107 protein-coding genes, 1 tRNA gene and 5 pseudogenes are annotated in these 104,781 nt (G+C 69.0%); 66 read left to right on the forward strand and 47 right to left on the reverse strand.

Annotated features, from left to right (window positions below):
• Window positions 1-447 precede the first annotated feature (447 nt).
• The 4 genes from IEX31_RS12210 to IEX31_RS12225 form a co-directional block, all read right to left on the reverse strand.
• Entirely contained in the window at window positions 448-789 is a 342-nt protein-coding gene (locus IEX31_RS12210) for a sigma-70 family RNA polymerase sigma factor family protein (protein ID WP_188743712.1), read from the reverse strand.
• Between the two features lie 157 nt (window positions 790-946).
• Window positions 947-1,309 (reverse strand): hypothetical protein, encoded by a 363-nt coding sequence (locus IEX31_RS12215; protein ID WP_188743713.1) that lies wholly within the window; start codon window positions 1,307-1,309, stop codon window positions 947-949.
• A 143-nt stretch (window positions 1,310-1,452) separates the two neighbouring features.
• Entirely contained in the window at window positions 1,453-2,622 is a 1,170-nt protein-coding gene (locus IEX31_RS12220; RefSeq protein ID WP_229662324.1) for an acyl-CoA dehydrogenase family protein, read from the reverse strand.
• A 198-nt stretch (window positions 2,623-2,820) separates the two neighbouring features.
• Window positions 2,821-3,963 carry an acyl-CoA dehydrogenase family protein gene (locus IEX31_RS12225; protein WP_188743714.1) on the reverse strand — a complete coding sequence of 381 codons (1,143 nt, stop codon included), beginning with the start codon at window positions 3,961-3,963 and terminating at the stop codon, window positions 2,821-2,823.
• 290 nt (window positions 3,964-4,253) lie between these two features.
• Between IEX31_RS12225 and IEX31_RS12230 the strand changes: the two genes are divergently transcribed.
• From IEX31_RS12230 to IEX31_RS12280, 11 genes are all read left to right on the forward strand, one after another.
• Window positions 4,254-5,129, forward strand: a complete 876-nt coding sequence (locus tag IEX31_RS12230; protein WP_188743715.1) for an HTD2 family dehydratase — start codon at window positions 4,254-4,256, stop codon at window positions 5,127-5,129.
• Window positions 5,130-5,158: 29 nt separating this feature from the next.
• Window positions 5,159-6,355 (forward strand): acetyl-CoA C-acetyltransferase, encoded by a 1,197-nt coding sequence (locus IEX31_RS12235; protein ID WP_188743716.1) that lies wholly within the window; start codon window positions 5,159-5,161, stop codon window positions 6,353-6,355.
• Complete coding sequence (locus IEX31_RS12240; protein ID WP_188743717.1) at window positions 6,355-7,527, forward strand: CoA transferase; 1,173 nt, start codon at window positions 6,355-6,357, stop codon at window positions 7,525-7,527. The genes IEX31_RS12235 and IEX31_RS12240 overlap by 1 nt, the downstream gene beginning before the upstream one ends.
• 40 nt (window positions 7,528-7,567) lie before the next feature.
• Window positions 7,568-8,305 (forward strand): 3-oxoacyl-ACP reductase FabG, encoded by a 738-nt coding sequence (gene fabG / locus IEX31_RS12245; protein WP_188743718.1) that lies wholly within the window; start codon window positions 7,568-7,570, stop codon window positions 8,303-8,305.
• 87 nt (window positions 8,306-8,392) lie between these two features.
• Window positions 8,393-9,301: a LysR substrate-binding domain-containing protein gene (locus IEX31_RS12250; protein WP_188743719.1), complete on the forward strand. Its 909-nt coding sequence runs from the start codon at window positions 8,393-8,395 to the stop codon at window positions 9,299-9,301.
• A 146-nt stretch (window positions 9,302-9,447) separates the two neighbouring features.
• Complete coding sequence (locus IEX31_RS12255) at window positions 9,448-10,344, forward strand: CoA transferase subunit A (RefSeq protein ID WP_229662325.1); 897 nt, start codon at window positions 9,448-9,450, stop codon at window positions 10,342-10,344.
• Window positions 10,345-10,349: 5 nt separating this feature from the next.
• Window positions 10,350-11,144, forward strand: coding sequence for a CoA-transferase subunit beta (locus IEX31_RS12260; protein ID WP_188743721.1), 795 nt, complete (start codon window positions 10,350-10,352; stop codon window positions 11,142-11,144).
• A 48-nt stretch (window positions 11,145-11,192) separates the two neighbouring features.
• Window positions 11,193-11,654, forward strand: a complete 462-nt coding sequence (locus IEX31_RS12265) for a MaoC family dehydratase (RefSeq protein WP_188743722.1) — start codon at window positions 11,193-11,195, stop codon at window positions 11,652-11,654.
• A complete protein-coding gene (locus IEX31_RS12270; protein WP_188743723.1) occupies window positions 11,651-12,535 on the forward strand; it encodes an HpcH/HpaI aldolase/citrate lyase family protein in 885 nt (294 codons plus the stop codon). The genes IEX31_RS12265 and IEX31_RS12270 overlap by 4 nt, the downstream gene beginning before the upstream one ends.
• Before the next feature lie 148 nt (window positions 12,536-12,683).
• Window positions 12,684-14,189 (forward strand): aldehyde dehydrogenase family protein, encoded by a 1,506-nt coding sequence (locus tag IEX31_RS12275; RefSeq protein WP_188743724.1) that lies wholly within the window; start codon window positions 12,684-12,686, stop codon window positions 14,187-14,189.
• An 11-nt stretch (window positions 14,190-14,200) separates the two neighbouring features.
• On the forward strand, window positions 14,201-15,295 hold the full coding sequence (locus IEX31_RS12280; protein ID WP_188743725.1) for an alcohol dehydrogenase: 1,095 nt from the start codon (window positions 14,201-14,203) through the stop codon (window positions 15,293-15,295).
• A gap of 171 nt (window positions 15,296-15,466) precedes the next feature.
• Here the strand turns inward: IEX31_RS12280 and IEX31_RS19610 are convergent.
• Window positions 15,467-15,697: pseudogene (locus IEX31_RS19610) on the reverse strand (family 20 glycosylhydrolase); the annotation flags it as partial.
• Window positions 15,698-16,117: 420 nt separating this feature from the next.
• Here IEX31_RS19610 and IEX31_RS18940 point away from each other — a divergent pair.
• Window positions 16,118-16,348 (forward strand): annotated as a pseudogene (locus tag IEX31_RS18940) (IS5/IS1182 family transposase); the annotation flags it as partial.
• 138 nt (window positions 16,349-16,486) lie between these two features.
• Here IEX31_RS18940 and IEX31_RS12295 read toward each other — a convergent pair.
• Entirely contained in the window at window positions 16,487-17,875 is a 1,389-nt protein-coding gene (locus tag IEX31_RS12295) for a helix-turn-helix domain-containing protein (protein ID WP_505579044.1), read from the reverse strand.
• Window positions 17,876-18,150: 275 nt separating this feature from the next.
• Here IEX31_RS12295 and IEX31_RS12300 point away from each other — a divergent pair, with 275 nt between their 5' ends.
• From IEX31_RS12300 to IEX31_RS12310, 3 genes are all read left to right on the forward strand, one after another.
• Window positions 18,151-19,074 (forward strand): alpha/beta hydrolase, encoded by a 924-nt coding sequence (locus IEX31_RS12300; protein WP_188743728.1) that lies wholly within the window; start codon window positions 18,151-18,153, stop codon window positions 19,072-19,074.
• A gap of 62 nt (window positions 19,075-19,136) precedes the next feature.
• Entirely contained in the window at window positions 19,137-20,750 is a 1,614-nt protein-coding gene (locus tag IEX31_RS12305; RefSeq protein WP_188743729.1) for a flavin-containing monooxygenase, read from the forward strand.
• 112 nt (window positions 20,751-20,862) lie between these two features.
• Complete coding sequence (locus IEX31_RS12310) at window positions 20,863-21,003, forward strand: hypothetical protein (protein WP_188743730.1); 141 nt, start codon at window positions 20,863-20,865, stop codon at window positions 21,001-21,003.
• 127 nt (window positions 21,004-21,130) lie between these two features.
• On the opposite strand, the gene IEX31_RS12315 is transcribed toward IEX31_RS12310, so the two are convergent.
• From IEX31_RS12315 to IEX31_RS12325, 3 genes are all read right to left on the reverse strand, one after another.
• The gene (locus IEX31_RS12315) at window positions 21,131-21,328 is read right to left on the reverse strand and encodes a hypothetical protein (protein WP_188743731.1); all 198 of its coding nucleotides are present in this window, start codon (window positions 21,326-21,328) and stop codon (window positions 21,131-21,133) included.
• A 139-nt stretch (window positions 21,329-21,467) separates the two neighbouring features.
• Window positions 21,468-22,412 (reverse strand): diacylglycerol/lipid kinase family protein, encoded by a 945-nt coding sequence (locus tag IEX31_RS12320; RefSeq protein ID WP_229662326.1) that lies wholly within the window; start codon window positions 22,410-22,412, stop codon window positions 21,468-21,470.
• Window positions 22,413-22,444: 32 nt separating this feature from the next.
• Window positions 22,445-22,618 carry a hypothetical protein gene (locus IEX31_RS12325; RefSeq protein ID WP_188743732.1) on the reverse strand — a complete coding sequence of 58 codons (174 nt, stop codon included), beginning with the start codon at window positions 22,616-22,618 and terminating at the stop codon, window positions 22,445-22,447.
• A 183-nt stretch (window positions 22,619-22,801) separates the two neighbouring features.
• On the opposite strand from IEX31_RS12325, the gene IEX31_RS12330 reads away from it, so the two are divergent.
• Window positions 22,802-23,227, forward strand: a complete 426-nt coding sequence (locus IEX31_RS12330; RefSeq protein ID WP_188743733.1) for a hypothetical protein — start codon at window positions 22,802-22,804, stop codon at window positions 23,225-23,227.
• A 57-nt stretch (window positions 23,228-23,284) separates the two neighbouring features.
• On the opposite strand, the gene ku is transcribed toward IEX31_RS12330, so the two are convergent.
• A complete protein-coding gene (gene ku / locus IEX31_RS12335) occupies window positions 23,285-24,217 on the reverse strand; it encodes a non-homologous end joining protein Ku (protein WP_188743734.1) in 933 nt (310 codons plus the stop codon).
• Window positions 24,218-24,377: 160 nt separating this feature from the next.
• On the opposite strand from ku, the gene IEX31_RS12340 reads away from it, so the two are divergent.
• Both IEX31_RS12340 and IEX31_RS12345 read left to right on the forward strand, forming a co-directional pair.
• Window positions 24,378-26,819, forward strand: a complete 2,442-nt coding sequence (locus tag IEX31_RS12340) for an ATP-dependent DNA ligase (protein ID WP_188743735.1) — start codon at window positions 24,378-24,380, stop codon at window positions 26,817-26,819.
• A gap of 43 nt (window positions 26,820-26,862) precedes the next feature.
• A complete protein-coding gene (locus IEX31_RS12345; protein ID WP_188743736.1) occupies window positions 26,863-27,207 on the forward strand; it encodes a DUF7882 family protein in 345 nt (114 codons plus the stop codon).
• Window positions 27,208-27,212: 5 nt separating this feature from the next.
• On the opposite strand, the gene IEX31_RS12350 is transcribed toward IEX31_RS12345, so the two are convergent.
• Genes IEX31_RS12350 through IEX31_RS12360 form a run of 3 tightly spaced genes read right to left on the reverse strand, consistent with a single transcriptional unit; the run spans window position 27,213 to window position 29,412 of the window.
• Entirely contained in the window at window positions 27,213-28,142 is a 930-nt protein-coding gene (locus tag IEX31_RS12350) for a DNA topoisomerase IB (protein WP_229662327.1), read from the reverse strand.
• 58 nt (window positions 28,143-28,200) lie between these two features.
• Complete coding sequence (locus tag IEX31_RS12355) at window positions 28,201-28,467, reverse strand: DUF7218 family protein (RefSeq protein WP_188743738.1); 267 nt, start codon at window positions 28,465-28,467, stop codon at window positions 28,201-28,203.
• 60 nt (window positions 28,468-28,527) lie between these two features.
• Window positions 28,528-29,412 (reverse strand): SDR family oxidoreductase, encoded by an 885-nt coding sequence (locus IEX31_RS12360; protein WP_188743739.1) that lies wholly within the window; start codon window positions 29,410-29,412, stop codon window positions 28,528-28,530.
• Between the two features lie 337 nt (window positions 29,413-29,749).
• Between IEX31_RS12360 and IEX31_RS12365 the strand changes: the two genes are divergently transcribed.
• The gene (locus IEX31_RS12365; protein ID WP_188743740.1) at window positions 29,750-29,914 is read left to right on the forward strand and encodes a hypothetical protein; all 165 of its coding nucleotides are present in this window, start codon (window positions 29,750-29,752) and stop codon (window positions 29,912-29,914) included.
• 109 nt (window positions 29,915-30,023) lie between these two features.
• Window positions 30,024-30,329: pseudogene (locus tag IEX31_RS12370) on the forward strand (DUF7882 family protein); the annotation flags it as partial.
• A gap of 176 nt (window positions 30,330-30,505) precedes the next feature.
• Here IEX31_RS12370 and IEX31_RS12375 read toward each other — a convergent pair.
• Window positions 30,506-31,054, reverse strand: a complete 549-nt coding sequence (locus tag IEX31_RS12375; RefSeq protein WP_188743741.1) for an SRPBCC family protein — start codon at window positions 31,052-31,054, stop codon at window positions 30,506-30,508.
• Window positions 31,055-31,187: 133 nt separating this feature from the next.
• Between IEX31_RS12375 and IEX31_RS12380 the strand changes: the two genes are divergently transcribed.
• Complete coding sequence (locus IEX31_RS12380) at window positions 31,188-31,424, forward strand: hypothetical protein (protein WP_188743742.1); 237 nt, start codon at window positions 31,188-31,190, stop codon at window positions 31,422-31,424.
• Window positions 31,425-31,427: 3 nt separating this feature from the next.
• On the opposite strand, the gene IEX31_RS12385 is transcribed toward IEX31_RS12380, so the two are convergent.
• Together IEX31_RS12385 and IEX31_RS12390 are read right to left on the reverse strand one after the other, a co-directional pair.
• Window positions 31,428-31,748, reverse strand: coding sequence for a DUF7882 family protein (locus IEX31_RS12385; protein ID WP_188743743.1), 321 nt, complete (start codon window positions 31,746-31,748; stop codon window positions 31,428-31,430).
• A 23-nt stretch (window positions 31,749-31,771) separates the two neighbouring features.
• Window positions 31,772-32,002: a hypothetical protein gene (locus IEX31_RS12390; RefSeq protein WP_188743744.1), complete on the reverse strand. Its 231-nt coding sequence runs from the start codon at window positions 32,000-32,002 to the stop codon at window positions 31,772-31,774.
• A 161-nt stretch (window positions 32,003-32,163) separates the two neighbouring features.
• Here IEX31_RS12390 and IEX31_RS12395 point away from each other — a divergent pair, with 161 nt between their 5' ends.
• From IEX31_RS12395 to IEX31_RS12410, 4 genes are all read left to right on the forward strand, one after another.
• A complete protein-coding gene (locus tag IEX31_RS12395) occupies window positions 32,164-32,559 on the forward strand; it encodes an MmcQ/YjbR family DNA-binding protein (RefSeq protein WP_188743745.1) in 396 nt (131 codons plus the stop codon).
• Between the two features lie 94 nt (window positions 32,560-32,653).
• Window positions 32,654-32,726: transfer RNA gene (locus IEX31_RS12400), tRNA-Arg, on the forward strand.
• A gap of 361 nt (window positions 32,727-33,087) precedes the next feature.
• Window positions 33,088-34,341: a hypothetical protein gene (locus tag IEX31_RS12405; protein ID WP_188743746.1), complete on the forward strand. Its 1,254-nt coding sequence runs from the start codon at window positions 33,088-33,090 to the stop codon at window positions 34,339-34,341.
• 38 nt (window positions 34,342-34,379) lie between these two features.
• Window positions 34,380-34,718 carry a GNAT family N-acetyltransferase gene (locus IEX31_RS12410; protein ID WP_188743807.1) on the forward strand — a complete coding sequence of 113 codons (339 nt, stop codon included), beginning with the start codon at window positions 34,380-34,382 and terminating at the stop codon, window positions 34,716-34,718.
• Window positions 34,719-34,993: 275 nt separating this feature from the next.
• Here the strand turns inward: IEX31_RS12410 and IEX31_RS12415 are convergent, their stop codons facing one another.
• Window positions 34,994-35,488, reverse strand: coding sequence for a MarR family winged helix-turn-helix transcriptional regulator (locus IEX31_RS12415; RefSeq protein WP_188743747.1), 495 nt, complete (start codon window positions 35,486-35,488; stop codon window positions 34,994-34,996).
• Window positions 35,489-35,786: 298 nt separating this feature from the next.
• On the opposite strand from IEX31_RS12415, the gene IEX31_RS12420 reads away from it, so the two are divergent.
• Both IEX31_RS12420 and IEX31_RS12425 read left to right on the forward strand, forming a co-directional pair.
• Window positions 35,787-36,179, forward strand: a complete 393-nt coding sequence (locus IEX31_RS12420) for a DUF998 domain-containing protein (protein ID WP_188743748.1) — start codon at window positions 35,787-35,789, stop codon at window positions 36,177-36,179.
• The gene (locus IEX31_RS12425) at window positions 36,176-36,397 is read left to right on the forward strand and encodes a hypothetical protein (RefSeq protein WP_188743749.1); all 222 of its coding nucleotides are present in this window, start codon (window positions 36,176-36,178) and stop codon (window positions 36,395-36,397) included. Before IEX31_RS12420 ends, IEX31_RS12425 begins: the two co-directional genes overlap by 4 nt.
• On the opposite strand, the gene IEX31_RS12430 is transcribed toward IEX31_RS12425, so the two are convergent.
• Entirely contained in the window at window positions 36,357-37,070 is a 714-nt protein-coding gene (locus IEX31_RS12430) for a helix-turn-helix domain-containing protein (RefSeq protein ID WP_229662329.1), read from the reverse strand. The genes IEX31_RS12425 and IEX31_RS12430 overlap by 41 nt on opposite strands.
• On the reverse strand, window positions 37,060-38,589 hold the full coding sequence (locus IEX31_RS12435) for an APC family permease (protein WP_188743751.1): 1,530 nt from the start codon (window positions 38,587-38,589) through the stop codon (window positions 37,060-37,062). Before IEX31_RS12435 ends, IEX31_RS12430 begins: the two co-directional genes overlap by 11 nt.
• Before the next feature lie 220 nt (window positions 38,590-38,809).
• On the opposite strand from IEX31_RS12435, the gene IEX31_RS12440 reads away from it, so the two are divergent.
• From IEX31_RS12440 to IEX31_RS12450, 3 genes are all read left to right on the forward strand, one after another.
• Complete coding sequence (locus IEX31_RS12440; protein ID WP_188743752.1) at window positions 38,810-40,306, forward strand: APC family permease; 1,497 nt, start codon at window positions 38,810-38,812, stop codon at window positions 40,304-40,306.
• Between the two features lie 95 nt (window positions 40,307-40,401).
• On the forward strand, window positions 40,402-42,465 hold the full coding sequence (locus IEX31_RS12445; protein WP_188743753.1) for a primary-amine oxidase: 2,064 nt from the start codon (window positions 40,402-40,404) through the stop codon (window positions 42,463-42,465).
• Window positions 42,466-42,474: 9 nt separating this feature from the next.
• Window positions 42,475-43,014 (forward strand): hypothetical protein, encoded by a 540-nt coding sequence (locus IEX31_RS12450; RefSeq protein WP_188743754.1) that lies wholly within the window; start codon window positions 42,475-42,477, stop codon window positions 43,012-43,014.
• 102 nt (window positions 43,015-43,116) lie between these two features.
• Here IEX31_RS12450 and IEX31_RS12455 read toward each other — a convergent pair whose 3' ends face one another.
• The 4 genes from IEX31_RS12455 to upp all read right to left on the reverse strand — a co-directional run bounded on the left by IEX31_RS12455 (window position 43,117) and on the right by upp (window position 47,197).
• The gene (locus IEX31_RS12455) at window positions 43,117-45,066 is read right to left on the reverse strand and encodes an LVIVD repeat-containing protein (protein ID WP_188743755.1); all 1,950 of its coding nucleotides are present in this window, start codon (window positions 45,064-45,066) and stop codon (window positions 43,117-43,119) included.
• 190 nt (window positions 45,067-45,256) lie between these two features.
• Window positions 45,257-46,060, reverse strand: coding sequence for a winged helix-turn-helix domain-containing protein (locus IEX31_RS12460; protein WP_188743756.1), 804 nt, complete (start codon window positions 46,058-46,060; stop codon window positions 45,257-45,259).
• 256 nt (window positions 46,061-46,316) lie between these two features.
• Entirely contained in the window at window positions 46,317-46,502 is a 186-nt protein-coding gene (locus IEX31_RS12465; protein WP_188743757.1) for a hypothetical protein, read from the reverse strand.
• Between the two features lie 62 nt (window positions 46,503-46,564).
• Window positions 46,565-47,197: a uracil phosphoribosyltransferase gene (upp, locus tag IEX31_RS12470; RefSeq protein WP_188743758.1), complete on the reverse strand. Its 633-nt coding sequence runs from the start codon at window positions 47,195-47,197 to the stop codon at window positions 46,565-46,567.
• Window positions 47,198-47,255: 58 nt separating this feature from the next.
• Here upp and IEX31_RS12475 point away from each other — a divergent pair, with 58 nt between their 5' ends.
• Entirely contained in the window at window positions 47,256-47,708 is a 453-nt protein-coding gene (locus IEX31_RS12475) for a nucleoside deaminase (protein WP_188743808.1), read from the forward strand.
• Between the two features lie 150 nt (window positions 47,709-47,858).
• Here IEX31_RS12475 and IEX31_RS12480 read toward each other — a convergent pair whose 3' ends face one another.
• Window positions 47,859-48,626, reverse strand: coding sequence for a glutamine amidotransferase-related protein (locus IEX31_RS12480; protein WP_188743759.1), 768 nt, complete (start codon window positions 48,624-48,626; stop codon window positions 47,859-47,861).
• Complete coding sequence (locus tag IEX31_RS12485) at window positions 48,623-49,585, reverse strand: cation diffusion facilitator family transporter (protein ID WP_188743760.1); 963 nt, start codon at window positions 49,583-49,585, stop codon at window positions 48,623-48,625. Before IEX31_RS12485 ends, IEX31_RS12480 begins: the two co-directional genes overlap by 4 nt.
• Window positions 49,586-49,663: 78 nt before the next feature.
• On the opposite strand from IEX31_RS12485, the gene proC reads away from it, so the two are divergent.
• The gene (proC, locus tag IEX31_RS12490) at window positions 49,664-50,515 is read left to right on the forward strand and encodes a pyrroline-5-carboxylate reductase (RefSeq protein ID WP_188743761.1); all 852 of its coding nucleotides are present in this window, start codon (window positions 49,664-49,666) and stop codon (window positions 50,513-50,515) included.
• A 16-nt stretch (window positions 50,516-50,531) separates the two neighbouring features.
• On the opposite strand, the gene IEX31_RS12495 is transcribed toward proC, so the two are convergent.
• Complete coding sequence (locus tag IEX31_RS12495) at window positions 50,532-50,783, reverse strand: efflux permease Rv1217c-related protein (RefSeq protein ID WP_188743762.1); 252 nt, start codon at window positions 50,781-50,783, stop codon at window positions 50,532-50,534.
• Between the two features lie 100 nt (window positions 50,784-50,883).
• Between IEX31_RS12495 and IEX31_RS12500 the strand changes: the two genes are divergently transcribed.
• On the forward strand, window positions 50,884-51,279 hold the full coding sequence (locus IEX31_RS12500) for a hypothetical protein (protein WP_188743763.1): 396 nt from the start codon (window positions 50,884-50,886) through the stop codon (window positions 51,277-51,279).
• A gap of 48 nt (window positions 51,280-51,327) precedes the next feature.
• Here the strand turns inward: IEX31_RS12500 and IEX31_RS12505 are convergent, their stop codons facing one another.
• The 3 genes and pseudogenes from IEX31_RS12505 to IEX31_RS18945 all read right to left on the reverse strand — a co-directional run.
• On the reverse strand, window positions 51,328-51,996 hold the full coding sequence (locus IEX31_RS12505; protein WP_188743764.1) for a potassium channel family protein: 669 nt from the start codon (window positions 51,994-51,996) through the stop codon (window positions 51,328-51,330).
• On the reverse strand, window positions 51,989-53,434 hold the full coding sequence (locus IEX31_RS12510) for a TrkH family potassium uptake protein (protein ID WP_188743765.1): 1,446 nt from the start codon (window positions 53,432-53,434) through the stop codon (window positions 51,989-51,991). The genes IEX31_RS12505 and IEX31_RS12510 overlap by 8 nt, the downstream gene beginning before the upstream one ends.
• Window positions 53,435-53,508: 74 nt before the next feature.
• Window positions 53,509-53,764, reverse strand: a pseudogene (locus IEX31_RS18945) (IS5/IS1182 family transposase); the annotation flags it as partial.
• 211 nt (window positions 53,765-53,975) lie between these two features.
• Here IEX31_RS18945 and IEX31_RS12515 point away from each other — a divergent pair.
• A complete protein-coding gene (locus tag IEX31_RS12515; RefSeq protein WP_188743766.1) occupies window positions 53,976-54,413 on the forward strand; it encodes an ArsR/SmtB family transcription factor in 438 nt (145 codons plus the stop codon).
• A 91-nt stretch (window positions 54,414-54,504) separates the two neighbouring features.
• Here IEX31_RS12515 and IEX31_RS12520 read toward each other — a convergent pair whose 3' ends face one another.
• Both IEX31_RS12520 and IEX31_RS12525 read right to left on the reverse strand, forming a co-directional pair.
• Window positions 54,505-54,987, reverse strand: coding sequence for an anthrone oxygenase family protein (locus tag IEX31_RS12520; RefSeq protein ID WP_188743767.1), 483 nt, complete (start codon window positions 54,985-54,987; stop codon window positions 54,505-54,507).
• 25 nt (window positions 54,988-55,012) lie between these two features.
• A complete protein-coding gene (locus IEX31_RS12525; protein ID WP_188743768.1) occupies window positions 55,013-55,522 on the reverse strand; it encodes a GNAT family N-acetyltransferase in 510 nt (169 codons plus the stop codon).
• 114 nt (window positions 55,523-55,636) lie between these two features.
• Between IEX31_RS12525 and IEX31_RS12530 the strand changes: the two genes are divergently transcribed.
• The 3 genes from IEX31_RS12530 (at window position 55,637) to IEX31_RS12540 (ending at window position 57,830) form a co-directional block, all read left to right on the forward strand.
• Window positions 55,637-55,735, forward strand: coding sequence for a 30S ribosomal protein bS22 (locus tag IEX31_RS12530; protein ID WP_003792170.1), 99 nt, complete (start codon window positions 55,637-55,639; stop codon window positions 55,733-55,735).
• A 181-nt stretch (window positions 55,736-55,916) separates the two neighbouring features.
• Window positions 55,917-56,186, forward strand: a complete 270-nt coding sequence (locus IEX31_RS12535) for a glutaredoxin family protein (RefSeq protein ID WP_188743769.1) — start codon at window positions 55,917-55,919, stop codon at window positions 56,184-56,186.
• Between the two features lie 69 nt (window positions 56,187-56,255).
• Window positions 56,256-57,830 carry an FAD-dependent oxidoreductase gene (locus IEX31_RS12540; RefSeq protein WP_188743770.1) on the forward strand — a complete coding sequence of 525 codons (1,575 nt, stop codon included), beginning with the start codon at window positions 56,256-56,258 and terminating at the stop codon, window positions 57,828-57,830.
• 1 nt (window position 57,831) lies between these two features.
• On the opposite strand, the gene IEX31_RS12545 is transcribed toward IEX31_RS12540, so the two are convergent.
• The 3 genes from IEX31_RS12545 to aspS all read right to left on the reverse strand — a co-directional run bounded on the left by IEX31_RS12545 (window position 57,832) and on the right by aspS (window position 61,474).
• Window positions 57,832-58,731 carry a formylglycine-generating enzyme family protein gene (locus IEX31_RS12545; protein ID WP_188743809.1) on the reverse strand — a complete coding sequence of 300 codons (900 nt, stop codon included), beginning with the start codon at window positions 58,729-58,731 and terminating at the stop codon, window positions 57,832-57,834.
• 27 nt (window positions 58,732-58,758) lie between these two features.
• Window positions 58,759-59,991, reverse strand: coding sequence for a cation:proton antiporter (locus IEX31_RS12550; protein ID WP_229662330.1), 1,233 nt, complete (start codon window positions 59,989-59,991; stop codon window positions 58,759-58,761).
• A gap of 139 nt (window positions 59,992-60,130) precedes the next feature.
• Window positions 60,131-61,474: an aspartate--tRNA(Asn) ligase gene (gene aspS / locus IEX31_RS12555; RefSeq protein ID WP_229662331.1), complete on the reverse strand. Its 1,344-nt coding sequence runs from the start codon at window positions 61,472-61,474 to the stop codon at window positions 60,131-60,133.
• 90 nt (window positions 61,475-61,564) lie between these two features.
• Between aspS and IEX31_RS12560 the strand changes: the two genes are divergently transcribed.
• From IEX31_RS12560 to IEX31_RS12585, 6 genes are all read left to right on the forward strand, one after another.
• A complete protein-coding gene (locus IEX31_RS12560) occupies window positions 61,565-62,209 on the forward strand; it encodes a histidine phosphatase family protein (protein ID WP_188743772.1) in 645 nt (214 codons plus the stop codon).
• A complete protein-coding gene (locus IEX31_RS12565; RefSeq protein WP_188743773.1) occupies window positions 62,209-62,796 on the forward strand; it encodes a TlpA family protein disulfide reductase in 588 nt (195 codons plus the stop codon). Before IEX31_RS12560 ends, IEX31_RS12565 begins: the two co-directional genes overlap by 1 nt.
• Window positions 62,797-62,813: 17 nt before the next feature.
• On the forward strand, window positions 62,814-63,569 hold the full coding sequence (locus IEX31_RS12570; RefSeq protein ID WP_188743774.1) for a cytochrome c biogenesis CcdA family protein: 756 nt from the start codon (window positions 62,814-62,816) through the stop codon (window positions 63,567-63,569).
• A 10-nt stretch (window positions 63,570-63,579) separates the two neighbouring features.
• Window positions 63,580-65,322, forward strand: a complete 1,743-nt coding sequence (gene resB, locus IEX31_RS12575; protein ID WP_188743811.1) for a cytochrome c biogenesis protein ResB — start codon at window positions 63,580-63,582, stop codon at window positions 65,320-65,322.
• Window positions 65,323-65,388: 66 nt separating this feature from the next.
• Window positions 65,389-66,417: a c-type cytochrome biogenesis protein CcsB gene (gene ccsB, locus IEX31_RS12580; protein ID WP_188743812.1), complete on the forward strand. Its 1,029-nt coding sequence runs from the start codon at window positions 65,389-65,391 to the stop codon at window positions 66,415-66,417.
• Window positions 66,418-66,522: 105 nt separating this feature from the next.
• Window positions 66,523-67,029: a hypothetical protein gene (locus tag IEX31_RS12585; RefSeq protein ID WP_188743775.1), complete on the forward strand. Its 507-nt coding sequence runs from the start codon at window positions 66,523-66,525 to the stop codon at window positions 67,027-67,029.
• Here IEX31_RS12585 and IEX31_RS12590 read toward each other — a convergent pair.
• Together IEX31_RS12590 and IEX31_RS12595 are read right to left on the reverse strand one after the other, a co-directional pair.
• Window positions 67,010-67,531 carry a glycine cleavage system transcriptional repressor gene (locus tag IEX31_RS12590; RefSeq protein ID WP_188743776.1) on the reverse strand — a complete coding sequence of 174 codons (522 nt, stop codon included), beginning with the start codon at window positions 67,529-67,531 and terminating at the stop codon, window positions 67,010-67,012. The genes IEX31_RS12585 and IEX31_RS12590 overlap by 20 nt on opposite strands.
• A gap of 89 nt (window positions 67,532-67,620) precedes the next feature.
• Window positions 67,621-68,760 carry an epoxide hydrolase family protein gene (locus tag IEX31_RS12595; RefSeq protein ID WP_188743777.1) on the reverse strand — a complete coding sequence of 380 codons (1,140 nt, stop codon included), beginning with the start codon at window positions 68,758-68,760 and terminating at the stop codon, window positions 67,621-67,623.
• Window positions 68,761-68,905: 145 nt separating this feature from the next.
• Between IEX31_RS12595 and pulA the strand changes: the two genes are divergently transcribed.
• Complete coding sequence (gene pulA / locus IEX31_RS12600; RefSeq protein WP_188743778.1) at window positions 68,906-75,091, forward strand: pullulanase-type alpha-1,6-glucosidase; 6,186 nt, start codon at window positions 68,906-68,908, stop codon at window positions 75,089-75,091.
• A 142-nt stretch (window positions 75,092-75,233) separates the two neighbouring features.
• Here the strand turns inward: pulA and IEX31_RS12605 are convergent, their stop codons facing one another.
• Together IEX31_RS12605 and IEX31_RS12610 are read right to left on the reverse strand one after the other, a co-directional pair.
• Entirely contained in the window at window positions 75,234-75,668 is a 435-nt protein-coding gene (locus IEX31_RS12605; RefSeq protein ID WP_188743779.1) for a hypothetical protein, read from the reverse strand.
• Between the two features lie 147 nt (window positions 75,669-75,815).
• A complete protein-coding gene (locus IEX31_RS12610) occupies window positions 75,816-76,859 on the reverse strand; it encodes an o-succinylbenzoate synthase (RefSeq protein WP_229662332.1) in 1,044 nt (347 codons plus the stop codon).
• Window positions 76,860-77,026: 167 nt separating this feature from the next.
• Between IEX31_RS12610 and IEX31_RS12615 the strand changes: the two genes are divergently transcribed.
• The 5 genes from IEX31_RS12615 (at window position 77,027) to IEX31_RS12635 (ending at window position 80,972) form a co-directional block, all read left to right on the forward strand.
• Window positions 77,027-77,245 carry a hypothetical protein gene (locus IEX31_RS12615; RefSeq protein WP_188743781.1) on the forward strand — a complete coding sequence of 73 codons (219 nt, stop codon included), beginning with the start codon at window positions 77,027-77,029 and terminating at the stop codon, window positions 77,243-77,245.
• Window positions 77,246-77,301: 56 nt separating this feature from the next.
• The gene (locus IEX31_RS12620) at window positions 77,302-78,255 is read left to right on the forward strand and encodes a 1,4-dihydroxy-2-naphthoyl-CoA synthase (RefSeq protein ID WP_188743782.1); all 954 of its coding nucleotides are present in this window, start codon (window positions 77,302-77,304) and stop codon (window positions 78,253-78,255) included.
• A gap of 64 nt (window positions 78,256-78,319) precedes the next feature.
• Window positions 78,320-78,862: a type IV toxin-antitoxin system AbiEi family antitoxin domain-containing protein gene (locus tag IEX31_RS12625; RefSeq protein WP_188743783.1), complete on the forward strand. Its 543-nt coding sequence runs from the start codon at window positions 78,320-78,322 to the stop codon at window positions 78,860-78,862.
• On the forward strand, window positions 78,859-79,689 hold the full coding sequence (locus tag IEX31_RS12630; RefSeq protein ID WP_229662333.1) for a nucleotidyl transferase AbiEii/AbiGii toxin family protein: 831 nt from the start codon (window positions 78,859-78,861) through the stop codon (window positions 79,687-79,689). The genes IEX31_RS12625 and IEX31_RS12630 overlap by 4 nt, the downstream gene beginning before the upstream one ends.
• A 44-nt stretch (window positions 79,690-79,733) precedes the next feature.
• Window positions 79,734-80,972, forward strand: coding sequence for an AMP-binding protein (locus IEX31_RS12635; protein WP_188743784.1), 1,239 nt, complete (start codon window positions 79,734-79,736; stop codon window positions 80,970-80,972).
• 7 nt (window positions 80,973-80,979) lie between these two features.
• Here IEX31_RS12635 and IEX31_RS12640 read toward each other — a convergent pair whose 3' ends face one another.
• Complete coding sequence (locus IEX31_RS12640; protein WP_188743785.1) at window positions 80,980-81,522, reverse strand: MFS transporter; 543 nt, start codon at window positions 81,520-81,522, stop codon at window positions 80,980-80,982.
• An 18-nt stretch (window positions 81,523-81,540) separates the two neighbouring features.
• Window positions 81,541-81,843 (reverse strand): MFS transporter, encoded by a 303-nt coding sequence (locus tag IEX31_RS12645; RefSeq protein ID WP_188743786.1) that lies wholly within the window; start codon window positions 81,841-81,843, stop codon window positions 81,541-81,543.
• Window positions 81,844-81,923: 80 nt separating this feature from the next.
• Here IEX31_RS12645 and IEX31_RS12650 point away from each other — a divergent pair, with 80 nt between their 5' ends.
• Window positions 81,924-82,889 (forward strand): 1,4-dihydroxy-2-naphthoate polyprenyltransferase, encoded by a 966-nt coding sequence (locus tag IEX31_RS12650; RefSeq protein WP_188743814.1) that lies wholly within the window; start codon window positions 81,924-81,926, stop codon window positions 82,887-82,889.
• A 10-nt stretch (window positions 82,890-82,899) separates the two neighbouring features.
• Here the strand turns inward: IEX31_RS12650 and IEX31_RS12655 are convergent, their stop codons facing one another.
• Window positions 82,900-83,193, reverse strand: a complete 294-nt coding sequence (locus tag IEX31_RS12655; protein ID WP_188743787.1) for a DUF4229 domain-containing protein — start codon at window positions 83,191-83,193, stop codon at window positions 82,900-82,902.
• A gap of 74 nt (window positions 83,194-83,267) precedes the next feature.
• Between IEX31_RS12655 and IEX31_RS12660 the strand changes: the two genes are divergently transcribed.
• From IEX31_RS12660 to IEX31_RS12670, 3 genes are all read left to right on the forward strand, one after another.
• Window positions 83,268-83,705 (forward strand): PLD nuclease N-terminal domain-containing protein, encoded by a 438-nt coding sequence (locus IEX31_RS12660; protein ID WP_188743788.1) that lies wholly within the window; start codon window positions 83,268-83,270, stop codon window positions 83,703-83,705.
• Window positions 83,698-85,557, forward strand: a complete 1,860-nt coding sequence (gene menD, locus IEX31_RS12665; RefSeq protein ID WP_188743789.1) for a 2-succinyl-5-enolpyruvyl-6-hydroxy-3-cyclohexene-1-carboxylic-acid synthase — start codon at window positions 83,698-83,700, stop codon at window positions 85,555-85,557. Before IEX31_RS12660 ends, menD begins: the two co-directional genes overlap by 8 nt.
• A gap of 176 nt (window positions 85,558-85,733) precedes the next feature.
• Window positions 85,734-86,591: a polyphosphate kinase 2 family protein gene (locus IEX31_RS12670; RefSeq protein WP_229662339.1), complete on the forward strand. Its 858-nt coding sequence runs from the start codon at window positions 85,734-85,736 to the stop codon at window positions 86,589-86,591.
• A gap of 54 nt (window positions 86,592-86,645) precedes the next feature.
• On the opposite strand, the gene IEX31_RS12675 is transcribed toward IEX31_RS12670, so the two are convergent.
• From IEX31_RS12675 to IEX31_RS12690, 4 genes are all read right to left on the reverse strand, one after another.
• Window positions 86,646-87,962: an isochorismate synthase gene (locus IEX31_RS12675; RefSeq protein WP_229662334.1), complete on the reverse strand. Its 1,317-nt coding sequence runs from the start codon at window positions 87,960-87,962 to the stop codon at window positions 86,646-86,648.
• Between the two features lie 68 nt (window positions 87,963-88,030).
• Complete coding sequence (locus IEX31_RS12680) at window positions 88,031-88,324, reverse strand: DUF427 domain-containing protein (protein WP_188743790.1); 294 nt, start codon at window positions 88,322-88,324, stop codon at window positions 88,031-88,033.
• 117 nt (window positions 88,325-88,441) lie between these two features.
• The gene (locus IEX31_RS12685) at window positions 88,442-88,876 is read right to left on the reverse strand and encodes a type II toxin-antitoxin system VapC family toxin (protein WP_188743791.1); all 435 of its coding nucleotides are present in this window, start codon (window positions 88,874-88,876) and stop codon (window positions 88,442-88,444) included.
• 1 nt (window position 88,877) lies between these two features.
• Entirely contained in the window at window positions 88,878-89,132 is a 255-nt protein-coding gene (locus tag IEX31_RS12690; RefSeq protein ID WP_229662335.1) for a DUF2191 domain-containing protein, read from the reverse strand.
• Window positions 89,133-89,255: 123 nt separating this feature from the next.
• Here IEX31_RS12690 and IEX31_RS12695 point away from each other — a divergent pair, with 123 nt between their 5' ends.
• From IEX31_RS12695 to IEX31_RS12705, 3 genes are read left to right on the forward strand one after another with little or no spacing between them, the layout of a single operon-like run.
• Window positions 89,256-89,966 (forward strand): class I SAM-dependent methyltransferase, encoded by a 711-nt coding sequence (locus IEX31_RS12695; RefSeq protein ID WP_188743792.1) that lies wholly within the window; start codon window positions 89,256-89,258, stop codon window positions 89,964-89,966.
• Window positions 89,967-90,019: 53 nt separating this feature from the next.
• Complete coding sequence (locus tag IEX31_RS12700) at window positions 90,020-91,141, forward strand: polyprenyl synthetase family protein (protein ID WP_229662336.1); 1,122 nt, start codon at window positions 90,020-90,022, stop codon at window positions 91,139-91,141.
• A gap of 16 nt (window positions 91,142-91,157) precedes the next feature.
• On the forward strand, window positions 91,158-92,537 hold the full coding sequence (locus tag IEX31_RS12705) for an FAD-dependent oxidoreductase (protein WP_188743793.1): 1,380 nt from the start codon (window positions 91,158-91,160) through the stop codon (window positions 92,535-92,537).
• Between the two features lie 751 nt (window positions 92,538-93,288).
• Here the strand turns inward: IEX31_RS12705 and IEX31_RS12710 are convergent.
• Both IEX31_RS12710 and IEX31_RS12715 read right to left on the reverse strand, forming a co-directional pair.
• Entirely contained in the window at window positions 93,289-94,851 is a 1,563-nt protein-coding gene (locus IEX31_RS12710) for an HNH endonuclease (RefSeq protein ID WP_188743794.1), read from the reverse strand.
• A 265-nt stretch (window positions 94,852-95,116) separates the two neighbouring features.
• A complete protein-coding gene (locus tag IEX31_RS12715; RefSeq protein WP_308423503.1) occupies window positions 95,117-95,977 on the reverse strand; it encodes an alpha/beta fold hydrolase in 861 nt (286 codons plus the stop codon).
• Window positions 95,978-96,110: 133 nt separating this feature from the next.
• Between IEX31_RS12715 and IEX31_RS12720 the strand changes: the two genes are divergently transcribed.
• From IEX31_RS12720 to IEX31_RS12765, 10 genes and pseudogenes are all read left to right on the forward strand, one after another.
• The gene (locus IEX31_RS12720; protein ID WP_188743796.1) at window positions 96,111-96,779 is read left to right on the forward strand and encodes a prepilin peptidase; all 669 of its coding nucleotides are present in this window, start codon (window positions 96,111-96,113) and stop codon (window positions 96,777-96,779) included.
• A 108-nt stretch (window positions 96,780-96,887) separates the two neighbouring features.
• The gene (locus tag IEX31_RS12725; protein WP_229662337.1) at window positions 96,888-97,169 is read left to right on the forward strand and encodes a Flp family type IVb pilin; all 282 of its coding nucleotides are present in this window, start codon (window positions 96,888-96,890) and stop codon (window positions 97,167-97,169) included.
• Window positions 97,170-97,204: 35 nt separating this feature from the next.
• Window positions 97,205-97,636: a TadE/TadG family type IV pilus assembly protein gene (locus IEX31_RS12730; protein WP_188743797.1), complete on the forward strand. Its 432-nt coding sequence runs from the start codon at window positions 97,205-97,207 to the stop codon at window positions 97,634-97,636.
• A gap of 8 nt (window positions 97,637-97,644) precedes the next feature.
• Window positions 97,645-98,649 carry a pilus assembly protein TadG-related protein gene (locus IEX31_RS12735; RefSeq protein ID WP_188743798.1) on the forward strand — a complete coding sequence of 335 codons (1,005 nt, stop codon included), beginning with the start codon at window positions 97,645-97,647 and terminating at the stop codon, window positions 98,647-98,649.
• Window positions 98,650-98,671: 22 nt separating this feature from the next.
• The gene (cpaB, locus tag IEX31_RS12740) at window positions 98,672-99,409 is read left to right on the forward strand and encodes a Flp pilus assembly protein CpaB (protein ID WP_188743799.1); all 738 of its coding nucleotides are present in this window, start codon (window positions 98,672-98,674) and stop codon (window positions 99,407-99,409) included.
• The gene (locus IEX31_RS12745; RefSeq protein WP_188743800.1) at window positions 99,406-100,755 is read left to right on the forward strand and encodes a CpaE/TadZ family protein; all 1,350 of its coding nucleotides are present in this window, start codon (window positions 99,406-99,408) and stop codon (window positions 100,753-100,755) included. The genes cpaB and IEX31_RS12745 overlap by 4 nt, the downstream gene beginning before the upstream one ends.
• On the forward strand, window positions 100,742-102,238 hold the full coding sequence (locus IEX31_RS12750) for a TadA family conjugal transfer-associated ATPase (protein ID WP_229662338.1): 1,497 nt from the start codon (window positions 100,742-100,744) through the stop codon (window positions 102,236-102,238). The genes IEX31_RS12745 and IEX31_RS12750 overlap by 14 nt, the downstream gene beginning before the upstream one ends.
• Window positions 102,235-103,194: a type II secretion system F family protein gene (locus IEX31_RS12755; protein WP_188743802.1), complete on the forward strand. Its 960-nt coding sequence runs from the start codon at window positions 102,235-102,237 to the stop codon at window positions 103,192-103,194. The genes IEX31_RS12750 and IEX31_RS12755 overlap by 4 nt, the downstream gene beginning before the upstream one ends.
• Entirely contained in the window at window positions 103,194-104,063 is an 870-nt protein-coding gene (locus IEX31_RS12760; RefSeq protein ID WP_188743803.1) for a type II secretion system F family protein, read from the forward strand. Before IEX31_RS12755 ends, IEX31_RS12760 begins: the two co-directional genes overlap by 1 nt.
• A 73-nt stretch (window positions 104,064-104,136) precedes the next feature.
• Window positions 104,137-104,676: pseudogene (locus IEX31_RS12765) on the forward strand (alpha/beta hydrolase); the annotation flags it as partial.
• Window positions 104,677-104,781: the final 105 nt, after the last annotated feature.

Below are 104,781 nucleotides of genomic sequence, written 5' to 3' on the forward strand. Positions count from 1 at the left end.
CGCGGAGGGGCGGCGCTCACCGACAATACCGGACGGCGCTGAAAGGGGATATCGAGCGGCGCTGAGAGTGAATATCCCGCGGCGCTCAGAGGTCCGAATACTCACCGACTCGATTTCAACGCTGATGCGCCCGGGTCACGTGCGAAGAATCTGCGAACAACTGAATCCCCGTAGGCGTACCTGAACCTCCACGAAAGTGACCGCGAACCGCGTCGTATCAATGTGAACACCCCCGACCACGCCCGAGCAACCCCGCCCAGGCGGGGTTCAAATCCCTCCGTCTCCGCGGTTGTGGGTGGCCCGCGATCCCTTGAAAACCCTGGGATCGAGGGCCATACGTGCCCGCACGGAACTCGTATCGTCGACCCGAAGGCCGAGTTCGTCCCGAGCGTTCCTGGTTGAGTTCGGGCCGCGGCATCCTGCCTCGCTGCCAGGTCCCGCGACCCGTCACACCTCGTTCCAGTGGCGCAGCTTCTCCGGACGCAGCCGTATCCACACCATGCTGATCAGGCCCCCGGTGAAGTCGACGGTCATGGCCGCGATCGGCTCGTCGTCGCGGCTGAGGATGAGCCCGGTCTGGGCGTTGACGGAGCGCTCGTCGATGACGAGGCCGGGCTTGGCCGCCATTCCGTGCATGAGCAGGGTCAGCGCGTCGTGGATGCCTCGCACGACCCTGATCGCGGGATGTTCCCGATCGCCTGCGACGACGACGACGGCGACGCCGGGATCCAGGAGCGACGCAAGCCGCTCAGCGTCACCGTGCTCGGCCGCGTCGCGGAACTCATGCACCGCACGGTGGTGCGGGGCCGGGCGATTCTCATGGTCTCCCCTTTCGGCCCCGGCGATGCACTGACTGCGGGACCTACACACGAGACAGTCCGCTCGGCCGTTCTGTGACGTCGCGACGGCGCACGCATCTCGTATTGAGGCGGCCCAGCCACCGCGTTCAGCACCCGTCGTCTCGCCGTTTTGATCTCGAGTCACCATTGCACGGGTCGTGCCGCCGCAATGCGAGTCGACGCGCGCCCACTCCGCCGGTCACGGCGAGGAAGTCGAGCCCGTTGCCGGCCGCGAGGGCCGCGAGCTCGGCGAGGGACTGCTCGCCGTCGGAGTGCGTCGAGTGGGCGTGGAAGTCGCCAGCGAGCCAGCGTGTGCCGGGTGGTGCGGGGAGTGTGCGCAGGCTCGCGCGCGGTGTGTCCGGGCGCGGGACGGCGGTCGCCTCGGGTGGGATCGCCGACTCGGCCGGGATCGTTATCGTGACCGTGACCTCGATCGGCTCCGGGGGCCGCCGGTACAGCCCGAGCAGCACCGACCACTCGCCGGGCTCGAGCTCGCCCGGCAGGTGGCCCTCGCCTTCGACATCCCAGCGGACGCTCCGAGCTCCAAGCTCTCGGCACGAGGTGCCGCGCCCGAACGGCTCGGATGCGTCGGCCGACGGCTCCGTAACCCGGGTCAGAGGCGTCCGCGCGCCACGAGCTGCGCCGCGATGATGTTCCGCTGGATCTCGTTCGTTCCTTCTCCGACGATCATCAGCGGGGCATCTCGGAAGTAGCGTTCGACGTTGTATTCGGTCGAGTACCCGTAGCCACCGTGAACTCGGATCGCGTTCAGGGCGATCTCCATCGCGACCTCGGAGGCGAACAGCTTCGCCATCCCGGCCTCCATGTCGCATCGCTCGCCGCTCTCGAACTTTTCGGCGGCGAACCTGGTCAGCTGGCGGGCGGCGGTGAGCTTCGTCGCCATGTCCGCGAGATAGTTGCCGATGGACTGATGCTTCCAGATCGGCTTGCCAAAAGTCTCGCGGTCCTGAGCGTAGGCGAGTGAATCCTCCAGGGCGGCCGCAGCCACCCCGAGAGAGCGCGCCGCGACCTGAAGGCGACCGGTCTCGAGGCCCTTCATCATCTGCGCGAACCCGCGGCCGGGAACGCCGCCGAGGATCGCGGCAGCCGGCACCCGATAGTCCTCGAGGGATACCTCGCATGACTCGACACCCTTGTAGCCGAGCTTGGGAAGATCACGGGAGACGACAAGACCGGGACCCTGCTCCGCGAGAAGGATCGACATCCCGGCATGGCGGGGTTCGGCCTTCGGGTCCGTCTTGCAGAGGAGGGCGATGAGCCCCGAGCGGCGTGCGTTGGTGATCCAGGTCTTCGATCCGTTGACGACGAGATCGTCGCCGTCCGCGACCGCGACCGTCGCCATCGCCTGGAGGTCGGAACCGCCGCCCGGCTCGGTCAAGGCCATGGTCGCGCGCAACTCCCCCGTGGCCATGGCGGGGAGGTATTTCTGCTTCTGGTCGTCGGTGCCGAAGGTGAGGATGAGTTTGGCGACCACGGTGTGGCCGCCCATCGCTCCCGCGAGGCTCATCCATCCACGAGCCAGCTCTTCGGTGACCTGCACGTAGCAGGGCATGGATACCGGCGCTCCGCCGAACTCCTCTGGAATCGCAAGGCCGTACACCCCGATCTGCTTCATCTGATCGATCCACTGTTCGGGGTACTCGTTCGCGTGCTCGACGTCGCGGACGGACGGCATCACCTCCCGATCGACGAACTGGCGGACGGTGTCCACCAGCAAGACTTCCTCTTCGTTGAGATGTTGCATATGATCGGTCGCCTCCACTGGGAACCCGGACATCGGTGCAGTCCGTGACTGCGATTCCACCGCGCGTGCCTGTCACTCGCGGACAGGTTTCGGTCTTTCGATGCTCCCAGAGAGATTAGTAATGGTCCAATACCTGAACACCCAAGCACCCCTATCAATCTGAACATGAATCGGGAGGTGTCAGTGGCGCGGACCAACCGCCCCGGGGCGCACCGGTCAGCGCGTGCCGAGCAGCTGCCGCGCGATGACGAGCCGCTGTATCTCGCTCGTGCCCTCGTAGATCCGGAACAGGCGAGCGGCACGGTAGAAGCGCTCGACGGCGACGCTGCGCATGTAGCCCGTCCCCCCATGCACCTGGACCCCGCGGTCGGCGACCCTGCCGAGCATCTCGCTGCTGAAGAGCTTTGCCGCCGACGGCCCGAGCTTGCGATCCTCGCCGCTGTCGTAGCGCTGTGCCACGCCCAGTACGAGTTCCCGCGCGGCGAGCAGTTCGGTGTACGAGTCCGCCAGCATCGCCTGCACCAGCTGGAAGGTGGCGATCGCATGTCCGCCCTGCTTGGCCTGCGCCGCGTAGGCGACCGACTCGTCGAGGATTCTCTGCGCCTGTCCGACGCAGATCGCGGCGATATGCAGGCGCCCCTTGGCCAGAGATGCCATCGCTGCACGAAAGCCGACCTCTTCGGCGCCGCCGACAAGACGGTCGGCCCCGACCTTGACGTCGTCGAAGAACACCTCGGAGGTCCAAGCGCCTTCCTGACCCATCTTCCTGTCGTGCGGGCCGATGGTGACCCCCGCGGCATCCGTGTCGACGAGGAATGCGGAGATGCCCTTGGTGCCCTTCGCCTCCGGGTCGGTTCGCGCGAAGACGATGAGCAGGTGTGCCAGGGCGGCATTGGTGATGAACCGCTTCGAACCGTTGATGACGTAGCCGTCGGGGTCCCTTCGGGCAGAGGTGCGGATCCCGCTGGGGTCGGAACCGGCTTCGACCTCGGTGAGTGCGAATGAGGTGATCACTTCCCCCGAGGCGATCCGCGGCAGCCAGTGGTGTTTCTGCTCATCGGTGCCGTAGTTGACCAGAACCTGACCGGCGATGCCGTTGTTGGTGCCGAAGAGCGATCGGAACGAGGGTGTCGTGTAGCCCAACTCGAACGCGAGCCGGGCGTCCTCCACCGCGTTGAGGCCGAGTCCGCCGAACTCCTCGGGAATCGCCCAGCCGAACAGGCCCATCTTCGCCGCCTCGATGCGAAGCTCGTCCGGAATGGCGTCGGTCTCCTCGATCTCGCCCTCGCGCGGCACCACCTCGTCGCGGACGAACGATCGGACCGCATCGAGGATCTGCTCGAGGTCTTCGGTGTCCATGGGCGCTCCTTCATCGGTGCCGTGCGTTGGCCGGCGGCGGTGTGCGGAGGAATCCGCTGAGGTTGAACCGTTGACGACCAGCAGCCGCGTCGTGGCTTCTTCATCTTCGAGGAGCGGATGTCGCGGCGTCCAATACTGGGATGTGCCGACAGTGATACCCGTCTCAATCGGCGACGATTCATGAGTAGATTCATGAGTAGAACAGCAGCAAAACCTTCCGTATTAGGTATTGGACCTGAACCAATCTGCTCTGCCATCATGAGGCGCGATGACCTTCACAGGGGAGTGCCATGACTGAGACTGCGACGCCGGTGGAGGCGGACATCGACTTCAGTGCGTGGGTCGGCAAGAGCGAGGTCGCAACCGATACGGCGGCTCGGTCATCCATCAGAGGGCTCTTCGCGCTGCTGGATCACCCGGCCGGCTCGGAAGGCGACCGACACGTTCCGCTGAGTCACTGGCTTCACTTCAACCCGACGGAGCGACAGAGCGGGCTCGGGGAGGACGGACATCCGGCCCTGGGCGGATTCCTGCCGCCTGTACCCCTGCCTCGGCGGATGTGGGCGGGCAGCCGTATCGAGTTCCGCTCTGCCATTCGTACCGGCCAGGACCTCCGGCGCACGAGCACGATCGACTCGATCGCATTCAAGCAGGGGAAGTCCGGCCGGCTGTGTTTCATCGTGCTTCGCCACGACGTGTTCGCCGACGAGGTCCTCGCTCTGACCGAGCATCAGTCCCTCGTCTACCGGGAGGCAGCCACGGGCTCCCCGCCACCGTCCCCGGCCGTGGCGCAGCCCGCGCTCGAGGGATGGGGGTGGGTGCGTTCCTGCCTGCCGACCGAAGTCATGCTGTTCCGCTACTCGGCGCTCACCTTCAACGCGCACCGCATCCACTACGACCTTCCCTATGCGACGGGCACGGAGGGATACCCCGGCCTCGTGGTGCAAGGGCCCCTCGTGGCCACGCTGTTGCTGGATGCCTTCGCGCAACACAATCCCGGCCAGGAGGAGACTCGCTTCGAGTTCGCGGCCAAGCGCCCGCTCTTCGCCAACCAGCTGATCCAGCTGTGCGGAAGAAGCGCCGGCGCGGGACGTGCCGAACTCGCGGCCGTCGACTCCCAGGGCCACATGGCCGTCACGGCGGCAGTGGAGTTCCGCGGGGCATGAGCGCCGCCCGACACGAGAGACGAACGATGATGAAGAGAGCAGCGATCATCTCGCCGGTACGGACGCCCGTCGGCGTCTACGGCAAGGGTCTCAAGTCCGTGGCAGTCGAGGATCTCGGCGCGACGGTCGCGCGAGCTGTCGTCGATCGGAGCGGCATCGATCCGGAGCTCATCGAGGATGTGGTGTTCGCCCAGTCATACGCGAACAGTGAGACCCCATGCGTCGGCCGATGGGTGGCGCTCCAGGCGGGCCTGCCGATCCACACGGCGGGAATGCAGTTGGATCGCCGGTGCGGAGGCGGGCTTCAGGCCATCGCAACCGCGGCCATGATGGTCCAGACCGGGGCAGCGGATGTCGTGCTCGCCGGCGGGGTGGAGAGCATGAGCAACATCGAGTACTACTCGACCGACACACGCTGGGGAGCCCGCGCGGGCTCTGTCACGATGTACGACCGCCTGGACCGGGGCCGGGAGCGCTCGCAACCGGTCGAGCGATTCGGCTACATCTCCGGGATGATCGAGACGGCCGAGAACCTTGCGACTCGCTACGGCATCACCCGCGAGGACGCCGACGCCTACGCCCTTCGCAGTCACGAGCGAGCCGCGAGCGCCTGGGGGCGAGGCGCCTTCGATGACGAGATCGTGCCCGTGCTCGTGCCGCAGCGTCGAGGCGAACCCGTCCCGTTCACCCGTGACGAAGGCGTTCGCGGCGACTCGTCGATCGAGGCGCTCTCCCGACTGCAGCCGATCATCCCAGGGGGAACGGTGACGGCGGGCAATGCCAGCCAGCAGAATGATGCCGCCGCCGCATGCCTCGTGGTCGCAGAGGACAAGCTCGACGAGTTCGGGTTGGAGCCCATGGCATTCCTCAACGGCTGGACGGCGGTGGGTTGTGAGCCCGCGGAGATGGGGATCGGGCCCGTGCCCGCGGTCGAGCGGCTCTTCCGCAAGACCGGGCTCACCTTCGACGACGTCGACCTGGTCGAACTCAATGAGGCCTTCGCCTGCCAGGTGCTCGCGGTGCTCGAGGCGTGGGACTGGAACGACCCCGAACGCCTCAACGTCAACGGCTCCGGCATCTCCCTGGGCCACCCGGTCGGAGCGACCGGCGTGCGCATGATGACCACCGCCATCCACGAACTGCACCGCCGCGGCGGCGGGCTCGCCCTCGAGACCATGTGCATCGGCGGCGGGCAGGGCATGGCCGCCGTGTTCGAGGTCGTCTGATGGCGATCGGCCCCTTGGCGGGAGTGCGGATCGTCGAGGTCTCGGCCTTCGTGGCCGTGCCGCTCGGCGCGATGACCCTCGCGCAGCTGGGTGCCGAGGTCATCCGTATCGATCCGGTCGGGGGCAACATCGACTTCTCGCGCTGGCCGGTGACCGGGGCGGGCGATTCCATCTACTGGGCAAGCCTCAACAAGGGGAAGCGATCGGTCACGCTCGACCTCAAGAGTCCGGAGGGTCAGGCGATCGCCAGCTCCCTCATCGCCTCCGCGGGGATCGTCGTCACCAACCTCCCCGCCCGCGGGTGGCTGAGTTACGAGAGGCTCACCGCGGCCCGCGAGGACCTCATCATGCTCTCGTTGACGGGAAACCCCGACGGCTCTCCCGCGGTCGACTACACCGTCAACGCCTCAAGCGGCTTTCCGGCGGTCACGGGGCGGGGCGGGGAGCCGGTCAACCACGTGCTCCCGGCGTGGGACGTCATCGCGGCTCTCTACGTCGCGACGGGCATCCTGTCAGCGGAGTACGTGCGCTCGCGCACGGGAGCGGGACAGCATGTGACGCTCGCGCTCTCCGACGTGATGCTCGCCACGGTCGGCAACCTCGGCTACATTGCGGAGGTGCAGACCAACGGGAGGTCGAGGGGTCCGCTGGGCAACTCCATCTACGGCGCGTACGGGCAGGACTTCGAGACGGCAGACGGCCGCAGGATCATGGTCGTCGCCATCTCGAACCGCCAATGGCATGCCCTGTGTTCTGCGACCGGCCTGACCGAGAAGCTCGCGATGATCGGGCCGATGCTCGAGGTGGATCTCGAGACCGAGGCGGGGCGCTTCGCCGCGCGAGAGGCGATCACCGCGGTGCTCAGGCCGTGGTTCGCGTCGCGTCCCGCGTCCGAGATCCTGGCTGCACTGGCTTCCGGCAGGGTGCTGCACGGGCTGTATCAGACCTTCGAACAGCTCGTGCGGGAAGATCCTCGGTGCTCCATCGACAACCCCATGTTCTCCACTGTGGTGCAACCGGGTCTGGGCGACATCCTCGCCCCCCGGATCCCGCTGGCGTATTCGGTCAGTTCCGTGCCATCCGCGATGCCGGCACCCGTTCTCGGCGCCGACACGGCATCGGTGCTCGGGGAGATCGCCGACCTCCAGGAGCAGGTCGGCGAGAGACGGTGAGACTCCGTCAGTCGACGGTCGATCAATGAAAGGCGTGAACATGGGCTTGCTCGAGGGGCGGACCAGCATCATCACGGGGGCGGCGCAGGGGATCGGATTCGCGATCGCCGAGGTGTTCGCCGGCGAGGGCTCCCGCGTCGTCATCGGTGACCTCGATGCCTCGGCGGCGGATCGGGCATCGAAGATGATCGGGGGGAGCACGATCGGCGTGCGCTGCGACGTTGCCGACGCGGGTGACATCGACGCGCTCATCACCACCGCGATCGCGTCGTTCGGTTCGGTCGACGTGCTCGTCAACAACGCGGGCATCACGCGCGATGCGACGATGCGCAAGATGACCGAGGCGCAGTTCGACGACGTCATCAGCGTGCACCTGAAGGGTACGTGGCTGGGAACGAGGGCGGCGAGCGCAGTGATGCGCGACCAGGATTCCGGAGGCTCGATCATCAACATGTCGTCCATCTCGGGCAAGGTCGGGCTGCTCGGCCAGACCAACTACAGCGCCGCGAAGGCGGGAATCGTCGGGCTCACCAAGGCCGCAGCGAAGGAGGTCGGCTTCGCCGGCGTCCGCGTCAACGCGATCCAGCCCGGGCTCATCCGCACCCCCATGACCGAGGGGATGCGTGACGACATCCTCGCCGCCCGCCTGGCGGAGATCCCCCTCGGTCGAGTGGGGGATCCCTCGGAGGTTGCCCAGGTCGCCCTGTTCCTCGCCAGTGACATGTCGAGCTATATGACCGGCGCCGTGCTCGAGGTCACCGGCGGCCGTCATATGTAGCGACCGGATGTAGCGACCGATCCGAGAACTTTGTTCCGCTGAGCCATACAGTATCGCGCCGATTGTTCCTCGTTCTAAAATAATGGGATGGAGATCCACCAGCTCAACTCCTTTCTGGCCGTAGCGGAGGAGTTGCATTTCGGCCGTGCCGCTCAGCGCCTCCACATCGCGCAACCGCCCCTGAGCCGCACGATCCGTCAGCTGGAGCGAGATCTCGGTGCCACCCTCTTCGACAGGAACACCCGGAGCGTGCGGTTGACTCCGGCGGGGGAGGCGCTGCTGGGCCCCGCACGCGAGGTGCTCAACTCCTGCCGCCTGGCCGAACTGGCGGTCGCCTCCGCCGGTCGCGGGCTGACCGGCCGGATCCGCATCGGCTTCGCCGGCGCGTCATCGCATCTCTATGTCGGTCGCTTGGTCAAGCGCGTGCGCGAGCATCATCCGGGGGTGGAATTCGAGCTGCACAGCTCGGCGTACGCGCGCGAGTCGCTCAACAAGGTGCTCGACAAGACGTTGGACGTTGCGATGGTCCGATGGATGTCGCCTACGCCGGGCGTCGACTCGCGGGTGATCGCGCAAGAGCAGATGCTGATCGCCGTGCCCAACGACCATCCCCTCGCGGGTGAGGAATCGATTCGGATGGAGGACCTTGCCGGCGACGCGTGGGTGACGCTCCCGGCCGAACCCGGCTCGGTGCTCCGCGATGCGCTCATCAAGATCGCCGACGACGCAGGCTTCTACCCCCGCATCGTGCAGAGCGCACCGGACTCGTGGTCGGTCATGGCGCTCGTCGCGGCGGAGGTCGGCTGCTCGCTCACACTGGCGTCCGTTGCAGCCAGCATGGCCAATCCAGGGGTGGTGTTCCGCCCACTGCGCGACTCGCCTCCGCCCCTCGACCTGAGATTGGTGTGGCGCCGTGGGGACGACAGCGCCCTGCTGAAGGAGATCCTCAGGGTCTCCGAGACGGCACTGCTCGAACCAGGGCCGGACCCTGCCTGACGCCGAGACGGCGCAATCGCGCGGTAATGTCCGCAACGGATGAATGGTCGTCTGAATAGGTATTGGACTTGTAAGAATGCCGTGAACCATAGTTGTGGCGAGTCCCGTCCGATGGAGCGCAGATGAGTCACGACAAGGTTCTGAGCATGACCGAGGCGATCCGTCGTTTCGTCAGCGACGGGATGACGGTCGCGCTCGAGGGATTCACCCACCTCATCCCCTACTCCGCTGCACACGAGATCATCCGGCAGCAGAAGCGCGATCTGACCCTCTGCCGGATGACTCCAGACATCATCAGCGACCAACTGATCGCGGCCGGCTGCGTCTCCAAGCTGGTCGCCTCGTTCTTTGCGAGCGGATCCGCGGGTTCGCTGTACGAGATTCGGCGGCGAGTCGAGTCCCTCGTGCCCGAAGCGCTCGAAGTCGAAGAGTACAGCCACTACGGCATGGTGAGCCGCTATCACGCCGGGGCGAGCGGGATGCCGTTCGCGCCGCTTCGCTCCTATTCCGGCAGCGACATGCCCGACCTCAATCCCTTGCTGAAGGTCGTCGACAATCCCTACGGCGAGGGGACGGTCTACGTCGTTCCTGCGCTCAATCCCGACGTCACGATCATCCACGCCCAGCGGGCGGATCGCTCCGGGAACACGCAGATGTGGGGGGTGCTCGGTGCCCAGCAGGAGGCGGCTTACGCGGCGACGCGCACCATCGTCGTGGTCGAGGAGATCGTCGACGGCGCGGTGGTGCGCGCCGACCCCAACCGCACGATCGTGCCCGCCCATGTGGTGGACGCGGTAGTGCTGTCGCGCAGAGGCGCGCACCCCTCCTATGTGCAGGGCGGGTACGACCGCGACGGGGAGTTCTATCGCGAGTGGACGGCGATCAGCCACGAGCCGGAGCGACTGCGCCAATGGCTCCAAGACTGGGTCTACGACCTGAAGGACAGTGACGACTACGCCGAGAAGCTGGGGCCGGAGAAGTGGGCCGCGCTCGCGGTCAGTGACCGGCCCTCAGGTGTCGTCAACTACGGGAGCAGCAGGTGAGCATCATGGGCCAGCCAGTGGCGGAGGTTTCGGGCTACACCGCGACGTCGACCGAGCTGATCGTCTCGGTCGCGGCCAGGGCTCTCGCGGGCAAGCGACGTGTCTTCGCAGGCGTCGGTCTGCCCACGCTGGCGGTCGACCTCGCCCAGCGCACCGTCAACCCCGACGTGGAGCTCGTGTACGAGTCGGGGGTCTGCGCGGCGCACCCCACGAGCATGCCGGAAAGCATCGGCGATGCCGTCATCGTCGCCGGCGCGGAGGCGGTGCTCTCCATGCAGGCGCTGTTCGGTTACGTCCTTCAGGGCGGGCACATCGATGTGGGATTCCTCGGTGCCGCCCAGATCGACCGTTTCGGTTCGCTCAATACCAGCTTCATCGGTGATGCGCGTTCGCCGCGGGTGCGGCTCCCGGGGGCGGGCGGTGCCCCGGAGATCATGATGAATGCGGCCGAGGTGTTCGTGATCATGCGGAGGCACGATCACGGTTCCTTTCCGGCGGAGCTCGACTTCTGCACCTCACCGAGTCCCGTGCGCGCGTGCGCGAGCGGTCTGGGACTCCCGCACAGGGGCATGGGCGTCTCGACGGTCATCACGCCGCTCGGCACCCTGGAGCGACCGTCGGCCTTCGCTGAACTCGAGCTGATCTCGGTGCACGAGGGGGTCTCGGTGGACGAGGTCAGGGCCGCGACGGGATGGGATCTGAAGGTCGCCGATGACGTGCGCGTGACCATGCCTCCGAGCGACGAGAGCATCCGGCTGCTCCGGGAAGAGATCGACACGGTGAGGCTCTATCTGCGCTGAACGTCCCACCAGACGAATGGACTCGGTCAGCCAGGAAGGTGAGTGACGATGCGTGAGATCGACGGGATCGCCGGACTCAGGGAGGTCGAGGGCGAGGAGCTCGGCCGTAGCGAGTGGACGCCGGTCACCCAGGATCGGATCCAGGCGTTCGCGGACGTGACCGGCGACCGGCAATGGATTCACGTCGACACGGAACGAGCGGCCCGCGGCCCGTATGGAGGTACGATCGCGCATGGATTCCTGGTGCTAGCCATGGTGCCCGCCCTGGCGGCTCAGGTATACCGGGTGAGTGGGCTGGCGATGGCCGTCAACTACGGACTCGAGAGAGTGCGATTTCCCGCTCCCGTGCTGGCCGGTTCCCGGATCAGGGTCGGCGTGCGTGTCATCCGGGTCACTGCGTCGGATCGAGGTCATCTCGCACTCATCGAGCACACCGTGGAGCGCGAGGGCTCGACCCGTCCCGTGTGCGTGGCCGAACAACTCCGCCTCCTCGTCGAGGAGCACCGTTGAGAGACGGCGCGCGCGGCACGGCGATCGCCGGAACGCACCCGGTGGCCCAGGCGGTCACGGCCCTGTTCGTGCCGGGCAATCGGCCGGAGCGGTTCGAGAAGGCGGTCGCCGCGGGTGCCGACCTGGTGATCATCGACCTCGAGGATGCCGTCCCGATTGTCGACAAGACACGCGCCCTCGATGCCGTCGTGGTCGCACTGAGAGGCGGTGACTCGATCCCGGTTCGGGCGATGGTGCGGATCAACGCCATGGGTTCGACGTCTTTCGACCGCGAGGTGGCTGCCCTCGTCGCGCTCTCGGCCGACCCCGGCAACGGTTTGGTCGGGGTCATGGTGCCCAAGGCGGAGCATGCGGGCGAGCTCGCCGCGCTGGCCCAGCGTCTTCCCGCCGAAGTGCCGATCGTCCCTCTGGCCGAGACCGCGCTCGGGCTGAGGAACTGCTTCGAACTGGCGAGTGTGGCCAGCGTGTCGCGTCTCGCGTTCGGTGCGATCGACTTCGTGCTCGACATCGACGCAGGCGACGGTGATCGGTACCTGGACTACGCGCGTTCGCACCTGGTCGTCGCCAGTCGCGCCGCGAACGTGGCGGCGCCCCTGGACTCCCCGAGCCCCGAGATCCGCAACGCATCGCTCGTCCTCGAGTCCGCTCGACTGGCTCGGCACTTCGGGTTCGGAGGAAAACTGTGCATCCATCCGGCGCAACTCGCGGGCGTGGCGGCCGCGTTCACACCCTCCGAAGAGAGCATCCGGTGGGCTCGCGCCGTCGTCGACGCCGGAGTCGACGGAGCCGCGAGCCTCGAAGGCCGGATGGTCGATCCGCCCGTGGTCGAGCGCGCGAACCGCATCCTGAAGCGCGCCGAGGTCCTGCGCAAGCAGGCGTGATGAACGTGCGCCCGAATATTCATGCAGCATGGGCATCGATCGTCCATCCATTAGGTATTGGACGGCGCAAAGAGCCGGTGATTCAATCGGTGAGACGCGAAGCACTCGACTGGCAGGCAACCTCGGTCGGGAATCAAGGAGGATTCTGATGACGGTCATGCAAGCACCGGGCGCGACGGGCAAGCACGCGGGGTTCACATTCGTCCCTGGCGCGGAGCCGAGGCCGGAGCTGCTCATCGACGGTCGCTGGCAGGCGACGGGCAGCGTCATCGAAGTGCGGGATCCCGCCACCGATACGGTCGTCGGCGTGGTCGCCGACGGATCTCCTGCGGATGGGCTCGCCGCGCTGGATGCCGCAGCGGCGAGTCAGCCGGCGTGGGCAGCCGTTTCGGATGTGGAGCGATCTCGCCTGTTCCGTGAAGCCGAGGCCCGCCTCCTGGCCGCCCGTGACAACATCGCCCGAACGATGGTGCTGGAGAGCGGGAAGCCCCTGGCCCAGGCCAACGTCGAGATCGACGCAGCGATCCAGTACTGGACCTGGTACGGGGGCCAGACCGGCCAGCATCGCGGCACCTACGCGCCGTCCTCCGACGGGTCGTTCACGGTCATCACCAACCGAAAGCCCATCGGACCGAGCCTGCTCATCTCGCCCTGGAACTTCCCAGCCCTCACACCATTGCGGAAGATGGCCGCGGCCCTCGCGGCCGGGTGCACGATCATCGTCAAGTCTGCCGCCCTGACCCCCCTGACGAGTGCGCTGCTTGTGGAGGCGGTCGAAGGGGCGGGCTTCCCGCACGGCGTCATCAACCTCATCCACACCTCGGACTCCTCCGGTCTCTCTCGGGCGCTCATGGCCGACGAGCGGCTGAGGAAGGTCAGCTTCACGGGCTCGACCGAAGTCGGCCGGACGCTCATCGCCCAGTCCGCCCACAACATCATCTCGACCTCGATGGAGCTGGGTGGCAACGGCCCATTCATCGTGCTCGACGACGCCGACCTCGATCTCGCGGTAGAGCATGCCATCGGGTCCAAGTTCCGGAACAGCGGGCAGGTCTGCGTCGCCACGAACCGCTTCATCGTCCAGCGAAGCGTCGCGGACGAATTCGGTGAACGATTCGTCGAACGTGTCAAGCAGCTGCGGATGGGTCACGGGCTCGATCCCGAGACCGACCTCGGCCCGGTCATCAACCGCCGGGAGCGTGACCGGATCATCGACTCGGTCGCCAGGTCGCGCGCCGCCGGTTCGAAGCTCCTGCACGGCGGCGAGGCTGTCGAGGGTCCCGGAAGCTTCATGCACGCGGCCGTGCTCGAGGCTGCGAGCCCCGATGACCCCCTTGCCCACGAGGAGATCTTCGGGCCCGTCGCGGTCACCTATCGCGTGGACTCTGCGGCCGACGCGATCGCGTTCGCCAACGACACCTCCTTCGGTCTTGCCGCCTTCGTCTTCACCACCGACGTCGCACGCGGTCTCGCTGTCGCGGGCGCGCTCGAGAGTGGCGTCGTCGGCCTCAACCGCGTCGGCGTGACCGAGCCCGCCTCGCCGTTCGGGGGGGTCAAGTCTTCGGGGCTGGGTCGCGAGGGCGGCCCGGAGTCCATCCTCGAGTTCATGGAGGAGCAGTACATCGCCTTCGCCTCGACCACCTCGGTCGACTGAGAGGAGCCGAAATGTCGGCCAACGCTTACGCCGTCCTGGAGGAGAACGGACCGATCACGACCATCGAGGTCGATGTTCCGCCGCCGACCGGTCGGGCCGTCGTGCTCGAGGTGACTCACGCCGGGGTGTGTCACTCGGACACCCACATCCGCGAAGGCGGCTACAACCTCGGCAACGGCTCCCTCCTGAGATTGGCGGACCGCGGCATCAACTTCCCCATCACGATGGGCCACGAGATCGTCGGACGGGTGGTCGCGGTCGGCGAGGAGGTGGTCGGTTGCGCGATCGGGGATCTTCGGCTCGTCTACCCATGGATCGGCTGCGGCGAATGCATCCACTGCCTCGCGGGCCACGATCCGCTCTGCGCCCGCCCCGCCGCCATCGGGGTCGCGAGGCCCGGCGGCTACGCGGAACTCGTCAGCGTTCCCGATGAGAAGTACCTCTTGGATTTCGATGGGGTCGAACCTGCCCTGGCCGCGACCCTCGCATGCTCGGGAGTGACGGCATACAGTGCCACGACCAAGGCCCTTGACGCTCGCGAGCCCACGGACCCCATCGTCGTGATCGGTGCCGGCGGTGTCGGCCTCATGGCGATCGCGACGCTCAGCGCTCGTGGGCATCGGAGCATCGTCGCGGTGGACGTCAATCCCGCCAATCTGGAGGCGGCGCGCGGGCTCGGAGCGACCACGACGGTGCTGGCGACCGGGGAGAACCCCGCAGAAGCGATCCTCGCGGCGATCGGCGGACCCGCGAGCGGCGTCATCGACTTCGTCGGGAGCTCGACCACGGCGAACTCCGCGCTCGACGTGCTCGGCAAGGGAGGGCGACTGATACTCGTCGGCCTCTTCGGCGGCGAGCTGAAGGTGCCGACCGTCGTCGCGACGATCAAGATGCTCTCGGTGTTGGGGAGCTATCTCGGCGACCTTCAGGACCTGAGGGAGATGCTTGCACTGGCGCGCGGGGGACAGCTGCCGAGCATCCCGATTCAGCCGGGTACCCTGGATCGCGAATCGGTCGCCGCTTCGCTCTCCAAGCTCATTTCGGGTGAGGTGCGGGGCCGGATCGTGCTGTCGCCGAACGCTGAGACCGCCACCGTCGAACGCTGAAACCGTAATCGTCTGGAGCAGGCGGGCGTCCGAGGTGACCGCGGGGATCGGCCACTCCACCTCGACGGACTGGAACCAGTTCCATCCGCGGCGGTCCCACGCTCTGCTTTGCGCTGCGAGTCGCTGTGAGTAGTCGTCCCAGCTTGTGTCGCCACGCGGCCCCCACGCCTTCTCTGCGGCACCTGCGAGTCGCGGCATAAGGAGGAGTTCGAGGTCGTCGCGGTCGGTGACTGTCTCGCACCACACTGCCGCTTCGACTCCTGCGATCCGCGAGTCGTCGGTAACGAGGGGCGTGACATCGGCGGGATCCCATTCGACCCCATCCCTCAGTGACGCGGGCGGGTAGACCGGGAGCCCGAGGCGCGCGCTGCTCGTTCTGAACGGGATCGATGGATGCCGCACGTTCCGCGTCTGCGGAACGGTGTGTGGCGGAGGGCGTGGATCTCGTCGCGGCCGTTCGTGACGAGTTCGGAGTTCAGATCTCCGCTCCTGACGGAACGGTGATCGCGGGTGTGCCGTTCGAGCAGCCCGACGACGCCGCGCGATCCAATGTCGGGATCCTCGCCACGGTCGTTGGGATCCTCTACGACGACATCAACTATGGCGGCGGCACGCTCGTGTTCACGGGTATTCCCGAAGGGTGCACGACTGGTTATGCCTACGGGTACACGTCTCTGAGCGGCGTGGGCTGGAATGACCGGGCCTCGTCGATGCGCGGGTACCAAGGCTGCAGGACGGCAGTCTGGGAGAACGAGTACCCCATCGGGGCGTCCTTCGCCTATACGCCCGGTACGTATCACCTTGGTGCGTTGAACGACAAGGCGTTGGAAGGCGGCGTGCGGGTTCGCGGTGACGCAGTCCGCGTTCCACCCGTCGGTGTTGACGTATTGGCGGCGCCGGCTCGCGGCCAGCGACCGCCCGTACCGCATCTTCGACGCGGTGACCACGGTGATCACCGAGTCGGGTGCCGTGAGTGGCAGGCGGCGGCGGGCGATCGATTCCACGATCCTCGACGACCCGGCCGCCCGGGACGCGCTGGTGTCGGCGTTGGTCAACGATGCGCTGACGGTGCTGGCCGCACTCGACGGCGTCGAGCTGACCGCCCACGGGCAGTTTCACATGGCCGTCAACAGATTCCCGCTCGGACCTTTCGGTTCAGGTCGTCGACACCCTCAATCGCCGGCGACACTCTCAATCGGCGAGGTACTGCCGCTCGTCGATCCCATAGGCCCGCATCTTCCGCCAGAGGGTCGTGCGTCCGATGCCGAGCAGTCCGGCAGCCTTCGCCCGATTCCCATCGGTGACCCGTAGCGCGGTCTCGATCGCTCGGCGTTCGGCGGCGGCGATCCCGCTCATCGGCGTTCCTCGAAGGCGCATCGCCTCGGGGAGCGCCGACAGCGGGATGGTGCCGATCGGGAACTCTCGAGCCAGCCGGTTGAGAAGCTCCTCGAGTTCGGCGACGCCCCCGGGCCAATCCCATCGGAGGAGCGCCTGCATGGTGGCGGGACTCAGCGTGATGCCACACGACTCGCGAAATGCTCGAATCATCACCGCGATCCGCTCCGGGTCGTCTCGCAGCGCCGTCGCCGAGTCGGATTCGGCGGGGTGCCTCTGCTCCACGGCACTCGGTCGGGCGCTGCCGGTCGAATCGCCGCCCGCCAGCGTCGGGGGCTCGCAATCGTCGAACTCGACGATGTAGGCGTGGACACCATGCGGGTCGCCGATCCGGTGGGCGACGCCCTTTCTGCCGGCGACACTGATCGGGTGGTCGCCGAGCGACCAGTCGCAGGCCCGCAGATGCTCCCAGATCAGGACATGGTTCTCGGGTGAGACGAGTGGGAGTCCTCCGATGCTGCTGAAAATGCCGTCTCGACTGATGACGAGGGTCGGCCGCTGCACGGCGTTGCGCAACATGAGGTCGAGTACCGCGCGGAGGTGCGTCGGCATGGTGTGGTCGACATACTCCTGCTCGATCTGGCGAGCCGCCTGACGCGCGACGGTCAGCATGATCTGCGACGCAGTGCTCGCCGGTGCGGCGACGGAGACCGAGCCCAGGACCCGCCCGGTCGAAAGGTCGAGGATGGGGGCACCGGCGCACGCCAGGGACTGCAACGCGTCATTGAAGTGCTCCGCGCCGCGCACCAGGACTGCAGCGCGCTCCTCGATCGCGGTCCCCAGGCCATTCGTGCCGAGCGCCACCTCAGAGAAGTCGAAGCCTTCCGCCGCCAATGCCTTGTCGAGGCGACGGGCGTGGGCGCGGTCCCCCACTCGTCGAGCGACGATCCGCCCGGTGCGATCGGACAGGAACAGCGCGACCGAAGAGTCTTCAAGGCTGGGGAGCCAGTGTTCGAGGACCGGGAGCGCTGCGCGGAGCAGCGGCTCTGTCGCGTCGCTTTCGATCACGAATCTCGCGGGGGCTGACGGCTCTGCGGTCATGATGGAGCGACGCCAGCTTCGTTCGATCGTGGCGCGAACGCGACGTTGCCGCGTGATCAGGGACGTGATGTTCCGCCCAGAACTCAGGAGTTCCTGTCTCGCAGCCTGGACCTCGGCTGCGGTGTGCGCCTCTGCGATGGACATGATACGTGAACCTGCTCCCGCACTTCGTCGTGCTTTCCAACTATGGTGCACCACGATTGGGCCCTCATAGATACCGAATGCAAGCGCCTTTGATGCACTGTGCGCATCGGTTCTCTCGCGCTCGCAACAGAATCAAGGCCAGACGACGGAAAGCCGGGGCGCAGATCGGGAGTGTTCCATTTCGGAACGCACCGCACCGTCGGGCGGCTCGTACAGTGACTCGTGCTCGGTGCGACAGCGCACTCAGAGATAGGCATTACGACAAAGGAGTTCTGATGACCGCCGTGAAGGACAGCGCCGTGAAGGAAAGCGCCGTGAAGGAGAGCGCACTGCGCGACCTCTACCTCGACTGGTCGAACCTGATGGCTACGAAGGAACTGGACACGCGTCTGTTCCGGTCGATCTTCGACGAGTGGCACCAGCCGACGGTCGAGCCCGAAGGGGTCACGTACAAGGAGGAGGTGGTCGGCGGGGTGCCCGGCATCTGGGCGCTGCCGATCGGGGCCGACGCCGACAAGGTCGTGGTCTTCACGCACGGTGGCGGGTTCGCCGTCGGATCCGCCTCCAGCCACCGCAAGCTCGCCGGTCACCTCGCCAAGGCGGCCGGCTGGACCGCCTTCGTGGCCGACTACCGGAGGGCTCCCGAGCACCCGCACCCCGCCCAAGTCGAGGACGGCGTCTCCGTGGTTCGGGCGCTGCTCGACCGGGGCATCAAGCCTGAGCACATCGCCACCGCCGGCGACTCCGCCGGCGGCAACCTTGCGGTGGCGATCCCGCTGGCGCTCCGCGAGAACGGACTCCCGCTCCCCGGCCACGTCATCGCGTTCTCGCCGTGGCTCGACATGGAGAACAAGCTCGAGAGCCTCGAGACGAACGACCTGACCGATGCGCTCATCTCTACTCCGCTCCTCGAAGGGATGATCGCCGGGGTCCTCGGCGACAGCGTCAGCCCGACCGCTCCCCTGGCGAACCCGCTGTACGCGGACTTCAAGGGATACCCGCCGCTGTACATCACGGCCGGCTCGGTCGAGAGCCTGGTCGACAACGCCAAGCACCTGGCGGAGAAAGCGAAGGCGGCCGGCGTCGACGTCACCCTCAACATCGCGGAGGGTCAGCAGCACGTCTACCCGTTCCTCGCGGGCCGGGATCCGGAGGTCGACGCAGAGCTCGTGACCATCGGCAAGTGGCTCAACGCCTGATCGCCCGAACACCTCGAACGTCAGCAGAAGAACACTTCGAACGTCAGCAGAAGGAGTACACAATGACTACGAACAACGTCGACTACGACGCCATCGTCATCGGCGCAGGGTTCGGTGGCATCTATCAGCTGCACACCCTGCGCGACGATCTCGGCATGAACGTGCGCGTCTTCGAGAAGGGCCCGGGCATCGGCGGCACCTGGTGGTGGAACAGGTACCCGGGCGCGATGTCCGACACCGAGAGCCCCTACTACCGCTACTCGTGGGACGAGGAGTTCCTCCAGGATTGGAGCTGGGATCACAAGTACATCCACCAGCCCGACATCCTCCGCTACATCGATGCCGTCGTTGACCGGTGGGACCTGCGCAAGGACATCCAGCTGAACACGGAGATCACCTCGCTCATCTACAACGAACAGAACGACACCTGGACGGTCGGCTCGAAGAACGGTGAGACCTGGACCGCGCGGTACGTCGTGACTGCGCTTGGCCTGCTCGCTGCGGTGAACATCCCCGACATCCCCGGCAAGGACGCCTTCCAGGGCAGGATCGTGCACACCGCTGAGTGGCCGGACGACCTCGATCTGCATGGCAAGCGCGTCGGCGTCATCGGCACCGGCTCGACCGGCACGCAGTTCATCGTCGCCGCGTCCAAGCAGGTGGAGCACCTCACCGTGTTCCAGCGCAATCCGCAGTACAGCGTGCCGGCGGGCAACGGACCGGTCACCCCCGAGGAGGTGGCTGAGTACAAGACGCGCTGGCCGGAGATCTGGAACCAGGTGCGCAACTCGAACGTCGCGTTCGGATTCGAGGAGTCGGCGATCGCCACCACGGACGTCACCCCCGAACAGCGGGAGCAGATCTTCGAGGATGCCTGGAACCGCGGCAACGGCTTCTACTTCATGTTCGGCACCTTCAACGACCTAGCGGTCAGTGCTGAGGCGAACGAGTACGCCGCGGACTTCATCCGCCGGAAGATCGCGCAGATCGTCGAGGATCCCGAGAAGCGCCGCCTGCTCACCCCGACGCTGCCGTATGCGAAGCGCCCGTTGTGCAACAACAACTACTTCGACGTGTACAACCAGGACAACGTCGAGCTCGTCTCCGTCCTCGAGAACCCGATCGTGGAGATCACCCCGACCGGTGTGAAGACCGCGGACGGCGCCGAGCACGAACTCGACGTGCTCGTCTTCGCCACGGGCTTCGACGCGGTTGACGGCAATTACCGGCGGATGGACATCGTCGGCCGCGGCGGCGAGACGATCGACGAGCACTGGTCGGACGCCCCGACGAGTTATCTCGGCGTCGCGACCGCGGGCTTCCCGAACCTGTTCATGATCCTCGGCCCGAATGGTCCCTTCACGAATCTGGTGCCGACTATCGAGGTGCAGGTGGAGTTCATCACCGAGCTGATCCAGAAGGCGGAGAAGGACCAAGTCGTCATCGAGGCCACGCAGGCCGCCGAAGACGAGTGGACCGAGACGTGCCGGACCATCGCCGACTTCACGCTCTTCCCGAAGACGGACTCGTGGATCTTCGGCGCCAACATCCCCGGAAAGAAGCACACCGTGTTGTTCTACCTCGCGGGCTTGGCCGCCTACCGTGGCGTGCTCGCCGAGTTGGAGGCATCCAACTACAAGGGCTTCAGCCTGAAGCCGGCATTGGTATCCGTCTGACGCCGGGGTCGGAAGTCACAGGAAGCCGAAAGGAGACAGGATGACGAAGGAGACTGGAATGGGCGATTGACTCGCCGGCAGGGTAGCGATCATCACCGGAGCCGCCAACGGGATGGGACGTGCAGATGTGCTGCGCCTCGCCCGGGAGGGGGCGAAGGTGCTCGGCACGGATGTGGACGAGACCGGACTCGACGAGACCGTGGCGATGGCGACCTCCGCCGGGGGACGGCGGTCGGCCTGCGGCAGGATGTGACCGACGGGACTCGTTGGACGGAGATCGTGGCAGAGACCGAGCAGCAGTTCGACCGGCCGAGCAGCAGTTCGACCGGCTCGGAGTCCCGCCGCGAGCAACTGGCTGCCGCCGACCGCGACGATCAGGATCACTGCAGGCCAGGTGAACGACGTGAAGGGCCCCGACGCCAGGACGCCAGCATCGACATCGGCATCCCGAGTCCGTCCGTGGCGAGGATGGCGACCCCGCCGCCGATCGCGGACACCGCGTTGAAGACGGTGACCGAGACGAGCGCCCAGAACACGAGCCTCCGCAACGCGCTGTCTCTGAGATGCGGATCGATCACGATGGTCTCCAGTCCTGCGTCAAAGGAACCGGCGGCTCCTCACGGCGATCCAACTGTCCCACCGCACCGACCACAGGGTCGAAGGTACTGCTTGGGTGAGCAGAACCGCGAGCGCTGAGCCGCGGCATCCGCTCGACCGCTATTGCCCTTCGGCGGGCACCCGCACGGCGAGGCCACCGGCCTCGACCCAGGTGCGGAACGCCTTCGTGCGCCCGAAGCCGTCGCCGTCGAGCTCGAGCTCCTCGGGGCGGCTCAGCACGACGTCGATCCGGCGACCCTTGATGTAGCGCAGCGCGTCCACATCCCGGCTCACGAGCTTGCGGCCGACCTTGGTGCGGCGCAGCACGCCGTTCTCCCAGATGACCTTGACGAAGATCTGCAGCCAGCCCCACGCGCTCTCGGGGCGCAGGAACACGGCCTCGAATCGTCCGTCGTCGATCGCGGCGTCGGGCAGCAGGAGGATGTTGGCGGGCAGCGAGCCGCAGTTGCCGATGATGAGGGTGTGCGCCGAGACCGCTCGGGTGCCGTGCCCGTCGAGGCGGTACCGCATGCGCAGTCGGTTCTTGTCCCTGAGCGCCTTGCGGATGGCGTCGACGTAGGCGAGCCATCCGACCTTCGCCTTCAGATCCTCGTCGGTGTGCGACAGCATCTTGGCGTCGAGTCCGAGCCCCGCCATCACCAGGAAGGCCCGGCGCTCGACCCGACCGTCTTCCCGGCGGATGTCGGCCCACGCGAGGTCGATCTTCCGATCGCTACCCGTGAACGCGACGTGGATGGAGTTCGCGAGGTCGTCGAGCGTGAGGTCGAGGTTCCGCGCGAGCAGGTTCCCGGTGCCGGAGGGCAGCAGGGCGAGCGAGGCCGCCGAGCCGGCGATCACCTGGGCGACGGCGCGCACGGTGCCGTCACCGCCCGCGGCGATGACGAGATCCGCACCGTCCTCGAGGGCCCGGTGGGCCTGTCCGGTGCCCGGGTCCTCCTCGGTCGTCGCGAACCACCGTGTCTCCGCCCAGCCCTCGGTGCCGGGCTCGGCCGCGACGGCGGCGCGGAGCTCGTCGACGTCGACCTTGACCGGGTTGTAGATCACCGCGGCGCGACGCTTCGCGGCATCCGGCGCGCTCAGCGGTCGACCTCCTCGGGCACCGGGTCCGCCTGCTTCGCCGCCGTCTCGGCCTCACCGGCGGGGCTGTAGCTCACGTCCCTGCGGGTCTGCTCCGTGTCGCTGAGCGGTTTCGGCTCGCCGGGCTTCGACTCCGGATTGCGCGGCGAAGCCGTCTCGTCCTGCGTGCTCATGACGCCGAGCCTAGGTCGGTCCGCCTGCGATCGCAGCCCCTTGACGCGCCCGGCGTCGACATGCGTGCCCCCGCTCACGGGCGGTGGTGGGCGGACGTGCCCAGGGTGGCAGGATGTCGGCGGCGGATGTCGGTGGTCGCCCGATAGGCTCGGAAAACACCAGATCACAGGGAGTATATGCAAATGCAACGAATCAAGATGTCTGCCGCGCTCGTCTTCGCCGGCGCCCTGCTGCTGTCGGGTTGCGCCGCCGGCGGCGGGAACGGCGATGCGTCGGGCGACGCGTGCGAGACAGTGCGTACCGAGGCGCGCGACATCTCCAACGGCGCGCAGAACGCGCTCGCGGCGGGTGGCGACCCGAGCGACGTCCAGTCGGCGCTCGAGGGCTACAGCGAGCGTGCCGCCGCACTCGGCGACGAGAACGAGGACGTCGCCGACTCCGCCGAGGCGCTGGTCGGGGCACTCGACGAGGCGGCTGCCTTTGCCGAGACACTGCCGACCGATCCCGAGGCCGAGGTCGACGCCGAGGCCGTCGCCGAGCACCAGACGGCGATCCAGGAGGCTGCGGCTGAGGTCAGCAGCGCGTGCACGGCTGACGCCGAGGGCTGAGCCACATCCCACGAGTGCGGCGCGCGGCATCCGATCGACTGATGCCGCGCGCCGTCGTCATGAGGCGGCCTTCTTCTTCGCAGGGGCCTTCTTCTTCGTGCCGTCGCCGGTGCCGGAGGCCTTCGACCCCGATGACCTGCCCTTCGACCCGGCCGATGCGGTCCCGGCCTTCGCGGCACCCTTCGCCGTGCCGGCGCCGCCACCGCCCTCGCGCTTGGCGGCGATCGACTGGCGCAGCGCCTCCATGAGGTCGATGACCTCGCCGCCCACCTCCTCGGGCTGCTCGCCGAACGTCGCCGCCGTGTCGAGCGCTTCGCCCTGCTCGAGCTTGGCCGCGATGAGCGTTCGCAGCTCCTGCTGGTACTCGTCCACGAACTGCTCGGGCTCGAAGTCGGAGACGAGGCTCTCGACGAGCTGCCGCGACAGGTCGAGCTCCTTCGACGAGATCTTCACGGGCTCGTCGAGTGACGGGAAGTCGGCGGCGCGCACCTCGTCGCTCCAGAGGAGGGTCTGCACCATGAGCACGTCGCCGTGCACGCGCAGCGCCGCGAGCCGGGTCTTCTGCCGGAGCGCCATCTGCACGATGGCCGTGCGGTCGGTCGACTCGAGCGTGCGGCGCAGCAGCACGTACGCCTTCGACGATGCGGAGTCGGGTTCGAGGTAGTAGCTGCGGTCGTACATGATCGGGTCGATCTGGTCGGTCGGCACGAACTCCACGACCTCGATCTCGCGGCTGCGCTCGGCGGGCAGCGCCTTCAGGTCCTCGTCGGTGATGACGACGGTGCGCTCGCCGTCGTCGTACGCCTTGTCGATGTTCTTGTAGTCGACGACCTTGCCGCAGACCTCGCACTTGCGTTGGTAGCGGATGCGCCCACCGTCCTCGTCGTGCACCTGGTGCAGTGACACGTCGTGGTCCTCAGTGGCGCTGTACAGCTTGACGGGCACATTGACGAGGCCGAATGTGACCGCCCCCTTCCAGACGGCTCGCATGCCTCAAGTAGACACCCCGGCCCCGGTCCCGGCCAACCCCCTTGATTTCTGGTCGCACGCGAGGCCGACTGTTAACGTTCGCCGCCGAGTGAGACCGGTAGCGCCGCCGGATCCGACCCGATCGTTAACGTTCGGCGATGGAAGGGGGAAGGATTGGGACATGGCCGAAACGCGCCAGCTCGTCGAGGTCGATGGCCGGAGACTCCGGCTGACGAACCTCGACAAGGTCATGTATCCCGAGACGGGCATGACCAAGGGCGAGGTGATCTCCTACTATGCGGAGGTCGCCAAGGTCATGGTGCCCGTCGTCGCGGGTCGGCCCATCACCCGCAAGCGCTGGGTCCAGGGCGTCGGCACGGCGGATGCCCCTGAGCCGGCGTTCTTCGAGAAGAACCTCGAGCATGCGCCCGGATGGGTGCGCCGCGGCGTCATCCACCACTCCGACGGATCCAAGACGTACCCGATCGCGGGGGACCGGGCGACACTCGTGTGGCTCGCGCAGCAGGCCGCGCTGGAACTGCACGTGCCGCAGTGGCGGTTCGACCCGCGGGGGAACCCCGCCAATCCCGACCGGATCGTGTTCGACCTCGACCCCGGCCCCGGCATGGGGCTCGCCGAGTGCGCCGAGGCGGCGCGCCTCGTGCGCGCGCTGCTCGCGGGCATGGGTCTCGAGGCGTGGCCCGTGACCAGCGGCAGCAAGGGGATGCAGCTCTACGCCGCCGTCGACGGTCGCCAGACGTCGGAGCAAGTCTCCGCCGTCGCCCGCGAGCTCGCCCGGGCGCTCGAGGCGGATCACCCCGAGCTCATCGTCTCGAACATGCGCAAGTCGCTGCGCGAGGGCCGGGTGCTCATCGACTGGAGCCAGAACAACGGCAAGAAGACGACCATCGCGCCGTACTCGTTGCGCGGACGCCCGCGTCCGACGGTGGCCGCGCCGCGCACGTGGGAGGAGCTCGACGACCCGGAGCTGCGCCACCTCGAGGCGCAGGAGGTGCTCGAGCGCGTGGCATCCGGCGACGACCCGCTCGCCGCCCTCACGGCCGCCACGCACGGCGGACCACTCTCGACCTATCTCTCGATGCGCAAGACCGGCGTCACGCCGGAGCCCATGCCCGATTCGAGCTGGGGCGGCTCGGGCGGCGGCGAGCCGACCTTCGTGATCCAGGAGCACCACGCTCGCCGGCTGCACTACGACTTCCGTCTCGAGCGCGACGGCGTACTGAAGAGCTGGGCGGTGCCGAAGGGCGTTCCGGATGACGCAGGCACGAACCACCTCGCGGTGCAGACCGAGGACCACCCCATGGAGTACGGCTCGTTCGAGGGGACCATCCCGGCGGGCGAGTACGGCGCGGGCGCGGTCACGATCTGGGATGCCGGCACGTACGAGACCGAGAAGTGGCGCGACGACGAGATCATCGTCGACCTCGACGGACGGCCGGGCGGCCCGCTCGGGCAGGTGCGGCTCGCCCTCATCCGCACCGACGGCGAGGGCGAGAAGAGCACGTGGCTGCTGCACCGCATGAAGGACCAGCACCCGGCGGACTCGCGGGTCGAGGAGCACCCGGCGGAGCCGGACGCGTCTCGAAACCCGCCTGCGGAAGCGGATTTCGAGTCGCCTCCTTCGTCGGCCCCTCAGCCCCCGGGGCCGATCATCGAGCGGCCTATGCTCGCGACGGCGGGCACGCTCGCCTTGCTGGCAGGCCAGGAGTGGGCGCTCGAGTGGAAGTGGGACGGCATCCGCGTGCTCGCGAGGGCGCAGGGCGGCATCCGCCTGTTCAGCCGGAACGGCAACGACGTCACCGCCCGCTATCCCGAATTGGCGGCGCTGCCGAAGGTGCTCGCCGAGGATGCGCTCGTCGACGGGGAGATCGTCGCGCTCGACGCCGTCGGGCGCCCGAGCTTCGAACGCCTCCAGCGACGGATGAACCTCACACGCGCTCGCGAGATCGAACGCGTCGCGGCATCCGTACCGGTGCGCCTGCTGCTCTTCGACGTGCTCGAGATCGGTGGCGCGCCCGTGATGGACGAGCCCTACCGCGAGCGCCGTGCCTTGCTGCGCCGACTCGTCCGGCCGCGCCGCGGGGTACCGATCGAGGTGCCCGCCGAGGCGTCCGGCCCGCCAGCGGAGGCGCTCGAGGAGAGCCGCCGGCTCGGCTTGGAGGGCATCGTGGCGAAGCGTCCCGATTCGTCATACCGGCCGAGTGCACGGTCGGCGGACTGGGTGAAGCTGAAGGTCACCACGACGCACGAGGTGGTCATCGGCGGGTACCGCCGGGGCATCGGCACGCGCACGGGGCGCATCCGCTCGCTCCTCGTCGGCATCCCCGGCGAGCACGGGCTCGAATACGCGGGCCGCGTCGGCAGCGGTCTGCGCGAGTTGCAGGCCGAGCGGCTCCTCTCCGAACTCGATGCACGCCGCCAGGAGACGTCGCCGTTCGTGGAGGTGCCGGCGGCGGATGTCGCGGACGCGGTGTGGGTGCGGCCCGAGCTCGTCGGCGAGATCGAGTTCGGCGAGTGGACCCGCACCGGAGTGGCGCGGCATCCACGGTGGCGTGGACTCCGGCCCGACAAGTCACCCGACGAGGTCGCTCTCGAACAGTGAGAACGCGCGCCGAGTGCCCCGCGTCCGCGGGGTACTCTATATCGTGGGCACTCTCTACTACGGCGAATCCGGCACGCCGATCGGCATCGACGACCGCGCGCTCGCGCACCTCAAGGTCGCCATCACCACCAAGCTCCGTCGCGGCGAGAGCTTCACGCTGTCGTGGCAGCACCCCGCAGACCAAGCTCGTGGGCGCAGCACGCTGTGGCTGCATCCGTCGATCGCGCTGCGCTTCGTGTTCGACGACCCCGAGATGCCCGAGCTCAGCCGCGACTGGGTCGAGGAGCTCATGCGCTCGGCGAACAGCACGGGCGGCATCATGCTCGTCGAGGAGCACATCGACACCGACCACCTGGCGGACGCGCGGTCCGAACCCGTCACCGGCTGATCGTTTCAGCCGTCTTCCCCATCCTCGACGAGGAGGGCGAGGAGCGCACGTTCGCGCTCGCCGCGCCGTGAGATGAGCCGACCGCGCTCGTACTCCGCGAACACGCGAGGGTCGATGTAGCTCGCCTTCGCGACGGCCGGCGTATTGCCGAGCACTGTGCTCGCACGCTCGATCGCCTCCCGGATGGCGCGCCCGCGTGCCCGGGCCGTGCTCTCGAGGCCGAGGTCGGCGAGCCGGTCGGCTGCGGCGATCGTGCCGCGCAGCGTGCGGAAGTCCTTCGCGGTGAACCCGCCGCCGGTGCGGGCCCGGATGTCCTCGTTCACGTCCACGGGGAGGGCCGGCCGCATGCGACGCCGCTCCCACCAGGCGTAGAGCCGCGCAGCCGCCGACCGCTCCGCCGCGCGCTGCACGAACGCGGCGAGCGATGGATCGACGACCCGCACCTCCTGTGCGATGCCGCCCTTGGCCCGGAACCGGAAGCGGACCGTCGCGTCGTCGTCGAGGGCGGCGTTGCGCACGAGCAGGGTCGTGAGGCCGCGGCTCTTGAAGCCGGCGAGCGACTCCTCCGAGCCGATGCGGATGGCGCCGAGGTCGAGCGTGCGGAACGCCGCGGCGAGCACCCGCTCACGAGGCAGCTCGTCGCGGGAGAGGTCTCGTCGCACGCCGCGGCGAGCGAGCGGGAGCGCCTCGGCGAGCGCCGTCATGCGGAGGAACTTCTCGGCGTCCTGCCGCTCGCGCCACACGGGGTGGTAGAGGTACTGGCGTCGACCCGCCGCGTCGACCCCGACGGCGAGGATATGCGCGTTCGGGGCATCCGCGATCCACACGTCCTCCCACGCTGGCGGCACCGCAAGGTCGGCGATGCGCGCGCGTTCGGCGCGGCCGGCCGTTCCGCCGTCGGTGTGCACGTACGTGAAGCCGGGTCCGCGCCTCACCCGGGTGAACCCGGGTGAGAAATAGGGTTCGACCCGTTTGAGGCGCGGCATCCGCGGCTCAGTGGTTGCGCAGTGCCGAGATGAGCTCGGACTTGCGCATGCTGCTGTACCCGCTGAGGCCGAGCTCCTTGGCCCGCTTCTTCAGCTGGTCGACGGTCCAGTCGTCGTAGTCGCCGGCCTTGCCGCCCTTGCGGCCGACGCTGCTGCGGCCACGGCTGGCGGCGGCGTTCGAGACGCGCGCGGCCTTCTCCTTCGACGCGCCGTCCTTGCGGAGCTCCTCGTAGAGCTTCGGGTCCTTCAGCGACGAGTTCCTGCGTCCCGGCATGGCGTTCCTCCCTATCCTGTGTGCGCTTCCCGATCCGGCTTCGCTTGGTCGTGTGGCGTGTCAGAGTCCGCGGCCGCCGGTGACCGGCACGACCGCGCCCGACACGTAGGACGCGTCGTCGGACGCCAGGTAGACGTAGGCGCCCGCGAGCTCCGCCGGCTGCCCGGCGCGGCCGAGCGGCGTGTTGCGGCCGAACTCCGGCAGATGGTCGGGCCAGCCCGTCGACGGGATCAGCGGCGTCCAGATCGGTCCCGGGGCGACGGCGTTCACTCGGATGCCGCGTGGTCCGAGTTCCTCCGCCAGCGCCTTCGTGAACGCAACCAGCGCCGCCTTCGTCATGGCATAGTCCACCAGCTCGGTCGACGGGTCGAAGCCCTGGATCGACGTCGTCGTGATGATGCTCGAGCCGGCGTCCATGAGCGGGACGGCCGCACGCGCGAGGAACACCGGCGCGAACAGGTTCACCTGAACAACCGCCTCGAAGTCCGCCGTCGGGATCTCGTCAATGCCGCCCCGGTTGCGCTGGTGCGCCGCATTCAGCACGAGCAGGTCGATTCCGCCGAATGCCTGCTCGGTGTACTCGACGAGTTCCTTGCAGTGCTGCTCGCTGCGCAGGTCTCCGGGCAGCAGCAGTGGGTCGCTGCCGGCATCCGTTATCCAGCTCGCGGTCTCCTCTGCGTCGACCTGTTCGCTCGGCAGGTAGGCGATCGCCACCTTGGCGCCCTCTCGGGCGTAGGCGATGGCCACGGCACGGCCGATTCCCGAATCGCCGCCCGTGATGAGGGCTCGACGCCCCTCGAGGCGACCGTTGCCGCGGTAGCTGTACTCACCGTGGTCGGGCTGGGGGGCCATGCGATCGGTGAGCCCGGGAGGCGTCTGTTCCTGGCGGGGGAAGGGATCCGTCGTGTGCTTCGTGGTCGGATCGGTGAGCGGTTCACTGGTCATCTGGAACTCCAACGGTCCCGTGCCACGCTACGCGTGCGCATCCGGCGCGGCAGGGGGTTGACAGGTGCCATCGCCCGACCACCGCCGCGGTGCGCGACGCCGCACGCCGCTGGGAGCGGGATCGCAGATCCCTCGGGATCCGCGCGATCATGCGGATCGAAGGGTCGGCGCGGGTACCATGCCCCGAGAACGGGGGTCAACCCCTAGTCACCTGCGGACGGTCGCCAATACCGTCGGAGACACGAGACGTACCCTCGTCTCCTGGTTCCGCCCGGCCAACGGGTGGGGCCGCCGTCCGCCTCGTCACCACGAGTGCGGATCATGTGAAGGAGAGATCATGAACATCCTCGTCGCCATCATCGCCATCGCGGCCATTGTCCTGCTCATCACGGGCGGCGTCGTTCCCACGCTCAACTTCCTGCTGTGGGTGGGCCTCGCGCTCCTGGTGATCGCGGTCATCGTGTTCCTCGTGCGCTACATCGGCGGGAACCGGACGGTGTGATCCCCGGAGCAGGTGCTTTCGAGCGGGCGGCCCTCGGGCCGCCCGCTCTTGCGCGCGGGGCGGCCGAAGGTCCCGTCCCGCCCTCGCGCGAGGGGCGTATGCTCGATCCGTGGGCACGCTGTATTACGGGGACTCCGGAACGCCGATCGGCATCGAAGATCGGGCGCTCGCGCATCTGAAGATCGCGATCACCACCAAGCTGCGGCGCGGCGAGAGCTTCACGCTGTCGTGGCAGCACACGGAGGATCAGCCCCGAGGCCGTAGCACGCTCTGGCTGCATCCGTCCATCCCGCTGCGGTTCGTGTTCGACGAACCCGAGGCGCCAGAACTCAGCCGCAGCTGGATCGAGGAGTTGATGCGGTCGGCCAACAGCACCGGTGGTGTGCAGCTCGTCCCCGAGCACCTCGACACCGATCCGATCGCCACGACGCCCGACCAGCCGGTGCAGGTCGGCGTCGACGTGCAGGAGGTCAGCAAGTCCCGCGGCGACGGCAAGGCTCACGGCGGCCGTAGCAAGGAGAACGAGACGCAGACCGCATAGGCCTGCGTCCCGTTCAGCTCGTCATCGGGCGTCGAGCGGCGCCCTCATCGTCAGAGGTTCAGGTCGGGGTCGGTCCCGAGCGTGCCGGTCGTTCCCGTGGTGCCCGTCGTGCGGGTCGTTCCCGGAGTCGGGCGTGCCTCGCCGCCGTGGACCTCGCCCCGCCAGGCACCCGTCGGTGCTCGGCGGTGCTCGACGAACTCCTTGAACCGCTTGAGGTCGCTCTTCACCTGCAGGTCGTCCAGCCGCAGTGCGGCGCCCGCGTGCTCGACGAAGCCCTCCGGCTCCCACTCGATCTCCAAGTCGACCTGCGTCTCGTCAGCGCCCTTGGGGGTGAACTCGACGCGACCACGGTGCATGACTCCGCCGCCGAGGCTGCGCCACGCGACATGGTCGTCGGGCACCTGGTCGCCGATCTCGGCATCGAACTCGCGCTTCACACCGCCGATCGACACGACCCAGTGGGTCAGCGAGTCATCGATCTGCTTCACGGAGTCGACGCCACCGAGGAACTCGGGGAACGACTCGAACTGGGTCCACTGGTCGTACGCGACGCGCACGGGGACGTCGACCTCGATCGACGCGTTCAGGGTCGTGCTCATGGTGATCCTCCGTTCCGGACACCACGTCGGTGTCCGCCAGCCACGGTAGGCAGCCGCGTCGTCACCTGGCGAGGGGGTTGCCTCGTCGGGAACCGGCTGCTAGACGGGAGGTGGGCACTGGAAGGGGGATGCGATGGGCAGCGGGAGCGGAACGGAGCACCTGGCGAACGGATCCGAGCGCGTGGCGATCGAGCGGTGGTGGCCGCACCTCTCGATCGAGTCGAAGCACCGCCTCCTGGCGGCGCTCGATGCCGCGATCGACGAGAAGACCGCGGCGGAGATCGAGTCGGTCACTGGCGCAGGCGCGCCCGCACGGTTGTCGGGGGCCGAGCAGCAGTTCGTGCGGACGCAGGTCGAGCCGGTCGACTGAGGCTCACTCGTCGATCGGGTCGTCCTCGTCGGGCTCGGGCACGAACTGCAGTCCGGCGGTGCTGTTCGCCGAGAGCAGGAGCTGCTCGATCCACAGCCGGTTGAGCTTGGGCGGCCGATTGCCGCTGAACACGAACTGCAGTGGGATCGACTCGTGCAGCCAGATCGTCGTACGACCACTGCCCTTCTCGACGCCGTGCTCCCAGGTCATGGAGAAGCTCTCGGAACGGCGGAGCTTGTTGAGGACCGCCACCCTCAGGTGTGCGAGCGTGCGGTCGTCGATCTCGAGCTCGCGCGACGAGGAGTTGTAGATGAACTTGCCCATGGCGAGACTCTAGCCGCCCAGCCTCAGATGACGTGGCCGTCCGGGTCGAGCGGGTCGGCCGTCTCGCGACTCGGCGCCCGCGGGTCGAGCGGGTCGACGGATCGGGTCCCCGCGTCCGGGTCGGAGAGCACCGTGCCCTCGTATCCGACAGGTGGCGGCACATCGCGCGCGATGTGCCGCGCGTCGGTCTCGGCTGTGATGGCGTCGGGTCCGCCCTCCGTCGTCGGCCCGGGAGAACCGATCGACTTCTCCATGGTGGTGCTCCTTCCATTGCGCGGATGCCTCGTCGCATCCGCTTCCCTCAAGCTACGCCGCCGAGCTCGTCGCGGTCAGACCTCGACGGCGTGGGGCGGAGTCGCTCAGCAGGAAGCCGCCGGCCCGACTGAAGCCGCAGGCCCGCGTTAGGCTGGCCGGCGTGGGGCATCCGCAGGTCGTCGATCCGGAGCATCCGCTCATCGAGCGGGTGCGGCGGATCTGCTTCGAGTTGCCCGAGGTGGTCGAGGTCGAGGCGTGGGGCCGACCGACCTTCCGGGCGGCGAAGCCGATCTTCGTGCACGTCGCGGCGACGGCCGAGAATCCGTTCTCGATCGTCGTGAAGACCGACCCTCAGGAGCACCTCGCCCTCCTCGAGGAGGGTCGGTTCTACGGGGTGCCCTACTACGGCCGCGCGCGTTGGGTGGGCACCGACCTCGATGCTCGACACACCGACTGGCAGCTCCTCGCCGAGCTCATCGAGACGTCGTACCGTCAGGTCGCGAACCGGCGTCAGCTCGTGGCGCTCGACGCCCTGCGGCCGGAACACGCCGGCTGAGAAGCTCGGGCGCCGTCGATTGGCGCCCGACCCGCGTCTGGGATAGAGTGTCGGGGTTGCCGGTGGTGCACGAGAGTGCCCGGCGACAAGCCATGCGCCCGTAGCTCAACGGATAGAGCATCTGACTACGGATCAGAAGGTTGGGGGTTCGAATCCCTCCGGGCGCACACTGGTTGAGACAGTACGAAGGGGCTCGCGAAAGCGGGCCCCTTCTGTATTCCCTGGCACCGGGCCCGCAGAAGGGCGGGCGTCGGAATGGGGGTGCGCGCACGCCGCGACATCCGGATGCTCGCTGGGAATCCGCCGAGTATCGGCGTGCCTCGTCGAATCCGCCGATGGTGAATGGCTATGCGCCCGGATATGCTCGGCACACGTCTGATGCCCGTGATCGAGAGTTCGGATATGAGGGGTGCGCGGGCCGGGGGTGACTCGGCATCGTCAAGAGGGATGGACCGTCGGCGAGGGCGCGCGGCCGGATCTCGGATGGCCGGTGGTGGGGGACACGATCGGCAGTTCGTCGTACCCGCGATGAGGGGCGGGCGCCTCATCCGACGCACGTACGCGCTGCTCATCGCCTTCGCGATCACGATCGTCATCTTCCACGAGTTCACCTCGCAGTTCGGTATCAGGCACGACGGGTCGCGGATGCCCGGGTTCGCGTTGCACGGGGAGGATGTCGTCTGGGCGCTCCCAGCCATCGCGATGGGCGCCGCCATCGGCGCGGGACTCGTCGTGGCATCGGGTTCGCGAACCGGGGTCTCGGTGATCGAACGCCTGAACCTGCCGGGCCTGGGACGCGATTCCCGGGCCCGATCCATCGGACTGGTGTGGGGTGCGATCGCCGTGCTCGCGGTGCACTTCACAGGCGCGGCGTTCGACGTGGTGCCCGGAGGACCCGCGGTCGTGGCGGTGGCGCTCGGATCCGCGTTGGGGTTCGGCACGTACCGGTTGCACCGGCACGCCATGGAGCACGAGGCGTACCGCACGTTCAACCTCGTGGCGATGCTGCTCGCGACCGGCAGCCTCGCCAGCATGAGCATCACGCCCACGGGCGAATGGTGGACTCGCAACTTCAGCACGCTGGGCACCTCCGACGACATCGCCGCCGCGTGCTTCAACGTCGCCGTGATCCTCTCGGGCGCCGGCATGGCGGGAATGTCGGCGAGCCTCACCCGAGCGCTGCTGGCGCCGCGGTTCGGTGTGCGCCGGGGCGGCCTGATCACGATGCGGGCGCTCATCGTCGTGATCGGCGTGAGCCTCATGGGTGTGGGCCTCATGCCGATCGACGGGCCGACCGATTTGCACAACGCGGCCGCCCTGAGTGCGGCCGCGGCCTTCGCCGTGCTCTGCGTGGGCGTGCAGGCGTGGGCCCGATCGCTCCCACGCGAGCTGGTCGCGGCCTCGTACGCGTCGATCGGCCTCGAGGTGACCGCGATGGTGCTCTACGACGTCGTCGGCGTCTTCAACCTCACGGTGTTCGAGGTCGTGGCCTTCGCACTCGTCTTCGCCTGGCTCATCGCGCTCGTGGCCATCACCCACGCGAACCCCGATGATCCGGATGCCGCGGGCCGCCGTCACCTCGCCCCCACTCGTCAGGCGCCGCACCCGGGTGCATCGCACGACGCCGCGGCGGGTCGGACGAGACCGGCGACCCGCAGCGGGGGCACTCCGACACGCCGGCCCCCCGCCCGCTCCGCGCGCCGCTCGGGCGCGCTCCGCGACGTGCAGCGCGCGCTGCGGCGGGCAGGCGACGGCGCGGACGAACCCCCTGGACCTGGATGATCATGGTGCCGCTATCGTCGTAACGGGTGTGTCGCATCATGGAGCGGCCCCAGCCGGAGGCATCCGACGACCGGACAGGAGTTCTCGTGACCCACATCACGATCGACCGCAACGAGGCGGCGAACCGCTACGAGCTGAAGCTCGACGGCGAGCTCGGGGGATACGCGGAGTATCGCACCAGCCCGGGCCGCATCACGTTCACCCACACAGTGGTCTTCCCCGAGCACGAGGGCAAAGGGCTCGGCAGCCGCATCGCCAAGCACGTGCTCGACGAAGCGGTCGCCCGAGGTGACGTCATCGTGCCGAGGTGTCCGTTCATCTCGGCGTACTTGCGTCGCCATCCGGGCGTCTACGACGACTCCGTCTCTTGGCCCTGATCCGCCGCGCCGCCCGACGACCGCGCGGCGGCGAGCGTCTCCTGCCCCTCATTCTGGGCGGTGCACGCCCGGGCGGGCCGCGATTACGATTCGAGCAACCCGAGTCGGCCCGACCCGACGGGTTCGCCCCGCACCGGCGAGCCCGGGTATCGACTCCGGTCGCTCCCTCGGGAAGTCCTCGTCGAGCTCAGTTCGGGTCGCTCGGCGGGAAATGGCCTCCTTGGGGCCGCGGTGGGGTGGGAGGTAGGGTTCCCGCCCCACCGTTCCGCTCCTCGTCAGGGGCGCTCGCGTGCACCGCCGTCGGCAACTGGGGTCGAGCCGTCGGCGAGCTCTGGTCCGACCGAACGCCGCAGGCGATCGCAGAGATCGATGAGCTCACGCAGCTCCTGGTCGTCGAGCGCATCGCCGACGTGTCGGGTGATCGCGTTCGTGTGGGTGAGGGCCACGCGGCGGAAGAGCGCGAACCCCTCCTCGGTGAGCGCCACGATCGTGCCGCGACCGTCGGCGGGGTCGGGGGTCTTCGCCACGAGCCCGCGTCCCGCGAGTCGGTCGACGAGCCGGCTCACGCTCGGTTGCGTGATGAGTACCGAGCGATTGAGGTCCTTGAGTCGGAGGCGCCTCCCCGGCGCCCGCGAGATGTTGAAGAGCACGTCGTACTCGTTCAGCGAGATGATGTCGCTCGGGAACTCGGCTGCCAGGGCGCGGAGGATCGTGACCTGCGCGCGGAACAGCGACTCCCATGCGGCGACCGTGAGTGCGCGATCGGCCACTCGTGCTCCCCTCGATGTCGTTCGCCGGATCAGCGGACGTGATCCAAGGATAGGGAACCTTCTCCGGGAACGGTTGAGGGCCGGTCGTAGAGGCTGACGACCGGCCCTCTCCCTTGCACCAAGAGTGTCCTGCAATCACATTCCGCACCAACCGCCACAGCAAACAGCCGGTGCACAACCGAATATATAACGGATCGGTAACGGCGTCTAGTTATCGTTCTGTGATTTTTCTGACGAATTGCGGGCTGCTTGAAATCGCGACGTTTCTTGCCCTGCCGGCCGCCAATAGGTGACTATCGTGAGCACGCGATTCCGCATCCCGGAGAGCAACGTCGTCACGGGGCCGCTCACCGCCGCATCCAAGCCGCTCGCCGTGACGTCGGCCGCGACCGTGGGGGCTTTCGTGCTGATCTTCGTCATGCTGCACGCGATCGAGCCCGAGTTCGACCCGTCGTGGCGGTTCATCAGCGAGTACCAGCTGGGTGGGTGGGGGTGGCTGATGTCCCTCTCCTTCGTCTGCCTCTCCGTCAGTGCGACGACGCTGCTGCTCGCCGTGCGATCGCAGATCCGCACGGTGGGCGGCCGCATCGGCCTCGGCCTCCTCGCACTCAGCGCGGTCGCCTTTTCTGGTTTGCGGGGATCTACCGTACCGATTCGCTACTCGCCGACACCCCGAGCACAACGGGCATGATCCAAAGCACCGCGGCCGCCGTGGGCGGCGTCGTGCCGCTGGCGGCCTACCTCATCGCGTGGAGCCTGGCCCGCAACATCGCCTGGCGGGCGTATCGCCGGGCCCTGTGGTGGGTCACCGCGCCGGCGATCATCGGCGCGGTCGCGAGCGACGCAGGCGTCGTGCCCACTGAATCGGTCACGACAACAGCGGACCGAGCCGCGCCGCCCCGTCCCTGAGCTCGTCGAGCAGCCGGCCCGGATGCTCCACCCGCTCCTTCGCGGTGCAGAGGCTGAGCGACGCCACGAGCCGCCCGTCGCCATCGCGGATCGGGAAGGCGAGGCATCCGCGTGCCGGATCGAACGAGCCGGTCTGCACGGCGAACCCGCGCGCGATCGTCTCGGCCACGAAGCCGTCGCCGGCGTCGGCGTCGGCTTCACGACGCAGGTCGGCGAGCAGCAACCTGCCCATCGCCGAGCTCTCGAGCTCGCGACTCAGTCTCGAAGCGTCGGTGAGCCGGTAGTCGGGATCCTCATCCAGGATGCGCAGAGCCGTCCCAGCATAGCCCACGAGGTGAACCCCGCCCCGGAGGTGCTCCCGCACCGACGCCACGATGTCGCGCACCGCCTGCGGCGGTCGGGGCGGTGCGACCACGTGCACCAGCTCCGCGACCTTGCGTCCGAGCGCGAACCCCGACAGGTCGCCGAGGCGCACGAGGTACTCCTCCTGCACGAGCAGGTTCAGCAGGCGATAGGCCGTGGCCCGCGACATCCGCAGGTTCGCCGAGATCTCGCGGGCGGTGATGCCGGGGCCGCAACGGGCGACCTCCTCGAGCACCGTGAACGCGCTGTGGATCGCCTTGGGCTGCCGCGCGTGCAGCCCGCTCTCCACGGCCCCGCGTTCACCGGCCACGGCGATCCGCCGGCCCCGCGTCGTCGACCCACTCCGCCTCGGGGATCCCGCCCAGCACGTCACCGGCGACGGCATGGTCGTAGACCCCGATGGCATGGCGCAGCCACGGGCGGCGCAGCAGGCGCGCCCAGTAGACGGCGATCCCGGCGGCGAGCAATGCGAGGAAGCCCCAGACCCCGAACGCGCGGGCGCCGTGGCTCTCCTCGGCGAGGTAGAGCAGCACGACGCCGCTCAACGCGACCGCGGCGACCGCGGCCTTGATCGCCGGCCACCAGCCGAGCTCGCCGATCTGGTGCAGGAACACGGGCGCCGCGACGCACGCGAGCACGTAGGCGAGGATGTACCCGGCCGCGGCGAAGATGATGAGCACGGTCATGGCGGTCCACACGCTCCCCGTGAGGAACACTACCGCCAACGGCACCACGATCACGACGGGCAGGGCCACCAGGGTCGCGACGAGCGGCGTGCGGTATCGCGGATGCGTCGTGCCGAGCGCCGGCGGCAGCAGACCCTCGCGGCCCATCGAGAACAGCACGCGTACCAGCGCGGTCGACGACGCGACCGCGCACGCAATCAGCGAGGTCGCGATGCTGACATCGAGCACGAGGCCCGCCCACGGCACGCCGAATGCCGCAGCCAGGTCGTTCGCGGGCGAGGCGCTCGAGGCGGGATCCAGTCCGGCGACGTCGAACCCGACCGTCTGCGCCGCCGCGGCGCCGAGGTACACGACGCCCGACACGAGCACGGTCCAGCTGATCGCCCTGGGGATGTTCGCGAACGGGCGCTTGGCCTCGACGCCGAGCGCCGCCGAGCTCTCGAATCCCACGAAGGCCGTGATGGCGAGCGTCGCGGCGACGGCGAAGCCCTGGGGGTCGAATGGGGCGTCCTGGCGCAGGAGCACGGGCAGCCGGTCGGCGTTCGACGCGATGACGGCGACGATGAGCGCCACGATGAGGGTGACGCTGGTCGCCTCCACGAGCAGTGTCACGCGGGTGGAGAGACGGATGCCGCGGGCGAGCACGACCAGGCAGAGGGCGCCGAGCGCGACGATCGACCCGGCCGCGAGCAGCATCGGGTCGATCGCGACGGGGAGGAGCCGCGCGACGAGGAGCACGAGATGGTACCCCGCGCCGGCGAGGGCGAACATCGCGATGAAGCCGTAGCCGATGAGGAGCCCGACGCCGGCGACGAACGCCGCGGCGCTGCCGAGTCCGCGTGCCACGAAGGTGTAGAGCGAGCCCGTCGCAGCCATGCGCCGGGTGAACTCGTTGATGGTCGACGCGGTGAGAAGGGCGATCACGAGCGCCGCGGCGAGCGCGGGGAGGCTCATGCCGCCCGCGAGGGCCGAGACGAGCAGCGGCGTGGTGAACGCGGCGCCGGCTGGCGCCACCGCCGACACCGACTGGGCGAGCACGTCGGCGAATCCGACGCTGCGGCGCGCGAGCCCCGCGAGCGGCGAGCGGTCGGCGAGCCCGGCGACGGGCTCGGGCCGGGCGATCGCGCGCGCGAGTGCATCCATGCCGTGGTCCCTTCGCTGGTCGGGGGAGGGAGTCGATGGTACGTGCCGCCAGTTTCGTGCAGCTCGCGGGTGTGTTTCGAGCGCGTGACCGCGAAATGAGACGGGCGGGGAGGCATCCGTCTCACTCGTCGTGCGGCACACTTCACGACCGGTGCACGTCGAGGCAACACCGGCCCGGAAGGCTTGCGGAACTCCCATTCCCGTCCACGCAGGAGCTGACATGACCGCAACCAACCAGTCGCCCGGCGTCTCCGCCGGTACCGACCGAACCCCGCACGGGCGCACCCTCACCGGGTCGCTCGGCGTCACCGCCATCGTGTTCATGGTGGTCGCCGCCGCCTCGCCGCTCACCGTCGTCGGCGGCGCGGCGCCGCTCGGCATCCTCCTCGGCAACGGCGTCGGATTCCCGGCGATGTACGCGATCTCGGCCGTCGTGCTGTTGCTGTTCTCCGTCGGCCTCGCGACCATGGCGAAGCACGTGCCGCGCCCCGGCGCGTTCTTCACGTTCGTCGGCTACGGCCTCGGACGCCCGATGGGCCTCGCCACGGCCTACCTCGCCCTGCTGACGTACACGACCATCCAGGTTTCGGTCTACGGCTATCTCGGGTACATCCTCGAGGTGACCATCGCCGGCCTCGGCGGACTCGACCTGCCCTGGTACCTCTATGCGCTCGCGATGATCGGCGCGGTCGGCATCCTGGGCTACCGCCACATCGAACTCAGCTCGAAGGTGCTCGGCGTGCTCCTCGTCGGCGAGATTCTCATCGTGCTCGCGCTCGTGGCGGCGGTGGTGTTCTCCGGTGGCGCGGAGGGTCTTTCGCTCGCCCCGTTCGAGCCGGCGAACGTCGTGTCGGGCGCTCCCGGCGTGGGGCTCATGTTCGCGATCGCGGCGTTCATCGGGTTCGAGGCGACCGCGATCTTCCGCGACGAGGCCAAGGACCCGAGCCGCACCATCCCCATCGCCACCTACGTGGCGGTCATCGGCATCGGGATCTTCTACACGCTCGCCACGTGGGGGCTCGTCATGGCCTGGGGGCCGAGCGAGGTCGTCGACGTGGCCGCGCAGGACCCGGGCGCGATGGTGATCATCACGACCCTGAACTACCTCGGCCCCATCGGCGAGATCGTCATCAACATCCTGCTCATCACGAGCATGTTCGCGTGCGTGCTCTCGTTCCACAACGTCATCACGCGCTACCAGCACTCGATGTCGGCCGCGGGCGTGCTGCCGCACCGGCTCGGCGACGTGCACCACAAGCACCTCTCGCCGTACACGTCGTCGCTCGTGCAGACGATCACGGCCGGCGTGTTCGTGATCGCCTTCGCGGTGCTCGGCCTCGACCCGGTGCTGCAGGTATTCACGTGGTTCGCCGGCGTCGCGACCCTCGCCATCGCGATCCTCATGGCCATCACGAGCATCGCCGTGATCGTGTACTTCACCCGCAAGCGGCGCGGCGTCGCGAGTCTCTGGCACACGGTGATCGCGCCGGCGCTCGGACTCGTCGGACTCGTCGGTTCGGCGGTCGTCATCACGGCGTACTTCCCGATGCTCGTCGGCGACGTCGACGCCACGGGCGTGCCGACCTTCGGCGCACTGAGTCTCTCGCTCATCGCGGTCATCCTCCTCGTGCCGGTCGCCGGCTATGTGCAGGCGCTCCTGCTCAAGGCGCGCGACCCGCAGGCCTACGAACGCATCACGGCGGCCATCGGCGGGTGACGCGGACGGGGCATCCGATGCAGGGCGGATGCCCCGACCGCGCCCCCGCGACCCCGCCCGCGCACCCCGACCCCAACCGATCGAAGGAACCACGCATGACCATCCTGGACCCCGTCGCCGCACCGTCCGCCACCGCGCCGAGCGACGCGCACCCGCTCTCGAGCCTCACCGCCGACGAGTTCCTGCGCGTGCGCGACATCGTCTCGGCCGCGCCCGACTTCACCCCGACCACGCGCTTCGCGTACGTGGGGCTCGACGAGCCGCACAAGCGCGAGGTGCTCGCCTGGCAGGACGGCGACGGGCCGCTGCCCGAGCGCCGTGTACGCGCGCTGCTGCTCGACATGGCCACGGGCCGCTCCACCGACGGCATCGTGTCGCTCACGAGCGGCGAGATCGTCTCCACGTTCGAACTCGACGGCTCGCACGGCCAGCTTCCCGTGCTGATCGAGGAGTTCGAGGCCATCGGCGAGATCGTCGCCGCCGATCCGCGTTGGGTCGACGCGCTCGCGCTGCGCGGCTGCACCCCCGACAACGTGGTGTGCGTGCCGCTGTCAGCGGGCTACTACGGCCACCCCGAGGAGGAGGGCCGCCGCATCCTGCGCGTGCTCGCCTTCCGGCAGGACCACCCCGGCGACCACCCGTGGGCGCACCCCGTCGACGGCCTGTCGGCCTACGTGGATGCCGCGAACCGCGAGGTCACCCGCATCGTCGACGCGGGCATCATGGAGATCCCGGCCGAGAGCGGCAACTTCGACGACCCCGTCGTGCAGGGCGAGCCGCTCACGACGCTGAAGCCCATCGTGATCACGCAGCCTGAGGGCCCGAGCTTCACGGTCGACGGCGAGTGGGTGTCATGGGCGAACTGGCGCTTCCAGGTCGGCTTCGACACGCGCGAGGGCCTGGTGCTTCGCCAGCTGTCGTTCACGGATGCCGGCGAGGAGCGCCCGATCATCTACCGTGCGTCGATCAACGAGATGCTCGTGCCCTACGGCGACCCGTCGCCCGTGCGGTTCTGGCAGAACTATTTCGACACGGGGGAGTACCTGTTCGGCCGATTCACGAATACGCTCGCCCTCGGCTGCGACTGCGTCGGCGAGATCAGGTACTTCGATGCGGTGCTCGCCGACGAGCTCGGCAACCCGTTCACGATCGAGAACGGCATCTGCATGCACGAGGAGGACTACGGCACCCTCTGGAAGCACTCCGACATGTTCACCGGATCGAACGAGGTGCGCCGCTCCCGTCGCCTGGTGATCAGCTTCTTCACCACCGTCGGCAACTACGACTATGGGTTCTTCTGGTACCTCTACCTCGACGGCACCATCGAGTGCGAGGCGAAGCTCACGGGCATCCTGTTCACGTCGGCATATCCCGGCCTCGACGCAGACGGCAACGACTACCCGTTCGCGAGCGAGGTGGCACCCGGCCTCGGCGGGCCGTACCACCAGCACCTGTTCAGCGCGCGGCTCGACATGATGGTCGACGGCCTGTCGAACGCGGTCGACGAGGTCGATGTCGCGCGCGTGCCGATGGGCGCGGGCAACGAGCACGGCAACGCCTTCACCAAGCAGGTCACGCGGCTCACGAGCGAGCAGGGTGCCGGGCGAGTGGCGGATGCCTCGGTCTCGCGTGCCTGGTTCATCTCGAACACCGAGCGGCGCAATCGCATGGGCCGGCCGACGTCGTACGCGCTCTACCCGACCGAGTCGCCGGTGCTGCTCGCCGACGAGGCCTCGTCGATCGCGAAGCGCGCCGAGTTCGCCACGAAGCACCTGTTCGTCACGCAGTACGACCCCGCAGAGCGCTACGCGGCGGGCGACTTCGTGCACCAGAACCCCGGGGGCGACGGCATCACAGCGTTCACGGCGGGCGACCGCCCCATCGACGGCGAGGACATCGTGGTCTGGCACACGTTCGGGCCGACGCATTTCCCGCGACCCGAGGACTGGCCCGTCATGCCCGTCGACTACGCGAAGTTCACGCTGAAGCCGCACGGGTTCTTCGGGAGGAACCCCGCGCTCAACATCCCGGCCCCGGGTGCCGCGGCGCACTGCGCACCCGGTGGACACGCGGGTCAGGACCATGCTGAGCACCCCGGGCACGCGGGTCACGACCACGCGGAGCACGGCGGCCACGGCCTCGACGACCACGGCCACTAGGACCTGCAGATGGTCGAGGTGCTCCACCTCGCCGCGGTGCTCCCCGCCACCATCGGGCTCTGCTGCGCGGTCGGCGACCGCCGCGGCAGGGCCCGATCGGTCGTGCCCGCGGTGGCGATGCTCGCGGCGATGCTCGCGATGTCGGCGGGCTGGCCGCTGGTGCCGCCGCTCGTGTGGTCGGCGCTGCTCCTCGCTCTGGGCATCGCCGGAGCGTTCGGCCTTCGGAGGCGCACGACCGGTGACGCAGCGGCAGCATCCCACGGGCGCCACATGCAGCTGCACCGCGCGCTCGGCCTGGTGGTGAGCGCGGGACTGCTCGTCGTCTCGATCGCAGCGCACGGCGGCACCGCGGCATCCGCCCACGCCGGCCACGCCGCTCTCTCACCGCCGGTCGTGGCCGCGCTCGGCGGTGCGGCCGGCTTCGTCGCGTACACGCTATGGCTCATCCCGAGGTCGCTGTGGCGCCGTTTACCCGTCGTGGGCGTCGTCGAGGCGTCCGCGATGGGCCTCATGACCGGCGTGATGGCGATCGTGCCGCTCATCGGTTAGGGCTGGCCTCGGCGCGACACACCCGCCGAGACCCTCCCGTGCGACCGCGCGGGGTCGGAGGGGCGCTTCCTCGCCTTCGACCCCGCGCCGGATCCCCTCAGATCATTCGGTCACCGTGAAGATCCACAGGCCGCTGTCGCGATCGCTGCCCAGGATGTAGGTGCGACCGTCCTCTCCGATGAAGGCCTGCACGCCCCAGAAGTCGTTGCCTGCCTCATCGAGGTACCCGCCCACCTCCACGAGCTGGCAGTCACCGGTGTCGGCCGGCGGGTTCGCCGGGTCGTAGGGCGCACCGCCGCACATGATCTGAATGGAACGGAGACCGCCCGAATAGTACGAGAGATATGCCAGCGACGCGTCCTGCGGATCGGTCGCAACCTCGTGCACGCTGAGGTCCCCGAATCCGAAGGCGTAGTCCGGGTCGTGAGCCTCATCGATCGCGTAGGTGTCCAGTTCCTCGAGCGACATCCGATCGAACAGGTGCACGTAGCCCCATCCGTCGAACACCGAGCCCACCTGGATCCGCTCGCCGATCTGCCCGATGGCGATGTCCTCCGGGTAGGTCCACTGGGCCGGGTCGAACGGCGGCTCGTTGAACAGCTTGTGGAACGCGTCGTGAGTGGTGCAGACCGCGACGATGGGGTCGACGAAGGCACCGGAGCCGCAGAACGCGTCATCGGGGGTGACGTGCCGCTGGACGAACAGCACCGCGTCCCAGCCTACGAGCGCCGCCTCGTGCGCCTTCTCACCTGGGAAGCAGGCTCCTTCGGGTGCGCTCGGGTCGCCGGTCGGGCCACGCTGGAGCACGAGGATCTGCTCGTCACCGGGCTGCAGCAGGTCGAGGTAGCCGGGCACGTCCTCGGGGCTCGGCACCGGAGCCGAAGTCGGGCACCCGTAGCCGCCGTACACGACCGGGCCGCTGAGGGTCAGGTCATCCAGGTACGCGGGCGGCTGTCCGCCGGGCACGATCACGGACGGATACTCGCCCTGGAACGCGCCACTCGTGATCTCGAGCGCGTCGGTCCGGTGCGGCGCGAAGTCCTCGTCGGTGCCGATGAAGAACGCGTCGTCGAGCGTGAACTCGGCCTGGTGCGCGTTCCCTTCGGGAGTCAGCGAGACCCCGAGCGACTCCAGGAGTTCCGGGTCGACGTCGGCGAACTCGGTGTCGCCGAGGAAGTCGGCGTTCGCGGGGTCCGTCACGTCGAGGAGCACGTACCCGCCGTCCCAGTACGACAGCAGCATGATGGATGCGCCATCGATCTGCTTGACGACCACGTCGTGCAGGAACGACTCATCGAGTCCGAGTTCCGGTTGGGCGACGTCGAAGTCGTTCAGGTCGTACTCGGCGACGAGCACGGGTCGCCGCGGGTTCGTGATGTCGAGGATGTCGACGTCGGGGAACTCCTCGTTGTCGACCAGGACGACGTAGGCGCGGTCGCCGGCGTCCCACGCGAACGCACTGTGGATCTGATGCGTATCGCGGTCGCCGGGACTGCGGTCGCCGAAGTTCGCCGAGAGCTTCTTGGGGTCGGACGGGTCGCTGACGTCGTAGAGCGTGACACCGCCCTTGCCGTTCTTGCCGCACGCCTCGTTGTTCATGACGAGGATGTCGCCGCTGAAGGACGCGGTGGTGATCTCGACGACCTGCATGCCCTCGCCGGGCCGTGTGTCCTGATGTGAGGGGATGAACCCGATCAGCTCGGCGGACTCCGGATCCGTCTCGATGTCGGAGATGTCGACGATGTACGCGCCGGCATCCGGGCTGTTCATTCCGCCGGTCTCCGGGCCGGCACAGTCGGGCTCGCCCCAGTTGGCGAGGTAGGCGGTATCGCCGTCCGGCGAGACCGTGACGTCAGCGATCAGATCGGGCGTGTCGGTGAGGTCGACCACGTCGAGAAGGTCGATGTTCCCCCAGGCGCCCGAGCCGCTCAGGTGGCCCTCATCGCCACCGTGTTGATGGTCGGGGTCGGCGGCTGCGGGTGCGCTGATGCCGAGTGTCGAGAGTGCGATCGCACCCACGACGGATACCAGAATGGACGTGCGTCGTTGCATCGTCTGCTCCAATTCCTGTATGGGGTCGGGAGTTGGTGCACACGCTACTCGTGAGGAACTTTCGCGTCCAGATCTGGAGGGGTGAAGCGGAACGGCCTGGGATGTCTCGATGCCGCGATCGGCCGGGCCTTGGATCACCGACACCGGACCCGGTCGGCAATGCCGCCCGCCTCGGCCGTGCCGAACGCGATCAGTAGACGTCGGGCGACGGCGTCGAGGCCTGGCGGATCGAGACATCCGCGTGCCGGTCGAACCGGTACCCGACACCTCGCACGGTGCGCACGATGTCCTGGTAGTGGGCCAGCTTCGACCGCAGGCGCCGTACGTGCACGTCGATGGTGCGTTCGCTGGGCGCCTCGTCGTCGGCATCCCAGAGGTTCGCGATGAGCTCGTGGCGATCGATCGTGCGGCCCTCGCGCAGCACGAGGTACTGCAGCAGCTCGAACTCCTTGTAGGTGAGCCCGGCCGCCTCGCCGTCGAGCAGCACGCGCTTGCGGGAGATGTCGATGATGACGCCGTTGGGGTGGCGGTCGCTGTCGTCGTGAAGGCCCTGCTCCTGGCGCCGCTTGGCGAGCGCCGCCGGGTCCTGCAGGGCGAGGCGCACGACGTCGACGTCGCGGCCGCCCGCGCCCTCTGGCGCGAGGGCGACGGCGGCGTAGGTCTCGGCCGACGGCGCGATGTCGGCGGTGAGGGCGCGCAGCGCCTCGACGATGCGGTGCAGCGTGGTGCCATCCGCACCGGCCTTGGCGTCGTCGATGCCGACGTAGAGCACGAATCCACGTGCTTCGGTGCCCTCGGGGACGGCGCGGACACGGGGTGCGGCAGGACGGGCGCCCTGCTGGATGGGAACCGGGCCCGGCTGCGGGGCGTCGCTCGGCGTGCGCGGGGCGATCGAGACCGGACGGGCCGGTGCAGCAGGCAGCGAGGGTGCGGTGCGCACCGCGGCGGTTCGGGCGGTGGCGGTGGTGTGGGCGGGTGCGAAAGCGAGGGACATGACGGATTCCTTGTGCGAAGGAGGTGCGGCGATGGACCCTGACGAAGCGGGGTCGATGCGAATGGCCGTTCGGCCTGGCGAACCCGCGCACGGTGCGGCAGGTTCAGTGGAGCCCGGGCCGATCAGGATCGGATCGGTGGCGGGAACTCGGCGGTCGGGTCGCGTTCAGCGGCACATTCGACAACACATGGACGCACGCGCCGGCATCATGCCGGCAGTCCTCTGTGCCTCGCGGGCGATCAGGGGGCGTGCGGTGTCAGTCATGGGCGTCAGTCAAACCGATACCCGAGCGCGTGTCAATTCGTGACGGCACCATGACGCGGTGTGACGGCGCAGACGGTGCGCCGTTGATCGCGGCATCCGGGAGGATCGGGGCGGGGGATGCCGCATCTGCAAGAATCTGCGAAGAATCGTGAGTTTCGAGAATCTTCCACGTGTTCATGCGTGCCCAGCGTGTTTTGGCACGAAGATCCTTCGGCGGCTGGCCATCCGAGCCGGTGTATATCAGACCGTGCCGTACAGGCGATCGCCGGCGTCGCCGAGGCCGGGCACGATGTAGCCGTGTTCGTTCAGCCGCTCATCGACCGCGCCGAGCACGATCGACACCTCGCGGCCGCGCAGCGCCTGCTCGACGGCCTTGAGCCCCTCGGGTGCGGCGAGGATGCAGATCGCCGTGACATCGGTCGCTCCGCGTACGAGCAGGAACTCGATGGCCGCCGTGAGCGACCCGCCCGTCGCGAGCATCGGGTCGAGCACGAAGCACTGGCGATCGCTGAGGTCGTCGGGCAGGCGCTCGGCGTAGGTCGTGGGTTCGAGCGTCTCCTCGTTGCGGGCCATGCCGAGGAAGCCCACCTCGGCGCTCGGCAGGAGCTTCACCATGCCGTCGAGCATGCCGAGCCCGGCCCGGAGGATCGGCACGATGAGCGGCTTCGGCTCGGCGATGCGCACGCCGGTCGTGGGCGCCACGGGGGTCACGATGTCGACGGGCTCGACCCGCACGCCGCGCGTGCCCTCGTAGGCGAGGAGCGTCATGAGCTCCTCGACGAGCGCTCGGAATACCGGCGACGGAGTGTTCACGTCGCGGAGCACCGTCAGCTTGTGGGTGATGAGCGGGTGATCGGCAACGTGGACTCGCATAGGCTCGAGTCTAGGGTCGGAGGGAGTGCCAGTGGAGTTGCCGATCCATCACGAGTGGATGCGGCTCGCACTCGCCGAGGCCGAGCAGGCGCCGGCCACGCGCGACGTCCCGGTCGGCGCGGTGGTCGTGAGCGGCGATGGCGTCGTGATCGCGGCACGCCGCAACGAGCGCGAGCTGACCGGCGACCCGACCGCGCACGCCGAGGTGCTCGCGCTGCGCGACGCCGCCGAGGCGACCGGCGACTGGCGTCTCACCGACTGCACGCTCATCGTGACGCTCGAGCCGTGTGTCATGTGCGCGGGCGCGATCGTCGCGGCGCGCGTGCCGACGCTCGTGTTCGGCGCCTGGGATGAGAACGCCGGCGCGGCCGGCTCGCTCTACGACGTGGTGCGCGATCGGCGGCTCAACCACCAGGTCGAGGTCTTCCCGGGGGTCGAGGCGGAGGCATCCGCTCGCCTGCTCGTGGCCTTCTTCGAGGACCCGCTGCGGCGCCCACCGGTGGTCGAGTAGCTGACGGTCCGGTGCTCGAGTAGGGAGCGAAGGTGCTGCCTCCGGTGGTCGAGTAGCGAGCGAAGCGAGCGTATCGAGACCCGGTGCGTGGTCTCGGTACGCCTTCTGCGTCGGCTACGCGACCAGCGAGGGCTACGCGACCAGCGAGGGCTACGCAACCAGCGAGCGCGCCTCGAGGCCCGCCAGGTAGTCGCCGAGCAGAGCCGCGGATGCCGCCTGCGCGCGCGGCCCGTACGACGCGCGCTCCGCGCGAAGCTGCTCGCGGCTGAGGCCGTACTCGGGAAGCTCGTCGCCCCACTCGCGCAGCCAGTCCTCGTGGATGTCGTCGGTGATCTCGGGGTGGAACTGGACCGCGAGCAGCCACTCGCCCCGCGCGAACGCCTGGTTCTCGTACTGCGACGAGGTCGCGAGCCGCTCCACGCCCTCGGGCAGGTCGAAGGTGTCGCCGTGCCACTGCACGGTGGGCACGCCCGCGAAGTGGCGCACGGGCGACACGGCGCCCGCCGCCGTCGGCTCGACCGTGAGCCAACCGACCTCCTTGCGCGGCCCCCGACGCACCTCGGCGCCGAGCGCCTTCGCGAGCAATTGCGCGCCCAGGCACACGCCGAAGATCGGCGCCTCGGCCTCGACCCGCGCCGAGAGCATGGCGATCTCGTCGGCGAGGTACGGGTAGCGGTCGGTCTCGTACGCCGCCTCATCGCCGCCGAGCACGACCACGAGGTCGGGCGCCAGCGGATCGAGCGCGGCGACATCCGCGTGCGGCGCGTCGATCGTGACGATCTCGTAGCCGTGCGCCTCGAGCGTGGGACCGAGGTTGCCGAGGCCGATGGCGGAGTCGTGCCGCAGCACCAGGGCGGTGCGGGGTCTCGGGACGCGTACGGCTTCGCCGGGTTCTGGCCGGCCGCCGGTGCCCGTCACTCGAGGCCCTTGATGACGATCGCGTCGGTCGCGGGCGCCGCAGCGGCCGGATCCACGTAGACATCGGGCTCCAGGTAGATCACGCGCGCCGCGGACACCGCCTCGCGGATGCGCTGCTCGATGACGTTCGTCGCGGTCGAGACCTCCTGCAGGCGCTGGTCGGCGTGGAAGCCCACTTTCGCGGCGACGAGCAGCTCGTCGGGTCCGAGGTACAGGGTCTTCATGTGGATGATGCGGTCGGCCTCGGGACCGTCGAGGATGGCCCGCTCGATCTTCGCGTGGTCGGCCTCGGTCGCGCCCTCGCCGACGAGGAGGCTCTTGGTCTCGATGCCGAGGATGATCGCCACGAGGATCAGCAGCGTTCCGATCATGAGCGTGCCGATGGCGTCGAACAGGGGGTTGCCGGTGAGCACGGTGAGGCCCACGGCGATGAACGCGAACACGAGGCCGAGCAGCGCCGCCACGTCCTCGAGCAGCACCACGGGAAGTTCCGGCGCCTTCGCGTGCCGCACGAACTGCACCCAGCTCTGCTTGCCGCGCACGTGGTTCGACTCCCCCACGGCGGTGCGCAGCGAGAACGACTCGAGCACGATCGCGATCGAGAGCACGAGCATCGGCAGCCACCAGTTCTCGAGCTCATGCGGGTGCTGCAGCTTGTCGACGCCCTCGTAGATCGAGAAGATGCCGCCGACCGAGAACAGGATGATCGCCACGACGAACGCGTACACGTAGCGCTCGCGGCCGTAGCCGAACGGATGCTCCTGGTCGGCCTTCTTCCTGGCCTGACGGCCGCCGAGGATGAGCAGCAGCTGGTTGCCGGCATCCGCCACCGAGTGCACGGCCTCCGCGAGCATCGATGCGGACCCCGAGAAGAACCACGCGATGAACTTCGTCAGGGCGATGCCCGTGTTCGCGAGGAATGCCGCGATGATTGCCCTGGTTCCGCCGGATGCACTCATACGGCAATCCTAGAATGGCCGCGACCGGCACGACACGCTCGCTCGGGGGGTTGTTCGGCCCCTCCATAGGATGGTCGCATGCCAGTCGAGACGCCCGTGAAGCTGCCCGCCATCGCGTTCCTCGGGGCCGGATCGATGGCCCGCGCCATCCTCTCCGGACTCCTCCAGCCGGGCGTCGAGATCGAGGGCGGCATCCGCACCACGAACCGCTCGTCGGCGCGCGCGGCGGAGCTCACCGACCTGCCCGGCGTCACGTCCGTCGCCACCGAGACGGATGCCGCGGCGAACCGCAGGGCCGTCGCGGGCGCGGGGATCGTCGTGGTCGCCGTGAAGCCCGCCATGGTGCCCGACCTGCTCCGCGAGATCGCCGACGCGCTCGAGCCCGGCACGGTCGTCGTCTCGGTCGCGGCCGGCGTGACGGTCGACACCTTCGAGTCGCTGCTGCCCGAGCACGTCGCGGTCATCCGCTCGATGCCGAACACGCCCGCGGTCGTCGGCCGCGCGGTCACCGGGGTGTCGGCGGGCACGCGATCGGGCGACGACGACCTCGCGCTCGCCGTCGCCATGTTCGAGACGGTCGGCGAGGTCATCGTGGTGCCCGAGGAGCAGATCGACGCGCTGTCCACGATCTCGGGCTCCGGGCCCGCGTACGTCTTCTTCCTCATCGAGCAGCTCACCGCGACGGCGATCGACAAGGGCTTCACGCCCGAGCAGGCGGCGCTCATGGTGCAGGGCACGTTCCGTGGGGCGAGCGAGCTGCTCGCGGCATCCGAGGACGAACCCGCCGAGCTGCGCCGCCGGGTGACGAGCCCCAAGGGCACCACCGAGCGCGCCATCGCGGTGCTCGAGGAGGCGAACCTGAAGCAGACCTTCGACCGGGCGACCGATGCCGCGCTCGCCCGAGCCCGGGAGTTGGCCGCCGGGGCCTGAACCAGGGGCGGCGGCCTCAGCCGCCGGTGACCAGTCCACGCCGTCGCGTCGCGACGATCGCGGCGGCGATGGCGGCCCGCCGATCACGATCATCCAGATGCCACCGGTCCGGCGACGTCGTCGCCGATCGGCACGGGGGAGGTGCGAACGGCGAGAGGTCGTGCACCCAGTCGGGCAGGCCGAGCAGCTCGCCGAACACGCCGAAGAACGCGCCGAGCGTGAGCGCGGCCCACGCGATGCCGATCATCTCGCGCGGCACGAGGGTCACGTCGCCCGGCGGGGCGCGCTCGCGACGGCGGCCGAAGCTCGACCCGCCGACGCGAGGAACGGCCGCCGCGACGAGGCATCCGGTTCGCTACCGTGATCCTATGGATTCTGCGGAGGTGGTCGCGACCGTCGCCGAGGTGATCGGCTGGATCGCCTTCGGCGGCTCCCTCTTCTGCCTCCTCCTCGCGGTCGTCATCCGCATGGCCGACGGCCGTTGGCTGCCCACCGACGCGGTCGTCGTCGACCAGGAGCACGGCAGCACCGTGCGCTGGTTCGCTGAGGGCGCATTCCACCAGCGGCGGCTCAGCGACGACGAGCGCGCGTATGTCGTCGACGCCGACGAGGAGCGCGCCTACTACCGGGAGCGCGAGCCCGACCGGCTGCGACTCCACGAGCCGCCCGCCGGTCGCCGCGCCATCCGAGTCGTGGGGCTCGTACTCCTCGCCATCGCGGGCGCGGCAGGTCTCACGAGCACCGTGCTCATGCTCGTCGGCTGACCGCAGAGCGGTCACCCGCCGTTGCGGGTCGCGGCACCCGCACGTTCGCTACTCGAGCGTCGCGAACTTCTCGATGTCGCGCTCGGTGCCCGTGACGATGATGAGGTCGCGGTTCGTGACCACGGTCTTCTCGGTCGCGTACGTGAACGGATTGCCGGGGCTCTTCACGCCGACCACGGTCACGTTGTGCCGGCTGCGCACGCCCGATTCGCTGAGGGTCCGGCCGCGGATCAGCTTCGGCGGGTACATCTTCACGAGGGCGAAGTCGTCGTCGAACTCGATGAAGTCGAGCATGCGGCCGCTGACGAGATGCGCGGTGCGCTCGCCCGCCTCGCGTTCGGGGTAGATGACGTGATTCGCGCCGATGCGCTCGAGGATCTTGCCGTGCGACTGCGAGATCGCCTTGGCCCAGATCTGTGGGATCTTGAGGTCGACGAGGTTCGCCGTGATGAGCACGGATGCCTCGATCGACGAGCCCACGGCGCAAACGGCGATCGAGAAGTCCTGGGCGCCGATCTGCTGCAGTGCCTCGATGGACCGCGCGTCGGCGACCACCGCGTGCGTGACCCGCTCCGCCCACTTCTGCACGAGCGCCTCGTCGTCGTCGACGGCGAGCACCTCGCGGCCCAGGCGGTCGAGCTGGCCTGCCGTTGCCGCTCCGAAGCGGCCGAGGCCGATGACGAGCACCGGCGCGTCGTGCCTGATCCGCTCAACCAACGATGGGCCTCTCTTCCGGACGCTTGAACAACTGCCGGCGCTGGCTGGCCGCCAGTGCTGCGGCGAGTGTCACTGTACCAACCCGACCCATGAACATGGTGGCAGCCATCACGTACTTCCCCTCGGGCGGCAGGTCGAAGGTGAGGCCGGTCGACAGCCCGCAGGTGGCGAAGCCCGAGATCACGTCGAACAGCACGAAGTCGAGCGGCGACTTGGTGATCTGGGTGATGATCACGGTCGAGACGGCCACAATCGTCGCACCCCAGAGCACCACGCTCACCGACAACCGCAGTATGTCGCGGGGGATGCGGCGTCCGAACGCCTCCATGGCGGGCGCGCCCCTGGCCTCCGCGTAGGCCGCGAGGAACAGTACGGCGAGCGTGGTCACCTTGATGCCGCCGGCCGTGGACGCCGAACCGCCGCCGACGAACATGAGCATGTCGGTCACGAGCAGGCTCGAGCTGTACAGGTCGGCCATGTCGATCGTCGAGAAGCCACCCGAGCGCGTCATCGTCGACATGAAGAACGCCTCGTACAACGTCTTGCCGAACCCGAATGCGCCGTACGTCTTCGGGTTGTCGTACTCCAGCACCAGAAACGTGAGCGCCCCCGCGATCCACAGCACCACGGTGGTCGTCAGCGTGAGCTTCACGTGCACGCTCCAACGGTGCGGAATCCGCCAGGTGCGGAGCAGTGCGAAGATCACGGGGAACCCGAGGCTGCCGAGTAACACGTCGAGCATCATGAGCGACTGGAACCAGTAGTCGTCGAAGAACTCGACGGGCCCCAGCAGGTTGGGGGCGAAGCCGGTGTTCGTGAATGCGCTCACCGAGTAGTACGCCGAGTACCAGACGCTCGTGCCCACGTCGTACCCCTGTGCGAGCACGCTCGGGATCATGCCGAGGAAGATCACGAACTCGATCGACAGGGTGCTCAGGGCGACGGTCGCGAGCAGGCCGCCGACCTCGCCGAGTCGGATCGCCTGACTCTCGGACACGGGTCCCGCGTGGGCGCGCGAAGGGTTCGTGTCACTCGCCGCGATGAGTCTGGCCCTGAGGCCGAGCCGTCGCGAGATGACGAGACCGAGGATCGACGCGAGCGTCAGCACACCCATGCCGCCGACGTTCATGCCGATGAAGATGACGGCGTTGCCGAACGGCGACCAGTGCGTGGCCATGTCGACCGTCGTGAGGCCCGTGACGCAGATGGTGGAGACCGCGGTGAAGAGCGCGTCGTGGAGCGGCGTGCCCCGGCCTTCGCCCGCCCGGGCGATCGGCAGGCTGAGCAACAGCGTCGTGATCAGGATGAGCCCCGCGAACACGAGGATCGCGAACCGCGCGGGCGAGCTCCTGACGAGCGTGTCGAGGGCGTCTCGAACGCGCCCGAGCCAGGACCGCTGGTCGCTTCGCCCACCGCGGCCGATCGGCTGTGCGCGCATCGAGCCCCCTCACGTGCCTCCACCGAACGCGTGAGTCATGGTACTCCTCGCCATGATTGACTAGAGCGTGTCTCCTATGTCCATGCGAGGCAGGCGTGGAGGACGGTGGCGGCGCGGTAGGTGATGGCGAGCTTGGAGCGTTCCCACGACGTTTCGCCCCGTGTAGGCGGTGGTGTCCAGAGCGGGTGATCTGCCGCCGCGGCGTCCACGCTTCTTGCGCGCGGCGATCTGGTCGCTCTTCTCGGGGATCACGACCTTGATCCCGCGGGCGTGGAGTGCCCGGCGGATCACGCAAGCGGAGTAGGCCTTGTCGGCAATCACCGCGTCCGGATCCGGGACCGGTGGATGATGCCCTCCACGACCCGACGGTCCTCCCGGAACGGATGCACACGACGCCCAGCGTTCGAGGGCGGCAACGGCTCCAACCGAGCCCACGGCTCGTCAGCCAGGACACGGGAACGAGAACGCGACTTCGAAGACACGAACCCAGCATCCCGCCGAAACCATCGCACACATGGGAGACACGCTCTAGCCTTGTCGCATGGCGGACATCTTCGACGTGGTAGCGGATACGACGCGACGCGACATCCTCGCCGTGCTCCTCGAACGGGAGACCGCAGCGCCGCAGTCCGCCGGCGAGATCAGCGTCTCCGAGATCGTCTCGACCCTCGGGCTCAGCCAGCCCACGGTCTCGAAGCACCTGAAGGTGCTGCGCGAGGCGGGGCTCGTCGGGGTTCGCGAGGAGGGCCAGCACCGTTACTACCACCTCGACCGCGGTCCGCTCGAGGTGCTCGAGGACTGGCTCATCCCCTTCGTGTCGTCGGAGGCCGCAGCGGATGCCGCGACCCTCGCCGGTCTCGAGGCCGGCTCCGCGACGCTCAACCAGGAACAACGCGCGTTCGCGTCGGCGATCGGCAAGGCGTTCGCCGAGACGGCACATCAGGTGACCGCGGCCGTCACGTCGAAGAAGCGCAAGTAACCCGGTGGTCGAGTAGCGCGTCATCCGCCCTGTGGTCGAGTAGGCGCGCCAGCGCCCGATATCGAGACCCGGGACCCGACCCCGGAACCCCTCAGCGCCAGACGAGCACGAGCACGAACCCCAAGCACGCGGCCGCACTCGTGAGGGCGCGGACGTGGTTCCACGCCTGCCAGCCCGGACGGAACTCCGCCCACGCCGTGGCGAGATCCGAGGCGTCGGTGGATGCCGCCGCGAGGCGGTTGTTGCGCGGCACGTTGGCGCCCCCGGTGACGCCGATGGCGCCGACGAGGTAGAGCGCCGCGGCGCCCACCGCCCACCACGTGCCTCCGCCGAGCGAGCCGACGAGCGCGAACACGGCGACCACGATCGCGAGCAGCGCCGTGCCGAACAGCACGAGCATGAGCGGTGGCCGCACGGCGGTCACGTTCATCTCCCGCATTGCTCGGGCCGCGTCGGCGGCGGGCAGCCGGTCGAGACCTTGTGTCACGAAGGCCGAGAAGGCGGTGAAGATGCCGGCGGCGACGCCGGTGCCGAGGATCGTCGCGACGAGCAGCACGTCGATGAGCCAGGTCATGCGACCAGTCTGCCGCGCACCGCCGTCAGCGCAGCGGCTTGATCATCTCCAGTTCCAGGCCGCCGGGCCGGAGCTCGTAGTCGCGGCTCCGCCCGGTGAGGCCGAAGCCGAGCTTCTCGTAGAAACGCTTGGCGCGCGGGTTGTCCTCATGCACCTCGAGGCGCAGCGTGTCGCCGTGCCCGAGCGCCCAGCGCTCAACTGCCTCGAGGAGGAGCCGGGAGACGCCTGCCTTCTCACCGCGGTGGTCGGGCGCCACGTAGACGCCGACGAGCATGGGGCCGCTCGTGGCATCCGGGATATAGCCGCCCATGTGACCCACCCACCGCTCGCCGTCGATCGCGACGATCGAGGTCTGGCCGGGCATCGTGCCGCGCGCGGCACGCGCGCGCCAGCCGGCCTCGTCGACCGTGAGCGCGTGTTCGAGGGTCTCGCCGTACGCGAGCGGGTAATCGCGGAGCATTTCGAGACGGAGCGCGCGCCACTGGCGCCAGTCGTCCTCGTTCGTCGCGCGGATGACGAGGTCGGGGTGCGGCATCCTCCGACGCTAACGCGTCGGGGCCCGTCCGTCCGAATCCGGTAGACTACCCCGAGGCTTTCCCGCCTCCGGCTGCGGCACGCGCGGCCGTCTCGACTTTTCTGTGAGGTTCAGATGGGTTCCGTCATCAAGAAGCGCCGCAAGCGCATGGCGAAGAAGAAGCACCGCAAGCTGCTGCGCAAGACGCGCCACCAGCGTCGCAACAAGAAGTAGTCGTCTCGCACGACCGGCTGAGCGTCAGGCCATCGGTCTGGCGCTTTTCGCTGTGCCCGGCGCCGTGCCGACCATCTCCCATGTTTCCGTTCCCGCGCCGGGTTGCCGTTGGAACGGGCACACTGCGCGGGAACGGAAACATCCGGCGGGGGCGCGGGAGCGGCGCGGTTAGGCTGGAGGCGTGACCCGAGACATCCGCCTGACCCTCATCGGCAAGCCCGGCTGCCATCTCTGCGACGACGCGCGCGAGGTCCTGCAGGCCGTGATGGCCGAGGTCGAGGCGTCGGATGCCGCGCCGCGACTGCACTTCGACGAGCGCTCGATCCTCGACGACGAGGATCTGGCCGCCCGCTACGCTGAGGAGATCCCCGTGCTGCTCATCGACGGCGAGGTGCACAACTACTGGCGCATCGACCCGGTGCGGCTGAAGACGGCGCTGCGGGCGGGTTGACGCCGTAGCCGCGGCATCAGGAGCCGTCAACCACTTGCTGCACAGCCGCCCGCCGTATTGACTGTGCGCATGACGAGCCTCTGGAGAGCCACGGCCGCGCAGGGCGGGGGCGAGGACGCCGGCGAGATGCCGAGTTCGCGCTATGAGGTCGCCGTCCTGCCGGTGGAGCGCTTCGACGTCGTCGTGGTCGGGGCTGGGATCACCGGTCTCGCGACCGCCCTCATGTTGGTGCGCGGGGGCCTCGAGGTGGTGGTCGTCGAGGCGAGCGACGTGGCCGCGCTCGCGACGGGCGCGAACACCGGCAAGGCCAGCGTGCTGCAGGGCTCCGTGCTGCAGCGGATCCGGCGCGCGCACTCGACTCGTCTCGTGCAGGCGTACGTCGAGGCGAATCTCGACGGGCAGCGGTGGATCGCCGAGTTCGCGCAGCACCACGGCGTGCCCGTGTCCGAGGAGACCGCGTACAGCTACGCGAGCACCGAGGCGGGCCTGCGCATCGTCGACCGCGAGCTCGCCGCCGCGCTCGCCGCCGGGTTGCCGGCCGAGCGGGTCGATCGGATGCCGGTCGCCTTCCCGTTCGCGGGTGCCGTCGCGCTGCCCGGTCAGCTCGCGCTCGACCCGTACCGCCTCGCCGTGGCGATGGCGCGGGCGTTCGTCGCCGAGGGCGGCGTGCTGCTCGAGCGCACGCGCGTCGAGGGTGTGCACGCGGGCCGGCCGGTCGAGGTGCACACGCCCACCGGCACGATCCGAGCGGATGCCGCGGTCATCGCAACCGCGACCCCGATCCTCGATCGCGGCCTCTACTTCGCGAAGCTGCGCGCCTCGCGAAGCTACCTCACGTCGTACCGGGTCGCCGCCCCGCCGCCGCCCGGGCTCTTCCTCTCGGTGGACGAACCGACGCGCACGATCCGCACCACGCCCGACGTCGACCCCGCCGCAGGCGCGGGCGCCGGTGCGCCGCCACTGCTCCTCGTCGGCGGCAACGACCACCCGGTGGGCGGCGCTCCGTCGACCGAGGCGAAGGTGCAGGACCTCATCGACTGGACGCACCGGCACTTCGGGGGCGCCGAGCTCACGCACCGGTGGGCGGCGCAGGACTACCACTCGCTGAACCTGGTGCCGTTCGCGGGCCGGATGCCGCGCGGCCTCGGGCGAGTCCGGTTCGCCACGGGCTACGGCAAGTGGGGGCTCACCAACGGCGTAGCGGCCGCCATTCGCATCTCGTCGGAGATCCTCGGCGTCTCGTGGTTCGAGCGACGGCCCTGGATCCGGGTCATCGGCTCGCGGGTCACGATGCCAGGCGACCTCGCCCGCGGCGTGGGGGAGGGCGCCCGCGTCGCGCGCGACCTCGCGTCGGGCTGGGCGGGGGCGCAGGCGCATCCGGCACCAGTGCCCCGACCGGCCGAGGGCGAGGGCACCGTCGTCAATCGCGGGGGCGTGCCGTACGGAGTGTCCACCGTCGACGGGCGCACGTGCGCGGTGCGCGCTGTGTGCACGCACCTCGGCGGCGTGCTGCGGTGGAACGACGCCGAGTCGACGTGGGATTGCCCACTGCACGGATCGCGCTTCGAGGCATCCGGCCGACACATCGAGGGACCGGCGGTCTACGACCTGCCCGAGACGACCCGCACGCGTCCGCGGATCTGAATCACGCGTCGCGCGCGCACCGGAATCCGATGTGCGTGGTCGCCGTGTCCTCGGCTTGGGGCGAGCGCGCGGCGGGCCGGTAGCGCAGGCAGTACTCGGGCGAGCACAGGTGCGAACCGCCCTTGAGCACGCGCCGGGCGATCCGGGAGCCGGGCTCGGCGGATGCCGCGGCGAGCAGGTTCGGGCGCTCGCCAGGCTCGACCGCCGCCTGGCCGGGCACCTCGTGCCGGGGCGCGTAGTAGTCGGTCGTCCACTCCCAGACGTTGCCCGTGACATCGTAGAACCCGAAGCCGTTCGCCGGGAAGGTCATCACGGGCGACGTGCCGACCCAGCCCTCCGCGCCGGTGTTGCGGTATGGGAAGTCGCCCTGCCATCGGTTCACCATGAGTCGGCCCGCCGGGCGTTCCTCGTCGCCCCAGGCGAAACGCGCGCCCGCGAGCCCCCCGCGGGCGGCGTACTCGAACTCGGCCTCGGTCGGCAGGCGTCTGCCGACCCACGCCGCATAGGCCGAGGCATCCTCGAAGCTCACCTGCAGGACCGGGTGAGTCGGCCGGTCGTCGACGGATGACCCGGGGCCGAACGGATGCCGCCAGCTCGCGTCGGGGACCCACCGCCACCACTGCCGCCAGTCGCGGAGGTCGACGGGGCCGGAGGTCGGGGTGAACACGAGCGCGCCGGGGACGAGCTCGTCGGGATCGGCACCCGGGAAGTCCGCCGGATCGAGCGGCCGCTCGGCCACCGTGACATAGCCCGTCGCCTCGACGAAGGCGGCGAACTGCTCGTTCGTGACCGGGTGCGCGTCGAGGTCGAAGGCTTCGACGGAGCGCTCGTGCACCGGCGTCTCCTCGGCGTAGAACTCGGCCGAGCCCATGAGGAACGTGCCGCCGGGCAGGCGGACCATGGGTGTCGTCGCGGTCACGATTCGACCCTACGTCGGATCCACGGGACCACCGCCGACGGCGGCGTCGCGGCCCTCGGGACGCTCGCGTGCGCGGTCCTCCGCTTCACGCCGTGCGAACCAGCCCGCGATCGGCACATCGGTCGACGAATGGGCGACGATCGAGAGGACGATGGCCACGACGATCACGTGGAACATCAGCTCCGCGCCGGGAGCACCGCTCGCCAGCACGAGCAGCCCGTACAGCACCGAGGCGAATCCCTTGGGGCCGAACCATGCCGCGGTCAGCCGCTCCTCCCAGGGCAGTCCGCCGCCGATCAGCGAGAGCTCGACCGCAGCCGGCCGGGCGAAGACGAGGAGGAGGACGGCGAAGACGTAGCCGGTCCACGGCACCTCGGCGAGGAATGACGGCGAGATGAGCGCACCGAACATCAGGACGGCGAGCAGCTTGACGAGTTCGGAGATCTGGCCGCCGAGGTCCTTGAACGCGTCGCGCATCTCGGGAGCCGCGGTGGCGATCGTGATGCCCGCGGCGTAGGCGGCGAGATAGAGGTTCGCGTGGGTGACGGTGCAGATCCCGAGCACGATGAGCGCGACGGCGATCGGCGTGAGCGCGGCGTACAGCGGCGTGCGGGAGAAGACCCTGCGCCGCACGAGCCACGAGACGGCCGTCGGCACCACGACGCCGACGAGGATGCCGAGCCCGAGCTCCTCGGCGAGCACGAGTGGTTCTGCCTCGGGGCCGCCCACCGCGGCGATGAGGAAGAGCACCACGGGAAGGGCGAGCCCGTCGTTCAGCCCGGACTCCACTCCGAGGAGGTGCCGCACGCGAGCGGGAATCTCGCGGCGACCCACGATCGCCGAGGCGAACACCGGGTCGGTCGGCGCGAGCACAGCCGCGACGAGGAACGCCTCGGGCCACGAGAACCCCAGTAACCAGACGCCGAGTGCTGCGGTGATGATGAAGGTGATCGGCATGCCGAGGAGCAGTGCGCGCCCCGGGAGCTGCCACGCCGCGCGCAGGTCTCGGAGGCCCACCTCCTGGCCGTCGGTGAACAGCACGACGAAGAGCGCGAGCGAGGAGACGGTCGTGACCGTCGGGTCGGTGGGCGAGAGCACCACGACGTCGAGCACGCCGCTGCCGAGTGCGAACCCGGCCACGAGGAACAGCACGGTCGTCGAGAGCACCGTGCGGTGCGCGAACCCCGAGATGAGGATCGCCGCGAGGAGGACCAGCGCGAACGACAGGAGCAGTGCTTCCACGTTCGCAGTCTGCCCGAGCCGCGACGCGCTGTCGATCGTCGGCTACGGCCGGCTTCGCCGAGTGTTAACGCCCCATGCCGAGTGATACCGTGACAGCGAGGCGAGACGGGTGCAGCGTTAACACTCGGCGAAGGTAGGTCTACGGCAGGAGGCGCGCGGGGCCGCGGAACAGGAACGTCGTCTCGCGGATCGAGTGCTCGTCGAGCATGAGCATCAGCACGCGGGCGAGGCCCATGCCGAAGCCGCCGTGCGGAGGCACACCGTAGCGGAAGAAATCGAGGTAGAACCCGAGCTCCTCGGGTTCGAGCCCCTTCTCCTTCGCCTGGGCGATGAGCACGTCGATGCGGTGTTCGCGCTGCGCGCCCGTCGAGATCTCCACGCCGTTGTAGATGAGATCGTACGAGTTCGTGAGGCCCGGGTCATCCGCATGCCGCATGTGGTAGAACGGCCGGATGCTCGACGCGTAGTCCGTGAGGAACACGAAGTCGTGGCCGTACGTCTCCTTGACGTACTGCGAGATGCGGCGCTCGCCCTCGGGGTCCATGTCGGCGTCGGCCCGCGGCACGACGTAGCCGTGGTCGGCGACGATCTGCTTCGCCTCGGCGAGCGGGATGCGCGGGAAGGGCGTGGTGGGCACCTCGAGCTCGACGCCGAACAGCTCGGCGATCTCGGCGCCGTGCTTCGCCTTCACCGCCGTGAAGGCGGCGACGAGGAGCTCCTCGTGCATGCGCATGACGTCCTCGTGCGAGTCGACCCAGCTGATCTCGGCGTCGATCGAGGTGAACTCGGTCGCGTGCCGTGACGTGAACGACGGGTCGGCGCGGAACGCCGGGCCGATCTCGAACACCTTGCCGAACCCGGCCGGCTGTGCCATCTGCTTGAAGAACTGCGGGCTCTGCGCGAGGTAGGCGGTCGTGTCGAAGTAGCCGACCTCGAAGAGCTCGGCGCGCGACTCCGAAGCGCTCGCCATGAGCTTCGGGGTGTGGATCTCGATGAAGTCGTTGTCGATCCAGTACTGGCGCAGCGCGTGCTCGAACGTCGTCTGGACTCGGAAGATGAGGTGCTGTTTCGGGTGCCGCAGGTCGAGGAAGCGCCAGTCCATGCGCTTGTCGAGGCTCGAGTCGGCGGCGATCGGCGTCTCGAGGGCCTCGGACACGACGTCGAGCGAGCCGATCTTCACCTCGAGCCCGCCGAGCTTCACGCGCTCGTCGTGCTTCAGCTCGCCGGCGACGGTGAGGAACGTGCCGTGCGAGAGCGCCGAGATCTGCTCGGTGAGGGCGAACGCCTCGGCGGCGCCGACGCTGACGCCCTCGGGGTCGAGCTCGCGCACGGCGGGGTTCACAAGCTGCACGGCGCCCGACTCGTCGCGCAGGATGATGAACTGCACCTTCTTCTGATCGCGTACGGTGTCGACCCAGCCGGTGATGGACACGGGACCATCGGGCAGCGCGGCGAGATTCTTGATCAGGGTGCGGGAGGTCACGAACGACCATCCTACCCGCGCGCCCATTCGTGGCATCCGGCCGACGATGCTCGGCGGATTCAAAGGGAACGCCTCTCTAGACTGGACACCGTGCCGGTCGAGCAGATCCATCTCGTGCGCCATGGCGAGGTCTTCAACCCCCAGGGCGTGCTCTACGGACGTCTGCCCGGGTACGGCCTCTCCGACCTCGGCCGACGGATGGCGCAGGCCGCCGCCGACGACCTCGTCGCCCGCGACCGGCCGGTCGGACTGCTCATCTCCTCCCCGCTGCAGCGCACGCAGCAGTCGGCTGAACCCATCGCCGAGGTCTTCGACCTCGAGCCGCAACTCGACGACCGTGTCATCGAGCCCGAGAACCGCTTCGAGGGACTGAAGATGCACGGCCGCGAGTCCGCACTCCGCGACGTGCGCAACTGGACCTCCCTCGTCAACCCGTGGGAGCCGAGCTGGGGCGAGCCGTTCCGTGCGATCTCGAGGCGCATGCTGCACGCGATGCACGATGCATGGGATGCCACCGCCTCAGGCGACGCCGTGATCGTCAGCCATCAACTGCCGATCTGGATGGTGCACCGCCGAGTCGCGGGCAAATCGCTCGCGCACGACCCGCGCCGGCGCCGGTGCGCGCTGTCGAGCATCACGTCCTTCGAACGCCGCGGCGACCGGTTCGTCGAGGTCGGCTACCGCGATCCCGCGGCGGGACTCGCCGCGCAGGCGACCGACGTGGGGGCGGTGTGATGCGTGTTCGACTGGTCGCGCTCGCCGCGGCATCCGCCATCGTGCTCACGGGCTGTACGAGCGACCCGCTCGCCGAGCAGTACCGCGAGGGCAGCGGCAAGAACTACATCGCGGGCGACGGCACCATCTCGGAGTTCGCCGAGCCGCAGCGCGGCGAGGTCATCGAGTTCTCGGGTGAGACCGTCGACGGCGGCACCTTCGACTCGGCCGACGCGCTCGGCGACGTCACCGTCGTGAACTTCTGGTACGCGGGCTGCGCCCCGTGCCGGGTCGAGGCGCCCGTGCTCGAGGAGGTGTCGCAGTCGTTCGGGGGCGATGGCGTGAGCTTCGTGGGCGTGAACGTGCGCGACCAGGCCGGCACCGCGGCATCCTTCGAGGAGACCTACGGCGTCACCTACCCGTCGATCCTCGACGTCGAGTCGGGCACCGCGCAGCTCGCGTTCGCAGGCGACGTGCCGCCCGCCGCCGTGCCGACGACGATCGTGCTCGACCAGGAGGGCCGCGTCGCCGCCCGAGTGCTCGGCCAGCTCACCGAGGCGTCGATCCTGGAGTCGATCATCGACACGCTCCTCGCCGAGCAGGCATAGGCGCGGGCGGCGACGGCATGGGCGGCATCGGCGACATCGTGCTCAACGGGCAGCTGCTCGCCGCCGTGCCCATCGCGCTCGCCGCCGGGATCGTGTCGTTCCTCTCTCCCTGCGTGCTCCCGCTGGTACCCGGCTACCTCGGCTACATCGGCGGGTTCACGGATGCCTCGGCGATCGCCGCGGAGGAACGCCGCAACCGTCGGCGGCTGGTGCTCGGCGTGCTCCTGTTCATCGCGGGGTTCACGGTGGTGTTCGTCACCTTCAACCTGCTCGCGGGTGTCGCGGGCGCGTGGTTCAACGCCTACGGCGAGATCATCACGCGCGTGCTGGGCGTGCTGCTCATCGTCATGGGGCTCGTCTTCATCGGCCAGTTCACGTTCCTGCAGCGCACGATCAAGCCGTCCTGGCGTCCCGCCACGGGACTCGCGGGCGCACCCCTGCTCGGCATCGTGTTCGGCCTCGGATGGACCCCGTGCATCGGCCCGACGCTCGCCGTCGTGCTCACCCTCAGTGCCGACTCCGCGTCGGCGGGGCGTGCGGTGCTCCTCGGCCTCGCCTACTGCGTCGGCCTCGGCATCCCGTTCCTGCTCGTCGCGCTCGGGTTCGGCTGGGTGACCGGGTCGCTCGCGTTCTTCCGCCGCCACATCCGCACCATCAACATCATCGGCGGCGCGCTCCTCATCGTGATCGGCCTGCTCATGGTGTCGGGCCTCTGGACCATCTGGATGTACGAGCTGCAGGCGGTGATCACCGGCTTTGTCCCCGCGATCTGACCCCGACGCGCTGTCGCGCCCCCACGATCACATCGACGCCCCCGAGCGCGACGCGGCTGCGGCATCCCTTCGACAGGACGGCGCCGTCGCCCAGCCGAAGCTCGGTCCCGTCGGCTGGCTGCGCTTCGCTTGGCGGCAGCTCACGAGCATGCGCACGGCGCTCCTGCTCCTGCTGCTGCTCGCGGTCGCCGCAGTGCCGGGCTCGCTCGTGCCGCAGCGCTCGAGCGACCCGAACGGCGTATCGCAGTACTTCGCCGACAATCCCGACCTCGCGCCAGTGCTGGACTCGTTCCAGCTGTTCGACGTCTACACGTCGGCGTGGTTCTCGGCGGTGTACCTGCTGCTGTTCGTCTCGCTCATCGGCTGCGTCATCCCGCGCACGAAGCACCACTTCGAGGCGCTGCGCGCGCGTCCGCCGCGCACGCCCGCGCGACTGTCGCGGCTGGCCGGGTACACCGAGCGGCCGCTCGCGCTCCCCGAGCCCGTCGACGGGGCGTCCGCTCCGGCGGGCTCAGCGAACGAGGCGGCGGATGCCGCGATCGACGCCGCGGCGACGCAGCTCAGGCAGGCGGGCTACCGGGTCGAGCGCTACGAGCTGCGCGGCGAGGCATCCGTGTCGGCAGAGCGCGGCTACCTGCGCGAGACCGGCAACCTCGTGTTTCACACGGCGCTCGTCGGCGTGCTCGTCGCGGTCGGCATCGGCGGAGGCTTCGGCTTCTCGGGTCAGCGGGTCGTGGTCGAGGGCCAGTCGTTCGTGAACACGCTCGCCGCCTACGACTCGTTCAATCCGGGGCGCTTCTTCGACGACGCGAACCTCGACCCCTACCGGCTGGAGCTCGAGGGGCTCGACGCCGTCTATGAGACCGAGAACCAGGAGGCCATCGGCCAGCCGATCGACTTCACGGCGCACGTGTCGGTGCAGGCGCAGGACGGCGCAGCGGAGCCGGGCGTCGTGAAGGTCAACGAGCCGCTTCGCGTGCACGGCACCGACGTCTACCTGCTCGGCAACGGGTACGCGCCGACGATCACGGTGCGCGACCCCGACGGCGAGGTCGTGTTCACCGACTCCGTACCGTTCCTGCCGCAGGACGCGAACCTCACCTCGATCGGCGTGGTGAAGGTGCCCGACGGCCTCGCCGACCAGGTCGGCATGGTGGGCTTCTTCTATCCCACGCAGTCCGAGCTCGGCTCGGGTGCCTACACGTCGAGCTACCCCGACCTCATCTACCCGGTACTGACGCTCAATGTCTACCGGGGCGATCTCGGCATCGACGCCGGCACGCCCACGTCGGTGTACACGCTCGACCCGTCGAGCATGGAGCAGCTCACCGGCGGCTCGACGGGCGTCGAATCGATCGAGCTCATGCCGGGCGACACGGTCGACCTGCCCGACGGACTCGGCTCCATCACGTTCGAGGATGTATCTGCCGAAACCGGTGGGGATCCGGATGCCGCAGCCGACGACTTCTCGCAGAGCGTCGCGCGCTTCGCCAGCTTCGACATCCACGACGACCCCTCGCAGGGCTGGGTGCTCGTGTTCGCGGTGCTGATCCTCGCAGGCCTCCTCGTCTCGCTCTTCGTGCCGCGCCGCCGCATGTGGGTGAAGGCCGCGCGCCGGCCCGACGGCACGGTGGTGCTCGAGTACGCGGGACTCGCCCGTGGCGAGGACCCCGGCCTCGAGGACGCCGTCGCGGCGTTCGCCGACAAGCACTCTCGCCCGGCCCGGTGGTCGAGTAGCCGCGAAGCGGCGTAGCGAGACCCGACGTAAGGTGGAACCGTGACGCTCGACCAGATCTCCATCACCCTCGTGTACTCGGCCATGGCCGTGTACGCGATCGCGTTCATCGCGTACGCGATCGACCTGGCGCGTCGATCGGCTGCGGCGACGAAGGCGGTCGACCAGGCGAGGATGCCTGCGGCCGTCGCCGTCGCGGCGACGCGTTCCACCTCGGGCGATTCCGGCACTGATGCCGGAATCGCATCAGTGCCGGAATCGACGGATGGGATGACGGTCGACGCGGCGGCGGACGGTCGCGATGAGACATCCGGTCGACAGGCCATGGGCGACACGGTCGCCTACGGCCGCTCGCCGTCGCTGCGGGTGGGCGTCGCGATGACGGTCGTCGCGTGGCTCCTGCACCTGGCCGCCGACCTCACGCGCGGCATCGCCGCCGAGCGCGTGCCGTGGGCGAACATGTACGAGTTCGCGCTCACCGGCACGCTCATCATCACCACTGTGTACCTGCTCGTGCTCGTGGTCTCGAAGCACGACCTGCGCTTCCTCGGCACGTTCGTCACCGGGCTCGTGCTGGTGCTCCTCGGCGTCGCGACCGTGAACTTCTACGTGAGCGTCGTGCCGCTGCCGCCGGCACTGCAGTCGGCGTGGCTCGTCATCCACGTATTCGTCGCGACCTCGTCGGTGGGCTTCTTCGCGCTCGGGTTCGCGCTGTCGGTCGTGCAGCTCCTGCAGTCGCGGCGCGAGTCGATCGTGGCATCCGCCAAGGCCGTGAAGCAGTCGTTCCTCGCGACGCTGCCTGACTCCGCGACGCTCGAGAACCTGGCCTACCGCGTCACCATCATCGGCTTCATCCTCTGGACGTTCACGCTCATGGCCGGCGCGATCTGGGCCGAGGCCGCGTGGGGCCGGTACTGGGGCTGGGACACCAAGGAGGTGTGGACCTTCATCATCTGGGTGGTCTACGCCGGGTACATCCACGCGCGCGCGACGCGCGGCTGGCGCGGGTCACGGTCGGCGTGGCTCGCGATCATCGGCTTCTCGACGGTGCTCTTCAACTTCACGGTCGTGAACCTGTTCTTCAAGGGACTGCACGCGTACTCGGGCCTCTGATCCCAGGTACTGCGCGCGTTGTGTTCGCGCTCGGAAGCGACCACGATCGCACTATGGGGCTGCTCGAGCGGGAGCCCGAACTGGCGGCACTCGGCGAAGCGGCGAGTGCCGCGGCGACCAGCCGTCTTCCTGATGTCGCGTGCCGGCCGGCGCGTGCGATGCGCTGTCGACGCCGAGCGCGTGTTCGCCCTGACCGGCGGCAACCCGTACTTCGTCGGCGAGCTCGTCGCGACGGCTGATGCGGCGCGTGTGCCGCCGATCGTGGTCGACGCCGTCACCGCCCGGCTCCGCCGCCTCGATCCCAGTACCGCCTCGAACTCGCAGAGCACCACCTCGAGCCGGCGCTGGAGTTCACCGAACGCGCAGAGATCGTCGGGCTGCGGATCTACCAGCAGGTCGAGCGCGGCGCCTGCACCTCGCGCGAGCGCAGTGGGACGACGCGGTCGCCGCCATCAGGTACCCGGGGAGTCCCTGCCGCACTCGCAGGCCGCCGCACTCGTCGTCGTGGACCGGGTCGGCATCCGCCGCGGCCCGCGCCGAGACCGCGCTGCTGCGCGGCGCTTCGCCATCCTCGACCGCATCGGTGCGTCGTTCACGCCTCCCCGATCGTGAGTTCGACGAACAGCTCGCTCGCGACCCGCTCGAGGTCGTCGCGAACGTCGGCCGGGTCGACGCCCAGCGGCACACGCACGAGCAGGTGCGCCTCGAACAGTCGCCCGCCCGACATCGGGGCGTCGCGGCGCTCGGTCGCCATGGACTCGATACTCAGTCCGTGCCGGGCGAGGGCAGCCGACACGTCGCGCACGATGCCCGGGTGGTCGCTGCCGATGAGGTCGACACGCAGATGCGACCACGCCTTGTGCGGGGCGGCCCGCTCCTCTGCTCCCGTATGCGCGATCACCTCCATGAGCCCCTCGAGCCCGTCGAGCGCCGCCCGGAGCTCTCCGGCGCGCTCGTTCGGCACGGTCACCACGACGATCCCCGCGAACTGGCCGGCGAGCTCGGCCAGCTGGCTCTGTTCCCAGTTCCCGCCGTGGGCGGTGATGGCCTCGGCGAGCGTCTCGACGAATCCGGCGCGGTCGTCGCCGATGACGGTGAGCACGAGTCTGGACATGGGGGCATCAAACCACGGCACCGGGGCTGCGGTCGAGCCCGTGACCGTGCTCAGCGCCTGTGCTCAGAGCCCGTGCCCAGCGCCTGTGCTCAGCGCTTGAGACCTGCGAAGAACTCGCCGACATCGCGGGCGTAGAGCGCGGGCTGCTCGAGTGCGGCGAAGTGCCCGCCCCGCGGCAGCTCGGTGTAGCGCGCCAGGCGGTAGTTCGGCTCGACCCATCGCCTCGTGGCCGGATTGATCTCGGCCGGGAACACGGCCGCGGCGGTCGGCACCCCGGGAACGGGATGCACGCGTCCGTCGGGGTCGAGCCGCGACTCGTAGTAGATCATGGCTGACGACGCGGCCGAGCGCGGGATCCAGTAGAACATGAGGTTCGTCAGCAGGTCCTCGGTCATGAAGGTGCCGAGGCCGCCGTCGCTCCACGCCTCGAACTTCTCGAGGATCCAGGCGGCCAGCCCCGCGGGCGAGTCGGTCTGCGCCATCGCGAGCGACTGCGGGCGGGTCGCCTGGATCTGCGCGTAGGCCCGGCCCGTGGCATCCGTCCGGTCCCAGCGGGCGAGGAGCCGGTGTTCGTGCTCGTCGGCGCCCTCCGCCCATGAGGGATTCCGGTGCACGCCGAGCAGCGGCATGTTGGTGTGGAAGCCGATCACGGCGTCGGCGTGCAGTTGCGCGAGCCGCGAGCCGATGATCGCGCCCCAGTCGCCGCCGGCGACGCCGTAGCGCGTGTGGCCCAGTTCGGTGACCATCAGGGCGTGCAGCGCGTCGGCGATGCGGGTGACGCCCCACCCGGGCTCGGCGGGCTTGCCGCCGAAGCCGAAGCCCGGAAGCGACGGCATCACGAGGTCGAATGCCGCCCGGCCGGCGACCGGGTCGACCAGGGGCTCGATCACGTGGCGGAACTCGACGATCGAGCCCGGCCACCCGTGGGTGAGCAGCAGTGGCATGGCGTCGGCCCTGCCCGAGGACGCGCGGAAGACCTGCAGGTCGACCCCGTCGACCGGCACGGTGATCGGGTCGAGGGTGTTCAGCCATGCCTCGTGCGGGCGCCAGTCGTACTCATCGGCCCAGACTCGGCACAGCTCACGCAGGACCGTGAGGTCGGTGCCGGCCTCCCACGGCGCAGCCGGCAGAGGTCCGGGCCACCGGGTGCGGTGGAGTCGCTCGCGGAGGTCGGCGAGGTCCGCGTCGGAGACGTTGATCGGAGCAGGGCGGTGCGCGTTGGTGGCCATGCTCGATTATCGCCGTCGATGAAGCGAGCCGCACGCCACTTCGGAAGCACGTTGCTGCAAGCGCTTGCATTTACGCGGCGCACGCTGCTACGGTCGCGAGCAACGTCGGTGGCACGCGGTCGTGCCGGAATTCGGGGAGTCAAGGATGACGCAACGTGCTCGTGTCCGAAGCTGGTTCGCCCTCGTCGTGGCGGGGGTGCTCGCGGCGTCGGCCGCGGTCGCGGGCGTGGCGATGCCGGCCGCAGCCGAGGAGCCCCGCACGTTCGCCCTCGTGGGCGATCTGCAGTCGGAGCTCGGATGCCCCGCCGACTGGTCGCCCGACTGCGCCGCGACCGAGCTCATCGCGACGGGCACGCCGGGCGTGTTCGCGGCCGAGTTCACGATCCCCGCGGGCGACTGGCACTACAAGGTCGCCGTGAACGACACGTGGGACGAGTCGTACGGCCTCGACGGCGGCGCCGGAGACATCCCGCTCACGGTCGCCGGCGACACACCGGTGCGCGTGATCTTCGACGACACGCTGAAGCGCGTCGGCCTCGAGGCCACCGGCCTGCGCGGCGCGTACGACGAGGCATCCGACGCCGCGCTCGTGGCAGACCCGGTGCGCCAGGCCGGCAGCGACGAGGTGTTCTACTTCGTGATGACCGACCGGTTCGCGAACGGCGACGCGGCCAACGACGAGGGCGGCCTCACGGGTGATCGCCTCACGACGGGCTACGACCCCACCGACAAGGGCTTCTACAACGGCGGCGACCTCGCCGGCCTGCGCTCGCAGCTCGACTACATCGACGGGCTCGGCACCACGGCGATCTGGCTCACTCCGAGCTTCAGGAACCGCCCGGTGCAGGGCGAGGGCGCGAACGTGAGCGCCGGGTACCACGGCTACTGGATCACCGACTTCACGCAGATCGACCCGCACCTCGGCACGAACGCCGAGCTCCAGGCGCTCATCGCCGACGCGCACGACCGTGGCATCAAGGTGTACTTCGACATCATCACCAACCACACGGCCGACGTCATCGACTACGCCGAGGGCCAGTACGGCTACATCGACCAGGCCACCGAGCCCTATCGCGACGCCGACGGCAACGCCTTCGACCCGGCCGACTACGCCGGAGCCGGCGCGCCGGCGTTCCCGGCGCTCGATCCGGCGACGAGCTTCCCGTACACGCCGACGGTCACCCCCGAGGATGCCGACCTCAAGTCGCCCACGTGGCTCAACGACCCGACGCTCTACCACAACCGCGGCGACTCGACGTGGGAGGGCGAGTCGGTCACGTACGGCGACTTCGTCGGCCTGGACGACCTCATGACCGAGCACCCCACGGTCGTGAGCGGCTTCGTCGAGGTCTACCAGGACTGGATCGACCTCGGCATCGACGGCTTCCGCATCGACACGGCCAAGCACGTCAACTTCGAGTTCTGGGAGCAGTGGGCGACGGAGGTCCTCGACTACGCGCACTCGCCCGCCGTCAACAAGCCGGACTTCTTCATGTTCGGCGAGGTCTACGACGCCGACCCCCAGAAGCTCTCGCCGTACGTGCGCAACTCCGACATGAACTCGGTGCTCGACTTCACGTTCCAGTCGCAGGCGGTGAGCTTCGCGGCCGGCAACTCGGCGAAGAACCTGCAGTCGCTGTTCGCGGGCGACGACTACTACACCACCCCCGACTCGTCGGCGACGGCGCTGCCGACCTTCCTCGGCAACCACGACATGGGTCGCGTGGGTTACATGCTGCAGTCGACGGATGCCCCGCTCGCGCGTGACGAGCTCGCGCACGAGCTGCTCTTCCTCACCCGCGGCCAGCCCGTGGTCTACTACGGCGACGAGCAGGGCTTCGCGGGCACCGGCGGCGACAAGGACGCCCGGCAGACGCTCTTCGCGAGCCAGGTCGCCGAGTACCAGAACCAGCCGCTCGTGACGGGCGAGACCGCGGGCAGCGTCGACCGTTTCGGCACCGACGCCCCGCTCTACCAGCACATCGCCGCACTCGCCGACCTCCGCGCCGCGCACCCCGCCCTCGAGACGGGCGCGCAGCTCGAGCGCTACGTCGACAACGGTGCGGGCGTCTACGCGTTCTCGCGCGTCGACCGCACCGAGCGGGTCGAATACCTGGTGGCGGCGAACAACGCGAACGAGCCGCGCACGGTGCAGGTGCCCACGCTCACGGGCGACGGCGTGTTCCAGGTGCTCCACGGCGACGGCCAGGCGGTCGCGGCGGATGCCGCGGGCGTCGTGTCGGTGACCGTGCCGCCGCTCGGCGCGGTGGTGTGGAAGGCCGACCGGCAGGTGAGCGCCCCCGTCGCGGCATCCGCCATCTCGGTCGACGTGCCCGTCGCGGGAGCCGGCGTGAGCGGCGTGGCCCCGGTCGCCGCCGACGTCGACGACGCCACCTGGCAGGAGACGAGCTTCGCCTGGCGCGTCGCCGGCGGAGGCGACTGGCACGCCCTCGGCACCGCCGAGGACACGAGCCCCCGCGTCTTCCACGACACCGAGGGCCTCGCGAACGGCACGCTCCTCGAGTACCGCGCGGTGTCGACGGATGCCGCCGGCCACCGTGCCGCAGCTTCGACGTACGCGAGCGTCGGCAACGCCGTGAACCTCGTCGTCGAGGAGGAGCCCGAGCCGCCGATCGACCTCGTCACGGTGCCCGGCAACCACAACTCCGAGATGGGCTGTGCGGGCGACTGGACGCCCGGATGCGAGGCGGCGAAGCTCACGCTGCGCGGCGACGGCATCTACGCCGGAACGTTCGACCTGCCCGCAGGCGACTACGAGTACAAGGTCGCGCTCAACGGCAGCTGGGACCTGAACTACGGCGCGAACGGCGAGCAGAACGGGCCCAACATCGCCTACTCGCACCCCGGCGGGCCGATCACGTTCTACTGGAACCCGAACACGAAGGTCGTGTCGTCCACCGCCGAGGGACCGGTCGTGACCCTGCCCGGCAGCTTCCAGTCCGAGATCGGATGCTCCGGCGACTGGCAGCCCGACTGCCTCGCGTCGCTCATGCAGGACGGCGACAAGGACGGGGTCTACACGTTCGCAACGTCGGCCATCCCCGGCGGCAGCTACGAGGCGAAGGTCGCGCACGGCCTCAGCTGGGACGAGAACTACGGCGTCGGCGGTGCGCCGGGCGGAGCGAACTACGCGTTCACGGCCAGTGACGGCAAGCTCGTCGAGTTCCGATACACGCTCGCCACGCACGTGCTCGAGATCGTGGTGACCGACCCGCCGCTCGCGGGCACCGGCCAGGCGCGGGCGCACTGGATCGATGAGCAGACGCTCGCGTGGCCGGTCGAACTGCTGGGCGGGGCATCCGCCGCCGAGGCCACGTGGGCGATCGAGCACTCGGCGTCCGCCGCGCTCGCCGTCGCCGACCGGGTGGTGACCGGCAGCGACGGCTCGATCGAGCTCGCTCTCGACCCTGCGGGCCTCACCGATGCCCAGCTCGCGAAGTTCCCGCACCTCGAGGGCTTCCTCGCCCTGCATCCGGTGGGCCTCGACCGCGCGACCGTGCAGGAGCTCCTCACCGAGCAGCTCGCGGTGTCGCAGCGCGTTTCGACGGAGCTCACGGCGTTCACGGGCGTTCAGGTGCCCGGCGTGCTCGACGACCTCTACGCCGAGGCCGTGGCATCCGTGCCGCTCGGCGCGACCGTGACCGGCCAGGACTCGACCGTGCGGCTCTGGGCGCCCACGGCGCGGTCGGTGGCGCTCGAGGTGTGGCCGTCGGGCGGCGTCGGCGGCCCGACCGTGATCCCGGCGGAGTGGAACCCCGCCGACGGCACGTGGAGCGTCGATGGCCCGTCGGTCGGCGATGAGTACCGCTGGTCGATCGAGGTGTTCGCGCCGACCACCGGCGTCATCGAGACGAACTCGGTGACCGATCCGTACTCCGTCGCCCTCACGACGAATTCGGCGCGCACGGTCATCGTCGACCTCGACGACGAGTCGCTCGCGCCCGAGCTGTGGGACGAGACGCCCGCGCCCGTCGTCGGGCGCGCGGTCGACCGTGCGATCTACGAGCTGCACGTGCGCGACTTCTCGATCACCGACGAGAGCGTGCCCGAAGCCGAGCGCGGCACCTACCGTGCCTTCACGCACGACTCGGCGGGCACCGCGCAGCTGCGCGAGCTCGCCGAGGCCGGCATCAACACCGTGCACCTGCTGCCGACGTTCGACATCGCCACGATCGAGGAGGACCGGGCCGCGCAGGCGACCCCGGCGTGCGACCTCGCGTCGTTCGGTCCGGCGTCGCCAGAGCAGCAGACGTGCATCGACGCGGTGCGCGACCTCGACGGCTTCAAGTGGGGCTACGACCCGTTCCATTTCCAGGCGCCCGAGGGTTCCTACGCGGTCGACCCCGACGGCGGTGCCCGCGTGGCCGAGTTCCGCGAGATGGTCGGCGCGCTGCACGGCATGGGCATGCAGGTCGTGCTCGACGAGGTGTACAACCACGCCGCGGCATCCGGTCAGGGGGAGAAGTCGGTGCTCGACCGCATCGTGCCCGGCTACTACCAGCGCCTGAACGCCCTCGGCGCCGTCGAGACCTCGACGTGCTGCCAGAACATCGCGACCGAGCACGAGGTCGCCGAGAAGCTCATGGTCGACTCGGTGGTGCTGTGGACCACCGAGTACAAGGTCGACGGCTTCCGCTTCGACCTCATGGGCCACCACTCCCGCGACAACATGCTCGCCGTGCGGGCCGCGCTCGACGAGCTCACGCTCGAGGACGACGGCGTCGACGGCTCGGCCGTGTACCTCTACGGCGAGGGCTGGAACTTCGGCGAGGTCGCGAACAACGCCCGCTTCGAGCAGGCGACGCAGGGCCAGCTCGGCGGCACCGGCATCGGCACGTTCAACGACCGGTTGCGCGACGGCGTGCACGGCGGCAGCCCGGTGGTCGGCGAGTCGATCTTCGACCAGGGCTTCGGCACGGGCCTCGCGGGTGACCCGAACGGCAGGCCCGTGCGTGACGGCACGCGCGACCTGGGCCAGCAGACCGACCTCGTGAAGGTCGGCCTCGCGGGCAACCTGCGCGACTTCGAGCTCGTCGGCTCCGACGGCGTGCCGAAGACCGGCGCCGACGTCGACTACAACGGGTCGCCGGCCGGCTACGCCGACCAGCCGGACGAGGTCATCAACTACGTCGACGCGCACGACAACGAGACGCTGTACGACCTCGGCGTGCTGAAGCTGCCCGTCGACACGGCGATGGCCGACCGGATCCGGATGAACACGCTGTCGCTCGCGACCGTGACGTTCTCGCAGTCGCCGTCGTTCTGGCACGCCGGCACCGAGCTGCTGCGGTCGAAGTCGCTCGACCGCAACAGCTACAACTCGGGCGACTGGTTCAACCGCATCGACTGGACCGGTCAGGAGTCGACCTTCGGATCGGGCCTGCCACCCGCCGCCGACAACGACGACAACTGGTCGTTCATGGAGCCGTTGCTCGCCGACCCGGCGCTCAAGCCGACGGCGGCCGATATCGCCGCGGCCGAGGCATCCGCGCTCGACCTGCTTCGGGTGCGCTCGTCGGTCGACCTGCTGCAGCTGGGCTCGGCGTCGCTGATCAACGAGAAGGTGTCGTTCCCGAACAGCGGGGCGGATGCCACGGACGGCCTCATCATCATGCTCATCGATGACCTCGTCGGCGAGGATGTCGACCCGGAGTTCGAGGGTGCGCTGGTCGTGTTCAACGCGTCGCCCGAGGCGATCACGGAGCAGGTCGACGGGCTCGCCGGGCGGGACTTCAAGCTCGCCAAGGCGCAGCGCAACGGCGAGGACGAGATCGTGAAGGAGACGAAGTGGAAGGCGAAGACCGGGACGTTGACGATCCCGGCGCGCACGGCCGCGGTGCTCGTCGATGGCCAGAAGGTGACGGGGCCGGGTGCCGGAAACGGCGAGCCGGGTGCGGCGTCGGCCGCGCCGACCGTGGGCCTGGATGCCGGTTCGGTGCAGGTCGGTTCGACCCTCGCGGTGTCCGGCTCCGGCTTCGAGCCGGGAGAGCTCGTGCAGGTCTGGCTCCACTCCACGCCGACGCTCCTGCAGGCACAGCCTGCTGCGGCGGACGGCACGGTGTCGTTCGACGTCGCGATCCCGGAGGGGACCGAGGCCGACGGGCACCACGTGCGGCTCGTCGGCGTCGCCTCGGGAGCTGAGGCGGTCACGGCGCTGACGGTGGTCGGCCCGCTCGGCCTGACCGTGACGCAGGGCGTGCTGGCCGTGCTGCTCGGTCTCGCCGCGCTCGCCGCCGGGCTGGTCGTCGTGGGGCCGCGCCTGCGGCGTGGCCGACCGGCCGTCGCCCCGGCGCGCGTCAGCGCCGACTGATCCCGTTCGGGCGGAGCAGGTGTGCGCAGCTCTGCCCGAACGGCGCGGCCCTCCGTCCGAGATCTCTCTCGTTTGGAGGCCGCGCGAGTGATGCCCGGCTGGTTCCCCCACCGCCGGGCATCAGCGTCTCACGAGTCGGTCGTCAAACGGGGAAGGAGGCGCCGCACGCCTCGTAGCTGCCGAAGATCAGTCCGCCGTACGTGTCGAAGAAGTGGTCCACTCCCGTGCCGTTCGACATGAGCCAGTCATTCGGGTTGTTCGCGCCGATCAGTCCGCCCTGCCCCGCTGCACCCTTGTACATGATCGACACGACCTCGGGACCGCCGCCCTGCGTGTAGAGGTCGAAGATGCAGTCGGCCTGCTCGGTGGTGATCACGCCGTTCGCGACATCCCCTGCCAGTGCGTCGGGTATGTAGAGCGTGAACCACGCCTGCGAGTTGGACACGCCGGCGTTGCCCTGCGCCGAGCGGTTGGGGACGTAACAGTCGTGCGCATACGCGGCCATTCCGCTGCCCAGCGAGATCGCGGCGGCCAGGCCGATACCGGCGCCGATGTTGGTCATGGTCCTCGAGAACATGGATGATCCCTTCCAGTTGTGAATCGACGGCCGAAGACGGTCGCCCGGCAGCGAGCGTGCACCGTTCGGTCTCCGCCGACCTCAGGGTCCGCCCGGAGCCGAGCGTGCGGCCCCCCCCCAGAACGTGGGGGTTCCTCGCGTCGCGGGTCAGTCGGTGGGACCCGAGGGTGCGGCGTCCAGGCCCGTGCGGGGTGCGGCGTCCAGCACGGCGTACGCCCGGCCGAGCCGCTCGATCCACCACTCGGTGCGCTCGGCGCCGGCCGCGTACCGGTCGAGCAGCTCAGGATCGGGGTCGACCCGCCGCACCGCGATCGACCCGCCCTCCGGCACGAGCGGGTCGCGCGTGACATCCGCCGCCAGCAGCGCCGCGGTGCCGAGACCGCAGTCATAGGCGAGGTCGGGCACGGATGCCGCGAGCTGCGCGCCCATCGCGAGGCCGACGCTCGTGTCCAGCGCGCTCGAGACCACGACGGGCAGGCCGGCTCGCGCGACGATGTCGAGGGCCCGGCGGATCCCGCCGAGCGGCTGCGCCTTGATCACGAGGATGTCGGCGGCGCCCGCCTCGGCGACCGCGAGCGGGTCGTCGGCGCGGCGCACGCTCTCGTCGGCGGCGATGGGGATGCCCATGTACTTCGTGCGGCGACGGATCTCGGCAAGCTCCTCGACGGTCGGGCACGGCTGCTCGACGTATTCGAGGTCGAACGGCGCGAGTGCGTGGATCGCGTGCTCGGCCTCGTCGACGTTCCAGTCGCCGTTCGCGTCGATGCGCACGCGTCCCTCGGGGCCGAGCGCCTCGCGCACGGCGCGCACGCGCGCGATCTCCTGCGCGAGCGTCTCGTCGCCGCCCGCGACCTTGACCTTCGCCGTTCGACATCCGGGGAACCGCGCGAGCACGGCCCGCACGCTGTCGGGGTCGACCGCGGGCACGGTCGCGTTCACCGGTATCCGGTCGCGCAGCGCGGGCGGCGGCGCGTTCCAGCCGTAGTCGATGGCGGCGGCGAGCCAGGCGGATGCCTCGTGGTCGTCGTACTCGGCGAACGGCGAGAACTCGGTCCAGCCCTGCGGCCCCTCGAGGAGGAGCGCCTCGCGCGCGTCGAGCCCGCGGAACCGGGTGACGAGCGGGAGCGCCACGACTCGCGCGGTGGAGAGGAGCTCTTCGAGGTTCGGGAGGACTGCGTCGTCGTCGGTCACCCTCCCATCGTGGCATCCCGCGCGGCATCCGTTCGCCCTCGCGGGTCGGGAAACAAACACATGAGGATCCGCGCCATGCGTCGCCAGGACGTGGCGTGGGTCGGATTCATGCATCTCGGCCGTGGGGACACGAGGTTCTGTTAGCGTGTACCGACTTGGGGGTGCACATGTCCGACGAACTCGACTCGCTCGGCGTCGAGGCCACTGAGGTGCGGGACTCCGCAGGACGCAACGTCGTGATCGCCGTCATCGGGCTCGTCCTCGTCGTGGCCGCGCTCGTCCCGCTCGCCTACGGCGCCATCTGGGTGGGGTCGATCGTGTACGCCGGCGTGGTGTCGCTGCTCACGGGTGGGCCGGCGCCCGAGGCGCCGGTCGTCGTCACCTGAGCGATCGGTCGGCCGCCGCGGGCGGATGCTCCGGCCGCCGGGAATAGGCTGGACGCATGGCACGCGAGATCTCGGAACTGTTCGACGCGAGCGAGTGGACGGATGCCGCGGCATCCGTCACCGGCTCCACCGGTTTCACCGACATCACCTACCACCACTCCACCGACGGGCGCATCGCCCGCATCGCCTTCGACCGGCCGGAGGTGCGCAACGCGTTCCGGCCGCACTCGGTCGACGAGCTCTACCGCGCGCTCGAGGACGCGCGCACGAACCCGCGCATCGGCGTGGTGCTGCTCACCGGCAACGGGCCGAGCGAGAAGGACGGCGGCTGGGCGTTCTGCTCGGGCGGCGACCAGCGCATCCGGGGGCGCGACGGCTACAAGTACTCCGACGCCGAGACGGCCATCGTCGACGGCGGGCACGGCGGGCACGGCGGGCACGGCGGGCAAGCCGCGGTCGGGCGCCTGCACATCCTCGAGGTGCAGCGGCTCATCCGGTTCATGCCGAAGGTCGTCGTCGCGGTCGTGCCGGGCTGGGCGGCGGGCGGCGGCCACTCGCTGCACGTCGTGTGCGACCTCACGATCGCGAGTCGCGAGCACGGCCGCTTCAAGCAGACGGATGCCGATGTCGGCAGCTTCGACGCCGGCTACGGGTCGGCGTACTTCGCGCGCCAGATCGGGCAGAAGTTCGCCCGCGAGGTGTTCTTCCTCGCCGAGGAGTACTCGGCCGAGCGCGCCTACGAGATGGGCGCCGTGAACCGGGTCGTACCGCACGCCGACCTCGAGCGCGAGGCGATCGCGATGGCGCGCACGATCCTCACCAAGTCGCCCACCGCCATCCGCATGCTGAAGTTCGCGTTCAACGCGGTCGACGACGGCATGGTCGGCCAGCAGGTGTTCGCCGGTGAGGCGACCAGGCTCGCCTACGGCACCGACGAGGCCGTCGAGGGCCGTGACGCGTTCCTCGAGAAGCGCGAGCCCGACTGGGGTCCGTACCCGTGGCACTTCTGATCCGGCGGTATCAGGCCAGGCGTGAGGTTTGTCACAACTCTACTGTTTTCGGTAGAGTTGTGACGTGGTCGCCGAGGTGAAGTACCGGGACATCGTGCGCGAGATCGCGCTCGATCACTACGGGTACGTCACGACGAAGCAGGCGGCCGAGGCCGGTGTGCCGGCGGTCGAACTGCCGAAGCTCGCCGCTCGCGGTGGTCTGGAGAACGTCGCATACGGGCTGTACCGGGTGCCGGACGTTCCTCCGACGGCGTTCGACCAGTTCGCCGAGGCGCTCCTTCGGGTGGGTGAGGGTGCCTACCTTCACGGTGAGTCGGTGCTCGCGTTGTTCGGGCTTGCGGACGTCAATCCGAGGAATATCAAGGTCGCCGTTCACAGGCGAGCGCGCCCCACGCTTCCGGCGTTCGTCGAGTTGACCCACGTGAAGAACGATGCACGGACGACGTTCTACGAGGGGCTGGAGGCACAGCCGGTGGCCGATGCCATCCTGGAATGCCGTGGACGGATCGAGACTGTGCGCCTGCTGGATGCGGCGAAGCAGGCGCGCAAGGATGGCCTGCTCACTACCGCGGACTGGCAGCGTGTGCGGAAGGGACTGCGGTCGTGAGCTATTCCGGTGCCCCGACGAGTGTGCGCTCCCTGGAGCAGCGCATCCGCAACCTCGAAGGCAGTGACGGACTCGCGCTTCGGCGCCGGGTCGGGATGGCGCTGGTCGTGGTCGGCCAGATGCTGCCTGAGGGTGCGATCAAGGGCGGTAGCGCGATGGCGCTGCGCTATGGCCGCGGCACGCGCTTCACCCAAGACCTCGACGCCGCGCGGGTTCAGTCGCTCGCCCGGTTCCGCAGCGACTTCGAGGAGTCCCTCGCTGCCGGGTGGGCTGGCTTCATCGGGAGGCTGATCGAGAAGGTCGCGCCTCGTCCGCCCGCTGTGCCCACGGCGTACGTCATGCAACCCTTCGAGGTGAGGCTCGAATACCTGGGCCGCCCGTGGTGCTCGGTGAAGTTCGAGGTGGGCCACAACGAGATCGGTGACGCCGACGAGCCGGAGTACCAACTCGCCGCAGACCTCGCCGCACTCTTCACCGAGGTCGGGCTCGAAGCGCCGAAGCCGGTGCCGGTCATGCGTGCGGACTATCAGATCGCACAGAAACTCCATGCGGTTTCGGGCGACGGAAGCGCGCGAGCGCGCGACCTCGTCGACCTCCAACTCCTCGACAAGAGCGAAGACCTCGACTTCCCTCGGGTCGCTGAGACCTGTGTCCGGCTCTTCGACTACCGGCGTCAGCAGGTGTGGCCGCCGACTATCATGGCCGGTGACCAGTGGGACACCCTGTATGCAGAAGCCGCCGAAGGTCTCGACGTTCGGAACACCGTCGAGGAGGCCGTCGTCTGGGCCAACGACCTCGTTCAACGCATTATCGCGGCCGGGTCCTGATCGGCCGCGCGCCTCATGGCACTACAGATTGGGCACGGCTCGACATGAAACCCGTCCAGCAGGTTGCGGCGTCGGATGTCGCAGCTGTGACCGCGGCGCTGCGCGTCGCCCTCGACGGCGGGCCGGCCGTCTGGCCGGTCGCATCCCGACCGCCCATGTACCCGTTCCCGCGCAGCGTTGCCGGTGGAACGGGCGAATCACGCGGGAACGGGAACCTGGGGCGTGCTAGTGGAGGAGCGAGCGGGATCGGGGTCGACGACGACGTCGCGCTCGTCGTGGAGACGAGCGGATCGACGGATGCCCCGAAGCGCGTGCTCCTCTCGGCCGATGCGCTGGGCGCGAGCGCGGCGGCGACCGAGGCGGCACTCGACGGACCCGGGCAATGGCTCCTCGCCCTGCCCGCGCACTACATCGCGGGCGCCCAGGTGCTCGCACGATCCATCGTGGCGGGCACCGAACCCGTGCTGCTCGGCGGCGAGCACTTCGACCCGGCCGCGTTCGCCGCGGCATCCGCACGGCTCGACCGGCGGCGACCCCGGTACACGTCGCTCGTGCCGGTGCAGCTCGGCCGACTCGTCGACGCGGCCGCGTCCGACCGTCGCGTAGCCGAGGCCCTGCGCTCATTCGACCGGATCCTGCTCGGCGGCCAGGCCGCGCCGCCGTCGCTCATCGTCGCCGCCGACGTGCTCGGCGCGCGGGTAACCCGCACGTACGGTTCCAGTGAGACGTCGGGTGGATGCGTCTACGACGGGCGTCCGATCGACGGCGTGCGTGCGCGCATCGCCGAGGGGCTCGTCGAGCTGGCCGGGCCGATGCTCGCCGACGGCTACCTCGGCGACCCCGAGCGCACCGCGGCCGCCTTCGCGGCCGACGCCGACGGCACGCACTGGTATCGCACCGGGGATCTCGGTCGGATCGAACACGACGGCACGCTGCGCATCCTCGGCCGCGCCGACGACGTGATCGTCTCGGGCGGGGTGAAGGTCGCGCTCGGCGAGGTCGAGCGAGCGGTCCGCTCCCAGCCCGGCTTCGCCGACGCCGTCGTCGTGCGCGTGCCCGATCCCGAGTGGGGGGAGCGGCCGGCGGTGGTTGCTACAGGAACGGATGCCGCCGCGACATCCGATGCGCTCGCGACGCTCGCCCGGGCGACCGACGCCGCCGGGCTCACGCCGGCGGCCCGACCCGTACGCCTCGACGTGGTCGACCGGATGCCGCTGCTCGCATCGGGCAAGCCCGACCGTCGCGCGATCGAGCGACTCGTGCGCGGCGGCCCGGTGGCCTGATGACGGGTCACCCGACGGGTGCGGCTGTCGCGGCCGACGCGGCATCCGCCTCGGCGTCGAGCTCCGCCAGGCGCCGCGCCTCGTCGAGGTGCGCCTGCACCTGGTGGCGGTTCGGGAGCAGCAGGCTCGCGACGGCCGCGATCGCGAGCCCGGCGACCGACACCGGCACCGACGCCTGCAACGCCTCGAGCACATGCTCGCGGCTCCAGTCGTCGCCGAGGATCGCGAACACCCAGAGCACCCCCGCCGCGAGGAGCGCGGAGCCGGCCGTCACGAGATACTTGCCGATGCGCGGGACGAGCGGGATGACCGCGCCCGTGCCGACGAGCGCGCCGAGGCTGAAGGCGAGCAGGTTGAGGCCGAACCCGAGCGCAGCCTGCAGGTAGATGATGAACGGCAGGGTGAACGCGTTGAGTGCGCCCTGGAAGGCGGCCTGCGTGACAATGCCCGCCGAGAACCCGCGGTCGGCGAAAAGCGGCATCGGCAGCAGCGCCGAGCCGTCGCGCCGCATCCGCCGGCGCTCGTAGGCGACGAACGCGACCAGCAGCACGGCGCCGGCGACGACGGGCTACCAGACGATGCCCACCGGGATGTTGATGAGGAACACCGTGCGCCACCCGAGACCCCAGAGGTCGGCGTCGACGAGCCAGCCGCCGAGCACGGGACCCGCGACCGCGGCGAGGCTGGCCACGCCACCGATGAGGCCGTACATCGGGGCGCGCTCGCGCGGGGTGAAGAGCGCCTGGGCGGACGCGAGAAGCTGCGGCACCATGAGGGCGGCGAAGAGCCCCTGTGCGACGCGGGTGACGACGAGCACATCGCCCGACCACGCGAACGCGGCCGCGGCGGAGGCCATCGTGCGCTGAAGCATCCGCTCGAGGGATCCGGCCACTCGCCCGCCCCGGACGGGCTGACTAGCATGTCGGTGTGGCACGTCCGAAACCCCAGCGCATGAACCCCGACGACGTCCGCGCGCACGCGCACCGCAGGTCGGGCAACCCCGCCAGGCGCACCGCCGCTCCGGCCGCCGTGCGTGGCCCCGCCACCGCCGCCGACTGGGTGGCGGGCGCACGACTGCGCACGCTGCCCCTCGCGATCGCGCCGGTCGCGCTCGGCACGGGTGCGGGAGTCGTCGCCATCCCCGACGGGCCGTGGCATCCGGCTCGCGCGCTGCTCGCGCTCGTCGTCGCGCTCGCGCTGCAGATCGCGGTGAACTACGCCAACGACTACTCCGACGGCGTGCGCGGCACCGACGACCACCGCGTCGGCCCGGCGCGGCTCACCGGATCGGGCGCTGCGAAACCGAGGCACGTGCTGGCGGTCGCGCTGAGCTTCTTCGCGCTCGCCGCGATCGCCGGGCTCGCGCTCACCATCGTGACCGGGCAGTGGTGGATGCTCGCCGTCGGCGCCGTGGCGATCGTCGCCGCCTGGTTCTACACGGGGGGCAGGCGGCCATACGGGTACTACGGCCTCGGCGAGCTCTTCGTGTTCGTGTTCTTCGGGCTCGTGGCGACCGCCGGGTCGGCGTACGTGCAGGCGCTCACGGTGAACACTGAGGCGTGGCTCGGCGGCGTCGGCGTCGGGCTCCTCGCGTGCGCCGTGCTCATGGCCAACAACCTGCGCGACGTCGACCAGGATCGGACGGCCGGCAAGCGCACGCTCGCCGTGCTGGTCGGGCCGCTCGCGGGGCGCATCCTGTTCACGGTGTTCATGCTCGTGCCGTTCGGGATCACCGGGTTCTTCGCGCTGCTCTACCCGGCGGCACTGCTCGTGCTGTTCGCGCTGTTCCTCGCGGTGCCGGCCTGCGTCATCGTGCTCTGGGCGAGGTCCGCGCGCGAACTGCTGCTCGCGCTCCAGCTCGCGAGCATCACGGCCCTGTCGTACGGGGTCGGGCTGGGACTCGTGTTCGCTCTCTGACCGGCGGATCTCAACCCGCGGGGGTATCGCGGCGATCGGGAGCGGACGCGTCGACCGCGGCATCCTCGACCTCGTCGTCGACGTGCACGGCCGGAGACTCGCGGTGGCGGGCAGCGTACAGGTCGCTCGCGATCGACTCGCGCTGGCGACGCAGGAAGATGAGCGACGCGCTGAACCCGAACGCGGCGGCGACGGCGGCGGACACCCACGGATTCACGCCCGCGATGAGGAGCACGGCGAGCGGCACGGCGAACAGCAGGATGCGCAACGCGGTGTACCAGATCCAGACGGGCACGGACTTCACCCTCACAGTGTAGGTCGGCTTCCCCTGAGTACTCTCACAGCCGCGGACCGGGCGGACGCGCCTAGACTGGGACAATGGCCCGGCTGCTCTTCGGACTCGGCGTCGCCGCCGTGATCTTCACGATCTACGCCGTCGCCGACTGTGCGTTCTTCGACCGCACGCGCATCCGTGGCCTGCGTCGCGGCTGGTGGATCGTCGTCATCCTGTTCGTTCCGATCATCGGCGGCGTGCTCTGGTTCCTCATCGGCCGCGGCCGCATCGACCGGGTCGGATCGTGGGGCAGCCGCACGGTCGCCCCAGACGACGATGCGCAGTTCCTGCGCCACCTTCGAGAGGATGCCGCGCAGGACGAGCGAATCCGTCGCATGGAGCAGGAGCTCGCCGAGCTCGACGCCGACGAGGAGCCGCGGTTCGGCGACGCCGCCGGTACGAGCAAGGGCGAGGAGCGCAAGCGCCCCGACGCCCCCGACGCCCCCGGCGAGACGGGACCGGCCGGACGACCGAATGGCTGATCCGGAGCCCCGAACGGCGCCCGACGCCCGACGGAGCCCCGCGAGCGACGCCGCGATGGCGCTCCTCCGCGCCTTCGTCGAGTCCGGCGTGCGCGATGTCGTCGTCGCACCCGGTTCGCGATCGCAGGCGCTCGCGCTCGCCGCGGCCGAGCTCGAGCGGGTGGGCGCGATCCGCCTGCACGTGCGCATCGACGAGCGGGGCGCGGCGTTCCTCGCGCTCGGCACGGCCGTCGAGTCCGGCCGGCCGGCGGTCGTGGTGACCACGTCCGGCACCGCCGTCGCCAACCTGCACCCCGCCGTGCTCGAGGCGCACCATTCGGGTGTGCCGCTGATCGTGTGCACGGCCGACCGTCCGGCGGAGCTCCGGGGCATCCGCTCGAACCAGACCACCATGCAACCCGGCATCTTCGCGGGGGCGCTGCGGCTCGATCGCGACATCGGCGCACCCGAGGGCGATCCGGGAGAGACGGATGCCGCGGCGCGCCTCGCCCGCGACGCCGTCGCCGCGGCACTCGGTCGCGACGCCGCCGGCGACGCCGTGCCGCAGCCCGGTCCCGGTCCCGTGCACCTCAACCTGCAGTACCGCGAGCCGCTGTCGGCCGTCATCACGCTGGACGGCTCGCCGGTGGCGACGGAGCTCGAGACGCGTCCGGCTGCGCCGGGCGCTCCTCGATCCGCGGGGGCTGTGCACTCCGCGGCGGCACTCATCGAGCCCGGCCCGCGCACGGTCGTCGTCGCGGGCGCTGGCGCCGGCCCGGCCGCAGAGGAGTTCGCACGCGACGGCGGCTGGCCGCTCATCGCCGAGGTCACGAGCGGCGCCCACTTCGGGCCCAACCTCGTGGTGGCCTACCGGGAGCTCTTGCGCGAGCCCGGCTTCGGCGACCTCGTCGAGCGCGTCGTCGTATTCGGGCATCCGACGCTCTCGCGTGAGGTTCCCGCGCTCGTGCAGCGCGACGACGTGGAGACCATCGTCGTGGCACCGTCGGGCATCGAGTGGTTCAATCCCGGGCGCCGCGTCCGCCGCTTCGAGCGCGCGGTGCACACCGACCGGCACCCGCAGACGGCCGAGGAACGTGCCTGGGTCGGCCGCTGGGTGCACGCGAGCCGGGCGCTCGTGGCCGCGGGGCTTCCGCCCGCGGCATCCGTGCACAGCGGAGTCGACGAGACCGGACACGTCTCCGACTTCGCCGCGCAGCGCGAGTACCTGCGCGCCCAGCTCGCGGCCGTGCGTGCCCCGGTGAACCGCCGCATGCTCGTCGACGCGGTGTGGGCGGCGACGTGGCCGCACGACCGGCTCGTGTTCGGCGCGTCCAGGCTCATCCGCGACGCCGACCGCGCCGTGCCCGGCCGGCGCATCACTGCGCACGCGAATCGCGGCCTCGCGGGCATCGACGGCACCATCGCCACGGCGCTCGGCATCGCGATCGCAAGCCAGTCGCCCGCTCCCGGCGAGCACGGCGCGGCGGAGGGTGCGGTGCAGGCGGCGGCGGATGCCCCGGCGCCCGCGAACCCGGCGCGCGCCGGCGTCACCCGCGCCCTGGTCGGCGACCTCACGCTGCTCCACGACATCGGGTCGCTCCTCATCGGTGACGGCGAGGCGCGGCCGAGGATCCAGGTCATCGTGGGCAACGACGGCGGCGGCACGATCTTCGACGCGCTCGAGGTCGCGGGCTCTGCGTCGCCCGAGGCCTTCGATCGGGTGCAGTTCACGCCGCAGCACGTGGACTTCGCCGCACTCGCGCAGGCCTACGGCTGGGGCTGTGCACGCGCCGCGACGCGGGGCGAGCTCGACGAGGCGCTGGGCACCGCTGTCACAGGGCCGACGATCGTCGAGGTCGCGCTCGCCCGCTGACACCCGGTGGTCGAGTAGCGGGCGCAGCAAGCGTATCGAGATCACGGGCCAGGCCCAATACGCCGCTCGACCACCGATCCGCGCGGCATTGACGCGGGGCGGGGGCGTTCGGACAGGATGGGGGAGCGGTGAGCGCCGCCGCGACCACGCGGCGGGTCCGCGAGGAGGGGGGCACCGTGGGTCTCGAGACATACTGGGCGACGGATCCGTCGGAGGTGCTGCGGGTACGGCAGGGGTTCACGCTCGCCGATGTCGACACGCGGAGCACTCCCGGCTTCGAGGGTGACAAGGCCGCTGCCGAGACCTCACTCGCCGAAGGCGCCGTCATCCTCGCAGAATTGCAGGAGAAGCTGTTCGCGGGCAACCAGATGGGCGACGATCCGCGGCGCGTCCTCCTCGTGTTGCAGGCCATGGACACCGCAGGCAAGGGCGGGATCGTCAAGCACGTGATGGGCGCCGTCGACCCGCAGGGCGTGCAGCTCGCGACGTTCAAGAAGCCCACGGAGGAGGAACTCGCACGGGACTTCCTCTGGCGCATCCGCAAGCGCGTGCCCGATGCGGGCATGATCGGCGTCTTCGACCGTTCGCACTACGAGGACGTGCTCATCGGCAAGGTGCGCGAGCTCGCGTCGCCCGAGGAGATCGAGCGTCGCTACGACGCGATCAACGAGTTCGAGGCCGAGCTCGCTTCATCCGGAACCACCATCATCAAGGTCATGCTGCACATCTCGATGGACGAGCAGAAGGAACGCCTGCTTGACCGCCTCGAGCGGCCCGACAAGCACTGGAAGTTCAACCCCGGCGACATCGACGAGCGGCTGCTCGCGCCCATGTACCGCGAGGCATACCAGGCCGTCTTCGAGCGCACGACCACGCCGCACTCGCCGTGGTACGTGATCCCCGCCGACCGCAAGTGGTACGCACGGCTCGCCGTGCAACACCTGCTCATCGAGGCGCTCGAAGCGATGCGGCTCGACTGGCCGATGGCCGCCTTCGACGTCGAGGCCGAGAAGGCACGGCTCCAGGCGAGCTGAGGACGCCGCCGGCCGCGGAGGCTGGCGCGCCTCCTCAACCCGCGGAGTCGCGCGCTACTCGACCCGCGGTGAGGGCGGCGATGCCTCGAACGCCTCGACGATCGGCCTGAACTTGATGGTCGACTCGGCCAGCTCGTCGGCGGGCACCGAATCATGCACGATGCCGCATCCGGCATATGCCGCCACCGTGCCGTCGGCGTCGACCTGCGCGCACCGCAGCGCGATGGCCCATTCGCCGTCACCGTCGCCGTCGATCCAGCCGACCGGTCCGGCATAGCGCCCGCGGTCGAATCCCTCGAGCTCGGCGAGCGTGCGCAGGGCCACGCGGCGGGGGGTGCCGGCCACGGCGGCGGTCGGGTGAACCGCCTGCACGAGGTCGAGCGAGCTCGACCCGTCGCCGAGCGTGCCCTTGAGGTCGGTGGCGAGGTGCCACAGGTTTGGAAGTTGCAGGGTGAACGGCTCGGGGCTCGCGTCGAGCCGTGCGGTGTGCGGCGCGAGCCGGTTCACGGCGCTCGACACGGCCAAGGCGTGCTCGGCCAGGTCCTTCGCCGACGACGCCAGCGCGGCGGCCCGTTCGCGGTCGGATGCCTCGCCCGCACCCCGCGACGTCGTGCCCGCGAGTACGCGCGACGAGACGGTGCCGTGGTCGACGCGCACGAGCGTCTCGGGGCTCGCGCCGATGAGTCCGTCGACCGCGAACACCCAGGTGTCGGGGTAGTCCTCGGCAAGTCGGTTGATGACCGCGCGCAGGCCGTCCTCCTCGTGCAGTTCGCCCACGAGCTGCCGGGCGAGCACGACCTTCTGGAGCTCGCCGGCGTCGATCCGGCGCACGGCCTCGGCCACGGCCGCCTCGTATGCCTCGGGCGGCACGGCGCCCGGCGTGAACGTCACGCGCGGCACCCGGCGCTTGGGCGACGGCTCGGGGATCTCGAGGGCGACGGATGCCGCGGCCTCCGCTGCCCCCTCGTCGCCCGACGCGAGCGCGATACGCGTCACCCACGCCCGCCCCTCGCGGCGGCCGAGCACGAGCTCGGGCACCACCAGCACGCTCGTCGCGGCGGAATCGTCGGCGAACGCGAACGCGCCGAACGCCACGAGTCCCGTGCCGGGCAGGCCCACGCGGTCGTCGACGTCGGCGTCCGCGGCGAGCGACCGCCAGGCGGCCGCGGCGTCCTCGATGCGAGTCCGCCCGCTCGTCTCGATGCGGATCGCCTCGCCGAGGCCCACGACGCCCTCGCCGCGCCGCATCCAGAGCAGCGGTTGCCGCGGGTCGGCGCGCGGGATGAGGGGCGCGAGCTCGTCGACCGGTTCGGTGCGCACGACGAGCCGCGTGCGAGCGGTGTGCGACGCCGAGGCATCCGTGTGGTTCACCGAACCAGCCTACGACCGCCCCGGAGTGGGTTGAGGAGCCGCGAAGCGGCGTCTCGAAACCCGCACCGTCAGGCCGCGAGTCGCTCCCGCACCTCGACGCCGTGCCAGAACGCGACGTACCCGGCGATCTCGTGGGCGGCGATCGAGGGCGTCGGGTAGTGCCAGGCGGCGTTCGGGTTGCGCGCGCCGTCGACCTCGACGTGGAAGTAGCTGGCCGTGCCCTTCCAGTGGCACACGGTGTGGTTCTCGCTGGGGACGAAGTAGCGCTCGTCGATCGACTCGCGCGGGAAGTAGTGGTTGCCCTCGACGACGATCGTCTCGTCGGACTCTGCGATCACCGCACCGTTCCAGATGGCCTGCATGGTTCCTCCTCGGCGGGCGGTGGGCCCGCGTAGTCGTTGCCATCAGTCAACGGATGGGGCCACGGTTTCATTCCCATGCAGACAACCCGAAGGGCATGATCGCGGAGGTTGCGAAGGTCATCGCGAGACCTGCGGCACCTCCCAGCGCAGGCCCGGGAAGCGCGCGAAGTCGCGGTCGAGCGTGACCCAGGTCGCATCGTGCTCGATCGCGATCGCCGCATGTGCGGCATCCGCAACCAGGTTGCCTCGCGCGTCGGCCTCGCGGCAGAGGCGCGAGAAGCTGTCCCAGTGCCGGGGGCCGGGCCCGACCTCGACGACGGCGGGGTTGCCCCGGAGCGCCTCGAGGTGCGCCAGCGCGTCGGCCAAGGTATCGGGTGTGTTGAAGATGCGTGCATGGGTCAGGACGCGCACCACACCCGCGCTGACGGGGGGCGTGAGGCCGAGCGGCTCGCCGTCGCTCAGCGTGCGCAGCAGCCACTGCCGAAGCTCGGCATGGCCTGCGGCATCGGCGCGGAACGCCCCGACGAGGACGTTGACGTCTGGAATCCTCACGTCAACGGAGCTTCTCGATCGGCAGGCCCTCGTCCATCAGGTCGAGCAGCGACGCATTGCTGGTGATGTCGACACCGGGCCGGACTCCGCCGCTGCCGGTAGCGGGCGCGAGATGCACCTCGACCGGATCCGACGATCGCCGATCACGCCGGGCGAGCTCCCGCCGCAGCGCTGTCTCGAGGAAGGAGGTGAACGTCGCGCTGTCCGCGCGGGCGCGGTCCTTCACCTGCCGGTACAGCTCGTCGGGAAGGATCACCGTTGTGCGCATATGCTCAAGCATATCCGACAACATGCGGATATGTTGGACGGCACCGTCGAACGCCAGGAGGTGGTCGGTCCGATCCGCTTCGGCCGCGGCATCCGACCGTACACTCGGAGGATGACGCGCGCAGACCACGGCAAGGATCCGAGCCAGGTGTCGGCCATGTTCGACCGGGTCGCCGCCCGCTACGACCGCACCAACAACGTGCTCTCCGTGGGCAACGCACCGCTCTGGCGCGTGGCCACCACCCGGGCGGTCGCGCCGAAGCCGGGGGAGCGGATCCTCGACGTCGCGGCGGGCACCGGCACCTCGAGCGCCAGCCTCGCGAAGTCCGGGGCATCCGTCGTCGCCGCCGACTTCTCACCGGGCATGATCGAGGTCGGCCGCCGCCGGCAGTCGGGCGTGCCGAACATGGTCTTCGTCGAGGCGGATGCCACGAAGCTGCCGTTCGGCGACGGGGAATTCGACGCCGTCACCGTCTCGTTCGGCCTGCGCAACGTGAACGAGCCCAAGAAGGCGCTCGCCGAGTTCTTCCGCGTGACCAAGCCCGGCGGGCGGCTCGTGGTGTGCGAGTTCTCGCACCCGCCGGTGGGGTTCGTGCGCGCCGGGTACCACGCGTACCAGCGCTACGTCATGCCGCCGCTCGTGCGGCTCTCGAGCTCGAACGACACCGCCTACGAGTACCTCAACGAGTCGATCGAGGCGTGGCCCGACCAGCGCACGCTCGCCGCGTGGCTGCGCGAGGCCGGCTGGGTCGACGTCGAGTGGCGCAACCTCACGATGGGCGTCGTGGCCCTGCACCGCGGGCGCAAGCCCGTCGCGGGTTGAGGAGCTCCGCAACCAGCGGATCGTGGAATGGCGGCACCGGTAGGCTGGAGGGTGTGAAACCGAGCCACCCGGTCGCCCGTCGCGGCTCCGCGCTCGCCGCGAACCTCGGCGTGAGCGAACGCCTCTTCGCCTCGACCGCCGACAGGGCGATGGCGAAGGCGATCGACGCCGGTATCGAACGGGTCGAGGCGGGACTGATGCGCGAGGTGAGCTTCGCCGATTCGATCGCGGATGTCTCGACGAGGTACCTCCTCGAGGCAGGCGGCAAGCGCGTGCGGCCGATGCTGACGCTGCTGACTGCCCAACTCGGCGCGGGCGTGACCGACGACGTGGTCACGGCGGCGGAGGCGATCGAGATCACGCACCTGGGCTCGCTCTACCACGATGACGTCATGGACGACTCCGAGCGTCGTCGCGGCGTGCCGAGCGCGCAGACCGTGTGGGGCAACTCGGTCGCCATCCTCACCGGCGACCTGCTGTTCGCCCGCGCCAGCCAGCTCATGGCGAGCCTCGGCGAGCGGGCCATCAGCCTGCAGGCCAATACGTTCGAGCGCCTCGTGCTCGGTCAGCTGCACGAGACGGTAGGCCCGGCCGAGGGCGACGACCCGATCGCCCACTACATCCAGGTGCTCTCCGACAAGACCGGATCGCTCATCGCATCGGCCGCCCAGTCGGGCGTCGTATTCTCGGGTGCCGACCCTGGCTTCGAGGAACCCATCGTCGAGTTCGGCGAGAAGATCGGCGTGGCCTTCCAACTCATCGACGACGTCATCGACCTGTCGCCGCAGCCCGAGGAGACCGGCAAGGTCCCCGGCACCGACCTGCGCGCCGGGGTCGTCACCCTCCCGTTGCTCCGGCTCGCCGAGCTCGCGAAGACGGATGCCGCGTCCGCAGACCTGCTCGCACGGATCCGCCGCGACGTCATCGTCGTCACGCCGCCGGACATCGGCGACCCGCTCGACACGAACACGCTCGCCTCGCGGATCGTGCCGTCGCGCGCGACGGTCGACGCGATCGTGGCCGAGTTGCGGGAACACGAAGCCACACGCGCTACGCTCGCCGAGGCCCACCGTTGGGCGCGCGACGCCGTCGCGGCGCTCGCCCCACTGCCCGAGGGCAGCGTGAAGAAGGCGCTCACACGATTCGCCGAGACGATCGTGGAGCGACAGAGTTGATGGAGAGACCACGCACGTGACGAGGAACAGACTGCGACTCGCGATCGTCGGCGCCGGCCCCGCCGGTATCTACGCCGCAGACATCCTGTTGAAGGCCGAACGCAACTTCGACGTCTCGATCGACCTGTTCGATCAGCTCCCCGCGCCCTACGGGCTGGTGCGCTACGGCGTCGCCCCCGACCACCCCCGCATCAAGGGCATCATCACGGCGCTCCGCGAGGTGCTCGACCGTGGCGACATCCGCATCTTCGGCAACGTGCGCTTCGGCACCGACATCACGCTCGCCGACCTGAAGAAGCACTACAACGCGGTGATCTTCGCCACGGGCGCCGTGCGCGACGCGTCGCTCAACCTGCCCGGCGTCGGCCTCGAGGGCTCCTACGGCGCGGCCGACTTCGTGAGCTGGTACGACGGGCACCCCGACTACCCGCGCGACTGGCCCCTCGACGCGAGGGAGGTGGCGGTCATCGGCAACGGCAACGTGGCGCTCGACGTGTCGCGCATGCTCGCGAAGCACGCCGACGACCTGCTGCCCACCGAGATCCCGCAGAACGTCTACGACGCGCTCGAGCAGTCGCCCGTCACCGACGTGCACGTCTTCGGACGTCGCGGCCCGACATCCGTCAAGTTCACCCCCCTCGAACTGCGCGAACTCGGCGAGTTGCGCGACGTCGACATGATCCTCTACGACGAGGACTTCGACTACGACGAGGCCGCGAAGGCTGCGGTCTCGGGCAACAAGCAGGTCTTCGTCATCGACAAGGTGCTGCAGCAGTGGCGGCAGCGGTCGGTTGGCGAGGCCAGTCGGCGCCTGCACCTGCACTTCTTCGCCAAGCCGCTCGAGATCGTCGACGACGGCCACGGCCACGTCGGCGCCATCCGCTGGGAGCGCACCGCACCCGACGGCGAGGGCGGCGTGGTCGGCACCGGTGAGATCCGCGAACTGCCCGCGCAGGCCGTGTACCGCGCCGTCGGATACTTCGGTTCGCCGCTGCCCGGCGTACCGTTCGACAAGGAGTTCGGGACCATCCCGAACCACGAGGGCCAGGTGCTCACCCGCGACAAGGAGAGCGGCGACGCCCGCCAGATGTACGGTGTCTACGCGACGGGCTGGATCAAGCGCGGACCGGTGGGCCTCATCGGCCACACCAAGTCCGACGCGATGGAGACCATCAAGCACGTCATCAACGACCTCGGCAACTGGTGGCGACCCGAGTCGCCCTCGGAGGAGTCGGTGATCGAGATGCTCGAGACGCGCGGCATCGAGTGGACCGATCTCGACGGCTGGCACCGCCTCGACGAGCACGAGCAGGCCCTCGGGTCGGCCGAGGGCCGCAAGCGCATCAAGGTCGTGCCCCGCGACGAGATGGTCACGATCTCGCGCGGCGAGGCGTAGCCGCCTCACGCCCGGTGGTCGAGTAGCGAGCGAAGCGAGCGTATCGAGACCCCGCGATCAGGGCCCACGTCGGAGGCCGGCGCGGACGAACACGATGCCCAGGCCGAGCCCGAGCATGCCGCCGACGAGCATTGCCGTCGGGATGTCGGCGAACGACGAGGTCGTCGGAAGCGCGTGCGAGTCCCCGCGACGACCGTCACGGCTGCGGAGCCCTCGGTGCCGTCGCTCTCGGCGTAGTCGATCGTGACGATCATGGCCCGGAGCCACGCCACGGCCAGGTCACGGGCACCCTCAGGCGTGTCCGCCGTCGCGCTGATCTTGATGGTCGATGTGTCCCGAGGGTTCGCGACGGATATGCGCGTGTCGAGCGCCTCCGGAGTCGTGTCGAGTCCGAGATCTGCGATGGCGTTCTCGGTGACAGACCGCCAGCGGGCGACAGCGAGGTACGACTCCACCCGCGACCGCGCCACGCTCTCGCCCGGCGAAGCGGCGCCGATCTCGGTGCCCTGCAGAGACACCACCTGCCCGGATGCGGCGCCGACTGCAGCGGTGATCTGCAAGAGCTCGAGTCGCGTGCATCCAGTAGTCGAGTAACGAGCGCCCGCTCCCGATGGTCGAGTAGGGGAGCGAAACAAGCGCACCGAGACGTCGGGACACCGAGACGCAGGCACGCCGGACGAAGGGTGGTCGCGCGTGCGGGATCACGCCACCTTGGCCAGAGTCAGGCAGCCCTGTGTCAGGCGACCCTGTGTCACGCGGCCCTGAGTTCGAGGCGCGTCGCACGGCGGCCCGGTCGCGGCCGCTGCTCGGGATCGAGGTGGGCGGGTGGCACGAACCAGAGGCGGCCGTCGCGATTGAGGATCTGCCACCCGTCGTGGTGGATGGCCCAGTGATGAAAAGCGCACAGCAAGACGCCGTTCGCGAGATCGCTCGGACCGTCGTGGGCGTCCCACCAGCGGATGTGGTGTGCCTGCGTATGCGCTACCGGGCGAGCACAGTCGGGATGGGCGCATCCGCCGTCTCGCTCCGCGAGGGCGATGCGCTGGGCTTTGGTGAAGAGGCGTCGTCGACGACCGAGGTCGAGCACTTCGCCGTCACTGGCGCAGACCATCGGGATGACGCCGGAGGCGGCGGCGATCGCGCGGGCGGTGGCCGCCGAGATCGGCTGGCCGAAGTCGTCGATGGTGGCGAATCCGATGGCGTTCATGAGGTCGTCGTGGTCGATGCGGACGACGACGGAAGCGGACGCGAGCGCGGGCGGGGCATCGGAGGCAGCGGCCGCGAGCCGCGCGATGTCGGCGAGGGCGTCTGCGGCCATCTGCTCGATCGTGCGGTGGTCGACGAGTGCTCGGTCTACCGCGCCGGCCGCTGCAGGTCGCACTGCGACATCCGATCGCAGCGCCGCCTCAGCCGCGCGGGCCGCGAACCGGCTCTTCGCGTCGCGCGCGGCGTGGAGGTCGGCGGAGACGAGTGTCTCGACCGCGAGCTTGATCGGTGCTGCCGAGGCCGGATCGAAGCATCCGCGCAAGTGGATGAGCCCGCGGTGGTCCTCCCAGATGCGCAGGGACCGTTGCGCATGGAGCTCTTCTTCACGCGCCTGCACTCCGTTGCGGTCGAGTTGCGCCCTGAGGAGCTTGAAGTAGCGATGCAGCCCGTCGACGCTGACGGCTTCGGCGCGGTCGAGCAGCACCTGCTCGGTGCGCTCCAACCCCTCGGGGTCGGTCGTGAACCGCACCGAATCGAGGAACCCGGTGATGAGGTGCGCGACCTGCACCGAGAGCGAACCCGCCGCGATCGCCGCGGCAACGTGCGCGTAGCGGGGGCCGCGGGGTGTCGTGCCGAACGATTCGGGCATGGTCGTTGCAGCGGCGACGGCGACGAGCTTGTGGGCGTCGGCTGTGCTCGCCCCGGTGGTCGCGGCGATGAACCGCTCGGGCGTCGGATAGCCGTGTCGTCCTGCGAGCCCCTCGTGGCGCGAGTCGCCCGTCGACCGTCGTGCGATCGCCGACGTGCACTGAAGTTTCAGCGACTCGATCGATCGCTCGAGCCGGGCGATCGACCTGACTGCAGCGACCAACTGGTCATCGGTCATGGTGTCGGCGGTCGTGGTGTCGGTGCCACCGACGTTTCCCGCGGGTGGCTCGGCCGCGGCATCCGATCGGAACTCGGCCGACGCCGCGGCATCCGCCCCACCGAACCAGACCGCGACGAGTGCGCGAAGCCCCTCGCCGACCTGGCCGAGCGGGCCGTCGCCGCTGAGCGCGGCGAGCAGCGCGCACGGCGGTTCGGTCTCTGGCATGGCCTGCGTCGTCATGGTTCCATGGTCGCATCACCCTCCGACATTCGTTCGAACCCAAGGAGGCACCGACGGTGAGCAGTATCGAAGTTACGTTCGCGAATCAAGCGGTCTCACCCACCAGGCGGGCCGCGCACCGAGAGTCGCCGCGGCGCTCGATGCAAGCCGAGCGGATGCCGCAGCGCACCGAATGTCGCGGCACTCGATGCAAGCCGAGCGGATGCCGCAGCGCCCAGTCCGCGCGGCCGACGCCGTCCCGACGACTCACCCCGCAGCCCGACGCTCACTCGTCGATGAACGCCCCGACGATCAAGCCCACCCGCGCCCTGCCCGCCCCGATCCAGAAGAGGTGGCTCGCCGAATCGAGCTCGACGAGCACGGCGTCGGGAATGACCGCAGCGAGATCCTCCGCGTGTGCGTAGGAGACGCCGCGATCGTGCGGCGACCCCGTGACGAGCGTCGGGCACGGGACCTTCGAGAGCGCATCCCGTCGCGCCGCGGCATCCCGAGCCCGCCCCTGACGCAGATCGATGGCGAACCCGGAATCAGAGCCCATCGACTGGAACAGCGCACGCGCCTCGTCCCGGTCGGCGGCGCTCAGCTGCCCCCACCAGTCGTCGACGGGAAGCCTCGAGAGCCGCGCCATCATGCGTCGCAGCCCCGCGTCCGAGCCGACCATGCGCCGCACGAGTCGCCACACGAGACCCTGCAGCAGCGGAGAGAACACGACGGGGCCGACGATGGCCTCCGCGCGGGTGTCGGGATACGGCAACGTGGAGGGCGCACAGCTGTGCAGCATGAGGCGCGGCACGCCCTGCTCCCGATCCTCGGCGACGTGCACCGCCTGCAGGCCGCCGAACGACACGCCGACCGCGGCGGCGATCTCCGTGATGTCGAGCTGCTCGCACACCTCGCGAACCAACGGCGCGAACTCCGCTGCGCCGAGCGGGCCGACCCGCGTGCCGCCCGTAACCCGGCCGCGAGAAGGCGACGACCCCGTGTCCCGACTCAGTGTAGAGGCTCCACCCGCAGTCGCTCCGGGCCGAGCAATGACCGCCGGGGAAGAACAGCACCGGCGGTCGCTCCCCGGGCAAGTGCGCGATCTCCACGGGTCCTGCGCTCGTCGAGACCGCCAGGAGCTCAGTCAGACGCTCAGTCTGGCGGAACGCGCCGGGCCGCCGGCAAGCGGCGACCGCAGGGGAGCGAATCGGGGCGCGTCGATCCTCCGCCGCGCAATCGGCGTCCTGCCTGCCCCGGCTGCCGATACGCTGCACATCATGCCGTTCGCCCCCGCCCTGCTCGTCGCGCTCGCGGTCGTCGTGGGGGCGGCGCTCGGCTGGTGGCCGCTTGCGGCATGGGTGCGTCGTTCGCTCATCACCGAGGCAGGCGAGCGGATGCCGCAGCGCACCGTGCGGCTCTGGTCCGCCGGGTCCGCGGCCGCCGCCTTCGGGCTGCTCGCTTGGCGGTTCGGCGTGGACTGGGTGCTGCCGGCCCTGCTCGTGTTCGCCGCGGCATCCGTGGTGCTCTCGATCGTCGACTACGCCGAGAAGCGGCTGCCCAACAAGGTGATCGCGCCGACGCTCGTCGCGGTGGCGCTGCTGCTCGTGGTGGCGGCGCTCGCGACGGGGGAGTGGATCGCGCTGCTCTGGGGGCTCGGCGGCGGGCTCGCGATGTTCGTGGTCTACTTCGTGCTCGCGCTGATCTCGCCGTCGTCGATGGGGATGGGCGACGTGAAGCTCGCCGCCCTCGTCGGGCTCGTGCTCGGCTGGTTCGGACTCAGCGCCTGGCTCGTCGGGCTGCTCGCCGCGTTCGTGGTCGGCGGGGTCATCGCCCTGGTGGCCCTGGCGCTGCGCCGTGTCACCCTTCGGGGGTCGATCCCGTTCGGGCCGTCGATGCTCATCGGGGCGCTTGCGGCGGTTCTGTTCGTGGGCGGCGGGGGACTCTAGCAGACCGGATGTTGCGGAATCGTAACGACCATGTGCCCCCTGTACCCCCATTGCGAGGGATCCCCCGAAGTGGGGCATATGTAAATGCATCTGTCCCCCTATAGGTTCGTGGGACTGCTCGCTTATGCGGCGGTGTCCAACAGCTACCCGGATTACTTCCTCAAACCCGAAGGAACCTCAATGCTCAAGGCATATACACGCTTCATCGCGAAGCTGAACGCCCTCCGAAATGACGAAGAAGGCGCAACCGCCGTCGAGTACGGCCTCCTCGTTGCTCTCATCGCGGCAGTGATCATCGCGGTCGTGCTGATCCTCGGCCCGCTTCTCGCTGGCGCGTTCGACACCATCAACGACGGCCTCACCGGCGCTGGCATCGCCCCCCCGGACTGATTGGGGTTTCCCGGATTCGGTAGTACGAGACTCAGGTGAGTTCCCGGACAACCAGTGGGGAGCGGGGAGCGGCAGCAGTCGAGTTTGCACTCGTACTGCTGCCGCTCATTCTGCTCGTCTTTGGCATTCTCGAATACGGCCGCATCTACATGGTGCAGTTGTCGCTATCGAACGCCGCGCGTGACGCTGCCCGCGCGGTCGCGATCTCCGGCGATCCTGATGCAGCGGAGTTGAGAATCCTTGGCGATGGCAGCGGCGCGAACCCCGGCGCGCCCGGGTTGAACCTCGACACGGTGGTCGTGGAGCCGCCCGTGATGACGTGCGACGCCGCGGCCGCTGCTGAGCGGAGCGTGACTGTTGTCGTGATTCAGCCGGAGAGCGTGTTCGGCTTCCTCGACGGGCCCGGCGGGCCCGGATTGACATCTTTCGACCTCGAAGGCAGGGCGGTAATGCCATGCGGCGGCTAATCACTCGAATGAGCAGCGAGCGGGGCGCGAGCGCTGTGATCGTCGCTCTCCTGGCTATCCCGCTACTCGGAGGCACGGCGATTGCAGTGGACGTAGGTGCGCTCTACGCGGAGAAGGCGCAATTGCAGAACGGCGCCGACGGCGCGGCGCTTGCCATTGCGAAGGAGTGCGCTGTCAGCGAGTTCTCGTGCACGGCGCAAGCGGCAGCAACGGCTGATGGCTTCGCTAATCTCAACTCGAACGACGACGTCTCAAACAACACGTTCGCCCTCGACATCAACGACAACATCGTGACCGTCACGACGACGACGAACGATGCCTCGAATGAGGGCGGCGGGTTGAGGCACCCGTTCGCGGCCGCGGTTGGATTCACCGAGGCATCAGTTGTAGTGGCAAGCGCGACCGCAGAGTGGGGTGTTCCACTCGGCGCGGATACTCTCCCCCTTGCATTCCCGCTGTGCAAGTTCGACGACTTCATGCCGTCCGGCCCCGAGGGTATTGGCGAAGAGATCTGGATCCGAAACGACGTCGACGCGCGTAAGGCAAGCGACTGCGAGGACTCCACTTTTCCCTCGTTCTTTGGATGGCTTACCTCCGGGGATTGCACCGCCGACGTGACGCTGACGGCGATCGAGCCTCCGGAGGCTTGGGTTGTGGCCGACCCCGGCAAGTCCCCTCTCGGCGCGGGCTGCTTGGAGGCCCGATTCATCGAGCTGCAGCAGTCGGCGACGCCCATTTTGATCCCTGTTTACGATTCGATCGGGGAGAAGGGGACCGCTGTCGATGGCCAGTTCCATTTGGTCGGATTCGCCTCATTCATCATCACGGGCTGGGAGTTCCCGAGTTGGAGCGCATCGCCGCCGGAGAACTGCAAGAAGGAGACAGGAGCCCCGAGCTGCAGCGGTATTCGCGGCTACTTCACGGACTGGGTCAGTGTAGAAGATGTGCTTGGTGGGCTGGGTGGCGACCCGTCCCTTCCTGGTCTGCCGGTCGTCGCCAAGCTGACGTACTGAAGAACGAGGAAGAAAGTAGTTCATGAAGACCCGAATCATCGGAGCAGTCGTTGCCCTGGTATTGGCCGTTGTGGGCGCGTTCGTGCTCATCAACTACGTTCAGGGCGCGGATGCCCGTGCCGCTGAAGGGGCAGAACTCGTCGACGTATATATCGTCGATGAGCTGATACCCAGAGGAGCGGCGGGAGAATCGATCGAAGAGTTCGTCCGAGTCGACTCGGTCCCTGAGCGTACGGTTGCTGAAGGGAATGTCACCAACCTGGCCGATCTCAATGGCCTCGTCACTGAGGCCGATCTCTTGCCCGGCGAGCAGCTCCTCGAAGACCGCTTCATCGACCCAGCGGCACTCGCAGCGCAAGGAGAAGTGCCCGTACCGGCGGGAATGCAAGAGGCGACCTTCACCCTCACGGTCGATCGCGTTGTCGGGGGCGCGGTGGTCCCCGGCAGCCGGGTCGGAGTCGTTATGACGTATGCCCCTCCTGCGGGTGATGGGGCGGCTGGTGATTCGCAAGCTCGTTTCGCACTCAACGGGGTTCTCGTCACCAAGGTTCAGGCTGGTACTTCGATCACAACCGGTGAAGACGAGAACGAGTCGACGACTGCGAATCAGTTGATGGTCACCGTCGCGCTCAGTACTCACGACATCGAGAAGTGGGCTTGGGCCGCCGAGGGGAATGCTGGAGTCTGGCTCACACTTCAGAATGAAGCGACCGACGTGGGCGGCTCATCCCCTGCCAGTGGAAGCAACATCTACGAGTGAGTTCGTACCTCCTCATCAGCCGCTCGACCGAGTATGAATCCCGCGTACGGGACATGCTCGGGGCTCAAGCGAGCGTGATCACCGGAGAGTTTCTGACGTTCGGGCCGGAGGCCGTGCTCGACCGGGTCACGGGTACCCCTCGTATCGCCCTCCTCGGACCGGTTCTGAACTACGAGGAGACACGCGCTCTCGTTGAGGGACTGAATGCGAGATACCCGGACATCGGTGTCATCGTCGTCCGTGAGCAGCGATCCGATCTCGAGGATTGGGTAGACGAACTCGCGCTCCACGCAGTCTTGAGTCCAAGCGCACCGGATGACATCACCCTGCAGTTGCTCGATCGGCTTGCTTCTTGGCTCATCTCAAACGGAAAGGCAGAAGAAAAGGACTTCGAGGCGCCGGCCGAATTGGTCGATGAGTCAGCCCCGGCCGTCGTCGACGCTCTGGCGGTCGATCAAAGCAATGACGCGCCAGCGATCCTAAGCGACGGGTACCCCGGGTTCGATCAGCTGACTCAAGTCGAGCCGAGCCCCGCGTGGGTATTCCCGCCAGCGCTGACCCCCGGAGCCGTGACAGAGGCGATTGCGGTTATCGCCCCTAAGGGCGGTCAGGGAAAGACAACCCTCGCGATCAATATCGCCACGGGCCTGGCTGAGGTGGCACCGAACTCCGTCGTGCTCATCGATGCTGATCTTCAGTTTGGGGATATCACTACAGCTCTCGATCTGCATCCTGAAGGCACCATCGTAGATGCGGCCGACCCTTCGTCGGCGGATGAGCTCATCTTGAAGACAACGCTCACCCATCACCCCGATGGCTTCTATGTCGTTGCGAGCGCGCCGTCGCCTGAGCTCGGCGATGGGATAGCCGCGCAGGCTCTTTCTGAACTCATCCAAAGACTGCGGGACTCGTTCCGTTACGTGGTGGTCGATACGACGCCGGGTCTGGGTGAGCACACACTCGCGGTGATCGAGCAGACAACGGACGCGGTGTTCGTGACCAATATGGGAGTGCCGAGTCTTCGCGCACTTCGCACCGAGTTTGAACTGCTTGAACGTATTGGACTCCTCCCGGCGAACCGGCACGTTGTGGTGAACTTCACCGATCGACTGAGCGGCATCACACTGAAGGATGCCGAGGCGATCCTCGGCACGCCCGTCGATTTCGATATCCCTCGGTCATCGGCGGTCTTACTGGCGAGCAATCGGGGAGTGCCGTTGATACACGATGACGTCCGCGACCCCGCTGCGAAGGCGATCCGCGCACTCGTGGTGCGAATTGCTCCCGAGGCGCTTGCGACCCGCAACAAGATACATAAGAGGAGGCGCTCACGTGAGGCTGAATGATCGACTCGAGGCGAAGCGTAACCCGAGGAACCCCTTCGAAACCGCACCGGACGCGGAATCCGGTCTGCTACCCCATACGGCGGCAATCGCTCAGCCGGACAACGCGGCTTGGGTTCCGAGCGAGCCCGAGAGTCGAGTCATAGATCCGGCGGAGACCACCCCCTTCGCGGTGGAGCCGCCGACCACGATTGATCCGCTCGCTGGCTTGAAGGAGCGTGCAGCGGTGGAGCTGTTTGCTCGCATCGGCTCCCGGCTGAATGACTCGAGCCTCACAGAGGAGAAACTGCACACGATCGCCCGGGCGGAACTCACGGACATCGTTGCCGGTGAGCAACTCGCCCTCTCAATCGCAGAGCGCAATCGCCTGATCGACGAGATCGGCGCCGACGTTCTCGGCTACGGACCGCTCGAGCCCCTTCTGGACGATCCGACTATCACCGAGATCATGGTGAACCGATTTGACCAGATCTATGTCGAACGCCGCGGTCGACTGACCGAGTCACCCCTGCGCTTCACTGGTGAGGCACAGCTGCGACGCGTCATTGAGCGGATCGTGTCCAGAGTGGGACGCCGAATCGACGAGTCTTCACCCCTCGTTGACGCTCGGCTGGAGGACGGATCGCGTGTCAACGCGATCATCCCGCCGCTCGCCGTCAACGGTTCATCGCTGACGATCCGTAAGTTCGCCGGCACACCGTACACAGTCTCAGACCTGGTCTCGTTCGGCACCATGACCCGCGAAGTCGCCACCGTCCTCGATGCGGCAGTGCGCTCGAAGCTCAACATCTTGGTGTCAGGTGGTACCGGAACGGGAAAGACGACACTGCTCAACGTGTTGTCAGCGTTTATTCCGCAGGAAGAGCGGATCATCACGATCGAGGACGCTGTGGAACTTCAGCTCCAGCAGGACCACGTGGTCCGGCTGGAGTCACGTCCGCCTAATATCGAAGGCCGCGGAGAGATCACCATCCGTGACCTGGTTCGCAACTCGCTTCGAATGCGACCCGACCGTATTGTCATCGGTGAGGTGCGAGGTTCCGAGAGCTTGGACATGCTGCAGGCCATGAATACGGGACACGAGGGTTCGATCTCCACGATCCATGCGAATTCCCCTCGCGACGCGATCTCGCGTATGGAGACGCTTGTGCTGATGGCGGGGATGGATCTGCCCCTCCGGGCCATCCGCGAGCAGATATCGTCCGCCATCGACGTCATCGTGCAGATCAATCGACACAAGGACGGCATCCGGCGGATCACTCACGTGACCGAGGTGCACGGAATGGAGGGTGACATCGTCACCCTGCAGGATGCGTTCGCATTCGACCATTCGGCCGGCTTCGACGAGCACGGGCGCCTCAGGGGCTCCGCTGTGGCAACAGGGGTTCGACCGCGGTTTGCGGAGCGAATCGCTGAGCACGGTATCGATCTCCCGATGTCCGTCTTCCACGTCGGATATGGCGAGATGCTCGGCGAGATTCGATGAACCCACTGGTCATGGTGTTGGGCATCACCACAGCGCTGCTCGCGGGTCTGGTGCTGGTGTTCTTCGTAATCGCTCCGCCGCCGCCGCCTCGCGTCGCGGCCGATCGACGACGCGCCCCGGGTGTCGAGCACGTGTCGACGCTGACGAAAGTGACTGAGCGAACGACATCCGCCATCGACTCCGCACTGTCAGGTCGTGACCGGAGAATATTCGGAGAGGCTGAGCTGGAACTCGCCGGAATCAAGTCCCAGCCCTCCGGGTTCCTGATCATGGTGGCTTCTGCTGCATCGCTTCTCGCGCTCGTTGGGGCAATTCTCGGCTTGACGAACGGCACGTCGATCTGGCTCGCGCTGCTCTTCGCTTTTCTCGCTCCTATAGGGGCGAAGGTTCTGCTGATCGTCAGGACGTCGAGGCGGCGAGCTAAATTCGCTGATCAACTTGACGACACCGTGCAACTCATTGCCGGCGCGTTGAGAGCGGGACACGCGCTGACCCGAGCGATCGATTCAGTCTCGAGGGAAGCTGATGCCCCGACGTCGGAGGAACTGGCGCGAGTCGTCAACGAGACCCGGCTAGGCCGCGATCTCTCCGATTCGCTTGCTGTTACTGCCCAGCGGATGCAGAGTGCCGACTTCGAGTGGGTCGCGCAGGCGATCGCGATCAACCGGGAGACCGGTGGCAACCTCGCAGAGGTCCTCGACCATGTCGGCGCTACCATCCGGGAGCGAAGCCAGATCAAACGTCAAGTCCGCGCCTTGAGTGCTGAGGGCCGACTCTCCGGGGTGATCCTCATCCTGCTCCCGATCGCGGTGTTTCTCTTCCTGCTGATCTTCCAGCCGACGTACTTCTTGCCCCTCTTCTCCAGCCCGTTCGGAATCATCGCGATGATCGTTGCGGTCGTACTGTTGATCGTGGGTTCGATCTGGATGATGCTCACGGTGCGGGTGAAGTTCTGATGGGGCCCGCAACGTTGATCGCATACGGCGCGGCTGTCGTCACGGCCCTCGGCATTGCTGCCATCGTCTTCCTCTTGGTGCGCCCAAGGAACGTGCCCGCGACAGAATCACTGGGCGCCGAAGATGGCGTCGGCCCCGTCCAGCGGTCCAGATTCAGCGAATCTCTCGTCGCAGCAGCGCCAAAGGGTTACCTGGGATGGCTCGACCGGCAGATCGTGTTCGCGGGTCGCCCACAAGGCTGGACCATTACCTCGATCTTCACGTGGAAGGTTGTGCTGGCGGTGGGATTCAGCTTGCTGAGTGTCCTCTTCGTCGCAGCCGACCCTCATCCAGTCAGATTCATCCTCGCGGGGCTCGTCGTAGTGGCCGCCTTCTTCCTCCCCGATGTCATGATCAACAGCCGCGCACACACCCGGCAAGACAAGATTCAGCTCGAGTTGCCGGACACACTCGACCAGATGACCATTGCAGTCGAAGCCGGCCTCGGATTCGACGCCGCGATGGCGAAGGCGGCGCGCAATGGAAAGGGTCCTCTCGCGGAGGAGATGATCCGAACACTGCAGGACATGAGCATCGGTAGGACGCGCCGTGACGCTTACTTGGAGATGGAACGGCGTACGAACAGCGAGAGTCTCAGGCGATTCGTGCGAGCGATCACCCAAGCCGACGCTTACGGCGTCGCAATTGCGGACGTTCTCAGAGTGCAGGCGTCTGAACTTCGGATCAAGCGGCGCCAACGGGCTGAAGAGCAGGCAATGAAGGTGACCGTCAAGATAGTCTTCCCGCTTGTCTTCTGCTTGCTCCCGGTGTTGTTCATCGTCGTAATGACGCCGGCCGTCCTTGGAGCAGTCAATGCATTCATGAACTGATTGCATTGAGCCAGTGAGGCGAGCGCGCCGGCATGTGTCTCATGCCCAGGCCGGCCCGGAAGGGAGGTCCACAGTGGATCATGCCGAAAGCTGGCACCCCGACGTGCTCGGCGAGGGGTTCGAGCAGCTCACGCTTCCGCTCGGGACCGACGAGGAGGGTGAGCTCGTTGCGACGCTCGTGCGGTACCGGCCCAAGGCGGCGTCGTGGTTCGCGCGGCTGTGGGAGGGCGATCGCGGCGCGGCATCCGGAACCGACGTGCTTTATGTGCACGGGTGGAGCGACTACTTCTTCAACCCCGAGATCGCCCGGTTCTGGGCCGGCGCCGGCGCGCGGTTCTACGCGCTCGACCTGCGCAAGTACGGGCGCAGCCTGCGGCCGGGGCAGACGCCCGGATACGTCACCAATCTCGCCGACTACGACGCCGACATCGAGGCGGCCCTCGCCGCGATCGGCCAAGGGCGAGCGGATGCCGCGGGGGCAGGCGCAGGCGGCCGGCGCCCGCTGATCCTCATGGGGCACTCGACCGGCGGGCTGACGCTGAGCCTCTGGTGCGTTCGCAACCCGGGGCGGGCCGCCGCGCTGGTGCTCAACAGCCCCTGGCTCGAGTTCCAGTGAATATTCGCTTCTCTGAGCGCCATGGGTATCGCGGTTGAGCGCCACTTGCTCGTCGACGCGATCTTGTCGTTGAGCGCCACTGAGTATTCGGGTTCGGTGCCA

Source organism: Agromyces bauzanensis, from assembly GCF_014645655.1.
Lineage (GTDB): Bacteria > Actinomycetota > Actinomycetes > Actinomycetales > Microbacteriaceae > Agromyces > Agromyces bauzanensis.

Coding starts and splice junctions, on each gene's coding strand:
- IEX31_RS12595 (WP_188743777.1), bottom strand. CDS start 68,760: ATGGCCACCAACGCGCACCGCCCTGCTCCGATCAACGTCTCCGACGCG.
- IEX31_RS12300 (WP_188743728.1), top strand. CDS start 18,151: ATGACCGCCGTGAAGGACAGCGCCGTGAAGGAAAGCGCCGTGAAGGAG.
- upp (WP_188743758.1), bottom strand. CDS start 47,197: ATGCGAGTCCACGTTGCCGATCACCCGCTCATCACCCACAAGCTGACG.
- IEX31_RS12515 (WP_188743766.1), top strand. CDS start 53,976: ATGGCGGACATCTTCGACGTGGTAGCGGATACGACGCGACGCGACATC.
- cpaB (WP_188743799.1), top strand. CDS start 98,672: ATGAAGACCCGAATCATCGGAGCAGTCGTTGCCCTGGTATTGGCCGTT.
- IEX31_RS12570 (WP_188743774.1), top strand. CDS start 62,814: ATGGGCGGCATCGGCGACATCGTGCTCAACGGGCAGCTGCTCGCCGCC.
- IEX31_RS12695 (WP_188743792.1), top strand. CDS start 89,256: ATGACGCGCGCAGACCACGGCAAGGATCCGAGCCAGGTGTCGGCCATG.
- IEX31_RS12330 (WP_188743733.1), top strand. CDS start 22,802: ATGCAACGAATCAAGATGTCTGCCGCGCTCGTCTTCGCCGGCGCCCTG.
- IEX31_RS12605 (WP_188743779.1), bottom strand. CDS start 75,668: ATGTTCTCGAGGACCATGACCAACATCGGCGCCGGTATCGGCCTGGCC.
- IEX31_RS12425 (WP_188743749.1), top strand. CDS start 36,176: ATGATCCAAAGCACCGCGGCCGCCGTGGGCGGCGTCGTGCCGCTGGCG.
- IEX31_RS12230 (WP_188743715.1), top strand. CDS start 4,254: ATGACTGAGACTGCGACGCCGGTGGAGGCGGACATCGACTTCAGTGCG.
- IEX31_RS12450 (WP_188743754.1), top strand. CDS start 42,475: ATGGTCGAGGTGCTCCACCTCGCCGCGGTGCTCCCCGCCACCATCGGG.
- IEX31_RS12540 (WP_188743770.1), top strand. CDS start 56,256: ATGACGAGCCTCTGGAGAGCCACGGCCGCGCAGGGCGGGGGCGAGGAC.
- IEX31_RS12435 (WP_188743751.1), bottom strand. CDS start 38,589: ATGGATGCACTCGCGCGCGCGATCGCCCGGCCCGAGCCCGTCGCCGGG.
- IEX31_RS12710 (WP_188743794.1), bottom strand. CDS start 94,851: ATGACGACGCAGGCCATGCCAGAGACCGAACCGCCGTGCGCGCTGCTC.
- IEX31_RS12465 (WP_188743757.1), bottom strand. CDS start 46,502: ATGAACACGTGGAAGATTCTCGAAACTCACGATTCTTCGCAGATTCTT.
- IEX31_RS12475 (WP_188743808.1), top strand. CDS start 47,256: ATGCGGCTCGCACTCGCCGAGGCCGAGCAGGCGCCGGCCACGCGCGAC.
- IEX31_RS12530 (WP_003792170.1), top strand. CDS start 55,637: ATGGGTTCCGTCATCAAGAAGCGCCGCAAGCGCATGGCGAAGAAGAAG.
- IEX31_RS12340 (WP_188743735.1), top strand. CDS start 24,378: ATGGCCGAAACGCGCCAGCTCGTCGAGGTCGATGGCCGGAGACTCCGG.
- IEX31_RS12410 (WP_188743807.1), top strand. CDS start 34,380: ATGGAGCGGCCCCAGCCGGAGGCATCCGACGACCGGACAGGAGTTCTC.
- IEX31_RS12455 (WP_188743755.1), bottom strand. CDS start 45,066: ATGCAACGACGCACGTCCATTCTGGTATCCGTCGTGGGTGCGATCGCA.
- IEX31_RS12500 (WP_188743763.1), top strand. CDS start 50,884: ATGGATTCTGCGGAGGTGGTCGCGACCGTCGCCGAGGTGATCGGCTGG.
- menD (WP_188743789.1), top strand. CDS start 83,698: ATGGCTGATCCGGAGCCCCGAACGGCGCCCGACGCCCGACGGAGCCCC.
- IEX31_RS12445 (WP_188743753.1), top strand. CDS start 40,402: ATGACCATCCTGGACCCCGTCGCCGCACCGTCCGCCACCGCGCCGAGC.
- IEX31_RS12615 (WP_188743781.1), top strand. CDS start 77,027: ATGTCCGACGAACTCGACTCGCTCGGCGTCGAGGCCACTGAGGTGCGG.
- IEX31_RS12305 (WP_188743729.1), top strand. CDS start 19,137: ATGACTACGAACAACGTCGACTACGACGCCATCGTCATCGGCGCAGGG.
- ku (WP_188743734.1), bottom strand. CDS start 24,217: ATGCGAGCCGTCTGGAAGGGGGCGGTCACATTCGGCCTCGTCAATGTG.
- IEX31_RS12325 (WP_188743732.1), bottom strand. CDS start 22,618: ATGAGCACGCAGGACGAGACGGCTTCGCCGCGCAATCCGGAGTCGAAG.
- IEX31_RS12485 (WP_188743760.1), bottom strand. CDS start 49,585: ATGAGTGCATCCGGCGGAACCAGGGCAATCATCGCGGCATTCCTCGCG.
- IEX31_RS12590 (WP_188743776.1), bottom strand. CDS start 67,531: ATGTCCAGACTCGTGCTCACCGTCATCGGCGACGACCGCGCCGGATTC.
- IEX31_RS12360 (WP_188743739.1), bottom strand. CDS start 29,412: ATGACCAGTGAACCGCTCACCGATCCGACCACGAAGCACACGACGGAT.
- IEX31_RS12275 (WP_188743724.1), top strand. CDS start 12,684: ATGACGGTCATGCAAGCACCGGGCGCGACGGGCAAGCACGCGGGGTTC.
- IEX31_RS12250 (WP_188743719.1), top strand. CDS start 8,393: ATGGAGATCCACCAGCTCAACTCCTTTCTGGCCGTAGCGGAGGAGTTG.
- IEX31_RS12510 (WP_188743765.1), bottom strand. CDS start 53,434: ATGCGCGCACAGCCGATCGGCCGCGGTGGGCGAAGCGACCAGCGGTCC.
- IEX31_RS12520 (WP_188743767.1), bottom strand. CDS start 54,987: ATGACCTGGCTCATCGACGTGCTGCTCGTCGCGACGATCCTCGGCACC.
- IEX31_RS12240 (WP_188743717.1), top strand. CDS start 6,355: ATGGCGATCGGCCCCTTGGCGGGAGTGCGGATCGTCGAGGTCTCGGCC.
- ccsB (WP_188743812.1), top strand. CDS start 65,389: ATGGCCGTGTACGCGATCGCGTTCATCGCGTACGCGATCGACCTGGCG.
- IEX31_RS12255 (WP_229662325.1), top strand. CDS start 9,448: ATGACCGAGGCGATCCGTCGTTTCGTCAGCGACGGGATGACGGTCGCG.
- IEX31_RS12460 (WP_188743756.1), bottom strand. CDS start 46,060: ATGTCCCTCGCTTTCGCACCCGCCCACACCACCGCCACCGCCCGAACC.
- IEX31_RS12620 (WP_188743782.1), top strand. CDS start 77,302: ATGGCACGCGAGATCTCGGAACTGTTCGACGCGAGCGAGTGGACGGAT.
- IEX31_RS12735 (WP_188743798.1), top strand. CDS start 97,645: ATGAGCAGCGAGCGGGGCGCGAGCGCTGTGATCGTCGCTCTCCTGGCT.
- IEX31_RS12720 (WP_188743796.1), top strand. CDS start 96,111: ATGCCGTTCGCCCCCGCCCTGCTCGTCGCGCTCGCGGTCGTCGTGGGG.
- IEX31_RS12565 (WP_188743773.1), top strand. CDS start 62,209: ATGCGTGTTCGACTGGTCGCGCTCGCCGCGGCATCCGCCATCGTGCTC.
- IEX31_RS12635 (WP_188743784.1), top strand. CDS start 79,734: ATGAAACCCGTCCAGCAGGTTGCGGCGTCGGATGTCGCAGCTGTGACC.
- IEX31_RS12385 (WP_188743743.1), bottom strand. CDS start 31,748: ATGGGCAAGTTCATCTACAACTCCTCGTCGCGCGAGCTCGAGATCGAC.
- IEX31_RS12365 (WP_188743740.1), top strand. CDS start 29,750: ATGAACATCCTCGTCGCCATCATCGCCATCGCGGCCATTGTCCTGCTC.
- IEX31_RS12380 (WP_188743742.1), top strand. CDS start 31,188: ATGGGCAGCGGGAGCGGAACGGAGCACCTGGCGAACGGATCCGAGCGC.
- IEX31_RS12295 (WP_505579044.1), bottom strand. CDS start 17,875: ATGTCCATCGCAGAGGCGCACACCGCAGCCGAGGTCCAGGCTGCGAGA.
- IEX31_RS12760 (WP_188743803.1), top strand. CDS start 103,194: ATGGGGCCCGCAACGTTGATCGCATACGGCGCGGCTGTCGTCACGGCC.
- IEX31_RS12680 (WP_188743790.1), bottom strand. CDS start 88,324: ATGCAGGCCATCTGGAACGGTGCGGTGATCGCAGAGTCCGACGAGACG.
- IEX31_RS12375 (WP_188743741.1), bottom strand. CDS start 31,054: ATGAGCACGACCCTGAACGCGTCGATCGAGGTCGACGTCCCCGTGCGC.
- IEX31_RS12265 (WP_188743722.1), top strand. CDS start 11,193: ATGCGTGAGATCGACGGGATCGCCGGACTCAGGGAGGTCGAGGGCGAG.
- IEX31_RS12755 (WP_188743802.1), top strand. CDS start 102,235: ATGAACCCACTGGTCATGGTGTTGGGCATCACCACAGCGCTGCTCGCG.
- IEX31_RS12525 (WP_188743768.1), bottom strand. CDS start 55,522: ATGCCGCACCCCGACCTCGTCATCCGCGCGACGAACGAGGACGACTGG.
- proC (WP_188743761.1), top strand. CDS start 49,664: ATGCCAGTCGAGACGCCCGTGAAGCTGCCCGCCATCGCGTTCCTCGGG.
- IEX31_RS12660 (WP_188743788.1), top strand. CDS start 83,268: ATGGCCCGGCTGCTCTTCGGACTCGGCGTCGCCGCCGTGATCTTCACG.
- IEX31_RS12390 (WP_188743744.1), bottom strand. CDS start 32,002: ATGGAGAAGTCGATCGGTTCTCCCGGGCCGACGACGGAGGGCGGACCC.
- fabG (WP_188743718.1), top strand. CDS start 7,568: ATGGGCTTGCTCGAGGGGCGGACCAGCATCATCACGGGGGCGGCGCAG.
- pulA (WP_188743778.1), top strand. CDS start 68,906: ATGACGCAACGTGCTCGTGTCCGAAGCTGGTTCGCCCTCGTCGTGGCG.
- IEX31_RS12405 (WP_188743746.1), top strand. CDS start 33,088: ATGAGGGGCGGGCGCCTCATCCGACGCACGTACGCGCTGCTCATCGCC.
- IEX31_RS12260 (WP_188743721.1), top strand. CDS start 10,350: ATGGGCCAGCCAGTGGCGGAGGTTTCGGGCTACACCGCGACGTCGACC.
- IEX31_RS12235 (WP_188743716.1), top strand. CDS start 5,159: ATGAAGAGAGCAGCGATCATCTCGCCGGTACGGACGCCCGTCGGCGTC.
- IEX31_RS12225 (WP_188743714.1), bottom strand. CDS start 3,963: ATGGACACCGAAGACCTCGAGCAGATCCTCGATGCGGTCCGATCGTTC.
- IEX31_RS12645 (WP_188743786.1), bottom strand. CDS start 81,843: ATGCTTCAGCGCACGATGGCCTCCGCCGCGGCCGCGTTCGCGTGGTCG.
- IEX31_RS12545 (WP_188743809.1), bottom strand. CDS start 58,731: ATGGTCCGCCTGCCCGGCGGCACGTTCCTCATGGGCTCGGCCGAGTTC.
- IEX31_RS12280 (WP_188743725.1), top strand. CDS start 14,201: ATGTCGGCCAACGCTTACGCCGTCCTGGAGGAGAACGGACCGATCACG.
- IEX31_RS12650 (WP_188743814.1), top strand. CDS start 81,924: ATGAACCCCGACGACGTCCGCGCGCACGCGCACCGCAGGTCGGGCAAC.
- IEX31_RS12310 (WP_188743730.1), top strand. CDS start 20,863: ATGGGACGTGCAGATGTGCTGCGCCTCGCCCGGGAGGGGGCGAAGGTG.
- IEX31_RS12355 (WP_188743738.1), bottom strand. CDS start 28,467: ATGCCGGGACGCAGGAACTCGTCGCTGAAGGACCCGAAGCTCTACGAG.
- IEX31_RS12440 (WP_188743752.1), top strand. CDS start 38,810: ATGACCGCAACCAACCAGTCGCCCGGCGTCTCCGCCGGTACCGACCGA.